Raw genomic sequence first — 109,496 nt, forward strand, 5'->3', positions numbered from 1 at the left:
CACAAGATGGCGCGTATCGCCCAGGCGATGGGGCTGGCAGACGAAAGCCAGATCGAACAGGCCATCCGCGACATGACCCGCGCGTTGGGCCTGCCGACCGGCCTGCGCGAACTGGGTGTCAGCGAAGAGCAGTACCCACGCATAATCCAGGGCGCGTTGGCCGATCACAGCCATCGGACCAACCCGCGTGAGGCGTCTGCCGAGGACTACCAGTGGTTGCTTGAAGCGTCGATGTAAGGCGCCAGTCCGCTTTTCAATCAATAACAACAAAAGTGAACGCCCATGAATACCAAGTATGCGCAAGCCGAGCTTGCCCCCACAGGGGAAGCGGTCGCCAGCCCGAACCCGTTCAAAAAGTACCAGGTCATCACCGTCAGCCTGTTGCTGGTGATCGGCATCATCAACTACGTCGACCGCAGTGCGCTGTCGATCGCCAATACGTCGATCCAGCGCGACATGGGCATCACGCCGTCGCAGATGGGCATTTTGCTGTCAGCGTTTTCCCTGGCGTATGCCTTCTCGCAGCTGCCGCTGGGCATGATCATCGACCGCCTGGGCAGCAAGATCTCGCTGGGGGCGGCGCTGCTGGGTTGGTCGGTGGCGCAGACAGCCTCCGGCCTGATCAACAGCTTTTCCGCATTCATCGGGTTGCGGGTGGTGCTGGGAATTGGCGAAGCACCGATGTTCCCCTCGGCAGCGAAAGCGCTGGCGGAGTGGTTCGAGGCCGAAAAGCGCGGTACGCCGACGGGCATCGTGCTGTCGTCGACTTGCATCGGGCCGTGCCTGGCGCCACCGTTGCTGACCCTGCTGATGGTCACCTGGGGCTGGCGCGGCATGTTCATTGTCACTGGGGTATTCGGCATCCTGGTCGCCGCCTGCTGGTTTGCCTTCTACAAAAGCAAGGCACGCTACCTGGCCGAGCTGCCTGCCGAGGAACGTGAGCGGCTGCTGGCGACACAGGCCCATAAACAGCCGGTGGCAAGCGCCAGGCCGAGCCTGCGGGCACAACTGGCGGCCTGGACCGAGCTGTTTCGCCACAAGAGCACCTGGGGCGCCGTACTGGGCTTCATGGGGGTGATCTACATGCTTTGGCTGCACCTTACCTGGCTGCCGGGCTATTTCGAACGTGAGCATGGCTTGAGCTTGTACCAGACGGCCTGGGTGGTATCGCTGGCCTATGTATTCGGTGCGTTGGGCACCATTGTCGCGGGCCGCATCTGCGACCGCCTGGTGAAGAACGGCGCCAGCGTGTTGGGTAGCCGCAAGCGGGTAGTGGTGACGGCGTTGTTCGCGGCGGCGGCATTTACTGTTCCGCTGTCGTTCGGCAGCGGCTTCATGCTTAGCGTGGCGCTGCTGTGCTGCGCGCTGTTCAGCGTGAATATGGCCAGCTCGACTGCCTGGATGATTGCCAACACTGTGGTCGATAGCCAGCGCGTTGCCTCGTTTGGCTCGATCCAGAACTTTGGTGGCTACCTGGCAGGCTCGGTGGCACCAATCGTGACCGGGTTCAGCATCCAGCAGACCGGGTCGTTTGCCTCGGCGTTTCTGATCAGTGCTGCGGTGGCGGCGGTGGCAGCGATGGCTTACGTATTGCTGCTGAAGCAGCCGGTTTCTGCTGACCAGTGATCGTCAGGCCTGTGCAATCCCTGTGGGAGCGGCCTTGCGGCCCAATCGCGACACGCTCCCACAAGGATCGCATCAGCTTCCAGAAGTCGTTTCATAACGGTTTGTGATGCCAGGCATCATGACAATATATTTATCCTCATCAATTTCAGGCCCTAGCATCGGTTGCCCGGCATCGCCCATTTCCATGAGGTCTTGATGAACAGTTCGCTTTTCGTACCCCAACGTACCGCGGCCCTGTTGCTGCAGCACTGGCGCAGCGGTGACTTGCTGACGGAACTGCCAGCCAGCCTCAGGCCCGAAACCTTGAAACAAGGCTATGACAGCCAGGATCAGTTCTTCGCCGCCGCCGCTGGCCAGCGTGCCGGGTGGAAGCTGGGTGTCGGCAGCCCCGCCGGCATGCGTGCGGCCAACCTGTCCCGGCCGCTGATTGGCCAACTGGAAGCAAAGCGCTGCCACGCTGATGGTGTGCGCATCGAGCTGCCGGCGGTGACACCTGTGACCATCGAATGCGAGATCGCCTTCGTGCTTGACCGCGATATCCCCCCGCAAGCGGGACGGGTGCCGGCCAGCGAGGATATTCGCGCAACCTGCGTCACTTTCGAGGTGGTGCGCTCACGCTTCGTCGACCGCAAGAGCGTCGGCTGGCCAAGCTTCGTGGCGGACAACGTGGGCTTTGAGGCGTTGGTCGTGGGCAACAGCTTCGGGGCAGGCATCAACGTACCCTTGCTTGCAGACCTGGCCGAGACCACCGAGGTGTATGTAGATGGCGAATTACGCGCACGTGGCTTGTCTGGCGATGCGGCGACCGACCCGCTGGTGTCGCTCGCCCACCTTTATGCCCATGCTGCCGAACGCGGCCAGACATTGAAGGCAGGTGAGGTGGTGACCACGGGGGCCATGTGCCAGCCGTTCGACCTCAATGAAACAGGCCATCAGGTTAGCGCCAGGTTCCTTGGCCAGGCGCTGTCGTTCACGCTGTAACCGCCGACCATTGATCAAACGCCGCCTGCATCCTCTGCCGGGTTTGTGGGTCGGCGGGGATCAGGTGCTCGATCCGCAGTGATTCCACGGTGATATCCAGCGGCATGCCGAAGGTGGTGAAGGTCGACAGGAACCTGAGCTCGCCATAGGGGGTGCTCACGCGGGTCAGCAGCACGGGCGCGATACCTGCCGCCTGCTCTGGGTTGGCCGGGGTGGGAAGATTGCGCAAGTGTGCTGCCAGCGTCGGGTTGCCCACTGCCTCCCTGGATGCACGTTGCCAGGCAATGGCACGAATTTCCTGCGCATTGGCCAGATGATCGCCCAGGCCGCCAGGGCGCAGCAGCGTATCCAGAAGGTTAAGGCCAGGCGCCGCCTGCGCCGCAACACCCACCATCGCCAACAGTAGGCCGGTACTGGCATTGGCAGCGATGACCTGCCAGTTGCTGTCGATGACGATTGCAGGTGCAGGGTTGTTCGCCTGCAGGATGTGTTCGATGGCGGCATGCACCAATGCCAGTTCAGGCGCGTCGAGCGGCGAGGCCGCGTAGCGGGGCGCGTACCCGGCGGCAATGAACACTTCGTTGCAGTGCTCCAGTGGCGCGCCAAGGGCCGAAAGCAGGGCATGCAAGGTGCCAGGGCTGGCCTTGGCGCGCCCGGTTTCCAGGCAGCTCAGGTGGCGCTGCGATACGCCAGCCAATAGCGAAAGCGCCAGCTGGCTGAGCCCGGCCTGCTGGCGCAAGTGGCGCAGATGCTGGCCTGCCGAAGTATCCGGCGCAGGGCTTTTGCGATGGAACAGATGATGACCCATGCCTTGATCCTTATCGTCCTTGATTGCAGCGTCCATGACCTCACAGGTCATTGAGCGCAGGCAACCCTATCACTACTGTGCCGGCAACCCCTACAGAGGAAAGGACGATGGGCTTGCGTATCTGCGCGCTGGCGTTGCTGGTGCTGTTTTCGCTGTATACCGGCTGGACGATGCTGATTGCCGAGCAGTCGCTGCTGGCGTTTGGGCTGATGCTGCTGTCGCGGCCAGACACTGCTCAGGTGGTCAGTGACCTGTACCTGATGGCGGGGCTGGCCTGCGTCTGGATGGTGAGGGACAACCGTATGCGGGGCGGGAAGGGGATATCGTTGCTCCCCTACCTGTTGCTGACGGCTGTGTTCGTTTCGGCGGGGCCGCTGTTGTATCTCGTCAACAGAGGGGTTGCCGGGGTGCGTCAGCCATGAGCAATGCCTTGAATGTTTATGCGCTGTGTATGGTGGTGCTTTTCCTGAAGATGTTCATGGTCTCCTGTTACCAGGGCTATCACCGCTTGCGCTTTGTGGCGTTTACCAACCCTGAGGATGCTGCTGTCTTCAAACACGCTGCGCAGGCGGCTGAGCGACCCGAAGTGATCCGCGCCGCCAAGGTATGGGCTAACGACCTGGAAAACATTCCGGCTTTCTTCGCCTTGGGTGGGCTGGCTATCGCCCTGGATACAGCCGCGCAGCCCACTGTGTGGCTGAGCATTGCTTTCACCCTTGCCAGGGTCCTGCATACGCTGGCCTATCTGCTGGGCGTGCAGCCATGGAGAACGCTGTTCTATGCCATCGGGGCTGTCTGCCTGTTGGGTTTCTGCGCACTCATTACCGCGAGCAGAGGTAACTGAACCAAAATATTGCATGAGTCATCTTGATGCTTTGGCATAAGGCTACTAATACTTAAGCACTGCCGAAGAGGGACGATCATGCAGACGCGCTTCGTTGTGGTGCCCGCAGTGCCAGTAAAGCGAGAGGTTTACCCTCGGCGTCTTGGCTTTCCCGCCGCCCTGGGAGAGGGTTATGACCTTTACGACACCCAGGAAAAGATGCGCTTGAGCCTCAACTTTGCCACACGGGCCCAGGCCGAGTTCGAGTGTGCGTGCCGCAACCGCAGCCAGGAAGGCGATGATGCGGGTATTGTCGGTATTGGCTGATTCGGTGAAGCCCAGGTAAGGGGCGGAATATCTTTATTGATGGCACCGGCGCAGCCGGTGCCAGCCATCGCGCCCTCAACCTTGTTTGCGCAGCGCTTCTACCAACTCTGCCTTGGTCATGGTGGAGCGGCCCTTGATGTCTTTGCTGCGCGCTTCCTTCATCAGGCTTTGCTTGCTCTGGGTTTCCAGAGAAACACCCGAACTGCGCGAATGACCCTGGCGTGACTTGGCCGCGCGTTTGGCTGAGTCAGAGCGGGCTGTCTTCTTCTCGCTGGCAGCCGTGTGGCTCCCCGAGCCACCCTTCCTGTCGCCACCTCCGGACTGTTTGTTGACGGTGGCCCAGGCACGGGCTTCGGCCTCTTCTTTCGACAAACCCCTGTCTTCGTAACTCTCCTCTATGTGCTCGGCCTTGCGCTTCTGTTTGTCTGTGTATTTGTCCTTGTCACCGCGGGGCATGGTGTTCACTCCTGCTGGATTTGCCTGCACGGTTGAGGCCAGGCGTCCACCGAGAGTGCCGGACAATGGACAAACGGTGCCTCATGGCACAGGCAAAAAGCTCTACCGTGCGGCCTGCCACTCAACAGTCACAAAGCTGTAACACAGCTGATGCAAAGTGTGCCGACCATCACAAGGAGCACTTTTTGATGAAACGCCTGATGAAGTCTGCTGCACTCGCCGTTGCGGTCTCCCTTTGCGCCACTTCGGCAGCCTTTGCTGCAGAAAACGTTCGCCTGACAGGTTCCGGCGCCAGCTTCCCTGCACCGATCTACCTGACCTGGTTCAAGGACTTCAGCAAGAACACCGCTGGCGTCACCGTTGACTACCAGTCCAAGGGCAGCGGGGCGGGCGTTCAGGACTTCCTGAACAAGACCGTCGACTTCGCCGCCAGCGACTCGGCCATGAGCGAAGCAGACATTGCCAAGGTTGGCGAAGGCGTGCAGTTGCTGCCAATGACCGCCGGTGAAATCGTCCTGGCCTACAACCTGCCGGGCAACCCTAAAGGGCTGAAGCTGCCGCGCGAGGTGTACTCCAACATCTTCCTGGGCAAGATCACCCAGTGGAACGACCCGCAAATCGCCGCGGCCAACCCTGAGCTGAAACTGCCAGCTACCCCGATCACCGTGGTCGTGCGTGCCGACTCCAGCGGTACCACTGCGGTCTTCACCAAGCACCTGTCGGCCATCAACGCTGACTTCAAGCAAGGGCTGGGTGAGGGCAACACCGTCAACTGGCCGGCCACCGACAAGTTCATCAAGTCGCCGAAGAACGATGGCGTAACCGCCACCGTTCGCCAGACCCCGGGCGCCATCGGCTACATCGAATACGGCTTCGCCAAGCTGGCCAAGGTCGACTTCGCCGTGCTTCAGAACAAGGCTGGCCAATACGTCGTTCCAAACGCAGAGAGCGGTGCCGAAGCACTGGCTGCGGTAAACATGCCGGAAAACCTGGTGGCCTGGCTGCCTGACCCGGACGGTGCCAAGTCCTACCCGATCACTTCCTACACCTGGATGATCTTCCGCAAGGACAACGGCAACCCGGCAAAAGCCAAGGCCATGCGTGAAATGGTCGAGTACAGCCTGACCAAAGGCCAGACCATCGCCGACTCGATGGGTTACATCCCGCTGCCTGCGTCGGTTGTCGACCAGGTGCGTAAAGCGTCTGCCAACATCCAGTAATACCCAGGCGCTCCCGGTATCGGCATGAAGCCATGCCGGGGGTGTTTGTCCCTAGTCCCGGAACTTGCCCATGAACACACCCTTTGCCATACCGGATAACCCCGATTCCGCGTGCCAGCCACCGTCTGCGAAAGACTTCCTGGTCGATCGCACCTTCCGTGCGCTTGCACGCATTGGTGTGGTGCTGGTACTGGCGCTGGTCTTCGCGCTGGTCTACGAAGTGGGCCGCAAGGCACTGCCCGGCATCGAAAAGCACGGCTTTGACGTGCTGTTCGGCAGCGTCTGGGACGTCAACCAAGGCAAGTACGGTATTCTGCCAGCGATCTGGGGCACGCTTTACAGTGCCTTCATCGCCCTGTTGATCGCCGGTTTCTTCGGCGTCAGCATGGCCATTTTCCTCACCCAGGATTTCCTTCCGGCCAAGCTCGCCGCAGTGTTCCGCACCATCGTCGAACTGCTCGCCGCCATCCCCAGCGTGGTCTACGGCCTGTGGGGCATCTACGTGGTCATCCCGGCGATTCGCCCGCTGACCGCCTGGTTGAACAGCGAACTGGGCTGGATCCCGTTTTTCGGCACCTCCCTGAGCGGGCCCGGCCTGCTGCCTGCTGCGCTGGTACTGGCGATCATGATCCTGCCGACCATCGCTGCCGTTTCGCAGGATGCGCTGACCAGCGTACCGATGAAAACCAAGCAGGCTGCCTACGGCATGGGTACAACCCACTGGGAAGCCATCCTCAAGGTGATGGTGCCATCGGCTGCTACCGGCATCTTTGGTTCGCTGGTGCTGGGCCTGGGCCGCGCGCTCGGTGAAACCATGGCACTGGCCATGCTGGTCGGCAACGCCAACACCATTTCCCTTTCCTTGTTCGCCCCGGCCAACACCCTGGCGGCGCTGCTGGCGCTGAACTTCCCGGAAGCCGGACCGAACGAGGTCGAAGTGCTGATGTACGCGGCACTGGTCCTGATGTTCATCACTCTGCTGGTGAACGTGCTCGGCTCGATGATCATGCTCTACGCCCAGCGTGGTAACAAACAATGACTGACTTGACGACCCCTGTAGCCGCATTGCCCAGCCTGCAACGCAAGCTGGAAGGCCGTGCCCTGCGCAGCGTGCTTTTGACTACCCTGGCATGGCTCGCGGCACTGGTGGCCAGCGTGCCGCTGATTTCCGTGCTGTACATGCTGATCACCCGCGGCGGTGCACGCCTGAGTCTGGAAGTGTTCACCGAGCTGCCGCCGACCGGCTTCGAGATGGGTGGCGGTTTTGGTAACGCCATGGCCGGTACCTTCGTCATGGTCGGCATTGCCGCCGCCATCGCGGTACCGGTCGGTATCCTGGCAGCAGTGTTCCTGGCCGAACTCGGCCCCGACAGCAAGCTGGCCAACGCCGCGCGCTTTGCCGCCAAGATGCTCACCGGCCTGCCGTCGATCCTGGCCGGGGTGTTTGCCTACGCCCTGGTGGTGATGACCACCGGTACCTACTCGGCGCCGGCTGGCGGTGTGGCCCTGGCAGTACTGATGCTGCCGATCGTGGTGCTGACCGCTGAAGAGTCGATGAAGATGGTGCCCAAGATCATGAAAGACGCCGCTTACGGCATGGGCTGCACCCGTGCCCAGGTGATCTGGAAGATCGTCCTGCCCACAGGCCTGCCGGCGATCCTCACCGGCGTCATGCTGGCCGTGGCCCGCGCCGCTGGCGAAACCGCGCCACTGCTGTTCACCGCATTGTTCAGCAACTACTGGATCTACCATGACGGCAGCCTGGCGGTCATGAACCCTACGGCCTCGCTCGCCGTACTGATTTACAACTTCTCCGGCATGCCATTCGACAACCAGCTCGAGCTCGCCTGGGCGGCCTCGCTGGTGCTGGTAATGATCGTGCTGGTAATCAACATTCTGAGCCGAGTCTTCGGCAAGCCCAAGTATTGAGAAAGGGAGCATCCCACTTGAACGTATCCACTGCGCAAAGAGCCGCTCCCATGGTCAGTGAAGCCACCCCGATCGTCATGGACTGCAAGCTGGACAAGATTTTCTACGGCAACTTCATGGCCGTGCGTGACAGCCATGTGCCGATCAGGAAGAACGAGATCACCGGCTTCATCGGGCCGTCGGGCTGCGGCAAGAGTACCGTGCTGCGTAGCCTCAACCGCATGAACGACCTGGTGAAGGGCTTCCGGTTTGAAGGCCATGTGCACTTCCTGGGCCAGGATGTCTACGGCAAGGGTGTTGACCCGGTGGTCGTGCGCCGCTACATCGGCATGGTGTTCCAGCAGCCCAACCCGTTCTCGATGAGCATCTTCGACAACGTCGCCTTTGGCCTGCGCCTTAACCGCTACAAGGGTGACCTGGGTGACCGCGTGAAGCACGCCTTGCAAGGCGCCGCGCTGTGGGACGAAGTGAAGGACAAGCTCAAGGTCAGCGGCCTGTCGCTGTCCGGCGGCCAGCAGCAGCGTCTGTGCATTGCCCGCGCCATCGCCACCGAGCCCGAAGTGCTGCTGCTGGACGAGCCATGCTCGGCACTCGACCCTATTGCCACCCGTCGCGTGGAAGAGTTGATGGTCGAGCTGAAGAAGGACTACACCATCGCCCTGGTGACCCACAACATGCAACAGGCGATTCGTGTGGCTGACACCACGGCGTTCTTCTCGGTCGATATTTCCCAGGGCAGCCGCACCGGTTACCTGGTCGAGATGGGCCCTACGGCGCAGATTTTCCAGAACCCACGCGAGCAACTGACCAGCGACTACATCAGCGGCAAGTTCAGCTGAGTCAGGCACGCCCAAGGTGGCCGGGTGTTGCAGCCAGGGAGGTTGCAGCACCCGGCCGCGTTACCTTCCGTTAAAGTGTTACCCGGGATTTCCAATGCGAGCAACGCGTCGTCTTGATCTTTCAGCGGTAGAGCGCGCACTGCGCGAGGTGCAGGGCCGCTTTGCCGAACTCAGCCGGCATTTCACCGAGCCGCGGGACCCGTTTACCGACGAGGTGCTGCTGAACGTGCTTGAAGGCTACGCCCTGATTGACGACTATGTCGCTCGCGGTATCGACCTCTTCGACCTGCAACAGCTGAACCTGATGCTGGAGATCAATGCCACTGTGCTGTGCGGCAGCGACCCGGCCCATCGCCTTGAATATGCCCCGCACCTCGCCGCAACCGAGGCGCACTTTTTCAATAACGTCGAAGGTGGCATCAAGGACTTGTACAACTGGTACTGCTCGTACCGCAGCGATTCGGTCTGGAAGCGGGCAGCCGGTGTTTATGTACGAATCCTCAGCAAGCCGCAGTTGTTCATCGAAGGCAACAACCGCACAGGTTCGCTCATCGTCAGCTACCTGCTGATGCGTGCCGGGTTGCCGCCTTTCGTGCTGTCGCTGGACAACGCCGAGGGTTACTTCAACCCGTCCTCGGTCATACGCAACTCCGCTAAACACGGTGTAAAGGCTTTGTACGAACTACCCAAGATCAAGAAAAAGTACGCTGCTTTCCTTGAAGAGAAGGCGCCTGAGCCCGGCAAGTTCTTCCTGAACGGCACGCCCGTGCCTGCCTGCGAGGGGCGCCGCTGATGCAACGTTACTCCATGTTCGCACGCGGGCGCCAAGCCCTTGAACGCAAGCTCAAGCGTGGCCAGGTACGCATTTCGTTCGATATCGACGACACGCTCGCCTGCCTGCCCGAGCACGCTGCCGCCGAAGACAGCAAGCTGCCGAATTTCGTCCATCGCTGGTTGGGGGAGCCCCTGCGCAGTGGCACGCGCTCGCTGATCCGCGACCTGCGCCGCCAGGGCTGCAGCATCTGGATCTATACCTCGTCGGGGCGCACCCCGGCCTACATCCGGCGCTGGCTGATGCTTTATGGCATCCATGTCGATGGTGTGGTCAACAGCGACCGGCACCAGCATATCCTGGCCCAGAACGGCCTTGAGCATTCGCCCTCGAAGTTGCCCTCGGCGTTCGATATCGACCTGCATGTCGATGATTCCGAAGGTGTGCGGCTGGAAGGCGTCGACCACGGTTTTCGCGTTGTGGTGGTGTGCCCGAAGGACGAAAACTGGGCACAGAAGGTGATGGACGCGGCAGTCGACGTGCAGGCACGGCTGGCCTGGCAGCAACCGCACCGCTATGAGATGCCCGTGCGCCAGCGCTCGCAGGCGCTTGCTTCCTGAGGGCAGTGGTCAGCGCACTCGGTAACAACGGGGCTGCTTTGCAGCCCTTCGCGGGCTTGCCCGCTCCCACAGGTCTGGCGCTGAGTTCAAGAGATGCGTGATCCCTGTGGGAGCGGGCAAGCCCGCGAAGGGCCGCAAGGCGGCCCCAGTTCGTACAGTTGTATTGATACCCGCCTGCTATTCATGCGTACACCTTAGGTCTTGCCTCCTGGCCAGACCCGGTAGCGCGACCAAATCATCACGCCGCATTCGCCAGCCCAAGGCCGCTACCCGCTCCCCCCAAAGCAGCGTATCTGGCCATTTGGCCACTTCCGATAATCGCCTCCGACATCCAGTCCCCGTTTGGAGCGCGCCATGCACAACAACAATAAGCACCTGCCGCCTCGTTTCCTTGCAGCCGCCATCGCCAGCTTTTCTGCCCTGGGCCTGAGCGGCGTCGCCGAGGCCGAGATCATGCTGTACGACAAGGACCAGACAACGTTTTCCACCGACGGTTACATCAATGCCTTCTACGTCAACAGCAAGGTCGACCGTGAGGGCGAACAGTTCGACCGCCGCCAGTCGCGGGTGAAAATGGGCTTCTTGCCCAACTACCTTGGCTTCAACATGGGCAAGCAGGTGGATGACCTGAAGCTCGGCGCGCGTGCCTCGTTCTGGGTAACCATCAACGACAGTGAAACCAACGGCACCGACACCGCCATCGACGTGCGCCAGTTCTACGGCACCGTGGCCAACCCCGCGTGGGGCGAGGTGCTGATCGGCAAGGACTTCGGGTTGTTCGCCCGCTCCAACATCCTGCTGGACGAGCTGCTGGCCGGTTATGGCCAAGTCAGCGACACGCTGGGGCTGGTGGACGGCGGCGGGGTGTCGTTCGGCAACATCGGCAGTGGTTACCCGTACCCGTTCCCCACCTCGCAGATCACTTACCGCACGCCGGTGATGGACGGCCTGCGCGTGGCGGTGGGCATCATGGACCCGGTAGACACAAATGACAGCAGCCCGACCGGCAAGGCCTACCAGGAAAACCCGCGCACCGAAAGCGAGATCACCTACCAGTTCGACCTGGGCGGGGCGCAGATTTACAGCTGGGTCAACGGCAGCTACCAGACCTCCGACAATACCGATTCGACGGTGGAGTCCATTACCTCCAAAGGTGTCGGCTATGGCGTTCAGGCCAAGATGGGCGGGCTGTCGCTGACTGGCTCGGGGTTCCAGGCAAAGGGCATTAACCCGTTCTTCACCAACAACGCGGGCGAACCGGTTTTGCGCAATGTCGACAGTGACGGCTACCTGCTGCAGGGCTCGTACAAGCTCGGCAAGAACCGCGTGGCGCTGTCCTATGGCAAGACCAAGGACGATGGCAATGGCGCGGTGGGCAGCGGTGCGGACTACGAGACCCGCGGCGTGGCGCTGTTCCATGATGTAAACGACAACCTCAAGCTGGTGGCCGAGTACAACCAGTTTTCCATCGACGGGCATGACACCAGCGCGCAGAACGAAGACACCGATACCTTTGCGGTGGGTGCGGTGTTGACCTGGTGAATCCATGGGGCTGCTCTGCAGCCCATCGCCGGCAAGCCAGCTCCCACTGGCCGCATCGTATTCAAGTCATGTGCAGTACCTGTGGGAGCTGGCTGGCGATAGGGCCGGTACGGCGATCAATGAATAATCAGGCCGGCACCATGGCAAACCCGACCCCGAAGCGGTTCCAGGCATTGATGGTGGCAATCGCCAGGGTCAGGTTGGCCACTTCGGTCGGTTCGAAGTGCTCCTGCAAGGCTTCATATTCCCCCTGCGGTGCCCCACGCTCAGGCAGGCGGGTCAGGCTCTCGACCCAGGCCAGCGCCACACGTTCACGCGGGGTGAAGTAGGCGGTTTCGCGCCACACGCTCAAGGTCTGCAAGCGTGCTTCGGTCTCACCGGCCTTGCGCGCATCGTTGGCGTGAAGGTTGACGCAGTAGGCGCAGCCGTTGATCTGCGAGGCCCGCAGGCGCACCAGCTCCAGCAGGGAGCTTTCCAGGCCGCTCTTGGCCAGGGCCTGTTCCAGGCCGACCATGGCTTTGTAGGCTTCCGGGGCGTGCTTGGCCCATTCGATACGGTTGTGCATGGCTGTCTCCAAAAGGTGTGGGGTGGGAATGGCTCTACTGTAGCGCTGCCCTTTGGCCTCCCCGATAGCCAATTGCACACATAAGCCGGAGGCCAATCGTCCATTCAGGTGGCCACTGACAAGCATCCAATCTCTTCATTTCTGCCAGGGCTGGCAAGCCGGGATAATGGCCCGGTCCTGCTACCAGAGAACCGATGCACAATGAGAGCTGCTTTGAACCTGTTGCTGGTGATTCTGCTGGCGCTGAACCTGCGGCCGATCCTGACCAGTATCGGCCCGTTACTCGAACCCATGCGCGCCAGCACCGGCCTGGGCTACCAGCAGGCCGCACTGCTGACAGCGTTGCCGGTGCTGTGCATGGGCCTGGTGCCGTTGCTGCAGCCGTGGCTGCGACGCTGGATCAGCGAGCACGGCGGCATGCTTGGAGGCCTGGCGGCCATTGCGCTGGCCTGCCTGTGGCGACTGCAACTAGATAGCGCCTGGGCGCTGATTGCCAGTGCTGTGGTCGCCGGCCTGGGGGTGGCGGTGGTGCAGGGCATGATGCCGGGGCTGGTCAACCGCTGGTTCCCCAGCCGCCTGGCGGGGGCGATGGGTTTGTACTCGGCGGCATTGATGAGTGGCGGCGGCATGGCCGCCGTGCTTGGCCCGCATATCAGCGGCCACTTCGGCCACTGGCAGGTCGGCCTTGGCCTGTGGGCGATCCCGGCACTGCTGGCGCTACTGGCCTGGGCCGTGCTGCGGCCTCGGCAGGGGCCGCCAAAGCTGGCCGGGGCCGCTGGCGGGCATTGGTTCGGCACGCGCCGGGCCTGGTTGCTGGCTTTGTACTTCGGCCTGATCAATGGCGGCTACACCAGCATGGTGGCCTGGCTGCCGGCGTACCACATCGAGCACGGCGGCAGCGCCCAGGGCGGCGCAGACCTGGTTGGCCTGATGACGGTCTTCCAGGTAGCCGGTGCACTGGGCTTGCCGCTGTTGCTGCGGCGCTGGGCTGACCGCCGCCCAGGCCTGTGGTTGGCGCTGGCAATCCAGCTGTCCGGCTTCCTTGGCCTGCTGCTGGCACCTACGCAGGCTTCGGGGCTGTGGGTTGCGATGATCGGTTTTGGCCTGGGCGCCTGCTTCAGCCAAAGCCTGACGCTGACCCTGGAGCACCTGAAGACGCCCGCCGAGGCCGGCAGCCTGGCGGCGTTCGTGCAGGGCATCGGCTTCATCATCACCGGTATCGTGCCGTATATCACCGGCTGGCTGCGTGACATGAGTGGCGACTTCCAGGCGTCGTGGACGCTGCTCACCGTGACCGTGCTGGCCATGCTGCTGGTGACCACCTGCTTCAACCCGCGTGGCTATGCCGCAGCCATCGCGCGACCAGCCCCAACAGGCAAGCCCGTGCCAGTCAACTGAGGCGTTGCAGGGTATCGCGCACCCGGTCCAGTGCCGGGTCGATGTCCAGCAGTTCGATGGCGCCGAAGCCCAGCAACAGCCCCGGGCGTGCCGGCGCTTCGCTGAAGAATGGCGCCAGTGAATACAGGCCGACCTCTACCTTGCGTGCGAGGTTGGCCAGCAGCTCCACATCCACCCCGGGCGCGGCCAAGGCGCTGAGGTGAAACCCGGCGCTGGCGGGGATTGGGCTGAACCATGGTGCCAGGTCGCCACCCAGGCGCGCCAGGATGCGCTCGCGGCGAGCGCTGTAGACATCGTGGCAGCGGCGGATGTGCTTGTTCAGGTGGCCTTCGCCCAAAAAGCGCGCCAACGCCCACTGCAGCAAAGTCGGGCTGTGCCAGTCACTGAGGTGCTTTGCCACGCAGGCGGCCTGCAGCACGGCTGGTGGCAGCACGGCATAACCCAGCCGCAACTCGGGTAGCAGGGTTTTGGAAAAGGTCCCCACGTAGGCCACCAGGCCATGCCGGTCGAGGCGCTGCAGGGCATCCGAGGCTGGCCCGTGGTAGCGGAACTCGCAGTCGTAGTCATCTTCGATGATCAGTGCGCCCAACTCGGCAGCTCGCGCCAGCAGGGCATGCCGGCGCGGCTCGCTCATGGGCATGCCCAGCGGGAACTGGTGCGAGGGTGTTACGTAGATCAGCCGGGTGCCGTCGGCGATCTGCTCCACGCACAGGCCTTCATCATCCACCGGCACCGATTGCAGGCGTGCCCCGAGGGCCAGGAACAGTTGCCGTGCCGGCGGGTAGCCGGGGTCTTCCATAGCCACCTGGCAGCCTGGCTCGACAAGTACCCGGGCGATGAGGTCCAGCGCTTGCTGGGCGCCGTTGCACACCAGCAGGTCGGCCGCGCTGCAGTGCACGCCGCGGGCGTAGGCGATGTGGTGGGCAATAGCTTCGCGCAGCTCCGGCAGGCCCTGCGCCTGGAACTGCCGTTCGGGGTGACGCTGGCTGCGGCGCAGGGCGTAATTCAGGCAGCTGCGCCATTGGTCGAACGGGAACTGCGACTTGCTCGATGCCCCGCCGACAAAGTCATAGCGCGAGGGCGTTTGCAGCTGGCGTTGGGCGAGCACGGTGGCGCGCTGCTGCCAGCGTTCGAGGGATGCGGCACCGGCCAGGGCAATGCTGGCGGACTCATGGTTGCGCAATGGTTGGCGCGGGGTGATGAACGTGCCACGGCCGACCACGCCGCTGAGCAGGTTGTCGTAGGTCAGCCGTGAGTAGGCCTCGGCCACGGTCTTGCGCGATACGCCCAGTTGTTCTGCCAGCAGTCGGGTGGGCGGCAGTTGGGTGCCAGCGGCCAGGTGGCCGCTGTCGATACCGGCGCGCAGTTGCTGGTAAAGCTGATCGGCCAGGCCTTTGCGGCCTTCCAGGCGAATGTGCAGTTCCATGGGGTGGTCCGGAGCGGGGGAGTGCTCAGGATAGCGGATTGGACAGGGAAGGGCATGGGGCTGCAAAGCAGCCCCAAAAAGCTCAGAACCGGGCGGTGCTCACGGTGATATAGCCCTTGTCCGCCACCGCGATGCGGATCACTGTCTCGTCTGCTGGCGCCTGGCGGTTGCGCTTGATACGCACGCCATTCACTGCGGCAGCTTTCAGGTGTTCGGTAATGGCCCGCCCGTTCGGGTCGAAGAACACCTCGCTGGCCAGCAACTCGATACGTTCGATCAGTTGCCGAGAGTGCTCGTCGGTGGCGCAGAAGAACATCACCCCCGACAGGTGGGGGTCTTCGTCGGGGTTGCTGATGTCATGGGCCAGCATTTCGCGCAGGCTGCTGCGCAGTTCGGCAATGGAGCGGGCGTACAGGTGCATACGGAACCTCCTCTGGATCGCGACCTTGCGTTGTCCAACACCGATCTTGTTTTCTGTGTGCAGAGGCAGCAAGTAGGACGCTTCTGAGAGGGCTGTGGGAAATTTCTGAATGCGCCGAACTACCGCCCTTGACTGGCAGGCGGTTGAGGCCGACGGCAAACTTCGCCGGCCTGCCCCGATCCCGTGTTGGGGACGCGTAGCCTCATCTAGCGTTGAGCCTCCTGCTTGAAGCGCAACCGCCAGCCATGCAACAACGGTTCGGTATAGCCACTCGGCTGCTCACGCCCCTTGAACACCAGCTCCCGAGCAGCGCGGAAGGCATGCGATGCCTCGAAACCGGCCGCCATCGGCCGATACGCCGGGTCCCCGGCATTCTGCTGGTCGACCACCCTGGCCATGCGCTGCAGGCTCGCTTCGACCTGTTCGTCATCCACCACCCCATGGTGCAGCCAGTTGGCAATGTGCTGCGCCGAAATGCGCAGGGTGGCGCGGTCCTCCATCAGGCCCACATCGTGAATGTCAGGCACCTTGGAGCAGCCGACCCCTTGCTCGACCCAGCGCACCACGTAACCGAGGATGCCTTGGCAGTTGTTGTCCAGCTCGGCCTGGATATCAGCGGCACTCCACGCCCGTTCTGGGCTGACCGGAATGCTCAGCAGGTCATGCAGCAACGCCTGGCGCTGGGCGCCCAGGTCAACCTGTTCAAGCGCCTGTTGCACGGCGGCGACGTCTACCTGGTGGTAGTGCAGCGCATGCAGCGTAGCGGCAGTGGGCGACGGTACCCAGGCGGTGTTGGCACCGGCCTTTGGCTGGGCAACCTTTTGTTCGAGCATGGCCGCCATAAGGTCAGGCATGGCCCACATGCCCTTGCCGATCTGCGCCTTGCCGCGCAGGCCACAGGCCAGGCCGACCAGCACGTTGCTGCGTTCGTAGGCCTGGATCCAGGCGGTGCCTTTCATGTCGCCCTTGCGCAGCATGGCGCCGGCTTCCATGGCGCTGTGCATCTCGTCCCCGGTGCGGTCGAGGAAGCCGGTGTTGATGAACACCACCCGTGATGCGGCACTGGCGATGCAGGCCATGAGGTTGACGCTGGTGCGCCGCTCCTCGTCCATGATGCCCATCTTCAGGGTATGCGCAGGCAAGCCCAGCAGGGCCTCGACACGGCCGAACAGCTGGTCGGCGAAGGCCACTTCGGCCGGCCCGTGCATCTTCGGCTTGACGATGTACAGGCTGCCTTCGCGGGAGTTGCCGCGGCGCTTGAGATCGTGCAGGCCGATCAGGCTGGTGACCACGGCATCGAGGATGCCTTCGGGGATTTCCCGGCCATCGCGGTCATGGATGGCCGGGTTGGTCATCAGGTGGCCGACGTTGCGGATGAACAGCAGCGAGCGGCCCGGCAGCGTCAGGGGGTGGCCGTTTGCACCCTGGTACTGGCGGTCGGCGGCCAGGGTGCGGCTGAAGGTCTTGCCGCCTTTGCTGACCTGCTCGCTGAGGTCGCCCTTCATCAGGCCCAGCCAGTTGCGGTAGACGTTGACCTTGTCGTCGGCATCCACGGCAGCTACCGAGTCTTCGCAGTCGATGATGGTGGTCAGCGCGGCTTCCAGGGCGATGTCCTTGACCCCGGCCAGGTCCTGTTGGCCGATTGCACTGGTCGGGTCGATTCGGATTTCGAAATGCAGCCGGTGGTGCTCCAACAGGATCGCCGTGGGTGTGCTCGGCTCACCCTGATGGCCATGAAGCTGCGCTGGATTCTGCAACCCGACCTGGCGGCCGTCGGCCAACGTCACGTGCAGCGTACCCTGGTAGATCGCATAGACCTTGGCGTCGCTGTGTGACGCACCGTCGAGTGGGGCGCTAGCGTCGAGGAACTGCCGGCCATAGGCAATCACCTTGGCGCCGCGTACCGGGTTGTAGCCCTGGCCGCGTTCGGCGCCAGCGGTTTCGGCAATGGCATCGGTGCCGTACAGCGCATCGTAGAGGGAACCCCAGCGGGCGTTGGCGGCGTTGAGAGCGTAGCGGGCATTGCTCAGCGGCACGACCAGCTGCGGGCCGGCTTGCACGGCGATTTCGCGGTCGACCTTGGCGGTGTTGATCTGCACGTGTTCGGGGGCGTCGACCAGGTAGCCGATGCCCTGCAGGAAGTGCTGGTAGGCGGCCATGTCGTGGATCGGGCCGGGGTGCTGGCGGTGCCAGTTGTCCAGCTCGGTTTGCAGGCGCTGGCGTTCGGCGAGCAGGGCGCGGTTTTGCGGGGCGAGGTCGTGGACCAGGTTGCTGAAACCTTGCCAGAAGGCGTTGGCTTCGATGCCGGTACCGGGGAGGACTTCGTCTTCGATGAAGCGCTGGAGGGTGGGGGCGATCTGGAGTTGGTGGTTTGGCATTGTCTGTCCGCTCGATTGTCTTTCTTCGGGAAATCAGTTGCCTGTGCGGGCCTCTTCGCGGGCTTGCCCGCTCCCACAGTTACTGCGTGGGTTCGGGACCTGTGGGAGCGGGCAAGCCCGCGAAGAGGCCGCTACAGGACTCAGAGGGCAGCAGCCCCAGCCTTGGCCACCTGGGCATCCTGTTCGGACTTGACCCCGGACACGCCAATGGCACCCACCACCTGGCCATCCACTCGCAATGGCACGCCACCTTCCAGGCTGGTCAGCAGCGGTGCGGTGACGAATGCGGTACGGCCACCGTTGACCATTTCCTCGTAATCCCGTGTTTCCTTGCGCCCCAGCGCGGAAGTCCGGGCTTTTTCCACGGCAATGTAGGCACTGGCCGGCGCACAACCATCCATGCGCTCCAGGGCCAGGGGGTGGCCACCGTCGTCGACCACGGCGATGGTCACGTTCCAGTGTTGGGCCAGGGCTTCCTGGCGGGCGGCGGTCAGCACACGGGCGACTTCGGCCTGGCCGATAACGAACTTGCTATGCATGAGGGGGCTCCGGGTTCAAGGCTGCTTCGACGATTTCGATCCAGTGCCGTACTGGCGTGCGCCCGGCCCCATCGAGGTGGGCCTGGCAGCCGATGTTGGCGGTGGCGATGACTTGCGGTTTGCCGCTTTCCAGTGCGTTGAGGCGGTTGTCACGCAGTTGCAGCGACAGCGCCGGCTGGGTCAGCGAATAGGTGCCAGCCGAGCCGCAGCACAGGTGGCCGTCCGGCACCGGGGTCAGGGTAAAGCCCAGGCGCGTCAGCAGCGCCTCTATCGCGCCCCCCAGCTTCAGGGCGTGTTGCAGCGTACAGGGGCAATGGAAGGCCAGGCGTTGTTCGGCGCACAGGCCTAGTTGCTCGACCGGCTCATCGCGCAATACTTCTACCAGATCGCGGGACAGGGCGCTGACCCTTGCTGCTTTGGCTGCGTAGCGCGGGTCGTGTTCCAGCAGGTGGCCATAGTCGCGCACGAACGCGCCGCAGCCGCTGGCGGTTTGCACGATGGCCTCGGCACCTGCTTCGATGGCAGGCCACCAGGCGTCGATATTGCGCCGTGCACGTTGCAGGCCTTGCTCCTGGGCATTGAGGTGGTAGTCCACCGCGCCACAGCAGCCGGCTTGGTGGATGGGTTCGATGCTGATGCCCAAGCGGTCCAGAAGGCGTGCGGCGGCGGCATTGGTATTGGGCGACAGTGCCGGCTGCACGCAGCCTTCCAGCATCAGCACCCGGCGTACATGGCGCGGTGTCGGGCGCTGGCCGGGTGGGGTTATCCGCGCCGGCAGCTTGCGCTTGAGCGTGGCCGGCAACAGCGGGCGCAGGGCTTGGCCACCGCGGGTCAGGGCCTTGAACAGTGCCGGGCGCGGCACCACCGCGCGCAGGCCCTGGCGCAGCAGGCGCTGGCCAAGCGGGCGCGGTACCTGCTGTTCGACCACGGCGCGGCCGATGTCCAGCAGGTCGTGGTACTTGACCCCGGATGGGCAGGTGGTTTCGCAGTTGCGGCAGGTCAGGCAGCGGTCCAGGTGCAGTTGGGTGCTGGCGGTTACCGGCTCGCCTTCGAGCATCTGCTTGATCAGGTAGATACGCCCGCGCGGGCCGTCCAGTTCATCGCCCAGCAGCTGGTAGGTGGGGCACGTGGCGGTGCAGAAACCACAGTGCACGCAGGACCGCAGGATGCTTTCGGCTTCGTCGGCGCGGGCCAGCTGGCGGGATGTTTCGCTCAGGTTGGTTTGCATGGTCTGGCCTCACAGGTCCGGGTACAGGCGGCCAGGGTTGAATACCGCCTGGGGGTCGAGCTGCTGCTTGAGGGCGCGGTGGTAACGCATCAATGCGGCGGGCAGGGGCGCGCTGCTGGCTGCACCGGGGGCGTAGCAGGTGGCGTGGCCACCCACCTTGGCGACGTGGTCGCGAATCGCCTGCGCCGGTGCGCTGGATTTCAGCCAGCGCTGGGCGCCCCCCCAGTCGATCAGTTGCCGGCCGGGCAGGTGCAGCTCGCCGGTGGCGTTGGGCAGTGACAAGCGCCAGAGCGGCGCAGGGTCGTTGAAGAACGCCAGGCGCTGTTCGCGCAGGTCGCTCCAGAAACCGCTGTCGAGGGTATCGCCGCCCAGGCGCTGGCGTGCCGACTGCACCGAGCCTTCACCGCCTTCCAGGCGCAGGTACAGCGCGTCGCCGTCATGGCAGGCGGCGCTGATCGGCAGTGGCTGCTGCCCCCACTCGGCCAGCGCTTCCAATGCCTGGTGGCAGCCCATCGGCAGGCGCAGGCTCAGGCACTCGCGCGGCCGAGGCAGCACTTTCAGGGACACCTCCGTCAACAGCCCCAGGCAACCAAAGCTGCCCGCCATCAGCCGAGATACATCGTAACCGGCCACGTTCTTCATCACCTCGCCACCAAAGCGCAGCAGCTTGCCGTGACCGGTGATCACCCGCGTGCCGAGCACGTAGTCACGTACCGACCCGGCCCACGGCCGCCTGGGGCCGGACAGCCCCGCCGCGACCATGCCGCCCAAAGTGGCCTCGGGGCCCAGGTGCGGGGGTTCGCAGGGCAGCATCTGGCCAGCCTCGTGCAGGGCTGCTTCTATGTCACGCAGCGGTGTGCCTGCCCGGGCGGTGAGCACCAGTTCCGTCGGGTCGTAGCTGACGATGCCACGGTGGCTGCGGGTGTCGAGTACTTCGCCGGCCACCGGGTTGCCGAGCATGGCCTTACTGTTGCTGCCCTGGATACGCAGTGGCGTGCCCTGGTTCAAGGCCTGGTTGACCTGCTCCAGCAGGGCCTGGCTGATGTCGCGGTTCATGCTCATCAGAAGCGCTCCAGGTCGGGGAACGGCAGTTGGCCGTGGTGCACGTGCATGGCGCCGAACTCGGCGCAGCGGTGCAAGGTGGGAATGTTCTTGCCGGGGTTGAGCAGGCCCTGGGGATCGAAGGCGGCCTTGACCGCGTGGAACAAGGTGATTTCATCGCTGTTGAACTGCGCGCACATCTGGTTGATTTTTTCGCGGCCTACGCCGTGCTCGCCGGTGATGCTGCCGCCCACCGCCACGCACAGTTCGAGGATCTTGCCGCCGATGGCTTCGGCCCGCTCCAGCTCGCCGGGCAGGTTGGCATCGAACAGGATCAGCGGGTGCATGTTGCCGTCGCCGGCGTGAAACACGTTGGCCACGCGCAGGCCGTATTCGCTGGACAGGTCACTGATGCCCTTGAGCACCCGCGGCAGTTCGCGGCGGGGGATGGTGCCGTCCATGCAGTAGTAGTCCGGGGAAATGCGCCCCACCGCCGGGAAGGCGTTCTTGCGCCCGGCCCAGAAGCGCACGCGCTCGGCCTCGTCGCAGGCCAGCCGCACCTCGCGCGCGCCGGCTTGGGTCAGCACGGCGGCCACCCGTTCGCAGTCGTCGTGCACATCGGCCTCCACGCCATCCAGTTCGCACAACAGGATGGCCGCCGCGTCCACTGGGTAGCCGGCGTGGATGAAGTCTTCGGCAGCGCGGATGGCCAGGTTGTCCATCATTTCCAGGCCGCCTGGAATGATGCCGGCGGCGATGATTTCGGCCACCGCCCGGCCAGCGTCCTCGACACTGTCGAAGCAGGCCAGCAGCACCCTTGCCACCTGAGGCTTGGGCAGCAGTTTAACGGTGACTTCGGTGACGATGCCGAGCATACCTTCAGAACCGGTGAACAGCGCCAGCAAGTCGAAGCCGGGGCTGTCCAGGGCATCGCTGCCCAAGGTCAGGTGTTCCCCTTCGACCGTGAGAATGTCCACCTTGAGCAGGTTGTGCACGGTCAGGCCGTACTTCAGGCAGTGCACGCCACCTGCGTTCTCGGCAACGTTGCCACCGATGGAGCAGGCAATTTGCGAGGAGGGGTCTGGTGCGTAGTACATACCATGGGGTGCGGCGGCCTGGGAGATGGCCAGGTTACGTACGCCGGGCTGCACACGGGCGTAGCGGCCCTGCGGGTTGACCTCCAGGATACGGTTGAAGCGTGCCATCACCAGCAGGATACCCTTGGCCAGCGGCAGGGCACCGCCCGACAGGCCGGTACCGGCGCCACGCGCGACCACCGGTACACCGCGCTGGTGGCACAGCTTGAGCAGCGTCTGCACCTGCTCCAGGCGCTCGGGCAGTACTACCAGCAGCGGTACCGTGCGATAGGCCGACAGGCCATCGCATTCGTAAGGTTTGAGGTCTTCTTCGCGGTGCAGGATATCGAGGTCCGGCAGGGCACTTCGCAGTGCCTGCAGCAGCTCTGCCTGGTCCACGGCGGGCAGCGCGCCATCGACGCGTTCGTCGTACAGGATATTCATCGGCTCACTCGGCAACGGTTTTTGTTGTTGTTGGCAAAGCGGTCACCGTTGCAGCCTGCGCGTGCCAGCAGCAGTGGTCGAGCATGGCAGGCACTGGTCCTACCAGTTTTTCTTCCGGGTACTGGTGATTGATGGGTTTACCCGGCTAGATTGGGGCAGGTGGTCTAACTGGTCCTACCAGCAGGAGGGTGCGCAGTGGTTACTGATGGCAAGGCCAAGGTCGCCGACCAGGTGGCCGAGCGGGTGGAGCGGCTGATCGTCGATGGCGTGCTGAAGGTGGGCCAGGCCCTGCCTTCGGAGCGGCGGTTGGTAGATAAGCTGGGTTGTTCACGCTCGGCTCTGCGTGAAGGGCTACGCATTTTGCGTGGGCGCGGCATCATCGACACCGAGCAGGGGCGAGGCTCGTTCGTTGCCGACCTGACGGGGCAGGCGGGTACCACACCGTTGATGCACCTGTTCAGCTCGCAGCCACGCACGCTGTTCGACCTGCTGGAGGTGCGGGCGTTGCTGGAGGCCGAGTCGGCGCGGCTGGCGGCGTTACGCGCCACCGAGGTCGACCGCTTGCTGATTCGCCGGCGTTATGAAGAAATGCTGGCGGCCCACGAGGCGGCAGAGGCGCTGGACGCCCGTGAGCACGCCCGCCGTGACCATGCCTTCCACCGGGCGATCAGCGAGGCGTCGCACAACCCGGTGCTGGTACATACCCTGCAATCGCTCAGTGACCTGACCTTGAGCACCGTGTTTGCATCGGTCAACAACCTGTATTGCCGCCCTGCGCAGAAACGCCAGATTGATCGGCAGCATGCGCGGCTGTATCACGCGGTGATGGAGCAACTGCCGGAGCAGGCGCAGCGGGCGGCGCGTGAGCATATCAACGGGATACGCGACAGTTTGCGGGAGATCGAACAGGAAGAGCAGCGCCTGGTCAGGGCGACCATGCGCATGGATGGCTGGGGGTGAAGTCGCCTGTGCCGGCCTCTTCGCGGGTAAACCCGCTCCCACAGGAAACGCACTAGATCTGAAGGCTGTGCAGTCCCTGTGGGAGCGGGTTTACCCGCGAAGAGGCCGGTACTGGCTGACTTCAATGATCGGCTATACGGTCATCCTGGGAAAGAATAGCCCTGGCCAGCTCTTCATCATTGGCCTGCAGCCCAGGATGGTCCTTGCGGGCCTGTTCCAGCGCCGACTCTACATAGGCGCCACGGATCGCACCGCCGCTGGCGACGAAGGCAGACAGCTCGTCACGGGCCGGGATGATCCGTTTGTCGTCCTTGAAGGTCGAATACAGCGAAGCGGAAACACCGGCCGAGGTGGCGACGTCGCCCGCATCGACGCGGGCCAGGGCAGCACCAGCAGGCAGCAGGAGCAGCAGCGCAGGGGCGAGGAGTAGGTGGCGCATGACGTGTTCTCCAGTAGCGTGAAGCACAGGGAAATAAACCACTCAGTGCTTAAGAGAGCCGAGGAGTGCAGGTAGTTCCCTTTGCGGGCTGGAGATTGTCGGGGCCGCAAAGCGGCCCCCCGGCCCGTTCAGGCCAACTGGTAGGTGGTCTTCACCCGGGTAAAGAATTGCCGTGCATGCGTCCCCTGCTCACGCGAACCCAGGCTCGATGCCCCGTTCCCCCCGAACGGCACGTGATAATCCACCCCGGCAGTCGGCAGGTTGACCATCACCATCCCCGCCGAGCTGTTGCGCTTGAAATGCTCGGCATGACGCAGCGAGGTGGTGACGATACCGGCCGACAGGCCAAACGCCGTGTCCTCGGCGGCAGCGAACGCTTCGTCATGGTCACGCACCTTGAGTACGCTCAGCACCGGCCCGAAAATTTCTTCGCGGTAGATGCGCATGTCCGGCGTCACCTCGGTAAACAGCGCCGGGGTGAAAAAGTACGCCCCTGCCAGGTTGTCGATCCGCTCGCCGCCACACACCAGTTTCGCGCCCTGTTCAAGGCCGGCGGCCACGTACGCCAGGTTCTGCTCCAGCTGCCGGCTGTCGACCACCGGGCCAATGTCGGTGCTGGCCTGTAGCGCATCGCCTACCTCCAGTGCGCGGGTGCGTTCGGCCAGGCGTGCGACGAAGGCATCATGAATGCCTTCGGTCACGATCACCCGCGAGCTGGCGGTGCAACGTTGGCCGGTGCTGTAGAACGAACCGTTCAGCGCCACCTCCACTGCCTGTTCCAGGTCGGCATCGTCCAGCACGATCAGCGGGTTCTTGCCGCCCATCTCCAGCTGCACTTTCTTCATACCTTCGGCGGCCAGCCGGGCAATTTGCCGGCCGGTATGCTCAGAGCCGGTAAAGCTGATGCCATCGACCAACGGCGAACGGATGATGGTATCGCCGACGCTGCGGCCCGGGCCGATCAGCATATTGAACACACCTGCCGGCAAACCGGCGCGGGAGATGATGTCGGCCAGCGCCCAGGCCGAGGAGGGCACCAGTTCGGCCGGTTTGAACACCACACAGTTGCCAAAACACAGCGCCGGGGCGATCTTCCACGCCGGGATGGCGATGGGGAAGTTCCACGGGGCGATGATGCCGACCACGCCCAGTGGTTGGGTGAATACATCGATCCCCACGTCCTGGCGCACTGACTGGTACTTCTCGCCTTCGGCACGCAGCGCTTCCTGGGCGTAGAACTTGAACGAGCGCCCGGCACGGTCCACTTCGCCCAGGGCTTCGCGCAGCACCTTGCCTTCTTCGCGGGCAAGCAGGGTCGCCAGTTGTTCGCGGCGGGCGAGGATTTCCGTACCGATGAAATCCAGCGCGTCGGCACGCTGCTGCGGGTTGCTGCGCGCCCACGCCGGTTGCGCGCGGCGGGCAGCGGTGATGGCCCGCTCGGTCAGCAACTGATCCGCGCGTTCGAAGCGCTCTACCACTTCACCCGGGTCGGACGGGTTGCGGTTTTCCAGGACGTCGGCGCTGCTGCCGAGCGGGACGAAGGCGCCATCGACGTAGCTGCTTTTGGTGGCAAGGGTCATGCGGTGCGAATCCTTTTTTTAGAAACCTGGCGGGCGACGAAGTCGTTGATGTTGTCCACGGCGCTGTCCATCAGCTGCTGCATGGCGTCTTCGCTGCTCCAGGCGATGTGCGGGTTGAGCAGGAAGTCGTCGCGATCGATCAGTTCGAACAACGGGTTGCTGGGGTGCAGCGGCTCCACTTCCACTACATCCAGCGCCACACCGCCCAGGCGCCCCTGTTGCAGCGCCTGAATCAGCGCCGCTTCGTTGACCACGCCGCCGCGGCCGGTGTTGACCACGATGGCATCGGGCTTCATCAATGCCAGCTGCCCCGCATCAATGAGGTTGTAGGTTTCTGGCGTGAGCGGGCAATTGATCGACAGCACGTCGCAGCTTTTCAGCAGCTCGGCCAGCGGCCGGCAATCGGTGCCCTTGCGCTTGCCGCCGCGGTCCTCGAACAGCACCTGCATGCCGAATGCCCGCGCCAGGTGCGCCAGGCGCAGGGCAATCGGGCCGCTGCCGATGATCGCCAACTGCTTGTCGCGCACATCGCGGATGCGGTGGTTGAAGTAGATGTTCTGGTACGGCTTGTCGCCGGCATGCACCTGGCGCATCAGGCGGGTGAAGGCGGCCGGGCGGCGGAACAGTTCAAGGATCATCGCCAGGCTGTGCTCGGCCACGGTGTTGGCGGCATAGCCCGGTACGCTCGATACTTTGATGCCGTTGGCTTCGCAATAATCGACATCCACGATGTCACGGCCGGTCAGGGCCAGCGAGATCATCTTCAGCCTGGGCAACTGGCGCAAGTGCTCTTCGCGCAGCGGCACGCTGCAGGTCAGCGCCACGGTCGCGTCTTTGAGGTGCTCCGACACCTGGTCGGGGTGGGTGTAGGCGTACTGCTGCCAGCTGTGATCGCAGTCGGGGCGCTTGAGGCGGGTGGAAGGCGCCAGGCCTTCGTCGTCAAGGAAGACGATATGTTCGCTCACGGTCTTGTCCTTATTTTTTCTGCGCGGGCACGTAACCGGCGGGCGCCATGCCCACAAGCTGGCGGGTGATGAAGCCGGCGTCCTGGTCGTGGTCTTCCAGCGACTCCTTGCGCACCAGCGCATCGCGTACCAGGTGCGCACCAATGAAGCGCAACGGCTCTGGCGGCAGCAGCTTCATCTTCTGGTTGACCAGGCCACAGTTGGCCCACTCGTCGTTGGCATGGGTGGCCAACGACTTGATGATGCGGCTGGCAAACACAGTGGTGGCCACGCCGTTGCCGGAAAAACCGATGCCGTAGCTGACGGTCTGGTGATGGTCGAGGTAGCCGAAGTTGGGCAGGCCCTTCATGGCCCGGTCAATCGGCCCGGTCCAACTGCTGACCACCGGTACATCCTGCAACTGCGGGTACAGGCGGCGCAGTTCGGCAGCGACCTTGTCGGCGGCCGGCGAGGGTTTTTCATACAGGTCGCCAATGCGCCCGGCATAGGCGAACTGGCCCAGCGGCTTGCCGAACACCACGCGCCCGTCAGGGGTGTTGCGCCAGTAATTGAGCACGGTGCGCGAGTCGGTCATGCATTCGCCGCCGCTGAAACCGATGGCGTCGAGCTTGGCCTTGACCGGCGCGGTGGCGACCATGTCGCTGGACATGATCGCGATCATCCGACGCAGCTCGGGGAATTGCGCGCCCCAGGCGTTGAGCGCCAGCACCACGTGGTTGGCCTTTACATGGCCTTTGGCGGTGTGCACCACAGGGTGCTTGCCGCGCTGCAGGTGAGTGAACGGCGATTTCTCGAAAATCTGCACGCCCAGTTTCAGTGCCACGCGGCGCAGGCCGCGGGCCAGCATGGCGGGCTGCACAGTGGCCGCGTTGGGGTCGAAGATGCCACCCAGCACCAGTGGCGAGCCGACGCGCCCGCGAATGGTCTGGCGGTCCAGTTCCTGGAACGGGTTTACGTCGAGTTTCTGCAGGCCGTCGGTGAGCACGCGCCAGGAGTTCATCTGCCGCTGGTTGGTGGCCGTCCACAGCCAGCCGTCCTTGCGGTACTGGGCGTCGATGCCGTGCTCCTGGCAGAAGCTGCCGATCTCGTCGATGGCCGACTCGGCGGCTTCGCAGATGCGCCGCGCTTCGACATCACCGCAGATGTTGCGCACCGACAGGTACTTGCCCCACCAGTTGGTGGCCACGCCACCGTTGCGCCCGCTGGCACCCGAGCCGCAGCGGTCGCGCTCGACGATGACGATGGTTTTTTCCGGGTGCGCCTGTTTCAGGCGGATGGCCGACCACAGGCCAAGGAAGCCACCGCCGACGATGCACACGTCGGCTTGAATCGAGTCCTGCAGGGCAGGGGCCAGGTCGTTGTCCAGGTCAAGCGCCTGGGCATACCAGAATCCACGGTACATGAGGGGTGCCTCTGAGCATGTTTGTCTTGTGCCTGCATGATGCTCAGCCGGGCGAGTGCGCTGATATTACAGCCATGACAATTGATAGAACGGCGCCGCCTTTTGTCACGCATTTCCTATTTGTGGGGATGCATATGATATGACGGACGCAGGGCGCGCTTTAGAATGGCGCCATTATGGATGTCACGAGGCCAGCGTTCATGTTTGCCGAACAACAAGAAGAACCGGTAAAAGCCCCCGTCATCACTGCGCAGGTCAAGCCAGAACTGCGGGTAGGCTTCGTGCTGATGAACCACTTCACCCTGGTGCCGGTGGCGGGCTTGGTGGACTCGCTGCGCTTTGCTGCGGACAAGTCATTCCGCAGCCAGCAGGTGTTCTGCCAGTGGGACTGGATGACGCTGGACGACCAGCCGATCACCGCCAGTTGCGGCATGCCCATTTCGCCGACCAAGCCGCTTAACCTGTTTGCCCAGTACGACTATGTGGTGCTGGCCGGTGGCCTGCTGGACGAAACCCGCAACCCGCCGGCCTGGCTGCTGGATGCGCTGCGTGAGGTGCATGCGGCGAATATCCCGATCATCGCCTTGTGCTCGGGGTCGTTCGTGCTTGGCAAAGCCGGGCTGCTCGATGGCCGGCGCTGTGCGCTGCATTTCACCTTGCGTGACGAGTTCAAGGAGCGTTTTCCACTGGCCACGGCGGTGATCGACAAGAGCTACGTGGACGACCGCGGCATCATTACCTGCCCGGGCGGCACGGCCATTGACCTGGCGGCCAACCTGATCCGCCGGCATTGCGGCGCAGTGCGGGCGCAGAAGGGGCTGGAATACCTGCTGGTGGATGAGCGCGCCGAAGAGCAGGACAAGACGGCCAGCGAATGCGTGTACCAGAACGACCGCGTGCAGCGGGCGATCAGCTTCATGCGCGCCAACCTGGATGCCTCGATGACGCTCAAGGCCGTGGCTGAAGCGGTGGGCACCCACCCCCGGCAGTTGCACCGTGAATTTGTGGCTAATACTCAGGAGCCGCCGGCCAACTACTGGCGCAAGTTGCGCCTGGACCATGCCCGGCGGTTGCTGGTGAACACCAGCCAGAACATCACCACCATTGCGTTGGCGTGCGGGTTTTCCGATGCGTCGCACTTTATCTTGTGGTTTCGCAAGCAGTACGGTGAGACGCCGTATAGCTTCCGCAAGCGCAGGCATGAAGTGGAGCGGTTTGACTGGCATGGCGACAAGGTAGGGCTGGACCCGGAGCTCTAGCAGACTGCACTAATTCTCGCTGTGGATCGCGGACACTGTGGGAGCGGGTTCACCCGCGAACACCGGCGAAGCCGGTGCCATCCATCGCGCTGGATTCTTCGCGGGTGAACCCGCTCCCACAGTGATCGCGCCAGCTTTCAGATCTTGAGCAAAAAAGTTGCCTCCGCAAAGGGAGCGCGCGATGGGGAGTTAGAGCTGGCAGAAGGCCTGGATCTCGATGCGGTACTCAGGGGCAGCCAGGGCGGCACCTACACAGGCCCGCACCGGTGGCTGATCTCCCACCCAGGCGTCATACACCTCATTCATCGCCGCAAACTCACCCATATCCGCTAGCCAGATCTGCATGCGGGTGAGGTTGCCCTTGCCCGCACCGATCTGCGCCAGCCACTGCTCCAGCTGCGTCAGCACGCAGCGGGTTTGCGCAGCGATGTCGCCTGGCTGCAGGGCCACAATGCCGGCGGTTTCGATACGGCCATCCACCAGCACCATCTGGCTGGCCCGTTTGCCAGGGTTGATACGTTCGATCATCGGCTCGTTCCTTAGAACAGCACGTAAGTCTTGCGCAGGGTTTCGCGAATGTCCCAGACACCCTCGCAGTTCTCCGGGAACAGCACTGCGTCGCCGGCGCGCAGCTCCACCGGCTCGCCACCGTCGGGGGTGAAGGTGCACCAGCCGCTGACAATGTGGCTGAACTCACGGTTTTTCAGGTGCCGGCGGAACACACCCGGGCTGCTTTCCCATACGCCGATGCTGGCGCCGACGGCTTCGTCGGTCTGGTTCTGGGCGGTGGCTGCCTGGGCGACGGGTTCACCGATCGGCAGGCGGGCCGGGGCAGGGGCACCCAGCGACGCGAGAGGGGCATTGCGCACGACAGTCAGTACTTGGTTCACGAAAAGGCTCCTTCAGGCTTTACGAACAGCGGGTTTGGCAGCGGTAGAGGTGCGGGTGGGGTTACCAAGCGCCGCGGCTTGCTGCAGGTCGAGCTTGCTGGTCTCGGGGGCGAGCCACCACGAAATCAGGGCGCCGAACAGCGAGATCAGGGCGGCAGCGAACATGGTGTTGGCAATGCCGTAGGAGGCCAGGGATATCGGCACCAGGTACGTGCCCACGGCCGCGCCGATGCGTGACAACGAAGTGGCCAGGCCCACCGCCGACGCACGGATTTCGGTCGGGAACAACTCGTTGGGGTAGACGTATTCAAGCACCTGGGCGCCGCCGATCAGTACGGCATAGGCCCCGAACAGCACCAGTACGGTCGTTGGCGAGGCATCCGGGAACACCCCCAGCAGCACCAGCGACATACCCGACCAGAGGAAGCTGTGGATCAGCATGTTGCGCCGGCCCAGGCGGTTGATCAGTTTGGTGGCCACCAGGCAGCCCAGGGTGAACAGCAAGGTGATGGCGATGGAGCCAAAGGCCGCCCAGTCGCCTGTCAGTTGCAGTGCCTGCAGCACTTTGGGGGCGAACGAGTAGATGGCGAACAGCGGCACGATCGCGCAGGTCCAGAACAGGGTGACAAAGGCCATGCGCTTGCCGTATCCGGAGTGGAACAGCGACCACACCGACACCGGTTTGTCGCTGGTCTGCTCTGGCAGGTCGGCAATGGAGTAGTCTGGCCCGTAGACTTTCTTGATCACGGCGTCGGCTTCGGCGGTTCGGCCTTTGCTTAGCAGCCAGCGTGGCGATTCCGGTGTGCCACTGCGGGCAATCAGGAACAGCGCACCCGGTATCAGGGCGCTGGCCAATACATAGCGCCAACCGTCTTCACCGCCCACACGCAGCAGCAGTTCGCCGACCATGTAGGCCACGGCGGCACCGGCAAACCACATCAGCACCATGGCCGCCAGCAACGGCCCACGTTGCTTGCGTGGCAGGAACTCGGCCAGCAACGACGTGGCGATCGGGTAGTCGGCACCGACCGCGATACCGATCAGCAACCGCCAGGCGAACAGGGCCCAGGCCGACTCGACCCAGAACTGCGCCACTGAAAAACCGACGATGGCGACCAGGTCGATCAGGTACAGGACCTTGCGCCCGTACTTGTCAGTGAACCAGCCACCGAGAAAACCACCCAGGAAGACACCAATCAATGCTGACGCGGCGATCAGCCCTTCCCACAGGGCCGACAGCTGCAAGGCATTGGTAATTTGCAGCATGGCGACGCCGATGATGCTCAGCACGTAGCCATCGAGAAAAGGCCCGCCAGCGGAATAGACCGTCAGTTTGCGGTGGAACCCGTTGAGCGGCGCATCTTCTACGGAGCGTTTGGAAACGGACATACGGCTTACCTCTTGTTGTTATGTGGTGCACTAACGTGGCGGCACTATGGCACCGGCCTGCGCGGACGCCCTATAACGGCTCGGACGAGTCATGGGATGGGATGACCGGGTGTGCCGAGGACTGGCGGATACCACTGGCCTACCGGCACCAGGCGGAATTGAGGCATTTCGAGGAGGATACGGCACGCGTCTGTCGGCAGCTGTAGTGGGGGAGCTAAGTCATGGGCTGTTATTTTTGCCAGTAGATCTTGTAATTGATCGAGATCATCCTCCAGCTCAGAGGACTAGCGAAGTGAGGTGAGCCGTGAGCGATGTGACACCGTTACGAACCCAGGCATATGACCCTTATGGTTTTTCTCCATTGGGCTTGGAACAGGGGGCGCTCGGTTTTAACGGGTGGTCCAAGCAGTCCATTGCTGGGCTGTATTTGCTAGGTAATGGATACAGAGCATACAACCCGGCCCTCAGGCGCTTTCTATCACCAGACAGTTGGAGCCCATTTGGCCGAGGTGACATCAATAGTTATGTTTACTGCAAGTGCGATCCTGTCAATTTTCAAGATGACTCTGGACATATGCCTGGCAGGGCGCGGGGGCGGCCGGTTGCTCGAAACACTCACAGGCGTCTCAATTCTACAGGCTCATCTTCGTCGGACAGCACGTCAAGATCCAGGTCACCCATTAATCTAGGTCATTACTCGACATATCCTATAGTGAGACAAAGAGGGGGCAGTCCCGTGAATAATGCGGGCCAGTCCCCGTCACCTCATCGGCCCTCGTCTTCGTCTGCAGTGATAGATATGACCCCCCGGAGGCTTTGCAGCGAGTTGCTGTGGATATTGGGAGCTTGAGTGATTTTACTGACGTTTTTTCCAGAGAGTCGCTCGACGGTGCTGGAGGTAATTTAAGTATGCAGCGTCCTGAAAGCGCCCATTTAAATAGTATGATTAACGCCGGTTTGGGATTGGATGAGGAGCTGTTTCTAAGGAATACTGATATTCGTACGACTGCAGGTATACAAGGGGGGGAAAGCTTGTCGAGTCAAACCCTTGAAAGTATTAATCGAGAGCGTATGGACCAAATCAAAAGAAAAACGGGCTCGCAATAATTAAAAATCTATCAAGGCGAACCATGCAGTTATCGTTCACGACAGTAGTGGGCAGTTTATCCCTCTGCCTGCCCTGAGCGTGTCAACAACCCGTCCAGCACCACTTCGCATGCCGCACCCCAGGTAGCGCTTACCGGCTGATGCATCAGCACCGCCAAACCATCAGCGGTGAAAGTGCCCGGCGTGGCAATGGCCTGGCCCAAGGCCTTCAGCGTGTACGCCGGCTGCTGCCCGGCACTGGCCACGCAGTCTTGCAGGTTACCCAGCACCAGCGCACGTGCTTCGGCTGCGGGCAGGCCTTTGTCCATCAGCCACTGTTGCAGGTCGTGCAGCAGGAAGTAGAACCAGCCATTCATACACGCCGCCACGGTGGCCAGTTCGAATTCTGGCTCGCCGTGCAGCACCACCAGTTTGCCCAGTGGCCCCAGGTACTGGGTGGTGAGCGCATCGGGTGGGCAAACCACTACCGTGGACTGGTTGTACTGCGCCGCATACGACAGCATCGCACGCACACAGAGGGCGCCAGGGAACGCAGTGGACAGCTGTGCAAGGTTGACCCCGGCGGCGAGCGAAACCAGGCGCTGGCCGGGGCGCAGGTGTAGCTCATCTGCCAGTTCGGCGAGCGAATGCGGGCGCACGCCAAGGATCACCAGATCTGCCTGGTCGACCACTGCCTGGTTGCTCGGCAACACCTGGCAACCATGCTCCTGGGCCAGCAGGGCTGCCCGTTGCGCATTGCGGGGTGACAGCAGGATGGGGCCCTCGAAACCGCTGCGACGCAGGCCGATGACCACTTTTTCGGTGAGTTCGCCCACCCCGAGAATGCCAAGGCTATGCATGGTGCCTCCTTGTCAGCTTTCCAGGCCGGCACGGCGCTGGCCCCAGTGCAGGTTGAGGTTGACGCCCGCGCTCAGCAGCGGCTCCGGCGGGTTGCGGTTGGGGCCTGCGGAGCCCAGCAGGAAGTCGATCAGCTCGTCGTGTTCGCCGCTCAGCCAGTCAGCCAGCAGGGTGCCGGTAGCGGTGCCACGGGTGATGCCAAGGCCGTTGCAGCACAGCGCCGCGTGCACGTTGGGTGCGAGGGTGCCGAAGTGCGACAGGTGGTTGCGCGACAGGCACATCGAGCCACCCCAGGTGTATTCGAACGCCATGCCCGACAGCATCGGGAAGCGCCGCTCGAACGAATCGCGATGCTGGCGCCCGGCACGGGCGATGTGGCGTGGGTTGGCGCGGCCGTCGGCATTGAAGCTGAAGCTGTTGCGCACCAGCAGGCGCTGGTCCGGGGTGCGCCGCAGGGTGCTGCCGAACGGGTCTGCCGGGATGATGCCCCAGGTGTTCTTGCCGCCCAGGCGGGCTTGTTCGTCCTCGGTCAGCGGGCGGGTCATGCTGGCGTAAGTGAAAATCGGCAGCAGGCGGCCAGGCAGGAAGCCGAAGTACGAGGCGAAGGCATTGTTGGTCAGCAACAGCTGGTCAGCGACGACCTCACCATTGGCGTGCTTGAGGGTGATGCGCCGGCCCTGCTCGATGTGGGTGATGGTGGTGCGTTCGTACAGGGTCACGTTGCCCGGCAGGCTGTCGGCCAGGCCTTTGGCCAGGGCCGCCGGTTGCAGCAACTGGGTGCCCGGGGTGTACAGCGCCTTGCGGTAGAAGGTGGTGCCGAAGTGCTCGGGCAGGTCGCGGGCATCGATCATCTGGTAAGGCTGGCCGAGTTTTTCCAGGCCGCTGCGGTAGGCTTCGAGCACCGCAAGGCCTTTGTCTTCGACGGCCGCCTGGTACTTGCCGTCCGGGCGGATCTGGCAGTCGATGCCGTGCTGGTTGATCAATTCGCGCAAGATCGCCTGCGCGCGCAGGTTGAGTTTGAGGTTCATCCGCGCCGTGGGCAGGTCGCCGATGTAGTCGGCGGCGCCAATGTCGTGGGGCAGGTCGATGGCAAACCCGGAGTTGCGCCCCGAGGCGCCGAAGCCGACTTCCTGGGCGTCGACCAGGATCACTTCGTCGTCAGGGTGATGCAAGGCCAGTTGCCGCGCGGCGGCCAGGCCGGTGAAGCCCGCGCCAAGCACCACCCAGCGCGCCTCGCTCCGCCCCTGGTGCGCGGCGCGTGGCTGGCGCGGCGGGCTGAGGTGGAACCAGCCGCAACCGTTGTCGTCCGCGGGGGTAGAGGTGTTTCTGTACATGGTTTTTATCCGTGTTGTTTTCTCCACTATGGCATTGGCGGTTGGGCGGGGACTATGACGGGAGGGACGGGGAATGGGATGTTTTGGCTGAGGGCATTGACCGTTCCGGGCCGGGCGTGATCTGCTCGGGCTACATGATCATTCAAAGGAAATTGAAGGTCCCACCATGCCCGACTACAAGCTGCATTGCTTCGCCGAATCCGGCAACGCCTACAAGGCTGCGCTGATGCTTGAACTCACGGGCCAGGACTGGCAGCCGGTGTTCGTCGACTTCTTTCATGGCCAGACCCGGGAGCAAACCTGGCGTGACGAGGTGAACGAGCAGGGCGAAGTGCCCGTGCTGGAGCACGCCGGCAAGACCTTCACCCAGTCTGCGCTGATCCTGGAATACCTTGCCGAACAGACCGGCCAGTTCGGCCCGCGTGACGATGACGAAAAGCGCGAGATCTGGCGCTGGATGCTGTTCGACAACCACAAGTTCACCAGCTATTACGCCGCGTTGCGCTTCCTGTTCTGCCTGAAGAACACCGGCGAAACGGACGTGACCCGGTTCCTGCGGGAGCGTGCCACGGCGGCTTACCGCATTGTCGACGCGCACCTGGCGAAGACGCCGTTCATGGTCGGCGGCCGGCTGACCATCGCCGACCTGTCGTTGGCAGGGTACGTGTTCATGCCGGAGGACACTGGCATTGCGTTGGCAGACTTCACCCATATAGAGGCGTGGAAGGCGCGGATCCAGGCGCTGCCAGGGTGGAAGCACCCGTATGAGCTGATGCCGCGCACGGCATCCTGACCCATTCGCGGGCACGCCCGCTCCCACAGTTACTGCATAAGCTTCAAGCTTGCGCTGTCCCTGTGGGAGCGGCTTTAGCCGCGAAAGGGCCGGCTCAGGCACTACAAGCCTCAGATCGACAACCGCACCACCCGGTTATCCAGCACCTGCTGCTCCTGCCCGCGCCGCTTGTTCACCACCAGCTCGCCAATCGCAATCAGCCGCGTGCGCGTGATGTTGCGTGACAACCCCAGCAACTGCGCGGTATGCACCTGGTTGTAATGGCAGAACCGATAGGCCGAGCGCAGCAGGGCGTTTTCCACTTTCTCGTAGAGGCCGCCCGACTGCTCCTCGTACAACCGGCTGAACGCCCGCTGCAGCAAATCCTCCACCCCATTGCATGTCGGCTCCTCTTCTTGCCGCTCGATGCGCAGGTTGGACAAACGCAGGTCCTGTGTCTGTATCGTACCTTCGCCACAGGTCAGCAAGCTGTGGTGAATCACGTTTTCCAGCTCGCGGATATTGCCCGGCCAACTGTATTCCACCAGCTTGGCCTGGGCTTTGGGGCTCAGTTCCACCGGCCCGTAGCCCAGCCGGTCGCTGTAACTGCGGATGAAGTGCCGGGCCAGCGGCAGGATGTCACCCGGGCGGTCGCGCAACGGGTGCAACTGCAAGGTCACCACGTTCAGCCGGTAGTACAGGTCCTCACGGAAATGCCCGGCGTTGATGGCCTTTTCCAGCTGCACGTTGGTCGCGGCCAATACCCGAACGTTGATCGGGATGCTCTTGCGCGACCCGAGCCGCACCACCTCGCGCTCCTGCAGCACGCGCAGCAGCTTGACCTGGATCGGCAGCGGCAGGTCGCCGATCTCGTCGAGGAACAGCGTGCCGCCGTTAGCCTCCTCGAACCAGCCGGCCTTGGCCGACAGGGCGCCGGTGAAGGCACCTTTTTCATGGCCGAACAGTTCGGCTTCCACCAGCGATTCAGAGAACGCGCCACAGTTGACCGCAACGAACGGCCCGTTGCGCCGGCCGCTGAGGTTGTGGATGTGCCGTGCGACCAGCTCCTTGCCCGTGCCGGTTTCGCCGATGATCAGGACGCTGGCCTCGCTGGGGGCGACCTGTTGCAAATGGGCGAGCAGCGCCTGCGACCTGGGGTCTTCGAAGACCTGTGCGGTCGCCCTGATCGAGGTAGCCAGTGTCGGTGACGGGGGGAGGGTCAGCAGTTGCATGGGCAGTCCTCAGGAGTAGAAGGATGGGGCAGGGCGTTTGTCGTTGAGGGCCCACTCGCCGAGTTCGTGAATGCGGTAGTCCACCGGGTCGTGCAGGGTTTGCGTGCGCAGGTTGCGCCAGTGCCGGTCGAAGCGCAGCGAGGCATGGGTGGCACGGGCACCGGTGACTTCGAACAGGCGGTTGCAGATGTCCAGGCCGTGGCGGCTGGCGGCGACCTTGGCGGTGCCGATGGCCAGCGCCAGGTCGCCGCGCTCCTCGGCGGTGAGCGCGTGTTCCTTGGCCCAGGCGGCGTCCAGTTGGCGCGCGGCCCGTTCGATCAGCAGGCGCACGCTTTCCAGGCCGACCCAGAACTCGCCGTAATGGCGCAGCACGTAAGGGTCTTCGGCACTGCTGGTGGCGCTGGAGCGGAACCACGGTCGGCTTTCCTTCAGCGTGTACTGGCGGGCTTCGTCGAAGGCGCCCTCGGCAATGCCGAGGAACAGGTTGGCGAAGTGCAGTTGGGCAATCAGCGGCCGCAGGGCAGCAAACGGCGTGCTCAGGGGGCCTGGGTCGAGCAGCAGTTCATTGTGCTCGACCCGCACCCGTTCGAACGTGGCGCTGCCGCTGTCAGTCTGGCGCTGGCCGATGTTGCTCCAGTCGCTGTGCAGGCTGATGCCGGTGCGGCCGCTGGGTATGGCGGCGATCAGCAGTTTGCCGCCGGCACGTTCGTCCACCGCCGAGGCGATGAGCATTTCCGAGTCGCCGGCGCCGGAGCAGAAGCTTTTCTTGCCAGAAAACTCGCACCAGCCGTCGAAGTGCTTGACCACCGTGCGCGTGTCCAGCGGGTTCAGGGCATTACCCCAGAACCACTGTTTGCGGGCGGTCTGTTCAAACCACGGCTGCCACTGGTCCGGGCGTGAGAACAGGCGCACGGTCGCCAGCATCAGGTGGTGAAAGCCGAATACATGGGCGATGGAGCTGTCGACCCGGGCGAACTCGCGCACCACCGCGAAGGTGTCGTGCCAGTTGGCGCCCTGGCCGCCCAAGACCTGCGGGATTGCCAGCGACAGCAGGCCGCTGCCACGCAGGGCATCGCGCTCGGCTTTTGGCGTGCCGCCGCGCTCGTCGCGCTCGACGGCGGTCTGGGCAAACTGCCCGGCCAGTTCTCGGGCGATGGCCAGGGCCGGGCGCAGGGGGGCATTTACCGGTGCATTCATGGCCGCTCCTCAGGCGCTTTTACGCAATGCGTGGTGGGCGCCGAACAGCGGTACGGCTCGTTCGGCGGCCAGGCGGATACGGGCGGCGAGGGCATCGCTGGAAACCCGGTAGTCGGCCAGTTCCGCCTGGCTGGCGAACACGCCGATGGGCAGGGTCAGGGCCTGCAGGAAGCTGAACAGCGGACGCAGTTGGTGGTCGAGCACCAGTGCATGACGTTCACTGCCACCGGTGGCGGCAAGCAGTACCGGTGTGTCGACCAGGGCGTCTTGGCCGATCAGGTCGAACAGGTGCTTGAAGTGGCCGGTGAAGCTGCCGCGGTACACGGGGGTGGTCACCACCAGCAGGTCGGCCTTTTCCACCAGGCGCAGCTGCTGTTCGACGGTTTCGGGCAGTTCGCTACGCCACAGAGCACTGCCGAGCGGGCGGGCCATGTCGCCCAGTTCGATCAGGTGCGGCTTGATGTGCAGGTGCTCGCCCAGTTCGGCGACGATCGCCTCGGTCAGGGCCAGGGTGCGCGAAGGGCGGGAAGTACCGCCGGACAGGGCTACGACGTTCAGTGGGGTGCTCATGGGCAGGTCTCCGGTTCTGGTTGAGCGGGACTTTGCTTGAGCAATCGTCGTGCCTGGTTCTAATGTTGTGTGGGATCAACGAGTTAGCGCGAGTTCGTGTCTGCGCGGGTGTTGCCGTGCGGGCGTTCTCTGTTGATCGGGTGTTGCGCTGCAGACAGTTGGCCGGGTGTTGGCTGCTGTACAGTTGGGAAGGTTATAAAGGATTACTCTTCTCAAAAAAAAGAATAAGAATTCATATTCTTATGTGATTATTTTATTTTTGGCGCCTGTCTGTTCAACGCAGAACGGGTAGGAGCGGCCTTGTGCCGCGATGGGGCGCGAAGCGGCCCCCGGCAATCTCAAGTGTGCGGCACCCCCCGAGCAGGCACCCCGCCCGCATACTCCGGCTTCAAGTGCCCTTGCTCATCCAGCAGGTAAGCATCCATCACCTCGCGCACCACCGGCCCCGCCACCCGGCCCCCAGCCTCACCGTTCTCGATCATCACCGCCACCACCACACTCGGGTGGTCGGCCGGTGCAAAGCCGACAAACAGGGCGTTGTCGCGGTGGCGCTCCAGGGTCTTGTTGCGGTTGTAACGCTCACCCTGCTTGATCGCCACCACCTGCGCGGTACCACTCTTGCCGGCGATCCGGTACTGCGCGCCTGCCGCAGCGGCGCGGGCAATACCGCGCGGGTCGTGCATGACCATCTGCATGCCCTGGCTGACCTGGTCCCAGGCATGCTTGTCGTGCAGCACGATGTTGGGCATCGGGTTGGGGTCCACCGGCGCATCGCCACCCACGGTCATGGCCAGGTGCGGGCGATGCCACACGCCCTTGCTCGCCAGCAGGCTGGTGGCCTGGGCCAGCTGCAGCGGGGTGACCTGCATGTAGCCCTGGCCGATACCCAGGATAAGGGTTTCGCCCGGGAACCATGCCTGGCGCCGGGTGGCGCGCTTCCACTGGGCCGACGGCATCAGCCCGGAGGCCTCTTCGAACATGTCCAGCGACACCTTCTGGCCCAGGCCGAATTCGGCCATGTAGTCATGCAGGCGGTCGATGCCCAGCTTGTGCGCCAGGTCGTAGAAGTAGGTGTCGTTGGACCGCATGATGGCGGTGTACATGTCCACCCAGCCGTCGCCGCTGCGGTTCCAGTTGCGGTACTTGTGGTCGTAGTTGGGCAGCTCGTAGTAGCCCGGGTCGAACACCCGGCTGCCCGGGGTGATCACGCCGCTGTCGAGGCCGGCGATGGCCACTTCCGGCTTCACCGTCGAGCCCGGGGCATACAGGCCGCGCAGCACGCGGTTGAACAGCGGGCGGTCGATGGAATCGCGCAGTTCGGCGTACTGCTTGAAGCTGATGCCCTTGACGAACAGGTTGGGGTCGAAGCTGGGGTTGCTGACCATTGCCAGCACATCGCCGTTGGCCGGGTCCAGTACCACCACCGAGCCACGCCGGTCGCCCAGCGCCTTTTCTGCGGCCACCTGCAAGTGGGCGTCCAGGGTCAGGACAATGTCCTGGCCCGGGGTCGGGGCCTTGTGGTTGAGCACGCGCATCACCCGGCCCTGGGCGTTGGTCTCGACTTCCTCGTAGCCCACGTGGCCATGCAGCTGGCTTTCGTAGAAGTGCTCGATACCGGTCTTGCCGATTGACTGGGTGCCACGGTACTCGGTGCTGTCCAGGACCTTGGCTTCTTTCTCGTTGATGCGGCCCACGTAGCCTACCGAGTGGGCGAAATGCCCAGCCAGCGGGTATTCGCGGATGAACTGCGGTTCCACCTCCAGGCCCGGCAGGCGGAACTGGTTCACCGCCACCAGGGCGATCTGCTCTTCACTCAGGCCCACCATCAGGGTCACCGGTTCGAACGGCTTGCGGCCACGGCGCAGGTCTTTGTCGAACTGCTTACGGTCGTCTTCGGTCAGGCCTAGCACCTGGGTGAGGGTGTCGAGCACCTTGGCCGAGTCGCCGCCGGCCCGCTCACGGGTCATGGTCAGGTCGAAGCTGGGTTTGTTGTCGGCCAGCACCACGCCGTTGCGGTCGTAGATCAGCCCGCGTTCGGGGGCGATGGGCAGCACGTGCACACGGTTGTTTTCCGACACGGCGGTCTGCTGGTCGTGCTGCAGCACCTGCAAGACATACAGCCGCCCCACCAGCACGGCGACCAGGCTGAAGACCAGGGTGGCGCAGGCCAGGAGCCGGCGATTGACCAGGTGCTTTTCCTTTTCGTGGTCCTTGAGGGGGATGGGTTGTGGCATCAGTAGCTCTTTTCAGCAGGTATCGCGGTGGCTGTGCGGGCGCGCGATCGGGCCGGGGATGCTACGCAACAGCCACCGTGCCCTCAAGGCGAGCGGCGGCTGGCGCTGGGTGGATAACGGCTGTTCGCCCCGCAATCAGGGCGCTGGCGGGGAACATGAAGATTTGTTCATGGCAGCTCAGTCCTTAAGGGGCAGATATGGATTTTTAGTGTTTTATGGATCCATAGATATGTAGTGTTCGGTAAACGAACGAAAATTGGGCTAGGCGTTAAATTATTAAACTACTGATAAACAAGAATAAAATGTACTGCATGTCAATTTTAAACCTTGGTCATGAGAGATTTTCTGGGAGTGATCGCATACGGCCTGTTGTTTGTGGATCCATTATCTGGTTGATTAGCGCCTGACAACGGCCGGAGCCCTCCTGCCGTATGCAATAACAATTACAAAAAGGGTTCAGTCATGAATGGCTATCCAGCGGCCCGGAACTGTCAGGGTTCCCTCCGTCTTGCCTGCGCGTGCGCATCTGTCCTCCCGCCTGTGGCCAACCGGCAGGTGACTCCATGAATACCGATCTCAAGCAACGCCTGGACAACGACCCGATGGGCCGCTTCCAGTACCTGGCCATTGGTATTTGCATCGTCCTCAACATGATCGATGGCTTTGACGTACTGGTCATGGCCTTCACTGCGTCGTCGGTGTCTGCCGAGTGGAACCTGAACGGCGCACAGGTCGGGCTGCTGCTCAGCGCCGGCCTGTTCGGCATGGCGGCCGGTTCGTTGTTCCTCGCACCGTGGGCCGACCGCTTTGGCCGGCGCCCGCTGATCCTGCTGTGCCTGGCGCTTTCCGGCATCGGCATGCTGCTCTCGGCAATGAGCCAGAGCCCGTTGCAACTGGCGCTGCTGCGTGGCCTGACCGGGCTGGGCATCGGTGGCATCCTGGCCAGCAGCAACGTGATTGCCAGCGAATACGCCAGCAAACGCTGGCGCGGCCTGGCAGTGAGTTTGCAGTCAACCGGTTATGCCCTGGGGGCGACGCTGGGTGGTTTGCTGGCGGTATGGCTGCTGGGGCATTGGGGCTGGCGCTCGGTGTTCCTGTTTGGCGGCATTGTCACCGTGCTGGTGATCCCGCTGGTGCTGTTGTGGCTGCCGGAGTCGCTGGACTTTCTGCTGGCGCGTCGCCCGGCCAATGCCCTGGCACGGGTCAACCGCCTGGCCGCGCGCCTTGGCCAGCCGGCGCTGGCACAACTGCCAACAGCCATGGCAAGGGAGCAGGGCGCCGCCCGCGGCTTCCGGCAGCTACTGACACCTGCCATGCGCCGCACCACGCTGGTGATCTGGTTGCTGTTTTTCCTGGTCATGTTCGGCTTCTACTTCGTCATGAGCTGGACCCCGAAACTGCTGGTCGCCGCCGGCCTGTCGGCACAGCAGGGCATCACCGGCGGGGTGCTGTTGAGTGTTGGCGGCATCCTTGGCGCGGCGCTGATCGGTGGCCTGGCTTCGCGCTGGCCACTCACCCGCGTGCTGGCCCTGTTCATGCTGATCACGGCGGCGCTGCTGGTGCTGTTCGTGGTCAATGGCGCGTCGGTCAGTGCCGCCTTGGCGCTGGGGTTGCTGATCGGGCTGTTCTCCAATGGCTGCGTGGCCGGCCTGTATGCCCTGTCGCCGGTGGTTTATGACGCTTCGGTGCGCGCTACCGGCGTGGGCTGGGGCATCGGCATTGGCCGCATGGGCGCAATTCTGTCGCCGACCGTGGCCGGTATGTTGCTCGATGGCGGCTGGCAACCGCTGCACCTGTACGGGGTGTTTGCCAGCGTCTTCGTGCTTGCCGCCGGTTGCCTGCTGTTGCTGTGCCCCGCGGCCAGCACGGCGCGGCCAGTGCTGGCCGACGCCTAAGCCTGGCCATCGATGATCGCCTGGGCGACCGTGGCGTAGAACCATTGCAGGGCGGCGGAGTTGTCGCTGTTGGGGTGCCAGTTCAGCGACACGTTGAACTCGGCAACCTGGAACGGCAGCTCAAGCATTTTCAAACCTCCGTCCTGCATGAACAGCCGGGCGATCTGTGCCGGCAGCACGGCGAGCAGGTCGGTACCGGGGATGATCTTCGGCAGCACCGAGAAGTGCGGCACCTGCAGGCTGATGCGCCGCTGCAACTGCATGCTGGTGAGCACGTCTTCGACACTGCCGTGGCCGGTGGTACGGGTAACGCTGATATGGCGCTCGGCAATGAACTGCTCAAGGCTCAGTTCATTGCCGATGCGAGGGTGGTCGCAGCTGAGCAGGCATACATAACGTTCGCGCATCAGTACCTGGCTGCGCGTGCCCGGCACCGGCGGGCGGCAGATGGCGGCGTCGATCTTGCCGCTGGCCAGCCAGTCGCCCACCTGGTCGACCTGCAGTGGCAGCACCTCGACTTCAGCCTGCGGGGCATCGCGGTTCAGGCGCGCCAGAATCAGCGGCAAGAAGCCCATTTCGCCAAGGTCGGAAAGGGCGATGCGAAACCTGCGTTCGGTGGTCGCGGGGTCGAACTGGCGGGTGCTCTGCACAGCACCTTCGATGCGCGTCAGTGCGTCACGCAGGGTGCCGTACAGCTGCTCGGCAACAAAGGTCGGCTGAATGCCGTCACGCGTGCGGCTGAACAGGGCGTCGTCAAACAGTTCGCGCAGGCGGGCCAGGCCATAGCTGACCGAGGGCTGGGTGACGAACAGGCGCTCGGCGGCAAGGGTGACGCTGCGGGCCTCGTACAGGGTGACGAAAGTGCGGATCAGGTTCAGGTCGATGTGGCTCATGGGGCGCTGACTTCACATAGATAGGTTTTATTTTTAGTAAAGATAGTATCAATTTGATCAATCTGGCCGTGGCTGCAAAAGTAACCCGAATTCCAAAAACAAGCTGCAAGGGGCTTTATGAAAACTGTTCACGGCGCCACTTACGACATTCTTCGCCAGCATGGCCTGACCACCATCTTCGGCAACCCCGGCTCCAACGAGCTGCCGTTTCTCAAGGGCTTCCCGGAGGATTTCCGCTACATCCTCGGCCTGCACGAAGGCGCCGTGGTCGGCATGGCCGATGGCTATGCACTGGCCAGCGGCCAGCCCACCTTCGTCAACCTGCACGCGGCTGCCGGTACCGGCAATGGTATGGGCGCCCTCACCAATGCCTGGTACTCGCACAGCCCGCTGGTGATTACCGCCGGCCAGCAGGTGCGCTCGATGATCGGGGTGGAAGCGATGCTGGCCAATGTCGATGCCGCACAGCTGCCCAAGCCACTGGTCAAGTGGAGCCACGAGCCCGCTACCGCGCAGGACGTGCCGCGCGCCCTGAGCCAGGCGATCCACACCGCCAACTTGCCACCACGCGGGCCGGTGTACGTGTCGATCCCCTATGACGACTGGGCGTGCGAAGCGCCAAGCGGTGTCGAGCACCTGGCACGGCGCCAGGTGAGCAGTGCCGGGCTGCCGTCGCCGGCGCAGCTGCAGCACCTGTGCGAACGCCTGGCAGCGGCGCGCAACCCGGTGCTGGTGCTGGGCCCGGATGTCGATGGCAGCGCTGCCAATGGCCTGGCTGTGCAGTTGGCCGAGAAGCTGCGCATGCCGGCCTGGGTCGCGCCTTCGGCGTCGCGCTGCCCGTTCCCCACTCGGCATGCGTGCTTCCGCGGGGTATTGCCGGCAGCCATTGCCGGCATCAGCCACAATTTGGCCGGGCACGACCTGATCCTTGTGGTGGGGGCTCCGGTGTTCCGCTACCACCAGTTCGCCCCAGGCAACTACCTGCCGGCCGGCTGCGAGCTGCTGCACCTGACCTGTGACCCGGGCGAAGCGGCGCGCGCGCCCATGGGCGACGCCCTGGTCGGCGACATTGCGCTTACCCTCGAAGCCGTGCTGGACGGCGTGCCGCAGAGCGTGCGGCAGATGCCCACCGCTTTGCCTGCTGCTGAACCGGTGGCGGATGACGGTGGCCTGTTGCGCCCTGAAACCGTGTTCGACCTGCTCAACGCCCTGGCGCCCAAGGACGCCATCTACGTCAAGGAGTCCACCTCTACCGTGGGGGCGTTCTGGCGCCGCGTGGAAATGCGTGAGCCGGGCAGTTATTTCTTCCCTGCAGCCGGTGGCCTGGGCTTTGGCCTGCCAGCAGCAGTTGGCGTGCAGCTGGCATCGCCTGGCCGGCGGGTGATCGGCGTGATCGGCGACGGCTCGGCCAACTATGGCATCACCGCGTTGTGGACCGCCGCGCAATACAACATCCCGGTGGTGTTCATCATCCTCAAGAACGGCACTTACGGCGCGTTGCGCTGGTTCGCTGATGTGCTGGACGTCACTGATGCGCCCGGGCTGGACGTGCCTGGCCTGGACTTCTGCGCCATCGCCCGTGGCTATGGCGTGCAGGCGGTGCATGCGGCCACTGCCAGCGCCTTCGCCCAGGCCTTGCGTGAAGCGCTGGAGAGCGACCGGCCAGTGCTGATCGAAGTGCCGACCCAGACCATCGAGCCCTGAACCCGACACACACGCACACCACGCGACACCCACAAAAACAAGAACCGAGGTGGCTATGAAGACGACTTCCGTAAGTGAAGTGATCGATGCTGCACCCTTCAATCGCACGCACCTGCTGATACTGCTGTGGGGCTGTTTCATCATGCTGTTCGACGGCTATGACATGGTGATTTACGGCTCGGTGGTGCCACGCCTGATGCAGGAATGGCAACTTAGCGCCATCGAAGCCGGCACGCTCGGCAGCTGTGCGCTGTTCGGCATGCTGTTCGGCGGTACTTTGCTGGCGCCACTGGCCGACCGTTTCGGCCGGCGCAAACTGATCATCCTCACCACACTGCTGGCCAGCCTGGCGGCGTTCATGACCGGGCATGCAGAAACCCCGCTGGCGCTCGGTGCCTGCCGCCTAGTGACCGGGCTGGCCCTGGGCGCGCTGGTACCCAGCGCCGTGAACCTGATCAGCGAGTTCGCCCCGCAAGGGCGGCGCAGCACCATGATCACCGTGATGTCCAGCTTCTATTCGGTGGGCGCAGTGCTGTCGGCTTTGCTGGCAATCGCGGTGATCCCGCAGTGGGGGTGGCAAGCTGTGTTCTATGTGGCTGTGCTGCCGGTGCTGGCCGTGCCGTTCATGCTGCGCTACCTGCCGGAGTCGGCGGCGTTTCTTGAGCTCAAGGGGCGCCGTGCCGAGCTTGAACGGTTGCTGGCGAAGGTCGACCCGGCGTTTCGCCCGGGCACCGAGCTACATTTGGCGGGCAGCGACCAACCGGTAGACAAGGCGCGCCTGGCGCAGTTGTTCGGCCCTGGTCAGGCCCTGGCCACCTTGTTGCTATGGGTGGCGTTCGCCATGTGCATGCTGATGAGCTATGGCCTCAATACCTGGTTGCCCAAGCTGATGGCGCAGGGCGGCTACCCCTTGGGCTCGAGCCTGGCGTTTCTGGTGACGCTGAACATTGGCGCCACGGTGGGTGCATTGTTTGGTGGCTGGCTCGCCGACCGCCTGGGGGTGCAGCGCACGCTGGCGCTGTTCTTCGTGCTGGCAGCGCTGTCGCTGGCGGCGCTGGGGCTCAACCCGGGCCCGCTGTTGCTCAACCTGCTGTTGCTGGTCGCCGGCGCTACCACCATCGGCACTCTGGCAGTAATCCATGCCTATGCCTCTATCGCCTACCCGGCGCACATCCGCTCCACCGGGGTGGGCTGGGCTGCCGGTATCGGCCGCCTCGGCGCCATCGCCGGGCCCATGCTGGGTGGCAGCCTGCTGTCGATGCAACTGCCGATCCAGCAAAACTTCCTCGCCTTCGCCCTGCCTGGGGTGATCGGTGCGCTTGCCATCGCCTTCATCCAGGTGCGTGCGCCACAACAGGCCAGTGAGCCTGAAGCTGCCAACAAACCTACGTGCTGACCAAGGAGCCTTGAATGTCTGCCCATTGCCCTCGTTATCAAGACCTTCAACTGCTGCCGATTGCCGGCGAGTGGCGCGCCGGCAGTGCCGGCAAGCCCCTGAATGTGTACAACCCATACAACGGCGACTTGTTGCTTGAGGTCCAACAGGCCAGTCGTGCCGACCTGGATGCCGCCTATCTGGAGGCAGCCCGGGCACAGTCAAAATGGGCGGCACTGGGCCCCGCCGCACGCGCGGCGGTGCTGTACGAAGTGGTGGCGATATTTGATCGTCGCCGCGACGAGATCATCGACTGGATCATCCGCGAATCCGGCAGTACCCGGCTCAAGGCGCAGCTGGAATGGGGCGCGGCGCGGGCGATTGCGCTAGAGTCGGCATCGTTCCCGTCGCGGGTGCATGGGCGCATCGTCGAGTCCAACGTGCCGGGCAAGGAAAGCCGCGTGTACCGCAGCGCCCAGGGTGTGGTCGGGGTCATCAGCCCGTGGAATTTCCCGCTGCACCTGACCCAGCGCTCGATTGCCCCGGCGCTGGCGCTGGGCAATGCCGTGGTGGTCAAGCCTGCCAGCGACACCCCGGTGTGCGGCGGCCTGCTGCTGGCACGCATTTTCGAAGAGGCCGGGTTGCCAGCCGGCGTACTCAGCGTGGTGGTCGGCGCGGGCGGCGATATCGGTGATGCCTTTGTCGAGCACCCGGTGCCGGCGCTGATCACCTTCACTGGCTCCACTCCGGTGGGGCGTGGCATTGGCCGTATTGCGAGCGGTGGCGAACACCTCAAGCACGTTGCCCTGGAGCTGGGCGGCAACAGCCCGTTCGTGGTGTTGGACGATGCCGACCTTGAACAGGCGGTGAATGCTGCCGTGTTTGGCAAGTTCCTGCATCAGGGGCAGATCTGCATGGCGGTGAACCGGATCATCGTCGACGACAGCCTCTACGACGCTTTTGCGCAGCGCTTCGTCGAGCGTGTCAGGGCGCTGGTGGTAGGCGATCCGGACTCGTCAGCTACGGTGATCGGGCCGGTAATCAATGCCCGGCAACTGCAGGGCCTTCAGGACAAGATCAGCCTGGCACGCGGCGAAGGTGCCGAGCCGCTGTACGAGGGCGGGGTCGACGGCAACTTGCTGGCGCCGCATGTGTATGGCGAGGTCACCGTCGACATGGACCTCGCGCGTAACGAAATCTTCGGCCCCTTGGTGGGCTTGCTGCGCGCGCGTGACGAAGCGCATGCCCTGGAGCTGGCCAATGCCAGCGAATTCGGCCTTTCCAGCGCGGTGTTCAGCCGCAACCTGGAGCGTGCCGTGCGCTTTGCCCGCCAGGTGCGTGCAGGCATGAGCCACATCAACGACATCCCGGTGAACGACGAGGCCAACGCGCCGTTCGGCGGTGAGAAGAACTCGGGGCTTGGCCGTTTCAACGGGGACTGGGCCATCGACGAGTTTACCCGCGATCACTGGGTAAGCGTGCAGCACGTGCCGCGCCAGTATCCGTTCTGATGCATTGAGCCACTGAGTAGCGCCCGGCCCAGGCCGGGCATTCATGCAGCCATTCGACCACGGGCTCTGGGCAGCCTGCGGGGGGTGGCTGCGCCCAAGTAACGCGGAGAACAATAATAATGATGCACACACACTGCACCCTTGCCCGTTCGGCCCTGGCGGTTTCGCTGGCGCTTGGCCTGGGTTTGCCGGCCTGGGCCGGGGAGGGGGGCTTCCTTGAAGATGCCAAGGCCGGGCTGACGCTGCGCAACTACTACTTCAACCGCGATTTCCGTGACCCGGGGGCGGCCAAGAGCAAAGTCGAAGAATGGGCCCAGGGCTTCATCTTCAAGTTCAGCTCCGGCTACACCCCGGGGCTGATCGGTGTGGGCCTGGACGGCATCGCCATGTTTGGCATGAAGCTGGACAGTGGCCGCGGTACCAGCGGTTCCGAACTGCTGCCGGTGCACGACGACGGGCGTGCGGCCGACAACTATGGCCGCGCAGGGCTGGCGGCCAAGCTGCGTATTTCATCGACCGAGCTGAAGGTGGGTGAACTGCTGCCGGATATCCCGCTGCTGCGCTACGACGATGGCCGCCTGCTGCCGCAGACCTTCCGTGGCGCCATGTTCGACTCGCGGGAAATCGAAGGCCTGAGCCTGCAAGCCGGCCAGTACCGCGAGGTCAGCCTGCGCAACTCGTCCGATATGCAGGACCTCTCTGCCTGGGCCGCGCCCGGGGTCACCTCGGACGGCTTCAACTACGCCGGCGCCGAGTACCGCTTCAACCAGCAGCGCACCCTGATCGGCGCGTGGCATTCGCAGTTGGAAGACATATACCAGCAAAGCTACTTCAACCTGCTGCACAGCCAGCGAGTGGGCGAGTGGACGCTGGGGGCCAACCTGGGTTACTTCATCGACCGTGATGACGGCCAGGCGCGCATCGGCGATATCCAGAGCCGCACGGGCTACGCCTTGCTGTCAGCTTCGCACAGTGGTCACACGCTGTACGTGGGGTTGCAGAAAGTGAGTGGCGACAGCCAGTGGATGTCGGTGTACGGCAGCAGCGGGCGCACCTTGGGCAACGACATGTTCAACGGCAACTTCAGCAACGCCGACGAGCGCTCGTGGCAAGTGCGCTACGACTACAACTTTGCCGCGCTGGGTGTGCCTGGGCTATTGGCCATGGTGCGTTACGGGCATGGCGAAAATGCCACCACGGCGGCGGGCAGCAATGGCAAGGAGTGGGAGCGTGATACCGAGGTGAACTACACGTTCCAGAGCGGGGCGTTGAAGAACCTCAACATCCGCCTGAACAACGCCACCAACCGGCGCAGCTTCAACAGCGATTTCGACCAGACGCGCCTGATCGTCAGCTACCCGCTGACGCTGTAAGCAGCAATATGCCCGGTGAGCACGGTCCTACAGGTTCGCGCAGGCTTCAGGCTTATGCAATACCTGTCGGGGCAACTGTCTTGCACAACACCTGAAAGCCAGTGCAATCACTGTGGGAGCGGGCATGCCCGCGAACACCGGCGGAGCCGGTGCCATCCACCGCGCTGGATTCTTCGCGGGTAAACCCGCTCCCACAGGTATCGCGCAGGCTTCAGGTTTATGCAGTACCTGTCGGGGCAACTGCCTTGCATAGCACCTAAGCGCTAGTGCGATCACTGTGGGAGCGGCTTTAGCCGCGAACACCGGCGAAGCCGGTGCCAGGCGCAGCGTTGCCTGCTTCGCGGGTGAACCCGCAAACACATCTTTCTCAGCCTTGTGGGGTGCACTCCGAACAGGCCTGCAGCAACCCCTCGGCTTGCGCTAAGATGCCCGCTCATGCCCCTGGAAGTAGCCTGGATGAGCAAACCCGGTCAAATGGTGCTGGTTGCGTTGCGCAAGATGATCGCCTCGGGCGAGCTGGCGGCCGGCGAGCGCCTGATGGAAGTTCCTACCGCCGAACTGTTCGGCGTCTCACGCATGCCGGTGCGCATGGCGTTTCGTACCCTTGAGCAGGAAGGCCTGCTGGTGCGCTTTGGCGGCCGGGGGTTTCAGGTGCGCTCGGTCAGCGCCGATGATATCGCTGGCGCGGTCGAGGTACGCGGCGTGCTGGAGGGGTTGGCCGCTCGCCAAGCCGCAGAGCGTGGCTTGTCAGCGTCAGCACGTGCGGCGCTGCAACAGTGTCTGGTCGATGGCGATCAGCTATTCGACAAGGGCTTCGTGACCGAAGACGACCTGCAGGCCTACCACGACCTGAACATGCGCTTTCACCAGGTGATCATCGAAGCCAGCAACAACCCGGCCATCGCCGATGCCCTGGCGCGCAACGACCACCTGCCGTTCGCGTCGGTCACCGCACTGGCGGTGGACCGCCATGACCTGGCCCGCGAATACCGGCGCTTCAACTTCGCCCACATGCAGCACCACGCGGTGTTCGACGCCCTGAGCAACCGCCAGGGTGCCCGCGCCGAAGCGATCATGCGCGAGCACGCCAATGCCACCCTGCGCTACGCCGAGACCTTTGGCGGGGCAACGGCAGACGCGCGCATGAAGGTTATCCTGCCCTCGTCGTAAACCGGCTCAGATATCCAGCACCAGCAACGGCGTTTTCGAGCGCGAGCAGCAGGGCGTGAACTGATCGTTCAGCGCCTGCTCCTCTTCGGTGAGGAACATGTCGCGGTGGTCCGGCGTGCCCTGCAGCACGCGGGTCAGGCAGGTGCCGCAAATACCCTGCTCGCACGACATTGCAATCTCGATACCGTGCTGTTCCAGCACCTGGGCCACGGTCTGGTCGGCTGGCACCTCAAATACTTGCCCCGTGCTGCCCACCTGCACCGAGAAACTGCCATCGTTGCTGGCATCCACTGGCGCCGCGGCAAAGTACTCGCGGTGCAGGTTGGCCTCCTGCCAGCCCAGCCCCTTGGCGCTGTCCAGCACATGCTGCATGAACCCGCCGGGCCCGCAAACATACAGGTGCACATCCTCTTGCGGGTTGCCCAGCACCTGGGCGATATCCAGTGCGGTCTCCGGTTGCTCGTCAAAGTGCACGAACAGGCGGTCAGCGAACGGTGCGTTGCGAATGCGCTCGACAAAGGCCGCACGCTCGCTGGAGCGGGCACAGTAGTGCAGCTCGAAATCATGGCCGCTGTGGGACAACTGCTCGGCCATGCACAGGATCGGGGTAATGCCGATGCCACCGGCAAACAGCAGGCTGCGCTGCGCGCCCTCGGCCAGCGGGAACAAGTTGCGCGGCGCGCTGATGCGCAGCCGTGCGCCGGCCTGCACCTGCTCATGCAGGCTGCGTGAGCCGCCCCGCGAAGCCGGGTCGTTGAGCACGCCAATCAGGTAGCGGTGGCGCTCTTCGGGGTGATTGCACAGCGAATACTGGCGCACCAGCCCATCGGGCAAGTGCACGTCGATATGCGCGCCAGCGCTGAACGCCGGCAGCAGGCTGCCATCCGCCGCCGCCAGCTCGAAGCTGCAAATACCTTGCGCTTCATCGTTACGGGATACCACAACGGCATCGATCATGTCGGCTGTTCCTTAGGCAGGGGTGGCGCTGGTAGCGATCAGTTGCGGCTGCGGCGCACGTTCTTTGGTGATGATCCGCTCCAGCACCTTGCGCGACTGCACCCCGCCAGCATCGATGTTCAGCTTCAGCAGATTGCGCTCGGGGTATGCCAGCAAGTTCTGTTGCTGGCGTTCGAGCATCTCCAGGTCTTCGCTGAAAATCTTGCCCTGGCCTTCACGAATGTTGTCGGTCAGGGTCTGGTCGTGCGCGGCGAAGTTGCGCGCCATGCCCCAGAAGTACCAGATCGAGGTGTCGGTTTCCGGGGTGATGAAATCCACCACGATGCTCGACGCCTTGTGCTGGGCCTCGGCGTGGTAGCCGCCCTTTCCGGCATGGGCTACGCCCACTTCGATCAGCACATGGCTGGGCGGAGTGAAGCGGCAGATCTGCCAGCGATCCACTGGCACATCGTCGGCCAGGCCGTTGCCACGCAGGGCCATGCGCCAGAAGGGCGGGGCCATGATGTTCTCCATGTGCCGGGAGGTAACCACCTCGTCGCCGGTGACGGTGGTGACTGGCGGCGCCTCGTCGATTTCCTTCTGGCCGATGCTGGAGGCATGCACGTAGGTTTCGTGGGTGAGGTCCATCAGGTTGTCGATCATCAGCCGGTAGTCACAACCAATGTGGAACAGCCCGCCGCCGTATGCCCACTCATCATTCACCGCCCATTCAAGGTGCGGGATCAGCGCGGGGTCGGCCTGTGCCTGGTCGCCGGGCCAGACCCAGATGAAGCCATAGCGTTCGACGGCCGCAAAGGTCTTGTTGCAGGGAAAGCCACGCACCCGCTGGCCCGGCATCGATACGGTCTTGCCGTCGCAACCCATCACCAGGCCGTGGTAGCCACACACCAGGTTGCCGTCCTCGACATAGCCCAACGACAACGGCGCGCCACGGTGGGGGCAGAAGTCCTCGACGGCGGCCACTTTGTTCTCTTGGGCGCGGTAGAACACGATCTTCTCGCCGCAGATCTGCCGGCCAAGGGGCTTGGCGGCTATCTCGTCGGGGGTGCAGGCGACGTACCAGGTGTTTTTGGGGTACATGGGGGCTCTCCAGGGTTTTGTTTTTATTTAATGGATCCATTAGAGCTTTGGTGTTGGAGCGAGGTCAACACATTACGCATGAGAATTGCGAGTCATGTGCGGTTATCGAACGCGCCATGGATCCATTGTCGTCAATTCGTCAGGTCACTGTCGGTAGGAGATGGGGCGGTTTCAGCGGCAGGTCTTGAAGGCGGGTGGACGTGTGGCTTGGTCAAAAGGCAACGGCTGCCCCCCTCTGTAGGAGCAGGCTTGCCCGCGAACACGGGCGGCGCCTGTGTCATTTGGTTGCGAGTTATGTCGATGACACAAGTAACCTAAGCATTATTAGATTTCTTGTAGGCTAAAGGATCCTCCTAGTGTCAGATGATTCCTGCGTGATGACTCTCGTCACGCTTAGTTGCAATACACGCCATTGACAGTGCCATCAAGCGGCTTATTGAATGAAGTGCTCGCAAACATAATAGGTGTAAGCGAAGTGAGGCTCGCTGAATACAATAAAGGGGTGTTGAAGTGGATGTGTTGATGGGCTTGGTGGCAGCCATATGTTGGGGGGGTACAGATTATTTGGTGAGCGTAAATGGCAGGTCGCTTGGTATCAGGCGTTCAGTGCTCTACAGTCAAGTATTGGGGCTGGTGGTTCTGAGTATTTTTGCTTTGCAATCGAGCAGCCTCAATTCGATTGTCGCAATCAGTACAGAAACCATGATCCTCTGTCTTGTCGCGGCGGTGTTCACGCTACTCGGCGCTCTCTCACTGGCCAAAGCGTTAACTGAGGGACGCACCGCAATTGTTGCGCCAGTGGTCACGTCCTACGGTGTCGTCACAACAATCTTGGCTTGGGCAGGGGGCGAACGCTTGACTGCCTATCAGTTTATTGGGATCGCCATCTGCGCATTTGGTGTGATGGCTGTGGGCCTGGGGCACAGCAATCCCGCGTCTCGCTTAAACCGACGCGAGGGGCAGGCAATTATTTTTGCGCTGCTGGCCGCTGGTTTTTACGGCGTCAGTTTCTGGGTCCAAGGTAAATATGCGCTGCCCGCTGTAGGCCCAATCAACATGCTCTGGTTGAACTACTGCGTGGGCGCTCTGTTTCTGTTGCTTATGTATCGTAATTTTCGAGGGGGTAACAATTTGACCTTAAAAGATTATGGCGCCTTGAGCGGTGCCAGTCTTTTTAATTTGGGTGGTTTCGCAGCGTTTTCATTTGGGGTGCTTGAGGGTTCGATTGCCGTTGTAACTGTTATTAGTACGCTTTCTGGTGGGGTGGCGGCCATGCTTGGCTATGTGTTCTATAAAGAGCGGTTGACGGCAGGGCAGTTGTTGGGCGTGAGTTTCGTTTTGCTAGGCGCGGTGGTTCTGCATCTGCTGTAGGCGCTACGTCAGCCCAGGATGAATCATGGAGGGAAGAAAACAGAACTGCGGCTGGGGTGACTGTGCGCCCCTGCGGTTCGGACCTGCTATTACTAAGCAGACGCACACCATAAAGGCCCGTCGATGCTCGCCATCGAACAGCTCCACAAATCATTCCCCACCCCCCAAGGCCCGCTCCCTGTCCTGCAGGGCGTGGACCTGCGCCTGGCACGCGGTAGCAGCCTGGCGCTGATGGGCGAATCGGGCAGCGGCAAGAGCACGTTGCTGCACCTTATTGCCGGCCTGGACCGTGCCGACAGCGGCCGTATCCTGATCGATGGCGTCCCGCTCGACGGCCGTTCGGAGGCGTCGCTGGCGCAGTGGCGGCGGGAGGGCATTGGCCTGGTGTTCCAGCAATACAACCTGATCAGCAGCCTGGACGTGGCGGCGAACCTGGCCTTTCAGGCCAGGCTGGCTGGCAGGCATGACCCACAATGGGTGGCTTACCTGGCAGAGCAGTTGGGCTTGGCAGGTTTGCTGGCGCGCTACCCTGAGCAGTTGTCCGGTGGCCAGCAGCAACGGGTCGCCATCGGCCGCGCCTTGGCTGGGCGCCCGGCCTGGCTGCTGGCCGACGAACCCACCGGCAGCCTTGACGAAGCCAGCAGTGATGAGGTGCTGAGCCTGTTGCTGCAACTGGTCGCCGAGGCCGGCAGCGGTGTGTTGATGGTGACCCACAGCCCCCGGCTGGCGGCACGCTTGCAGCGGCGTTGCCAGCTGCAGGCCGGTCGCGTTCAGCCAGAGTTTGGGTGATGAGGCTTTTGTCGCTGGCCCTGTTGGCGTTGTTCAGCCATTGGCGGCGTCATCGTGTGCAGTTTTCCAGCATCTTCACCGGGCTGTGGCTGGCCACGGCGCTGTGGACGGGCGTGCAGGCGCTGAACAGCCAGGCACGCAGCGACTACGCCCGGGCCAGTGCCGTGCTGGCCGGGCCGCTGCAGGCGCAGCTAGTGCCGCGCAACGGTGAGCGCTTCGACCAAGGGCTTTACGTGCAATTGCGCAAGCAGGGTTGGCCAGTAACGCCCGTGCTGGAAGGGCGCTTGCGCTTGCCTGGGGAGCCCGCGCGCAGCGTGCGCCTGCTGGGCATCGACCCTTTGAGCCTGCCGCCGGCCAGCAGCATTGCCGGTGTGCAGCCGCAAGCATTCGATGTGCAGGCGTTCATCGGCACGCCCGGGCAAGCGTGGGCCGGGCCAGACACCTTGCGGCAACTGGGCGCAGAGCTTGGGGCCGCGGTGCGCGACAGCGAAGGGCAACTGCTCCCACCCATGATCCTGCAGCCTGCCTTGGCGCCCGGCGTGATCGTGGTCGATATCGGCCATGCCCAGCAGTTGCTGCACGCGCCTGGGCAGTTGTCGCGATTGCTGGTGGCCGGCAAGCCAGGGCCGCTGCCTGCTGATATTGCGGTTTACCTCGAACTGCAACCGCAACAGGACGACGGCGGGTTGCAGCGGCTGACTGAGAGCTTTCACCTCAACCTGACTGCTCTCGGCCTGCTGGCGTTCGTCGTAGGCCTGTTTATCGCCCATGCCGCAATCGGTCTGGCGCTAGAACAGCGGCGTGGATTGATCCGCAATCTGCGCGCCTGTGGCGTCAGCTTGAACACCCTGCTGTGTGCCCTGATGCTAGAGCTGGGTCTGTTCGCCGTCCTGGGCGGGCTGGCCGGCGTTGCCAGCGGGTATGTGCTGGCCGCGTGGTTGTTGCCCGATGTGGCAGCCAGTTTGCGCGGCCTGTACGGCGCCCAAGTTGCCGGTACCCTGAGCCTGCCGGCGTGGTGGTGGCTGGTGGGGGTGCTTGTGAGTGTGTTGGGGGCATTGCTGGCAGGGCTGGGCAGCGTGTTGCGTGCAGCCCGGTTGCCATTGCTGGCGTTGGCGCAGCCTCAGGCTTGGCGGCTGGCGCAGGGGCCATGGTTGAGGCGCCAGGCTTGCATAGCGGGCGTCCTGTTGCTGCTGGCCTTGGGCTGTGGCGTGCTGGGTAACCGCCTGGCCAGCGCGTTTGCCATGCTGGCTGGGCTGTTGCTGGCGGCGGCGCTGTTGTTGCCGGCCTTGCTCGACCGGGCTCTGGCCTTGCTGACGCGGTATTGCCGGCGGCCTTTGGCGCAATGGTTCGTCGCCGATAGCCGCCAGCAACTGCCGGCACTGAGTTTGGCGCTGATGGCACTGTTGCTGGCGCTGGCTGCCAGTGTCGGCGTGGGCAGCATGACCGAAGGCTTTCGCAAGACCTTTGTCGGCTGGCTGGACCTGCGCCTGTCTGCCGACCTGTACGTCAGCCCTCGGGATACAGCCCAAGGTCTGGAAATTGCGCAATGGCTAGGGCAGCAATCGGCAGCCAGTGTGGTGCTGCCCGGCTGGCGCGTAGAAACGCAGTTGCAGGGCTGGCCGGTGCAGCTTCAGGGGATCGTCGATCACCCGGGCTACCTGAAGCGTTGGCCGTTGCTGCAGGAGCAGCCTCACGCCTGGGAAGCGTTGGCCGGCGGGCATGCGGTGATGCTCAGCGAACAGCTGGCCAGGCGCCTGAGGGTGCAACTGGGCGACCGCCTGGCGCTGCCTTCAGAGGCGATGACAGTGGTGGGGATCTATGCCGATTACGGTAACCCCAAGGGGCACGTGCTGGTCAATGCCAGCTGGTTGCGCAAGCAATGGCCACAGGCCACGCTGACCGGGTTGAGCGTTGATCTGCCCGCTGAACAATTGCCCGTCATCAAGGCTGCGTTGCAGCAGCACTTCGCCTTGGACGAGAGCCGCGTAGTGGAGCAGGCGCGCCTGAAACGCTGGTCTACCGAGGTGTTCAACCGCACCTTTGCCGCCACTGCCGCGCTCAACAGCCTCACGCTTGGCGTGGCCGGCGTGGCGCTGTTCATCAACCTGCTGACGCTGGGCCAGACGCGGCTGAGCCAGCTGGCGCCCCTGTGGGCGTTGGGTGTGCAGCGCAGGCAACTGGTGTGGCTGAGCTTGGGGCAGACACTGATGCTGAGCAGTTTCACGGTACTGCTGGCAATCCCGTTGGGGGTGTTGCTGGCATGGTGCCTGGTGGCGGTGGTCAACGTGCAGGCGTTCGGCTGGCGCCTGCCGCTTTACGTATTCCCCGTGCAGCTGCTGCAACTGGCCGCCTTGGGGTTGTTCACCAGTCTGTTGGCCTGCGCCTGGCCGCTGTGGCAACTGGCGCGCCGCCAGCCCCGCGAACTGTTGAGGCCGTTTGCCGATGAAGCGTAACGCCTTGCTGTTGCTATGCGCCCTGCTATGCGCTTGTGATCCGCCGGCGCCGCAAGGCTATGCCGGGCTGGGGCAGCAGGCAGACGGTTTCAGCCAGGTGGCCCGCGCGCATCGCCTGGCATTCCCGCGTGACCACGGCGCGCACGATGGCTTTCGCATCGAATGGTGGTACATCACCGCCAACCTCAAGGACGCCCAAGGGCGTGACTGGGGCGCGCAGTGGACCCTGTTCCGCTCGGCCCTGCGCCCCGGCCGTGAAACCACCGACTGGAACAGCCCCAACCTGTGGATGGGGCACGCGGCCCTGACCGGGCCGGGTGGTCACCAGTCTGGCGAAACCCTGGCGCGCGGCGGTATTGGCCAGGCCGGTGTGCAGGCCCAGCCTTTCCGGGCGTGGATCAATGATTGGTCGTTGCAGGGCAGGGGGGGTATCGAAAGCCTGCAAATGGTCGCCGGGGGTGAAGGTTTTCGCTACGACTTGCGTTTGGACAGTGATCGGCCCCTGGTGCTGCACGGCGATCAGGGTTACAGCGAGAAATCCGGCAAGGGGCAGGCCTCTTACTATTACAGCCAGCCGTTTTACAGTGTGCGCGGGGAAGTGGAACGTGATGGCATGTGCATCGCGGTCACCGGCCAGGCCTGGCTGGACCGGGAATGGAGCAGCCAGCCGCTGGCGGCCGGGCAAACCGGGTGGGACTGGTTTTCGCTGCACCTGGACAGTGGTGCCAAGCTGATGGTGTTCCAGGTGCGTCAGGCTGAGGGCGATGCCTACCGCGCCGGCACGTGGGTTGGCCCGCAAGGTGAAGTGTTAGCGCTACAAGGCGCGCAGGTGCAGTTGCAGGCCCTGGCCTGGGCCGAGCAGAAGAATGGCAAGCAGGTACCGACGCGCTGGCGGGTGCAGGTGCCGGCGCATGGGGTGAATGTGCAGGTCCAGGCGGTGGAACCACGGGCCTGGATGGATACGCGGTTCCCGTACTGGGAAGGGCCGGTGCGGTTGAGCGGGAGTGCGGGTGGGCGCGGGTATCTGGAGATGACTGGCTACTAGGGCCTATAGCCGTCATCACGCGACCCTTGTAGGAGCGGCCTTGCGTCGCGAACGGGCCGCAAAGCGGCCCCGGCGATTCTGAGGCGAGGCGCAGATCCTGGGGGCGCTTCGCACCCCTTTCGCGACGCAAGGCCGCTCCTACAGGGGGCGCGCCAGACCATTTAATCTTTGATCAGCCGCCGTAACACGGCGCGTGCTTCTTCGGTGCGCAAGCACTCGATAAACAACTGGCTTTCCCGCGCCACCGTGGCCTTCAGCTCTGCCCGCTGGCTGTCCTTCATCAGCCGCTTGCTGATGCGCAGCGCCGCCTGCGGGTAGGTTTGCAGCTGCCGCGCCAGCTTGCGCGCTGCGGCCAGGCACTGTTCGCCATCTTCATGCAGCTCATTGGCCAGGCCCCAGGCCACCGCCTGTTCGCCATCCAGCAACACGTTACCCAGCAGCAGGCCAGCGGCGCGGGCCTGGCCAAGCAAGCGTGGCAGCAACAGGCTGGAGCCAAATTCCGGGCACACCCCCAACGGTGCGAAAGGCATGCGCAACTTGGTCGAGCGGCTGACCAGCACCTGGTCACAATGCAGCAGCAAGGTGGCGCCAATGCCGATTGCGGCGCCACTGACTGCCGCAATCAGCGGCTTGTCCAGGCCCATGACCACCCGCATCAGGCGGAACACGGGGCTATCCAGGTTGGTGGGCGGGTTGTCCAGAAAGTCGCGCAGGTCATTGCCAGCGCTGAAGCAGTGGGGGCCACCGGTGATGATGATGGCATCGACACCGGGGTCTTCGCCCGCCGCCAGCAACAAGTCGCCCAGTTGCTGGTACATGGCAGTGTTCAGGGCATTGAGCTTGTCGGGGCGGTTGAAGGCCAGGGTCAGCAGGCCTTGGTCCAGCTCGCGTGTGATCAGGTCGTTCATGGCAGCCGTTTTTGTTGTTGTGGGTAAGTGTGCCAAGGGTTTATCACGCAGTCCGGCTTGTTGTACAGTCGTTCAGTCCAGCCCCTGAACCGAGAACCCTTGATGAGCCAGGAAGCCCGCTACCACCGCATGCTGCCGGAATTGCGCAAGGCCAACCTGGTCGAAGCGACCTTGGTGTGCCTCAAACGCCACGGATTCCAAGGGGCTTCGATCCGCAAGATTTCGGCCGAGGCCGGGGTCTCGGTCGGGCTGATCAGCCACCACTACGCCGGCAAGGATGAACTGGTGGCCGAAGCCTACCTGGCCGTCACCGGCCGGGTGATGGGGCTGCTGCGTGACGCCATGGCGCAGGCTGCGCCCAATGCCCGGGAGCGGCTGTCGGCGTTTTTCCGCGCCTCGTTTTGCGCAGAGTTGCTCGACCCGCAGCTGCTCGACGCCTGGCTGGCCTTCTGGGGCGCGGTCAAGACGGCCGATGCGATCAACCAGGTGCATGATCATTCCTATGGCGAGTACCGCAAGGAGCTGAGCCGGTTGCTGGCCGAGTTGGCCACGCAGGAGGGCTGGCAGGGCTTCGATGCCGACCTCGCGGCCATCAGCCTCAGTGCCCTGCTCGATGGCCTGTGGCTGGAGTCGGGGCTCAACCCCGGCACCTTCACCCCCGAGCAGGGCGTGATTATCTGCGAGGCCTGGGTCGATGGCCTGCAGGCCGGTGGTCGGCGGCGCTTCAGCCTGCCCGAGGGCTGTTGATCGTCTGTTCAGTAACGAGTACGCTGCTGGCGCGAGTGTGTAGAACAACACCAATAAAAAGAGACAACACGCAATGACGCCTCGGGTATTGATCGTCGATGACGATCCGCTTATTCGTGACTTGCTGCAGGCCTATCTGTCCCAGGAAGGCTACGACGTGCACTGTGCCGACACGGCAGAAAAGGCCGAAGCCCTGCTTGGCAGCCAGGATGTCGACCTGGTGCTGCTGGACATCCGCTTGCCTGGCAAGGACGGCCTCACCCTGACCCGCGAGCTGCGGGTGCGCTCGGAGGTGGGCATCATCCTCATCACCCGCCGCAACGACGACATCGACCGCATTGTCGGCCTGGAATGCGGCGCCGACGACTACGTGATCAAACCGCTCAACCCCCGCGAGCTGGTATCACGCGCCAAAAACCTGATCCGCCGCGTGCGCCATGCCCGCGAAGTGCACCCGCCACCGGCCTGCGCGCAGTCGCTGAAGCAGTTTGCCGACTGGGCGCTGGACACCGACCGCCGTCGCCTGATCGACCCACGCGGCGGGCAAACCCTGCTGACCCACGGTGAGTTCCAGTTGCTTAGCGTGTTCCTGCGCAACAGCGGCCATACCCTGAGCCGCGACCAGCTGATGGACCAGATTCGCAACCGCGAGTGGGTGCCCAACGACCGCTCCATCGACGTGCTGGTCGGTCGCCTGCGGCGCAAGCTGCACGATGACCCGGCCGAGCCGCAACTGATCATCACCATTCACGGCACCGGCTACCTGTTCACTGCCAGCGTGGCCGCATGACCCACCGCGCCCGCCGTGCCTGGGGGATGGCGCTGGCGTTGCTCAGTGTGCCGGCCGGTGCGGCACAGACGGTGCGCTATTGCGATTACCCGGTGTACCCGCCGATGTCCTGGAGCGACGGCCACCAGGTGCGTGGCCTGGCGCCAACCGTGGTGCGCGAACTGTTCGCACGCATGGGCTACGACGTGCAGACCGTGGTGCTGGGCAACTGGAAGCGCTGCCTGATGGACGCTGCCGCCGGGCGGGTAGACGTGGTGCTGGCCTACAACAGCGACCAACGGGACCAGCGCATGCATTTTTCCACGGAGCCGGTAGTGCGCGAGGAAGTGGCTGTGTTCTACAACCGCAAACGGCCAGTGCAGTTTCAGCAGCTAGAGGACCTGGCCGGTTACCGCGGCGGCCTGTTGTACGGCGAAAGCTACGGCGCCGAATTCGACCGTTTCGTCGCCCGGCATCAGAACATCGAGCGGGTGTCTTCCAGCCAGCAGAACTTCGGCAAGCTGATCCGCGGGCGCATCGACTACGTGATCCAGGAGCGGCGCACCGGTCAACTGTTCATCGAGCACCTGCCAGGCGCGCAGGACATCCGCGTATTGCCCAGCGCGCTGAGCGTGGACTACCTGCGCGTTGCCGTGTCGCGGCAATCACCCCTGAGCCAGCACATGGATGAAATCGACGCGCAGTTGCGGCGCATGAACCAGGCTGGCGAGATCACGCGCTGGCTGGAGCAGAGCGAGGTCACCTACCGCGACATGATCAACCTGCCGGCGGATGCCCGATGATTCGCCTGCACACCGATGGCCTGCTGCGCCGCCTGCTTCGGTTCATCCTGTTGTTCAGCCTGTGCTTTACCGTTCTGGCCAGTAGCGTGCAGCTGTATTTCGAATACCGCCGCGAGATGCGCGACATCGAGGCACGCATGGCGTTGATCCGCGCCGGCTACCTCGCCAGCCTGGAGCGCAGCCTGTGGGACCTCGACGAGGCGCAGCTCGATACCCAATTGCGCGGCCTGGTGGATTTTTCCGACGTGGCCCGGGTGCGTTTGGTTAGCGACGATTTTCAACTGCTGCGAGGGGAGGCCGAACCCAAGGGGCCGCTGCGCATCGAGCGCTTCCCCCTGGATTTTCAGCCCCCCTCGGGCCCCGCCAGGCACCTGGGTGAGCTGGAAGTGAGTATCGACCTGGGGGCGGTGCACCATCGGTTGTATGCCACCGGCCTTGCCAGCCTGCTGTGGATGGGGGTGTTCCTGTGCGGCCTTGCAGTGGCGCTGTCGGGGCTGTTCTATCGCCTGGTCACCCGCCATCTGCAAGTGATGGCCGAGTTCGCCCGGCGTATTGGCGCCGGCCAGTGGCAGGAACCGTTGCGCCTGGGGCGCCGCCGTTCATCGCGCCCTGACGAAATCGACACGGTGGCCAATGCCCTGGACGATATGCGCCGCGCCATTCTCAGCGACATTGAACGCCGCGAGCGCGACCGCCTGGCGTTGCAAGACAAGCGCGACGAACTGCAGGCCATGGTCGAACGACGTACCGCCAGCCTGGCCCGGGCCAAGGATGACGCAGAGGCCGCAAACCTGGCCAAGTCGCGCTTTCTGGCGACCATGAGCCACGAGCTGCGCACCCCGCTCAACGGTATCCTGGGCATGGCCGAGCTGCTACGCGGGGGCCGGCTGGATGCGGCCGACCGTCAGCGCCTGGAAGCCTTGTACAAGGCCGGCGAGGGGCTGTTGGCAATTCTCAACGAAGTGCTGTACTTCGCCCGGCTCGAAGAAGGGGAGAGCCGCGCCGAGCTGGTCGGCTTTTCGCTGCGCCAATTGTGCCAGGAAGTGCTGGCGCTGCTCGAACCCATGGCTGCGGACAACGGCGACACACTGCATCTGGAGGTTGATGAGCAGTTGGCCGGTTACCAGCACGGCGCCGAGCAGTACCTGCGTCAGGTGCTCAGCAACCTGTTGGCCAATGCCATCAAATTCACCGAGCACGGCCAGGTGCGGCTCAAGGTACAGGTGCTGGCCAGCGATGCGACCACGCAGCGCCTGCGGCTGTCTGTCAGTGACAATGGCATCGGCATCGAGCCGGCTGTACAGGCAAAAATCTTCGACCGCTTCGTCCAGGCCAGCGAAGCCGTGGCCCGCCGCTACGGCGGCACCGGTCTGGGCCTGGCGATCTGCAAGCACCTGGTGGAAAAGCTGGGGGGCTGCATTGGCCTGGACAGTGTGCAAGGGCAGGGCAGCTGCTTCTGGTTCGTACTCGACATCGCCCTTGGGCAGCCCGTTGCGGCCAATACCCCGGCCCACTCGGTCAGCGCCAGCCTGGATATCCTGGTGGTGGAGGACGTCGCGCTGAACCGTGAGGTGGCGGGCAGCCTGCTGGTGCGCGATGGCCACCGGGTGAGCTTTGCCGAGGATGCCGGGCAGGCCCTGCAGCTGTGCGCTCAGCGGCGCTTCGACCTGATCCTGCTCGACGTTCACCTGCCCGGCATGAGCGGGGTGGAGCTTTGCCGGCAGCTTCGCGCCACCCCCGGGCCAAACCACCACAGCCGGATAGTGGCGCTGACTGCTGGCGTGCAACCGGGGCAAGTGTCGGGTTACCTGGAAGCCGGCATGCAAGGTGTGCTGGCCAAGCCTCTGCGGCTGGCCAACCTGCGCCAGGCGCTGGCTGACGCGAAGCCGACTGAAGAGGCCGGTATTGACGCGAACATGGACTGGTCGCTGCTGGCCACCCACCGCTCGCTGCTGGGCGAGCAGAAGCTGCAAGGCCTGCTGAAGGTGTTGCGCCAGTCACTGGAGCAGCACGCCACGGGGTTGGCCGAGGCGCTGCCGGCCCAGGACTTTACCGAAGTGCTGCACCTGGCCCATCGCCTGGCCGGCAGTTGCGATTCCCTGGGTTTTTCTGGCCTTGCTGCGCTGTTGCGACGCCTGGAAGACGCAGCGCGCCAGCATGACGGGCAGGCGCTGAACGCACTTGCCGAGCCACTGGCAAACCAGCTCGGCCAGGCCCGTGCGACCCTGGAACAGTTGATCCAGAGCTGACGTACAAAAATCTTACGACTTTTTACATCTTCGATCCGTTCGTACAACGGCACCTTACATCCGTTTCCAATAATCCATGGCAACCGTGTTGCACGCGGTCCATGAGGCTTATTGGAGACAAGAATAATGACATGCCGTAGCGCTCAGCCCCTCTTTCGTACCGCCCCCCGCACCTGCCGCAATGGCGAGGTGCGCCATGACTGACAACCACGAAAAAATCCAGCTCACCCGCGCCCTGAAAAGCCGGCACATCTTCATGCTGTCGCTGGGCGGGGTGATCGGCACCGGCCTGTTCATGGGTTCGGGCGTGACCATCAACCAGGGCGGGCCGGTGGGCGCGATCCTGGCGTACCTGGTGGCCGGCTTGCTGATGTACCTGGTGATGGTCTGCCTGGGAGAACTGTCGGTGCAGATGCCGGTGTCCGGCTCGTTCCAGGCCCACGCCACGAAGTTCATCGGCCCGGCCACCGGCTTCATGATCGGCTGGGTGTACTGGATGAGCTGGGCCACTACCGTGGGCCTGGAGTTCACCGCTGCCGGCATGCTGATGACCCGCTGGTTCCCCGAGGTGCCGATCTGGTACTGGTCGGCACTGTTCGTGGTCGTGCTGTTCGGCCTCAACGCCCTGGCCACTCGCGCTTTTGGCGAGGCCGAGTACTGGTTCTCGGGGATCAAGGTGGCGACCATCCTTGGTTTTATCATCATTGGCCTGCTGGTGATTTTTGGCGCCATCCCGCTGAGCAGCGGGGCACCGGCGCCGATGCTGGACAACCTGGTGGGCGAGTCGCTGTTCCCCCATGGCCTGTCGGCGGTGTTCGCGGTGATGATGACCGTGGTCTATGCGTTCCAGGGCTGTGAAATCATGGGCGTGGCGGCCGGTGAAACCGAGCACCCGGAAAAGAGCATCCCGCGGGCGGTGCGCAATGTGGTGTTCCGTGTGCTGATTTTCTACGTGCTGGCGATTGCCGTGCTGTCGGCCATTGTGCCGTTCGAGCAGGCCGGCCTGATGGAAAGCCCCTTCGTGCAGGTGTTCGACATGGTCGGCATTCCCTTTGCTGCCGACGTGATGAACTTCGTCATCCTCACCGCCATCCTGTCGGTGGGCAACTCTGGGCTGTATGCGTCTACGCGCATTCTGTGGGCGATGTCCAAGAGCGGCATGGCGCCGAAAAGCCTGGCGCCGCTGAGCAAGCGCGGCGTACCGCTGCGGGCGCTGAGCATCACCCTGTGCTTTGCCTTGGTGTCGCTTATGACCAGCTTCATTGCCGCCGACACCCTGTTCATGGTGCTGATGGCGGTGAGCGGCATGTCCGGCACCATGACCTGGATCGTCATCGCCCTGGCGCAGTACCGCTTCCGCAAGGCCTACCTGCGTGAAGGTGGGCAACTGCAGGACCTGAAGTACAGGGCGCCGCTGTACCCACTGGTGCCGCTGCTGTGCATCACCCTGTGCAGCTCGCTGTTTGTGTTCCTGGCACTGGATGAAACCCAGCGACCGTCGCTGTACTGGGGCTTTGGCTTTATTGCCCTGTGCTACGCGGCGTACTTCTTCGTCAATCGCCGTCGGCAGGGTGCCTTTGAGCCGAGCGCGCCTGGCGTTTGATGCCGTGGGTCGTTGGTTGTAAGTGTTCGTGAAGCATTTTTATTGTCTGTGAGATCGAGCGCCGCGCGGGCGGCGCTCGATCTCACAGGCAACGAAAATGCAATGCCAAAAGAAACCCGCGTAACAGCAAAAACCGAGTTGTGCGAAGTTGTAACAGCCCATCCCGCCTTGTTGAACACTCGTTTAGTATCTCCCTCATCAAGCCCTCCCAAAACCATCACAACAACACCGAGGCCCCCCATGACCACCCCGTCGTCGTCACTGTTGAGCAAAGTCGAAGCCGGCGTTGCCTGGATCACCCTCAACCGCCCCGAGCAACGCAACGCGCTGGACATTCCCACCCTCAAGCAACTGCACGCCTTGCTCGAAAGCCACAACAGCGACCTGGCCGTACGCGTGGTGGTGATTACCGGCAGCGGCCGCAGCTTCTGCGCAGGCGCCGACCTGGCCGAATGGGCTGCCGCCGAAGCCGCGGGCACCCTGGAAAGCTACGGCTGGACCGAAACCGCCCACGCCCTGATGTTGCGCCTGCACAGCCTCGACAAGCCCACCCTCGCCGCCATCAACGGCACCGCCGTGGGCGGGGGCATGGACCTCAGCCTGTGCTGCGACCTGCGTATCGCCGCCGCTTCTGCGCGCTTCAAGGCTGGTTACACCAGCATGGGCTACAGCCCCGATGCCGGCGCCAGCTGGCACTTGCCACGGCTGATCGGCAGCGAGCAGGCCAAGCGCTTGTTGTTCCTCGATGAACTGTGGGGCGCCGAGCGTGCCTTGGCGGCCGGGCTGGTCAGCGAAGTCTGCGCCGACGAGCAACTGCCCGCCGTGGCGGCCGAGCTGGCCGGGCGCCTGGCCAATGGCCCGACGTTCGCCTATGCGCAGACCAAGCAGCTGATCCGCGACGGCGCCCGCCGCACCTTGGCCGAGCAGCTGGAGGCCGAGCGCCACGCCGGCCTGCTGTGCGGCCGCAGCCAGGATGGCGCCGAGGCGCTGCAAGCCTCGGTTGAACGCCGCGCCCCCCGTTTCACCGGCCAGTAACCCGATACCGACCCTGACCAGGACCTTCGCAGATGAATTTCCAACTGACCCAAGAACAAGAAATGTTGGTGGAAGCGGTACGCAGCTTTGTTGCCAAAGAGTTGCTGCCCCATGAGGAAGCGGTGGACCGCGCCGATGCCGTGTCGCCAGAGCTGGCTGCGCACATCCGTGGCAAGGCCATCGCCGCCGGGTTCTATGCCTTCAACATGCCTGAGGAAGTCGGCGGCGGTGGCCTGGACTACCTGTCCCAGGCGCTGATCGAACGTGAGCTGTCCAAGGTGTCCTGGGCGCTGCACGTGTTTGTCGCACGCCCGTCGAAAATCCTCATGGCCTGCAAGGACGAGCAGATCAACGACTACCTGCTGCCTTGTGTGCAGGGCGAGAAAACCGACTGCTTCGCCCTCACCGAACCGGGTGCCGGTTCCGATGCCAACGCCATCAAGACTCGCGCCGTGCGCCAGGGCGATGACTTTGTCATCAACGGCAGCAAGCACTTCATCAGCCACGCCGGCCACGCCGATTTCGCGATTGTCTTCGCGGTCACCGACACTTACGAGCACAACGGGCGCAAGCGCAATGCGGTCACGGCGCTGCTGGTGGACCGCGGCACACCGGGCATGACCATCCGCCGTGGCCCCAAGTGCGTGAGCAACCGTGGCTACCACACCTACGAGCTGTTCTTCGACGACTGCCGGGTGCCGGCCAGCAAGGTGCTGGGCGAAGTCGGCAAGGGCTGGGAAGTGGCCAACGCCTGGCTTACCGCCGGCCGGGTGATGGTCGCCGCCAACTGCGTGGGCCAGGCCCAGCGCGCCCTCGACCTGTCGCTGCAGTGGGCCGCCGACCGCAAGCAGTTCGGCCAGGCCATCGGCAGCTACCAGGGCGTGTCGTTCAAGCTGGCCGACATGGCCACACAGATTCGCGCCGCCGAAATGCTCACGCTGCACACGGCCTGGAAGATGGACCAGGGCAGCATGACCGACGGTGAAGCCGGCATGGCCAAGCTGTTTGCCAGCGAAGTGCTGGGCAAGGTGGCCGACGAAGCCGTGCAGATCTTCGGCGGCATGGGCCTGATGGACGAAGGGCCGGTCGAGCGCATCTGGCGCAACGCGCGTATCGAGCGTATCTGGGAGGGCACCTCGGAAATCCAGCGGCACATCATCGCCCGCGAACTGCTGCGCCCGCTGCTGCGCTGAGCGCCAGGAGAACACCCATGTCGCAATCGATTCGTGACAACCTCAAGCGCCTGCTGGCGCCCCGGCACCTGGCCTTTGTTGGCGGGCGCAGCATGGCGCGGGCGCTCAAGCGCTGCGCCGAAGGTGGCTTTGGCGGCGAGCTGTGGCTGGTCAACCCGCAGCATGAAAGCCTGGAAGGTATCCCTTGCGTTGCCCGCGTGGCCGACTTGCCTTACGCCCCGGACGCGGTGTTCATCGCCACCAACCGTGAGCTGACCTTGCAGTGCGTTGCCGAGCTGGCCGCGTGTGGCGCCGGTGGTGCCATCTGCTATGCCTCCGGCTTTGCCGAAAGCGGCGAAGAGGGCCGCCAGTTGCAGCAGCGCCTGCTCGCTGCGGCCGGCAACATGGCCCTGCTCGGCCCCAACTGCTATGGCCTGCTCGATTACCTGCACGGTGCCGCCCTGTGGCCGGTGGCCCATGGCGGCAAGCGGGTGGAGAAGGGCGTGGCGATCCTGACCCAGAGCGGCAACTTCGCCTACAACCTGTCCATGAGCGACCGCTCGCTGCCGGTGGCCTATATGGCCTCGGTCGGCAACCAGGCGCAATTGGGCGTGGCCGAGCTGATGGACGTGCTGCTCGACGACCCACGGGTAACGGCCATCGGGCTGCACCTGGAAGGCTTGAAGAACGTGCCGGGCTTTGCACGCGCAGCCTACAAGGCATTGCAGCAGGGTACACCGGTCATTGCCCTGAAGACGGGCGTTTCGCAGATCGGCGCTGAACTGGCGCTGAGCCACACCAGCTCGTTGTCCGGCTCCGATGCCTTGTACGACAGCCTGTTCCAGCGCCTGGGCGTGATCCGCGTCAGCGGCCCGGTGAGCTTTGTCGAAACGCTCAAGGCCGCCGCTTGCGGGCGCTTGCCGGCAAATGGGGAACTGATCGCGCTGGCCTGCTCAGGCGGCGATGCTGGCCTGATCGCCGACTATGCCGAACGCAACCAGTTGAGTCTGCCGAAACTGGGACAAGGGCAGGTGGCGCAGTTGGCCGAAGTGCTGCCGGCCTATGCCAACCTGGTCAACCCGCTGGATTTCACTACTGCCATCTGGGGCGATGAAGCGGCCCTGCAACGCATGCTTGACAGCACCCTGAGCGGGGCAGCTGATGCCGCCATGCTGGTGCTGGACTACCCGGCGGCCTTCACTGGCGAACGCAAGGAGTGCGACCTGCTGCTGGCGCTGTACTGCGACGCGCTGGAGCGTCACGGCAAGATCGGTTTTGTCACCTCCGCCTTCCCGGAGCTGCTGCCCGCCAGTGCGCGTGAGCGCCTGCATGCCCGGGGCATTGCTGCGCTGCAGGGCGTGGAAGACGGCCTGGCGGCCTGGGGCCGCATTGTCGCCTACCAGCGCAACCGCCGGCGGTTGCTGGAGCAAGGCGAGGCCGCACGGGTACCGCTGTGCCCCCAAGCCCTCACGGGCGAAAGCCGGTTGCTGGACGAATGGCAAGCCAAGCACGCCCTGCGCGCCTTCGGTTTGCCGGTGCCAGCGGGCGTGCTGAGTACGCCCGAGCGCGCCGTGGCAGACGCCGCCTGCGTGGGTTACCCGCTGGTACTGAAGGCGGTCAGCGAACAGCTGCCGCACAAGACCGAGGCCGGTGCGGTGGCGTTGAACCTGCGTGATGCTGCCGCCCTGGAGGCCGCACTGGTGCAGATGCGCCAGCGCATCGCTGCCTACGCCCCGCACGTCGAATTTGACCAGGTACTGCTCGAACCCATGGCCGAGCCCCCGCTGGCCGAGCTGATAGTGGGCATCAAACGTGAACACGACTTTGCCCTGGCCTTGGTGATCGGTGCCGGCGGCGTGCTGGTCGAACTGCTCAAGGACAGTGTCAGCCTGTTGTTGCCCACCACCGACAGCGCCATCCGCGCCGCACTGCTGAACCTGCGCAGTGCCAGCCTGCTGCAAGGCTTCCGTGGCAGCCCGGCCGCCGACCTCGACGCCCTGGTCGCAGCTATCCGTGCGGTGGCCGATTACGCCTGCGAAAACGCCGGGCAGCTGTTGGAGCTGGATGTGAACCCATTGATGGTCGGTGCCCATGGCACCACCGCGGTCGACGCGCTGATCCGCCTCGGCCAGGCGCAAGGAGAACGACATGAATGACCTTACCCTGACTGCCGGCCAGGCGCTGGTGCGCCTGTTGGCCAACTACGGCGTGCAGACTGTGTTCGGCATCCCCGGGGTGCACACCCTGGAGCTGTACCGCGGCCTGCCGGGGAGTGGTATCCGCCATGTGCTGACCCGCCACGAGCAGGGCGCAGGCTTCATGGCTGACGGCTATGCGCGGGTGAGCGGCAAGCCGGGGGTGTGCTTTGTCATCACCGGCCCGGGGGTGACAAACGCCGCCACCGCCATCGGCCAGGCCTATGCTGACTCCATCCCGATGCTGGTGATTTCCAGCGTCAACCATACCGCCAGCCTGGGCAAAGGCTGGGGCTGCCTGCATGAAACCCAGGACCAGCGCGCCATGACTGCGCCGATCACCGCGTTTTCGGCCGTTGCGTTGCGCGGCGATGACCTGCCCGAGCTGATCGCCCGTGCCTGGGCCGTGTTCGACAGTGAACGGCCGCGCCCGGTGCACATTTCGGTGCCGCTGGACGTGCTGGCCGCACCCGTCAGCCGTGACTGGAGCGATGAGGTGGCGCGCCGCCCCGAACGTGGCCAGCCGTGCCGCGAAACCCTCGACCAGGCTGCCCTGAAGCTGGCAGCGGCCAAGCGGCCGATGATCATCGCGGGTGGCGGTGCGCTGCACGCGGCCGAGCAACTGGCGCAGTTGAGCACCCGGCTGGCGGCACCGGTGTTCACCAGCGTGGCAGGCAAGGGCCTGCTGGCACCGCAAGCGCCATTGAATGCGGGTTCCAGCCTGTGCGTGGAGCCTGGCTGGCAGTTGATCAGCCAGGCCGATGTGGTGCTGGCCGTGGGCACCGAAATGGCCGACACCGACTTCTGGCGCGAGCGCCTGCCGATCACTGGCGAGCTGCTGCGCGTGGACATCGACCCGCGCAAGTTCAACGACTTCTACCCCTGTGCCATTGCCTTGCAGGGTGATGCCCGGCAAACCCTGGCCGGCTTGCTCGAGCACCTGCCAGCACTTGACCGAGACCCGGCCCAGGCCAGCGAAGCGGTGAGCAACCTGCGCCAGGCCATTCGTAATGGGCATACACCGTTGCAGGCCACCCATCAGGCGATTCTGGACCGCATTGCCGCCGTGCTGCCCGACAATGCGTTCATCAGCAGCGACATGACCCAACTGGCCTACACCGGCAACTACGCCTTCGCCAGCCGGGCGCCGCGTAGCTGGCTGCATCCTACCGGCTACGGCACACTCGGCTACGGCCTGCCGGCCGGTGTCGGCGGCATGCTTGCCACCGACCATCGTCCAGGCCTGGTGCTGGTAGGCGACGGCGGTTTCCTTTATACCGCCCAGGAGCTGGCCACGGCTGTAGAGGAACTGGACCGGCCGTTGGTGGTGCTGCTGTGGAACAACGACGCCCTCGGGCAGATCCGCGATGACATGCTCGGCCTGAACATCGAGCCCGTCGGCGTGCTGCCGCGTAACCCGGACTTCATCGGCCTGGCCCGTGCCTTTGGTTGCGCGGTGCGCCAGCCGCGTGACCTGGACGCGCTGCAGGCCGACCTGGCCAGCGGTTTCGCCACACCCGGCGTGACCTTCATCGAACTCAAACACACCTGCGTCTGTTAAGGCGCGCACAAACCAAAAGAACAAGAGAAACCTACATGCCATTTCGCCGTACACTTCTGGCCGCATCCCTGGCCCTGCTGATCACCGGCCAAGCCCCACTGTATGCCGCCCCCCCGCTGTCGATGGACAACGGTACAAACGCCCTGACCGTGCAAAACAGCAACGCCTGGGTCGAAGTCAGCGCCAGCGCCCTGCAGCACAACATCCGCACCCTGCAGGCTGAGCTGGCCGGCAAGTCCAAGCTGTGCGCCGTGCTCAAGGCCGATGCCTATGGCCACGGTATCGGCTTGGTAATGCCATCGATCATCGCCCAGGGCGTGCCCTGCGTGGCGGTGGCCAGCAACGAGGAGGCCCGCGTGGTCCGCGCCAGTGGCTTCACCGGGCAACTGGTGCGGGTACGCCTGGCCAGCCTCAGCGAGCTGGAAGATGCCTTGCAGTACGACATGGAAGAGCTGGTGGGCAGCGCCGAATTTGCCCGCCAGGTCGATGCCGTCGCCGCGCGCCATGGCAAGACCTTGCGCATTCACATGGCGCTCAACTCCAGCGGCATGAGCCGCAACGGGGTGGAGATGGCCACCTGGTCCGGCCGTGGCGAAGCGCTGCAGATCACCGACCAGAAGCACCTCAAACTGGTCGCGCTGATGACCCACTTCGCCGTGGAAGACAAGGACGATGTGCGCAAGGGCCTGGCGGCCTTCAACGAGCAGACCGACTGGTTGATCAAGCACGCGAAGCTCGACCGCAGCAAGCTCACCCTGCACGCCGCCAACTCGTTCGCTACGCTGGAGGTGCCGGAGGCGCGCCTGGACATGGTACGCACCGGTGGCGCGCTGTTCGGTGACACCGTACCGGCGCGCACCGAGTACCAACGCGCCATGCAGTTCAAGTCGCACGTGGCGGCGGTGCACAGTTACCCGGCCGGCAACACCGTCGGCTACGACCGCACCTTCACCCTGGCCCGTGATTCGCGCCTGGCCAACATCACCGTCGGCTATTCCGATGGCTATCGCCGGGTGTTCACCAACAAGGGCCATGTGCTGATCAACGGCCACCGCATACCGGTGGTGGGCAAGGTGTCGATGAACACGCTGATGGTCGATGTCACCGACTTCCCGGACGTGAAGGGTGGCAACGAAGTGGTGCTGTTCGGCAAGCAGGCCGGGGGCGAAATCACCCAGGCCGAGATGGAAGAAATCAACGGCGCGCTGCTGGCCGACCTGTACACCGTGTGGGGCAGTTCCAACCCGAAGATCCTCGTCGACTGAAACCGTCAAAGAAGGGAGATTGCCATGCGCTACGCCAAGCTTACCCAACGCATTGCCGGCGACGGTGCTGCGGCCTGGGACATCCACTACCGCGCCCTGGCGCTGCAGGCCGAGGGCAAGGACATCCTGCTGCTGTCGGTGGGGGACCCGGACTTCGACACCCCCGCGCCGATTGTCGAGGCGGCCATCGACAGCCTGCGGGCGGGTCACACCCATTACGCCGATGTACGCGGCAAGCTGGCCCTGCGCCAGGCCATCGCAAGGCGCCACCAGCAGCGTAGCGGCCAGGCCGTCGACGCCGACCAGGTGACGGTGCTGGCAGGGGCCCAGTGCGCGCTGTACTGCGTGGCCCAGTGCGTACTGGACCCAGGCGACGAGGTGCTTGTCGCCGAACCGATGTATGTGACCTATGAGGCGGTGTTCGGTGCCTGTGGTGCCAAGGTGGTGCCGGTGCCGGTCAAGCCGGAAAACGGCTTTCGGGTATGCCCGCAAGACGTGGCCGAGCGCATCACCCCGCGCACCCGCGCGCTGGCCTTGAACAGCCCGCACAACCCGTCGGGGGCAAGCCTGCCTCGTACTACCTGGGAAGCACTGGCCGAACTGTGCATCGCCCACGACCTGTGGCTGATCTCTGACGAGGTGTACAGCGAATTGCTGTACGAGGGCGAGCATGTCAGCCCTGCCAGCCTGCCGGGCATGGCCGAGCGCACCGCCACCCTCAACAGCTTGTCGAAGTCCCATGCCATGACCGGCTGGCGGGTGGGCTGGGTAGTGGGTTCGGCCGAGCTGGCCGCCCACCTGGAAAACCTCGCCCTGTGCATGTTGTATGGCTCGCCCGATTTCATTCAGGACGCCGCCGTGGTGGCGCTGGAGCAGCCGTTGCCCGAGCTGGCCGCCATGCGCGAGGCCTACCGCCAGCGCCGTGACCTGGTGTGCGAACAGCTGGCCGGCTGCCCGGGCCTGAAGGCACTGAAGCCCGATGGTGGCATGTTCGTGATGGTTGATATCCGTGAGACCGGCGTAAGTGCCCAGGCCTTTGCCGACCGCCTGCTGGACCGCCAGGGCGTGTCGGTGCTCGCCGGCGAAGCGTTCGGCCCCAGCGCTGCCGGGCATATCCGCCTGGGCCTGGTGCTGGGCGATGCGGCGCTGGTCGATGCCTGCCAGCGCATTGCCCGCTGTGCCGACGAGCTGAAACGGGAGTACGGCCATGCGTGAGTATGCGCGGCTGTACATCGATGGCGCCTGGCAGGTGCCGAGCGGACAGGGCATGGCTGAAGTGATCGACCCGGCCACCGAACAGGCCACTGGCCGGGTACCCTTGGGCGCCGAGGCCGATGTCGAGCGGGCGGTGATGGCGGCGCGGCGGGCCTTCGATGGCTGGTCGCGCACGCCGTCCAGCGTGCGCGCCGGGTACATCCGGGCATTGGCCGCACAGCTGAAAAACCGTGCGGCGCAAATGGCTGAGGTCATTACCGACGAGCTGGGCATGCCGGTGCAGTGGTGCCAGGCGGTGCAGGTCGAAGGCCCGATTGTGGGCCTTGCGCAGTACGCCGAACTGGCCGGGCTGATGGATGAGGTGCGCGAAATCGGCAATTCGCTGGTGTACCGCGAGGCCGTTGGCGTGTGCGCATTCATCAACCCGTGGAACTACCCGCTGCACCAGATGATCGGCAAGCTGGCGCCGGCCCTGGCTGCCGGGTGCACGGTGGTGGTCAAACCCAGCCAGGAAACGCCGCTGCACGCTTTTATGCTGGCCGAGATGATCGACGCCATCGGCCTGCCGGCAGGGGTGTTCAACCTGGTCAGCGGCCCAGGTGCCAAAGTCGGTGAAGCCCTCGCCCGGCACCCGCAGGTGGACATGGTGTCGTTCACCGGCTCAACCGGTGCCGGGGTGCGGGTGGCACAAGCGGCCGCGCCGACGGTGAAGCGGGTGTGCCTGGAGCTGGGTGGCAAATCACCGTTGCTGATTACCGCCGATGCCGACCTGCACGCTGCGGTGCGCCACGGCGTGCAGGACGTGATGATCAACTCGGGGCAGACCTGCACGGCACTGACCCGCATGCTGTTGCCGGCCAGCCGCTACGCCGAGGCGCTGGAAATCGCCGAGGCCGAAACCCGCGCGCTGGTCATGGGCGACCCGCGTGACCCGGCCAGTTTCCTCGGGCCGATGTGTTCGGCAGGCCAGCGGCGCACGGTGCTCGACTACATTCGCCAGGGCCAGGAGGAGGGCGCGCGCTTGGTGTGCGGTGGCGATCACGGCGGCTTGGAGCGCGGGTTCTACGTGGCGCCCACGTTGTTCGCCGACGTCGACAACCGCATGCGCATTGCCCAGGAAGAAATCTTCGGCCCGGTGCTGTGCCTGATCCCCTACGCCGACGAGGCCCAGGCGCTGGCGCTGGCCAATGACTCGCCGTTCGGCCTGTCCAGCGCAGTGTGGGCGGGCAGCCGCGAGCATGGCCTTGCGCTGGCGCGGCAGATACGGGCCGGGCAGTGCTTCATCAACGGTGGCGGGTTCAACTACCAGGCACCGTTCGGTGGCTACAAGCAGTCGGGCAACGGCCGCGAGTGGGGCGAAGAGGGCCTGGCGGAGTTCGTCGAGGTGAAAGCCGTACAGTGCTGAGCCACCGCTGCAAGACAACCTGTTTTGTGTAAGGAGAATGTTTGTGAATGTACTGATCGTCCACGCTCACCCCGAGCCGCAATCGTTCACCGCTGCCCTGCGGGACCAGGCCGTGGAAACCTTCCGCGCCCAGGGCCACCAGGTGCAGGTCAGCGACCTGTACGCCATGGGCTGGAACCCGGTGGCCAGCGCCGATGATTTTACCCAGCGTGAGAACCCCGAGTACCTGGTGTATGCCCTGGAGCAGCGCCAGGGGGTCAAGCGTGGTGCCATTGCCGCGGACATCCAGCAGGAGCTGGACAAGCTGTTGTGGGCCGATCTGCTGGTGTTGAACTTCCCGATCTTCTGGTTCTCGGCCCCGGCCATGCTCAAGGGCTGGATCGACCGGGTGCTGGTGTCGGGGGTGTGCTATGGCGGCAAGCGTTTCTACGACCAGGGCGGGTTGGCGGGCAAGAAGGCGCTGGTGACCGTGACCTTGGGCGGGCGTGAGCACATGTTTGGCGAGGGGGCGATTCATGGCCCGCTGGAAGACATGCTGCGGCCGATACTGCGGGGTACGCTCGCCTATGTGGGTTTCGAGGTGCTGCCGCCGTTTGTGGCCTGGCACGTGCCTTACATCAGCGCCGAGGCGCGGCAAGATTTTTTGCAGCAATACCGGCAGCGCCTGGAGCAGCTTGCGGACGACCAGCCATTGGTGTTCCCCCGCCTGACCCAGTTCGATGAGGCGCTTTACCCTCTATCTTGATTCGTGCGCAGCCCCCTGTAGGAGCGGCCTTGTGTCGCGATGGGCTGCGTCGCAGCCCCAGGATCTGCGCCCCAGTACAAATTGTCGGGGCTGCTGTCGCAGCCCATCGCGACACAAGGCCGCTCCTACAAAAAAGCGCGCACTCAGCGAAGCACTAAAAACGACCACCCACACATTCGGGGTATGTTGCCCCTCGGCAAATCCCTCGATAGTGAACCCATCGGCTCGATCTCGGAGCACTCACACGATGGAGTTGCCATGCGCAAGGTACTGAAGGTGATTGGTGGTCTGCTGCTGGCGTCTGGTGCCAGCCTGGCCCAGGCGGCAGAGGTGGACAGCGGGAACACGTTACGGTTGTACAACTGGACCGACTACATCGGTGAAACCACCCTGGCCGACTTCGAGAAGGCCACCGGTATCAAGGTCATCTACGACACCTTTGATGGCTACGAAACCGTGCAGACCAAACTGCTCACCGGCCGTTCCGGCTACGACCTGGTCATGCTCAACGCCTCGCTTGTCCCCCCGCTGATCAGCGCCGGCGTGTTCCAGGCACTGGACAAGCAGCAACTGCCCAGCTGGCAAAACCTCGATCAGCAGGTGGTCAACAACCTGCAGGGCTACGACCCTGGCCTGAAGTACTCGGCGCCCTATACCTGGGGCAGCTCGGGGGTCACCTACAACGTCGACAAGATCACCGCGCGCATGCCCGACGCGCCGATCGGTTCGCTGGCCATGCTGTTCGACCCCAAGATAGTCTCGCGCTTCGCCGACTGCGGCGTCACCCTGATGGACGCGCCCACCGAGGTCATCCCGCTGGCCCTGCAGTACCTGGGCAAGGACCCGCGCAGCGCGTCGGCCGCCGACCTCAAGGCAGCCGAACAACTGCTGCTGGGCATCCGCCCCTACATTCGCAAGTTCGACTCGGTCAACTACCTCACCAGCCTGCCCAACGGCGATGTCTGCCTGGCGCTGACCTGGTCCGGTGACTACGCCACCGCCCAGGCCCGTGCGGTGGAAGCGAAGAAGGACATCAAGCTGTCGTTCTTCATCCCCCAGGAAGGTTCGCTGATCTGGTTCGACAACCTGTACATCCCCAAGGATGCGCCGCACGCGGCCAACGCCCACCGCTTCATCGAGTTTCTGCTGCAGCCGCAGACCATGGCCAAGGTCACTGACTACATCCACTACGCCAACAGCAACGCCGCCGCCACCGCGCTGGTGCGTGACGATATCCGCCAGGACCCGGCCATCTACCCCGACGCACAAACCCGTGAGCGCCTGTTCGCGCAGAAAACCCAGAGCCCCAAGGACATGCGCGCCATCACCCGGGTCTGGAGCACCGTCAAGACCGGTTTCTGAACACTGCCCAAAATTCTCGCCAAGGAGCTGCCCATGGCCACCCCAAGCAAAGCATTCGCTATCGCCCACGACCCGCTGGTGGAGGCCGACAAGGCCCACTACATGCACGGCTACCATGTGTTCGACGAGCACCGCGAGCAAGGCGCGCTGAACATCGTGGCCGGCGAGGGCGCCTACATTCGTGACACCCACGGCAACCGCTTCCTCGATGCCGTCGGCGGCATGTGGTGCACCAACATCGGCCTGGGCCGCGAGGAAATGGCCCTGGCCATCGCAGACCAGGTGCGCCAGCTGGCGTATTCCAACCCGTTCTCCGACATGGCCAACGACGTGGCCATCGAACTGTGCCAGAAGCTTGCGCAGCTGGCGCCGGGCGACCTGAACCATGTGTTCCTCACCACCGGCGGCTCGACCGCTGTCGACACCGCCTACCGGCTGATCCAGTACTACCAGAACTGCCGCGGCAAGCCACACAAGAAGCACATCATTGCCCGCTACAACGCCTACCACGGCTCCACCACCCTGACCATGTCGATCGGCAACAAGGCCGCCGACCGGGTGCCGGAGTTCGACTATCACCACGACCTGATCCACCACGTCTCCAACCCCAACCCGTACCGTGCCCCGCACGACATGGACGAGGCCGAATTCCTCGACTACCTGGTGGCCGAGTTCGAGGACAGGATCCTGTCGCTGGGTGCCGACAATGTGGCGGCGTTCTTCGCCGAGCCGATCATGGGCTCGGGCGGGGTGATCATTCCGCCCGAGGGCTACTTCCAGCGCATGTGGCAGCTGTGCCAGACCTACGACATCCTGTTCGTCGCCGACGAAGTGGTGACCTCGTTCGGGCGCCTGGGCACCTTCTTCGCCAGCGAAGAACTGTTTGGCGTTACCCCCGACATCATCACCACCGCCAAGGGCCTGACCTCGGCCTACCTGCCGCTGGGCGCGTGTATCTTCTCCGAGCGTATCTGGGAAGTGATTGCCGAGCCGGGCAAGGGCCGCTGCTTCACCCATGGCTTTACCTACAGTGGTCACCCGGTGTGCTGTACAGCGGCGCTGAAGAACATCGAGATCATCGAGCGCGAGCAACTGCTCGATCACGTCAAGGAAGTGGGTGGCTACCTGGAGCAGCGCCTGCAAAGCCTGCGCGAGTTGCCGCTGGTGGGTGATGTGCGTTGCATGAAGCTGATGGCCTGCGTTGAGTTCGTGGCCGACAAGGCCAGCAAGGCGCTGTTCCCGGATGAGGTGAACATCGGTGAGCGCATCCACAGCAAGGCCCAGGCCCGCGGATTGCTGGTGCGCCCGATAATGCACCTGAACGTGATGTCGCCACCGCTGATCGTCACCCATGCGCAGGTGGACGAGATCGTCGAGACCTTGCGCCAGTGCATCCTCGAAACCGCGCGCGAACTGACTGCGCTTGGCCTGTACCAAGGCCGATGAACCTGGCGCAAAGGGCTGTGCGGGGGCGTGCCTGGCAGGCTAGACTGCCGGGCATGACCCAGGCCACTCCCGACACCCCGCTTACCCTGACAATGGGCGCGCTGCAGCAATGGCATGCGGCGCTGCAGCGTGCGTTGGCCAATAGCGATACGCCCGAGGCGCTGGAGTATGTGGCCGCTGCCATCGGCCAACTGGTGCAGGTTGAATCGATGATGATCAGCCTTGAGTGCCAGGGGCGGGCGCCGCAGCTGCTGTACCAGCAAGGCATTCCCGAGCTGCACCGTGCCGCGGTGCTTGAGCGTTATTTCAGTGCTGGCTACCTGCTCGACCCATTCTGCCTGGCCGTGCAAAGCGGCTTGGCCGAAGGCTTTTACCACCTGCAGGAAATCGCCCCCGACAACTTCTTCGACAGCGACTACTACAAGGCCTATTACCTGGGCACCGGTTGCAGCGAAGACAGCTATTACATCGTCGACCTCAGCGCTGGCCGCAAGTTGTCGCTGAGCCTGTTCCAGGGTTGCAGCGGCACGCCTCTGAGTGCCGGGCAGGTCGACCTGCTGCGGGCGCTGGAGCCCATGGTGCGGGAACTGTTGGGGCGTTATGCCCGGCATAACCTGGAGCCCGGCGCAGCATCGGCCGAACACGGCAGCCTGCAGGCAGCGTTCGACAGCTTTGGTTGCCAGGTGCTGACCGACCGTGAGCGGGAGGTGGCACACATGATCCTGCGCGGGCACTCGGTGAAGTCGACCGCGCTGGAGCTGGGCATCTCGCCGGAGACGGTGCGCATGCACCGCAAGAACCTGTACCTGAAGCTGGAGATCAACTCGCAGTCCGAGTTGTTTGCACGGTTTATCGACTGGCTGCGCGGCGATCAGCTGAAAATCTAGAAGTTTTTGCGGTCCCTGTGGGAGCGGGCATGCCCGCTCCCACAGGAATCGCGTCAGTTTTGAAATTTCGGGTAGTTCACGAAGCCGCCAGGCGGGCTTCCAGGGCGGCAATGTGCGCCTGTAGCCGTTCATGCTCCTGGCGCTCGGCGCTGATGTCTTCGAACACGCTGATCAGGTGTTCCGGTTCGCCGTTGTCCCGGCGCTGCAGCGAGGTGCGGGCGCGTACCCAGATGTACTCGCCGTTCTTGTGGCGCACGCGTTTTTCCACTTCGTAGCGCTCGGTTTCGCCGGCCAGCATGCGTTGCAGCAGCTGCAGGTTCTGCGCCAGGTCGTCGGCGTGGGTGATCTGCTGGAAGGTCATGCCGTAGAGTTCATCGGCGCTGTAGCCCAGCAACTCGCACAGGCTGTTGTTCACCCGCTGCCAGGTGCCGTCCGGGTCGATGTAGGCCAGGGCACCCCAGGCCAGCTCGAAGATCGCCCGGAAGCGCTCCTCGCTCTGGCTAAGCGCCTGCTGGGCCACCTGGCGTTCGGTGTTGTCCATGCTGATGCCAACCATCTTTACCGAGCGCCCGGCGCTGTCGCGCACCACTGTGGCGCGGGAAGAAATCCAGCGGACTTCACCGTCCGGGCGGGTGATGCGGAAGTCGCATTCACAGCCACTGCCGTCGGCCACCGCGTCGGCGTACATCACCTGCATGCGCTGCACGTCTTCGTTGGGCAGGTGCTTCCAGAAGTCTTCGTTGTGGTGGACCGGCCAGCCATAGACCTGCTCGACGTTGGGCGAGTAGGTGACTTCGTCGCTGATCAGGTTCCATTCCCAGGTGACGATGCGCGCGCCTTCCTGGGCCAGCTTCATGCGCGTTTCGCTTTCCATGATCTCCGCGGTCAGGCGCCGGCGCACGTCGGTCATCGGCAGCTCGACCACCTGCGGTTGCTGGATGTTCTGCAGTGCTTCGTCGCCATAGCGCAGCCAGATCCAGTTGACCTTGAGAAAGTCGGCCAGCTTGCGCAGGTTGTCGTAGTCGATCTCGCCGCCGCGGGTCCACTTGTGCACGGCGGTGCGCGAAATGCCCAACGCCGTGCCCACGGCTTGCAGGGTCAGCTTGTGATGCTCGAGCAGTTCCTTGAGGCGGAAGGCGAAGCTGTTTTCCAACATCGGCAGGGTGTCCTGATCTGGGCCAAGAGCCTGCCAGTATACCCAAGCTGTCAACTTTTGGTTGACGGGGCCTCACGCTGCCTCTTCTGGGGGAATGACCTTGTGTTGCCTGCACTGGCCTCATCGCCGGCAAGCCAGCTCCCACAGGTACAGGACAATGCGGTCCATGTGGGAGCTGGCTTGCCGGCGATGAGGCCAGTACAGGCAACATCAGCCGGGCGGTTGTTAAAGGTCCAGCACCAGCCGCGCCGCACGGGCGCGGGAAACGCACAGCATGATGCTCTGCTGCGCCGCTTTCTCTTCATCGCTCAGGTACTGGTCGTAATGCTCGGCTTCACCCTCAAGGATGGCCGTCTCGCACGTACCGCACACGCCTTCTCGGCACAGGCACTCGACCTTGGCAGCCTTGGACTTCTCGATGGCCTGCAGAATGGTCATGCCTTCTTCCACCTGCAGTTCCACGCCCGATTGCGCCAGCACTACGGTAAAGGCACTGCCGGTGACCGGGGTGGCGGCAAACTGTTCCCAATGCACGCGCTGCTCGGCAATGCCGGCCTTGGCGGCGCAGGCGATGACCGCGTCGATCAGCGGTTTGGGGCCGCACACGTACAAGTGCGCCTGCTCGTCCAGCCCCGCGCACAGGGCGGCCAGATCAAGCTTGCGGTCGAGGCTGTCGATGTAGAACCGCGTGTTGGCGGCGTGCGGGCCGTTGGCCAACTGGTCCTGGAACGCGCCGTGCTCAGGCGCGCGGAAGGCATAGTGCAGCTCGTAATCGGCGCTGCCATCTTCCAGCTCATGCAGTTGCGCCAGGAACGGGGTAATGCCGATGCCGCCGGCAATCAGGACGTGGCGGCCAGCCGAAGGGTCGAGGGCGAACAGGTTGTTGGGCGAGGAGATGGTCAGGCGGGTGCCGACTTCCACCTGCTGGTGCATGAACGCCGAACCACCCTTGGACTGCTCTTCCAGGCGTACGCCGATCTGGTAGCTGCGGGTGTCGCGCGGGTCGCTCATCAACGAATAGGCGTTGCTGAACTGGCTGCCGTCAGCGCCTTGCATCTGCACGATGACGTGGCTGCCGCCGGTGAAGGCGGGCATCGCCGCGCCGTCTTCGCGGGCCAGGGTAAAGCGCTTGATCAGCGGCGTGGCGTGTTCCACGTCGGTTACGCGTACGCTGAACATTTCATAAGTGTTGGCCATGGTTCACCTCGACTGCCTGGGTGCACGGCAGGCCCTGCCGCGCACCTTTACGTGCAAATAAACGTGGAGCGGTTGCCATCAATCGTCGAGGTGGGCCACGGCGATCAGGTTGTGGAAGTGGGCAATGCCGTGTTCGCTCATGCCACTGCGCTCGCGGTCGGCCATGATCCGGCCCTGGCCACGGTAACCACGCGACTTCAGGCCCTTCTGCACGCTCTCGACCAGGCGCAGGTCTTCTGGGCGGAACACTTCGCGGTACCAGTCGATCAGCTTCTGCTGCTCCTCGGTGATGTCCTTGTTGAGGAAGTAGATGTCGTAGTGCTGCAGGGTGGTTTCGGCATCGACCGGGAACTCGTAGATCACGGTCATGAAGTTGGCCCCTGGCGGCACGTTGAACATGGTGCACGGCCAGGCCCAGAAACCGGCGAACGACGGGTCTTTCACGTTTTCGTCGAACTTGAACGACTGCTCCGAAGGCTTGGCCAGACCATATTGCAGGGTCCAGTTACCGTGCATGGTGTGGCTGTACTGGCCGACGTCGACCGAGTCGGAGAAGCCTGGGTGGGCCGGGGCGCAGTGGTAGCACTCCAGGTAGTTGTCGACGATCGACTTCCAGTTGGCCGGGGTGTCGCTGACGAAGCGCGCCGCCAGGTGCAGGTCGTCGATTACCGCGCAGGCTTCGCGCATGCGTGCTTGCATGCCTGGCAGCTGGTCTTCGACGGAGCCCGCATCCATGTCCATGTTGATGAAGATGAAGCCGGCGTATTCCTCGACGCGCAGCTGCACCAGGGTGGAGTTCTCTTTATCGAAATTGACCACGTTGTCGCAGTTGCGGGCGTGGGCCAGTTCGCCGTCGAGCTTGAAGGTCCAGGCGTGGTACGGGCAGGTGATGACGTTCTTGGCTTTGCCGCTGCCGCTGAGCAGCTGGTGGCCACGGTGCGGGCAGACGTTGTAGAACGCACGCAGCACGCTGTCACGGCCACGGACGACGATGATGCTTTCGCCAATCACGTCGCGGGTGATGTAGGCATTGTTGTCTGCCACTTCGCTGCGGTGGCCCACGCAGATCCAGCTGCGGGCGAAGATGGCTTCTTTCTCGTGTTCGAACACCGCGGCCTTGGTGTAGAAATTGGCCGGGATGGTGAAGGCCTCGTCGGCGTTCGCACAGAAATCGGCGGGCAGGCGTTTGAAGTCGTTCATGACAGGTTTCTCACAAGCTCGGTTTATAGTTGTTGGTTAACGCGTACCTGTTGGTTAACAGGTCAGGCAAAAAAATTTGCAGCCTTTCAGAGGGGCCGCAGTACGGCCCCTCTGATTGAATCAATGCACGGCAGCAGCGCTGCGCGGGGCATGGTCGGCAGGTTGCTCACCGGCCATCCGTGCAGCCTCTTCTTCGATGACGTGGGCCGGTACCTGGCCGTAGTCGGCGATCATCCACTTGAAAAAGCCATAGATCTTCACCAGCAGAATCACCATGAACGGGATTGCGGTGAGCACCACGGCGGTCTTCATGGTCGACAGCGAGGCCTTGGCGAACAGCATGGCCAGTGGCACCAGGGTCAGCACCACGCACCAGAACAGGCGGTGGGTGGGTGTCGGGTCGTCACCTTCACGCAGGTTGCGGGTGCTGGTGGCAGCCACCGCATAAGCCGCAGCGTCCATGTGCGAAGCACAGAAGATGGCCATGATGAACAGGTACACACCGAGGAACACCTGGCCCCACGGCAAGGCCAGCAGCAGGTGTGTCACGGCCGATTCGCCGCCTTGTTCGGCGAGCATTTTCGGCACATCCACGGCGCCGGTGATGAACTGGTGCATGCTGTAGCTTTCCAGCGCGCCGAAGAAGAACCAGCAACCGAAGCTGCCCCCCAGCAGCAGGGCCAGGACCACTTCCTTGATCTGCCGGCCGCGCGAAACGCGGGTGACGAACATGGCCACGCCCGGGGCGTACGACACCCACCACAGCCAGTAGAACACCGTCCAGTTGCGGGTAAAGGCACCGTCGCCCGCCGGGTCGGTGAACAGGCTCATGTGCACGTAGTTCTGGATCATCAGGCCAATCGAGTTGGCAGTGTTGTTGAGGGTGAACTGGGTCGGGCCCACCAACAGCACAACCGCGGCAAACACCAGCGCGCCGATGCACACCATCTTGCTCAGGCGCTGCAGGCCACCATCGATTCCGATGTAGGAGCTGAGCGAGAACATCACCGCCACGCCGCCGATCACCATCAATTGCACGGTGAACGTATCCGGGGTGCCGGTCAGGTCATGCAGGCCGCGCGTCAGGGTAGAGGCGGTGAGGGCCAGCGACACGGTCAGTGCGCCCATCATGGTCAGCAGGAAGATCAGGTCGACGGTACGGCCCACCGGCCCGGTGGCCTTGAAACCTGTCACCGCTTCGATAACCGAAGCCAGGTTCAGGCCGCTCTTCTTGCGTACATGGAAGTGGTAGGCCATGGCCAGCGAGGCCAGGGCGTAGATCGACCAGGCGCTGATACCCCAATGGAAGAACGAGTAGCCCACGCTGTACTCGAGTGCCTTGGGGGTGGCCGCGGCGATGTTCAGGCCCGGGGTTTGGTAGTAGTAAGCCCATTCCATCACGCCCCAGTAGAGGGTCGACGAACCCATGCCTGCGCAGATGAACATGAACACCCAGGTGGCGGTGGCGTATTCAGGCTTGCCACTGCCCAGGCGGATGTTGCCGTACTTGCTGAAGGCCAGGTACAGCACGGCCAGGGTACTGCCAAACACCAGCATCTGCACGCTGGTACCGAAGGTGCGGGTGGACAGCTCGAACAACTGGTTGGCGGCGCTTTCAGCCTGGGCGGGGAAGGCTGCAAGGCCGATCACGGTGAGCAATACGGCGATCAGGCTCACGGTAATCAGGAACACATCAATCTTTTTATTCTTGTGCGACATCATCGTCTCCTGGACGTTGGCGTACTTGTTATACCCGGCAGGCATCCGGGGTGTTGCGGTACCACTCCTTCCTTGGCTGTTAACCATAAGTTAACTAATATCTAATGGTTAACAGATTTTGCATACAATCCACGCCGCTCGCAAGAGGCAAAGGGCCGATTGTCAGACACTTCTGACAATCGGCCCCGGGTACATCAGGCTTCGATCAGCGCGGTGATGGCCTGGCCCACTTGCTGGGTAGACTGCTGGCCACCCATGTCGCGGGTTACGTCACCGGCGGCGATGACCTGCTCGATGGCTTTGAGGATGTCATCATGGGCAGCGCGGTAGCGTGGGTCGGTGCCTTCGTTGCCGAGGAAATCGAGCATCAGCGCACCGGACCAGATCATCGCGATCGGGTTGGCGATGTTCTTGCCGTAGATGTCCGGGGCCGAGCCGTGCACCGGCTCGAACAGCGACGGGAACTTGCGCTCGGGGTTCAGGTTGGCCGATGGCGCGATGCCGATGGTGCCGGCGCAGGCCGGGCCGAGGTCGGACAGGATGTCGCCGAACAGGTTCGAGGCCACGACCACATCGAAGCGGTCTGGTTGCAGTACGAAGCGGGCGCAGAGGATATCAATGTGCTGCTTGTCCCAGCTGATTTCCGGATAATTGGCTGCCATTGCGGCGGTGCGTTCGTCCCAGTACGGCATGCTCACGGCCATGCCGTTGGACTTGGTGGCCGAGGTGACGTGCTTGCGCTCGCGGGTCTGGGCCACTTCGAAGGCGTACTTGAGAATGCGGTCGACGCCACGGCGGGTGAACACCGATTCCTGCAACACGAACTCGTTCTCGGTGCCTTCGAACATGCGCCCGCCCAGCGACGAGTACTCGCCTTCGGTGTTTTCGCGGATGACCACGAAGTCGATGTCGCCGGGTTCACGACCAGCCAGCGGGCAGGGTACGCCGGGGAACAGGCGCACCGGGCGAATGTTCACGTACTGGTCGAAGTCGCGGCGGAACTTGAGCAGCGAACCCCACAGCGAGATGTGGTCCGGCACTTTGTCTGGCCAGCCCACGGCACCAAAGTACAGGGCGTCGAAACCTTTGAGCTGTTCGAACCAGTCGTCCGGCATCATCTTGCCGTGGGCCAGGTAGTAGTCGCAGCTGGCCCACTCGAAGAACTCGAAGCTGATGTCCAGGCCATGCTTGCGCGCAGCGGCCTCGACCACCCGAATGCCTTCAGGCAGTACTTCGTTGCCGATGCCGTCGCCTGGGATTGCCGCGATTCTGAAGGTCTTGCTCATGGGGTGCACTCGTTGTCTAGGGAACAGGTGCTGGCCATGCTATAAGGGCTTGGCCTGGAGATAATCTGGCCAATCATTGATTCTTGGAACACGATACGTGAACAATCTGCCCAGCCTCGACGACCTCAATATCTTCCTGCAAGTGGCCAAGCGCGCCAGCTTCGCGGCCGTTGCCGACGAGCTGGGCATGTCGGCGGCGTACATCAGCAAGCGCATTCGCGTGCTTGAGCAAACCCTGGAAGTGCGCCTGTTGCACCGCACCACCCGGCGGGTGACGGTGAGCGAGGAGGGCGAGCGGGTGTATCAATGGGCCTTGCAGATATTCGACGCCGTGCAGCGCATGGGCGATGACATCAGTGCCCAGCACCGCGAGCCGGCCGGGCAGTTGCGCATTGCCAGCAGCCTGGGGCTGGGCCGGCGCTTCGTGGCGCCGGCTCTGTCGGAGTTGGCCGAGCGCTACCCGCGGCTGGACATTCGCCTGGATGTGCACGACCGCCTGGTGGACCTGATTGCCGAAGGTGTCGACCTGGACATCCGCGTGGGCAACGCCATTGCCCCCAACCTGATCGCCAAGCCGCTGGCCCGCAACCGCCGGGTACTGTGCGCCGCCCCGGCGTACCTGGCGCGGCGCGGCACGCCCAAGGTGCTGGGCGACCTGGGCAGCCACGACTGCCTGGTGATCAAGGAACGCGACCACCCGTTCGGCGTGTGGCAACTGATGGGGCCGCTGGGTGAAGAAAGCGTGCGGGTGACCGGCGGCCTGTCGACCAACCATGGCGAAGTGGCGCACCAGTGGTGCCTGGACGGGCGCGGGATACTACTGCGTTCATGGTGGGACGTGCACGACAGCTTGCAGGACGGGCGCCTGGTGCAGGTGTTGGAGGCTTATCACCAGCCGGCGGACATCTGGGCGGTGTACACCTCGCCGCTGGCCAGCTCGGCCAAGGTGCGGGTGGCGGTGGACTTTTTCCGCCAGTACTTTGCCGAGCGGTACAGCTTGCCGGAGTAGGCCGCTCCCACAAAAGTCAAAAGCAGGTTGGGTAAAGGCCTTCAGGGCACAGGTATTCGGGAAACCGCCTTCACTTCGCGCAGCGCCAGGCTCGACTGGATCGAGGCAATGCCTGGCTGACGACGCAACACCTCTTCCACGAATCGCCCATAACTCTCCAGGTCATTTGCCAACACCGTCAGCACATAGTCAGCCTCGCCGGTCACCTTGTGGCAGGACAGCACCTGCGGCAGCTTCAGGATCACCTGCTCGAACTCATCCGGTGCGTTGGCCGAATGGTTGCCAAAGCGCACCTGGGCAAACGCCATCACGTCGTAGCCCAGCTTCCTGCGGTCGAGGTTGGCCTGGTAATCCTTGATGATGCCCAGCTCCTCCAGCCGTTTGCGCCTGCGCCAGCAGGGCGTCACGGTCATCGACAAACGCTCGCCCAGCGCAGCGCTCGACAGGGTGCCGTCCTCCTGCAGAAGGCGCAGCAGCTCGCGGTCGGTGTCGTCCAGTTGTTCAATAGCAAAGGCTTTGCTCATAGGTAACCAAACTTGTGAATACTTTGCTCAAGCATCCGGTTTGATTGAGCATAAAGCAAAGCATTTTCACCGCTGTGTCGCGAAAATTGGTTATCCGGTAACCCCTTGAAAAAGGACATTCGCTTGCTGACAGTCTTTAGCAACAACCACCGCTTGCACCATGGCTCGGAACTCAAGGACGGCGCCATTACGCCGTCGTTCGAAAATCCCCAGCGTGCCGACACCGTGCTGGCCCGGGTGCACAGCACCGGCCTTGGCGATGTCATTGCCGAACAGGCCTTCAACCGTGGCTGCTACGTGGCGGCGCACAGCGAGCGCTATGTAAGCTTCCTGGAAAATGCCTGGCAGGAATGGGCCGCCACCGGCAAGACCCACGATGCACTGCCACTGGTTTGGCCAGTGCGCGACCTGGCCATCGACCGTGAGCCCGGCTTCATCGACGGCAAGCTGGGCTTCTATGCCATGGACGCGGGGGCCCCGATCACCGCCGGCACCTGGGAGGCGGTGCGCAGCAGCGCCAACGTTGCCTTGACCGGCATGCAGCGCATCATCGACGGTGCCGACAGCGCCTTTGCCCTGTGCCGCCCACCGGGGCACCATGCAGCACGGGAATACATGGGCGGCTACTGCTACCTGAACAACGCCGCCATCGCAGCCGAGCGCTGCCTCAGTCAAGGCGCCAAACGCGTTGCCGTGCTGGATGTGGACTTCCACCACGGCAACGGCACACAGAACATCTTTTACGATCGCCCCGATGTCTTCTTCGCCTCCCTGCATGGCGACCCGCACGTGTCCTACCCGTACTTTTCCGGCTACGCCCATGAACAAGGCGCAGGCGCTGGCGAGGGTTTCAACGCCAACTACCCGATGGGCAAGGGCACACGCTGGGCCCAGTACAAGCCGGCTTTGCAGGATGCACTCAAGCGCATCGTCGCGCACAAGCCGCAGTTTCTGGTTGTGTCGCTGGGGGTCGACACCTTCGAGAATGACCCGATCAGCCACTTCAAGCTCACCAGCGAAGACTTCCTGCGCATGGGCGCCGAGATCGCCAGTGCGGGTATCCCGACCCTGTTCGTGATGGAAGGCGGCTACATGGTCGACGAAATCGGCATCAACGCCGTGAACACCCTGCAAGGGTTCGAAAGCGCGCGCTAACCCGCGTAACCAGCCATGGCGAAGCCTGTAAAGGGCTTTGCCACGGCACCGCGACATGTGACAGGCCAACAATAACAAGAGGTCGCCATGCAAGACATGCCCGCAAGCCTTGAGCAAAGCAAACCGGTAACGCCCGACCGTGAAGGGCACCTGCAACGCACGCTGGAAAACCGCCACATTCAGCTGATTTCCATAGGCGGCGCCATCGGCACCGGCCTGTTCATGGGCTCCGGCAAGGTGATAGCGCTGTCCGGCACCTCGATCCTGCTGGTGTACGCCATCCTCGGGTTCTTCGTGTTCTTCGTCATGCGCGCCATGGGCGAGCTGCTGTTGTCCGACCTGCGCTTCAAGTCGTTCGCCGACATCGTTGCCCATTACCTGGGGCCGCGCGCCGGCTTTGTGCTGAGCTGGTCGTACTGGTTGAGCTGGAGCGTGGCAGTGGTCGGCGACGTGGTCGTGGTGGCCGGGTTCTTCCAGTACTGGTACCCCGATGCACCGGCCTGGCTACCCGCGTTCTTCACCCTGTTCGTGCTGCTGGGGCTAAACATGCTGGCGGTGCGGATTTTTGGCGAGGTGGAGTTCTGGTTCGGCATCATCAAGATCGTCGCCATCGTGCTGTTGATCATCACGGCGGCGGTGATGATCGCCACCTCCTATACCTCACCCAATGGCGTGGTTGCTTCGCTGTCCAACGTGGTCGCGCCGGGCGCGGTGCTGCCCCATGGCATCAGCGGTTTCTTTGCGGGCTTCCAGATTGCCGTGTTTTCCTTTGCCGGCACCGAACTGATCGGCACCACCGCCGCCGAGGCAAAGAATCCGCATCGTTCGCTGCCCAAGGCCATAAACACCATCCCCTTGCGCATTCTGCTGTTCTACATCCTGGCGCTGGTGTGCATCATCAGCGTGGTGTCGTGGGCCGAGGTGCCGGCCAACCGCAGCCCCTTCGTCGAGCTGTTCCTGCTGGCCGGCTTCCCCGCGGCGGCCGGCATGATCAACTTCGTGGTGCTGACCTCGGCAGCCTCTTCGGCCAACAGTGGTGTCTACTCGGGCTGCCGGATGCTGTTCGGGCTGGCCGAGCGGCGTAACGCGCCGGCCCTGTTCGCCAGGCTTTCGGCACTGAGCGTGCCGGTGTACAGCCTGGTGTTTTCCGGCGTATGCATGCTGATCGGGTTGAGCCTGCTGTTCATCATCCCGGAGGTGATGACGGTGTTCACGCTGATTTCCACCGTGTCGGCAATCCTGGTGATCTTTACCTGGTCGATGATCCTTGCGGCGTACCTTGCCTATCGCAAACGCAACCCGCCTGCGCACGATGCCTCGGCGTTCAAGTTGCCGGGCGGGGTGCCGATGGCCATCACCACCCTGGGTTTTCTCGGCTTTGTGCTGGTGCTGCTGGCGCTGCAGCCGGATACCCGGTTGGCGCTGTGCGTGATGCCGTTGTGGTTCGTGTTCCTGCTGCTGGCCTACCGCCGCCGCGCAGCACACCCCTGAGCGGATGACATATCCCTGTGGGAGCGGGTTCACCCGCGAAGGCCCCAACGCGGTGCATGGCACCGGCTGCGCCGGTGTTCGCGGCTAAAGCCGCTCCCACAGGTCCCGCGTGGCTTCTGGTTTTACTCACCCGATCTGCTGGGCGATCAACCCCAGGCACCGCTGCACGATCGGGCTCACGTCACCCTTGCGCCGGCTAAGTATGATCGGGCTGACGGCGCTGCTATCAAGCAAGCCGACATACTCGATATCGGTGCGGTGCTGCTGTTGTACCGATGCTGGCACCAGGGTTACCCCCACGCCGACGGCCACCAGGCCGATGGCCGTCTGCAGTTCGTTGGCCCACTGGCTGACGCGGATGCTCATGCCGTGCTGGGCGAACAGCGCAAGCACGTGGTCGGCATAACTGGGCCGGGGGTTGGCCGGGTAGAGGATGAACGCCTCGCCAGCCAGCTGGGCGAGGCTGAGCGGGCTGCCCGCCAGCGGGTGGCCCTTGGGCAGCACGGCCACCAGCGGGTCTTCACGCAGGACCTGTTGCGCAATGGCCGCGTCCTCGATGCGAATGCGCCCGAAGGCGATGTCGATGCGCCCGCTCTTCAGCGCTTCCACCTGCTGCAGCGTGGTCATCTCGCTCAGCCCCAGTTCCAGCTCGCTGTCCTGGCGCAGCTCGCGGATCAGCTCTGGCAGCACGTTGTACAGGGTCGAGGGGGCAAAGCCGATGCCCAGCCACTGGCGCTGGCCCTGGCCAATGCGGCGGGTGTTGTCGCTGATGTTCTGCAGTTGCTGAAGCACGGTGCAGCTCTGCTCGTAGAAGAAGCGGCCGGCCTCGGTCAGCCGCAGCGGGCGTTCGCGCGCTACCAGCAAGGTGCCGAGCTCGTCCTCCAGCTGGCTGATCTGCCGGCTCAAGGGCGGTTGTGCAATGTGCAGCAGCTCGGCGGCGCGGGTGAAGTTCAGGGTCTCGGCCAAGACCTTGAAGTAACGCAGGTGGCGCAGCTCCATCAGACCTCCAGGGTATGGTGGGAGATTCATTTGATATTGGACGGTCATCAGGGTCTCGCGCAATCCTTGAACAATCAAGTAAATGCACCATTCGGGCCTGCAACTGGCAGCCCGACCTGACGGGACCTGGCAACAATGACAAGCGCGCTGATTGAACGTATTGATGCAATTATCGTCGACCTGCCGACCATTCGCCCGCACAAGCTGGCAATGCACACCATGCAGCAGCAGACCCTGGTGGTATTGCGTGTGCGTTGCAGCGATGGCGTGGAAGGTATCGGTGAGGCCACCACCATCGGTGGCCTGGCCTATGGCTACGAAAGCCCCGAGGGCATCAAGGCCAACATCGACGCGCACCTGGCCCCGGCGCTGATCGGCCTGGAGGCAGACAACATCAACGCCGCCATGCTCAAGCTGGACAAGCTGGCCAAGGGCAACACGTTTGCCAAGTCGGGTATCGAAAGCGCCTTGCTCGATGCCCAGGGCAAACGCCTGGGCCTGCCGGTCAGCGAACTGCTGGGCGGCCGTGTGCGCGACAGCCTGGAAGTGGCCTGGACCCTGGCCAGTGGCGACACCGCCCGTGATATCGCCGAAGCCCGGCACATGCTGGAAATTCGCCGTCACCGGGTGTTCAAGCTGAAGATTGGCGCCAACCCGGTGGAGCAGGACCTCAAACACGTGGTGACGATAAAACGCGAACTGGGCGACAGCGCCAGTGTGCGAGTGGACGTGAATCAGTACTGGGACGAATCCCAGGCCATCCGCGCTTGCCAGGTGCTTGGCGACAACGGTATCGACCTGATCGAGCAGCCGATTTCGCGTATCAACCGCGGTGGCCAGGTGCGCCTGAACCAGCGCAGCCCTGCACCGATCATGGCCGATGAGTCCATCGAAAGCGTCGAGGATGCCTTCAGCCTGGCCGCCGACGGCGCCGCCAGCATCTTTGCCCTGAAAATCGCCAAGAACGGCGGCCCGCGTGCTGTGCTGCGCACTGCGCAAATCGCCGAGGCCGCCGGTATCGGCCTGTATGGCGGCACCATGCTCGAGGGCTCGATCGGCACCTTGGCCTCGGCCCACGCCTTCCTTACCTTGCGCCAACTGACCTGGGGCACCGAGCTGTTCGGCCCGCTGCTGCTGACCGAAGAAATCGTCAACGAGCCGCCGCAATACCGCGACTTCCAGCTGCACATTCCCCGTACCCCAGGCCTGGGCCTGACCCTGGACGAACAGCGCCTGGCGCGCTTCGCCCGTCGCTGATCAGCAAACAAGGAGATAATCATGCTGTTCCACGTGAAGATGACCGTGAAACTGCCGGTGGACATGGACCCGGCCAAGGCTACCCAGCTCAAGGCCGATGAAAAGGAACTGGCCCAGCGCCTGCAACGTGAAGGGACTTGGCGCCACCTGTGGCGCATTGCCGGGCACTACGCAAACTACAGCGTGTTCGATGTGCCCAGCGTCGAGGCGTTGCACGACACCCTGATGCAACTGCCGTTGTTCCCGTACATGGACATCGAGGTCGACGGCCTGTGCCGGCATCCCTCGTCGATCCACAGCGACGACCGCTGATACGCACCTGTCTACCTGACAAGAACAATATGAGGTACGCCCGATGACCGTGAAAATTTCCCACACTGCCGACATTCAAGCCTTCTTCAACAAAGTGGCGGGCCTGGACCACGCCGAAGGCAACCCACGCTTCAAGCAGATCATCCTGCGTGTGCTGCAAGACACCGCGCGCCTGGTCGAAGACCTGGAAATCACCGAAGACGAGTTCTGGCACGCCATTGATTATCTCAACCGCCTGGGTGGCCGTAACGAAGCCGGCCTGCTGGCTGCAGGCCTGGGCATCGAGCACTTCCTCGACCTGCTGCAGGACGCCAAGGATGCCGAAGCCGGCCTGGGTGGCGGCACCCCGCGTACCATCGAAGGCCCGCTGTATGTCGCCGGGGCGCCGCTGGTACAAGGCGAAGCGCGCATGGACGACGGCACCGACCCAGGGGTGGTGATGTTCCTGAAAGGCCAGGTGTTCGACGCCGAAGGCAAGCCGCTGGCCGGCGCCACCGTCGACCTCTGGCACGCCAACACCCAAGGTACTTATTCGTACTTCGACTCGACCCAGTCCGAGTACAACCTGCGCCGCCGCATCATCACCGATGCCGAGGGCCGCTACCGTGCGCGCTCCATCGTGCCATCAGGGTATGGCTGCGACCCGCAGGGCCCGACCCAGGAATGCCTGGACTTGCTCGGGCGTCATGGCCAGCGCCCGGCGCATGTGCACTTCTTCATCTCGGCACCCGGGCACCGCCATCTGACCACGCAGATCAACTTCGAGGGTGACAAGTACCTGTGGGACGACTTTGCCTACGCCACCCGTGACGGGCTGATCGGCGAGCTGCGTTTTGTCGAGGATGCTGCGGCGGCGCGTGACCGCGGCGTTCAAGGCGCGCGTTTTGCCGAACTGGCGTTCGACTTCCACCTGCAGGGGGCCACGGCGGTGGAGGCCGAGGCACGCAGCCACCGGCCGCGTGCGTTGCAGGAAGGATAACGACCGATTGACGTAGCCCTTGTAGGAGCGGCCTTGTGTCGCGATAGGGCTGCGTAGCAGCCCCGGCAATTACAGCGGTGACGCCGAAAATCGGGGGCCGCTGTGCGGCCCTATCGCGACACAAGGCCGCTCCTACAGGAACCTTCATTTTTGCCTGGGCCTTTCCGTGCGGGGAGGGCCTGGGCTTTTTGCTGTTGGGCCCGGTGATCTAGAATCGACCTTTTCCCTGAGCCCCGCCCATGCTGCCCATCGCGCTGCTGCCAACCACCGCTGACCAGGCTCCGCTGATCCGCAACCTCTACCAGTTCTATTCCTACGAGTCCTCCGACTGGGAGCAGGAGGACGTCGAAGTGGACGGCCGCTTCTATATCCACGACGAGCACCTGCACCGCTACTGGCAGGACGACGGCTGGGGCGCCTACCTGGTGCTGGCGGACGGCTTCATCGCCGGCTTCGTACTGGTGGAACGCAGCGAATTGCCGGGCATCGACGCGCTGGAACTGGCTGACCTGTTCATCCTGAAAAAGTACCGCCGCCAGGGCATCGGCCAGGCGGTGGCGTTGCAGCTGCTGGGCGGTGAGGGCGACTGGTTGCTGCGGTGCTACGCACATGATGCCCCGGCCGTGGCGTTCTGCAAGGCCGTACTGGCGAACCTGTCGCGCCCGGCGCAGGCCATTGCCCTGGCTGATGAACCGGACCTGCTCAGTTTCCTGGTGAGCGGCGCCCGCCATTGAGGGTTTGCCAGCCTTCGTTCGTCCTTGAAGAGGAATAGCGACATTTTTGTGAGCTACTTCACAAAATCGTCATGAGCGGCATAATGCCATCAACGCTTTCAATAACCCGGCCACCTCTTGCCGGGGTCCCTTTTCATGCGCTTCGAAGGTTCAGGTAAAGTTCATGTCGTTAGTCGCAAGCCCCGACATCATGTACCGGCTATTGATTCAGAGTGTGGTGGACTATGCCATCTACATGCTCACCCCCGAAGGGGTCGTCGCCAACTGGAACCCCGGCGCTCAGCGTGCCAAGGGGTACCACGCCGAGGAAATCGTCGGCCAGCATTACTCGTTGTTCTACACCGATGCCGAGCGCGCCGCCGGGTTGCCCGCGCATAACCTGGAGCAGGCGCGCAGCACCGGGCGCTTTGAAGAGATCGGTTCACGCCTGCGCAAGGATGGCTCGGCCTTCCACGCCCATGTGGTAATCGATGCGGTGTACGACGATGCCGGCCAACTGGTGGGGTTTGCCAAGGTTACCCGCGACATTTCCGAACGCCGCCGTCAGGAGCTGGAGCTGCTGCAGGCCAAGGAACTGGCCGAGCAGTACAGCCAGGAAATGGCCAAGCTTTCGCAGTTCCTGGATTCGGTCATTGCCAATATCCCCGCCAGCGTCATCGTCCAGGACCTGGAAAGCCAGCGTATCCTGCTGGCCAACCAGCAGGCCGAGCGCCTGTTCGGCGGGCCAGAGCGCAGCATGATCGGCCAACTGCCTGGCGAGTGCCTGAGCCCGGCGGCTGCCGACTACCTTGAGCAGCAACTGGCCCGTGGTGCCCGTAGCACCAAGGGCCATGCTGCCGAGACCCGGGTCGACACCGCCCGTGGCCCGCGTACCCTGCGCAGCCGTACCTTGCTCAGCCAGAACCGCGAAGGCCAGGCTGATTACGTGCTGTTTGTTGCCGAAGATGCCACCGAGGAACTGGCCGCCCACGCGCAGATCCACCACATGGCGCACCATGACGCGCTCACCGGGCTGCCCAACCGCACGCTGTTCAACGAACGCCTGCGCCAGGCGCTGGTGCGTGGCAGCGAGAACGCCAAGCTGACCGCTGCACTGTGCCTGGACCTGGATAACTTCAAGAACATCAACGATTCCCTGGGCCATGCCTTCGGCGACAAGTTGTTGCGTGAGTTGGGTAAGCGCCTGCGCCGTGAGCTGCGTGAACACGACACCCTGGCCCGCCTGGGCGGTGACGAGTTTGCCGTGGTGCTGACCGGGCTTGATGGCCGCGATGCCGCGTGCAACACCGCGCAGCGCCTGATCAATGCCATTTGCCCGCCGTTCCAGATCGAAGGCCACCAGTTCACGGTGGGGGTGAGCATCGGCGTTGCCATTGCCCCCGATGACAATGACCAGGCCGAGCAGTTGCTCGGCTATGCCGACATGGCGCTGTACGAGGCCAAGCGCAACGGGCGAAACCGCTACGAGTGCTTCGAGGTGGAACTGGACGTTGCAGCCCGCCAGCGCCGCCTGGTGGAAACCGACCTGCGTACTGCGCTGCACCTGGGTCAGCTGCAACTGCACTACCAGCCGGTGGTCGACCAGCAGACCCATTGCATCACTGGCTACGAGGCTTTGCTGCGCTGGGAGCACCCGAGCCGTGGCATGGTGATGCCCATGGACTTCATCCCCATCGCCGAGGAAACCGGGTTGATTCATGAGCTGGGCACCCGGGCCTTGAACCTGGCCTGCCAGGAAGCGGCCAGCTGGGACAGCGAGCAGACGGTGTCGGTCAACCTGTCGCCGGTGCAGTTCAAGAATGCCAACCTGGTGCAGGTTGTGGCCTTGGCCCTGGCCGACTCGGGCCTGCCGGCGCAGCGCCTGGAACTGGAAATCACCGAGTCGGTGCTGCTGGGTAACAGCGAGGAAAACGTGCGCACCTTGCGCGCGCTGAAAGACCTGGGCGTGTCCATTTCGCTGGACGATTTCGGCACCGGCTATTCATCGCTCGGCTACCTGCGGTCGTTCCCGTTCGACCGCATCAAGATCGACAAGTCGTTCGTGCATGACATGTGCGAAAGCCGTGAGGCGATGTCGATCATCCGTGCCATTACCGACCTGTCCAACAGCCTGATGATCAAGACCACGGCCGAGGGGGTGGAGTCGGAAGAGCAGATGCGCCGGCTGGCGGCGGAAGGGTGCTCGCATTTCCAGGGCTACCTGTACGGGCGGCCGGCACCGGCGAGTGAGCGGTTGAAGCAGGTCATTACGCCAGGCTGACGGCTCACGCAGCCCATTGTGGGGGTAATTGTCTTGCTCAAATTTTAAGAGCTTGTGCAATCCTTGTGGGAGCGGGCATGCCCGCGAACACCGGCGCAGCCGGTGCCAGCCACCGAGTTGGCTTCTTCGCGGGCACGCCCGCTCCCACAAGGTCCGTGTCGCGCTTACGAATTTCAGCTATTCCAGTCTGGCGCAAACGCCGGGCTTACCACCCGCTGATCTTTCGGCAATTGGGCAATCGCCGCGCGATCCTCGTCGTCCAGTTGCACGTTCAATGCTGCCAGGTTGGCCAGCTGGTTCTCGCGGCTACTGGCCTTTGGGATCGCCGCCACACCGTCCTGGTCCAGCAACCACTTCAGCGCCACCTGGCTGGGCAGCACGCCGTGCTTGCGGGCAATCGCCTGGATCACTGGCTGCGCCGCCGCCTGGCCGCGGGCCAGCGGGGTGTAGGCGGTAAGCAACAGGTCATGGTGGCGGGCGTAGTCCAGCAGCGGTTGCTGGCCGAGCAGCACGTGGTATTCCACCTGGATCGCCGACAACGGCGCCCCCAGGGTTTCCACCACCTGGCGCAGCAGGCCCAGCGGGAAGTTGGCCACACCAATGTGGCGCGCCTTGCCCTCGTCACGCAGCGCTACCAAGGTGTCGATGCTGCGTGCCAGGTCCCAGTCCTTGCCGGGCCAGTGAATGTGGAACAGGTCGACCTGCTCGGTGCCCAGGGCGCGCAGGCTGTCTTCAAGCGACTGGCGCATGGCCTTGGGCTCCAGGCGGTCCCACCACACCTTGGTGGTGAGGTGGATCTGCTCGCGTGGCACGTCGCTGTCGCGCAGGGCCTGGCCAACGGCCGCTTCGTTTTCGTAGGCGGTGGCAGTGTCGATGTGCCGGTAACCCACGTCCAGCGCCTGGTGCACGGCCTGGGTACATTCGGTGCCGGTCATTGGCCAGGTGCCCAGGCCGATTGCTGGCAGGTCCAGACCGCTACGGGTGGTGAGCCTTTGCATGTAAATTCCTTGTAGGGTGTGCAGGGTTCGCACTCGATGGTGGGTGATCAGCGAGGCGCGGGCCATGCGTTCAAGGCACAAAGTGGTCGATCAGCGAACAGTAATTGCAGCCGGCGTGGACAAGCGGCAAATGAACTTCCTTATGCTGCGGCATCTCTTCTAGAATTCGAGCAGTCGCATCCGCCAGGCCACGCCTGTGCGGCCTTCCTTGGGCTTGCCTGCTGGCGCGCCGTCATCGAGAGAGCCATGAGTTCCAGTACACCGCTGTCCGGCGTCAACCAACCCCTGCGCGGCATCGCCTTGGTGGTGGTGGCGACGTTGCTGTTTGCCAGCCACGATGCCTTGTCCAAATTCCTCGGCGGCCTGTACCCGATCGTCATGGTGGTCTGGGCCCGGTACGTGGTGCATACGCTGCTGATGGCCGGCATCTTCCTGCCCAAGTCAGGCCTTAACGTGCTGCGTACGCGCCGCCCGGTGTTGCAGACGCTGCGGGCCTTGAGCCTGCTGAGCACCAGCCTGCTGTTTACCACTGGCCTGCAATACCTGCCGCTGGCCGAGGCCACTGCGGTCAACTTTCTTGCCCCGGTGCTGGTCACCGCGTTATCGGCACCTTTGTTGAAAGAACGGGTGACTGTGGGGCAGTGGGTGGCGGTGGTGATGGGCTTTATCGGCGTGCTGGTGGTGGTGCACCCGGGTGGAGCGATGTTCACCCCGGCAATCCTGTACCCGTTCGGCTCTGCGCTGGGCTTCTGCTTCTATCAGTTGCTGACGCGCATCCTCGCAGCCCATGACAGCCCGACCACCAGCAACTTCTATGCAGGGCTGTGCAACACCTTGGCGATGAGTGCGCTGGTGCCGTTCTTCTGGGAGACGCCGCGTTGGGACCATGCGCTGCTGATGCTGGCGCTGGGGGGCTTTGGCATGACTGCACACCTGCTGCTGACCCAGGCCTTCCGCCATGCAGCCCCGGCGTTGCTGGCGCCATTCAGCTATTGCCAGATCGTGTTTGCCGGGCTGCTGGGGGTAATCATCTACAGGCAGGTGCCGGATACCCTGAGCCTGGTGGGTATTTCGGTGATCTGCCTCAGTGGGCTGGGCGCGGCGTGGATGCAGCGCAAGAAGTAAGTGATTAGCTACCGGGCCATGAACTGCAGGATGCGTTCGCGTAGCCAGCGCTCGGCCGGGTCGTTGTCCTGGGCGCCGCTCCAGACCATCGACAGTTCTGCCTCGGTGATGTCGAACGGCGCCGGGTCGGCGCGCAGGCTACCGTCGTCGGCCAGGGCGCAGGCGGCGTAGTCCGGCACGGTGGCAATCAGCTCGGTGTTGCGCAGCAGGGCGCGCAGGCTGCCGAACTGCGGCACCGCCAGCACCACCTTGCGGCAACGGCCGATGCGCGCCAGGTCCAGGTCGATGTTGCCGCTCATGTCGCCGGAGAACGACACCATCACATGCGGGCGCGCGCAGTATTCATCGAGGGTAAGCGGGCCGGGGCGGTCGTCGGCGCGCAGCACGCGCACGCCGATGTCGCGCAGCTTGCGGCGTTTGGCCGTGGCCGGCAGGTCGGTGGTGTAGCTCACACCTACCGAGATTTCGCCGCTGGCCAGCAGGCCAGGCATCAGCAGGAAGTTGGCGCGCCGCACCACCACACTGATATCCGGGGCTTCTTCGCGCAGGGCCTGCAGCAAGGCCGGGAACAGGCCGAACTCGGCATCGTCCGACAGGCCCAGGCGGAACACATTGCAGCTGCTGGCCGGGTCGAATTCGCGGGCGCGGCTGATGGCGGCGGAAATCACGTCCATCGCTGGCGCCAGTTCGGCAAAGATCTGCAGGGCCCTTGGCGTGGGTTCCATGGCCCGGCCACTGCGTATCAGCAACGGGTCGTCGAACAGCTCGCGCAGGCGGGCGAGGGCGGCGCTGACGGTGGACTGGGTGATGAACAGCTTTTCACCGACGCGGGTCAGGTTGCGTTCGATCATCAAGGCTTCGAACAGCACCAGCAGGTTCATGTCAACGCGGCGCAGGTCGTTGCGGTTCATTGGGCTCAGGTTCCGGATATAGAGGGCTTGGCGGTGTATTGAAGCACGCCGCTGGCCTGCTTGCCTTGTATGAATGTGCCGGCCTCTTCGCGGGTGAACCCGCTCCCACAGGTAGGGCACAGGATTCAAGACTGGTGCAATACCTATAGGAGCGGGTTCACCCGCGAAGAGGCCAGCCTAAGCAAACCTGACAGAGCCAGCCTATCAACCCCTAACAGCCACTCTATTAGAACTCTGCCCAAGCTCGTCTAGTCTTTCCCGTGGCCCCGTGTAGACCTGATGAGGGGTAGCACGAGCCCACACGCTCGGCTGAAAGAACACCTGGCATAGACCGGAAATCTGGATAACCGACCCAAAGGTACCCGCAGATGTCGAACGAATCGAAATGCCCGTTCCATCAAACCGCAGGTGGCGGCACCACCAACCGTGACTGGTGGCCTGACCAGCTCAACCTTCGCATTCTTCACCAGCATTCGTCGAAATCCAGCCCCGATCCGGACTTCGATTATGCCAAGGCGTTCAAGAGCCTCGACTTCCAGGCCCTGAAGCAAGACCTGACCGCCTTGATGACCGACTCGCAGGACTGGTGGCCCGCCGACTTCGGCCACTACGGTCCGTTGTTCATCCGCATGGCCTGGCATAGCGCGGGCACCTACCGCATCGGTGATGGCCGCGGTGGCGCGGGTTCTGGCCAGCAACGTTTCGCCCCTTTGAACAGCTGGCCGGACAACGTCAGCCTCGACAAGGCCCGGCGCCTGCTGTGGCCGATCAAGCAGAAATACGGCAACAAGATTTCCTGGGCCGACCTGATCGTGCTCACGGGTAACGTTGCCCTCGAATCCATGGGCTTCAAGACCTTCGGTTTCTCTGGCGGGCGCGCCGATGTGTGGGAGCCGGACGAAGATGTGTATTGGGGCTCGGAAAAGGTCTGGCTGGGCGGCGATACCCGCTACGGCAAGGAACAGGTCAAGGCCCAGCCGCCAGGCCAGGGTGACCTGGTGGCCGAGCCGGCCAAGCACGGCGAAGAACAGAATCGTGACCTGTCGGCCGAGCGGAACCTGGAAAACCCGCTGGCCGCCGTGCAGATGGGCCTGATCTACGTGAACCCGGAAGGCCCGGAAGGTAACCCCGACCCGGTGGCCTCGGGCAAGGACATCCGTGAAACCTTTGGCCGCATGGCCATGAACGATGAAGAAACCGTGGCGCTGATCGCCGGCGGCCACGCCTTTGGCAAGACCCACGGTGCCGGCCCTGCGGACAACGTCGGCCCCGAGCCGGAAGCTGCGGGCCTTGAGCTGCAGGGCCTGGGTTGGCCCAACAAGTTTGGTACTGGCAAAGGGGGGGATACCATCACCAGCGGCTTGGAAGTGACCTGGACTTCAACCCCGACCAAGTGGAGCAACGAGTACCTCAACAACCTGTTCAACTTTGAGTGGGAATTGACCAAGAGCCCGGCCGGTGCGCACCAGTGGCGGCCGAAAGAGGGCAAAGGCGCAGGCACCGTGCCGGATGCCCACGATCCGGGCAAGAAACACGCACCGTCGATGCTGACTTCCGACCTGGCGCTGCGTTTCGACCCGATCTACGAGCCGATCGCCCGTCGCTTCAAGGACAACCCGGACCAGCTGGCGGATGCCTTTGCCCGTGCCTGGTACAAGCTGATCCACCGCGACATGGGCCCGCTGGCCCGTTACCTGGGCCCGGAAATGCCCAACGAAGAGTTGCTGTGGCAAGACCCGTTGCCCAAGGCAGATCCAGCCACGATCAGCGAGCAAGACATCGCAGATCTCAAGACCAAGATCCTGGCTTCGGGCTTGAGCGTGGGCGAACTGGTCTCCACCGCGTGGGCATCCGCGTCGACTTTCCGTGGCTCCGACAAGCGCGGTGGGGCCAATGGCGCCCGCCTGCGCCTGGCACCGCAGAGGGACTGGGCTGCAAACCAGGGTGTAGATAAGGTGCTGGCGGCGCTGGAAAAGATCCAGAGCGAGTTCAACAACGGCGGCAAGAAGGTTTCTCTGGCCGACCTAATCGTGCTGGCCGGTACCGCAGCCGTTGAAAAAGCCGCCAGGGACGCCGGTTACACGGGCAGCGTAGGGTTCCGCCCGGGCCGCGTCGATGCGTCTCAGGCGCAGACCGATGTCGAGTCGTTTGCCGTGCTGGAGCCGTTGGCCGATGGCTTCCGCAACTTCACCAAGGCCCGCTATAGCGTCAAGGCTGAGAAGCTGCTGCTGGACAAGGCCCAGTTGCTGACGCTGACGGCGCCGGAGCTGACCGTGCTGATTGGCGGCCTGCGCGTGCTGGGCGCCAACCATGGCGGCAGCAAGCAGGGCGTGTTCACCGACAAGCCCGGCACCCTGAGCAACGACTTCTTCCGCAACCTGCTGGACATGGGCGTGGAATGGAAGCCGACCTCGGCGGACAACGAGGCCTTCGAAGGCCGCGACCGCAAGACCGGGCAGGTGAAGTGGAGTGGTAGCCGGGTTGACCTGGTGTTTGGTTCGCATGCCCAGCTGCGGGCGTTGAGCGAGGTGTATGGCAGCAGTGATGGGGGTGACAAGTTCGTGCGGGACTTTGTGGCCGCCTGGCAGAAGGTCATGGAACTGGATCGTTTTGACCTGAAGTAACGGTGTTGCGGGGGGCGCGTTGCGCCCCATTCGCGGGCTTGCCCGCTCCCACAGGCACAGCGCAGCCTCTCAAGGCGGTAAAAATCCTGTGGGAGCGGGCAAGCCCGCGAATGGGCTGCAGAGCAGCCCCTTGGCCCTGGTGATCCCGCCAATTCCAGGTCGGATAGATACAAAAGCGTCCTCGTCGGTTCTGTTGCAATGCTTCTCAGGCGGCCGGCCTGAACAGCGTGCTCACAACGACAAGGAACCCCGACCATGCAAATGCCCAAGACCCTGAAAATCCGCAATGGCGACAAGGTGCAGCCGACCTTTTCGGCGCAGGAATATGCAGCCCGCCACGCCCGGCTGCGGGCCTACATGGCCGAGCAGGACATTGAAGCGGCGATCTTCACGTCGTATCACAACGTCAACTACTACAGCGACTTCCTCTACTGCTCGTTCGGCCGCCCGTATGCGCTGGTGATCACCCAGGACAAAGTCGTCTCGATCAGCGCCAATATCGATGGCGGGCAGCCCTGGCGGCGCACGGTCGGCACTGACAACATCGTCTACACCGACTGGCAACGCGACAACTACTTCGTTGCCATCCAGCAGGCGCTGCCGCTGGCCTCGCGCATCGGCGTCGAACACGACCATCTCAACCTGCAGAACCACGCCAAGCTGGCCGCCTGCTACCCCAAAGCCGAGTTGTTGGACATTGGCGCGCCGTGCATGCGCATGCGCATGATCAAGTCGGCTGAGGAGCAGGCGCTGATCCGCCACGGTGCGCAGGTGGCCGACATTGGCGGTGCGGCGGTGGTGGAGGCGCTGCGCGAGCAGGTGCCGGAGTATGAAGTGGCGCTGCATGCCACCCAGGCGATGGTCCGTGAAATTGCCAGGCGCTTCCCCGATGCGGAGCTGATGGACACCTGGACCTGGTTCCAGTCCGGGCTCAACACCGATGGCGCGCACAACCCGGTGACCAGCCGTCGCGTCGGCAAGGGTGAAATCCTTAGCCTCAACTGTTTCCCGATGATCGCTGGCTACTACACCGCGCTGGAGCGCACACTGTTCCTTGACCATTGCCCGGATGAATACCTGCGCCTTTGGCAGGCCAACGTGGAGGTGCACGAGGCTGGGTTGAAACTGGTACGCCCGGGCATGCGCTGCAGCGACATCGCCCGTGAACTGAACGAAATCTTCCTGCGCCACGACCTGCTGCAGTACCGCACCTTTGGCTATGGCCACTCGTTCGGCACCTTGAGCCACTACTACGGCCGCGAAGCGGGGCTGGAGCTGCGCGAAGACATCGACACGGTGCTGGAGCCTGGCATGGTGGTGTCGATCGAACCGATGATCATGCTGCCCGAAGGGCGACCGGGGGCGGGCGGGTACCGCGAGCATGACATCCTGATCGTCAATGACAACGGCGCCGAGAACATCACCAGGTTCCCGTATGGGCCGGAGCACAACATCATTCGCAAATAAAGACCGCAGCTGGCCTCATCGCCGGCAAGCCAGCGCCTGCAGATACTGCACAGCATGCAATGCCTGTGGAGTCCCGTGTGGGGGCTGGCTTGCCGGCGATGAGGCCAACCCGGACAACAAAAATATCACTGTATGACCACCAGACCCTGCCTCCAATTAAAAGAACCAGAGGGTACCCGTCATGTCCAGCACCACACTTGACCCATCCGCCGTCGCCGGTCCCGCACACAACGCCGAACGCCAGGCCCTGCGCAAGGCCGCCCGGGCCAGTTTCATGGGCAACTTCGTCGAGTGGTTCGACTACGCCGCTTACGGCTACCTGGCCACCATCATCGCCGCCATCTTCTTCTCGCAGACCGACAAGACCACCGGCCTGCTGGCAACCTTCGCCGTGTTTGCCCTGTCGTTCCTGGTCCGCCCGCTAGGCGGTATCGTCTGGGGGCACTTTGGCGACCGCCATGGTCGGCGCAACGCACTGTCGTGGTCGATCCTGATCATGTCGGTATCGACCTTCTGCATCGGCCTGCTGCCTGGTTATGCGCAAATCGGTTTGTGGGCGCCGGCGCTGCTGTTGCTGATCCGCCTGGTGCAGGGTTTTTCTGCGTCGGGCGAGTACGCCGGTGCTGCGGCGTTCCTGGCCGAATACGCGCCGCCCGGCCGGCGTGGCCTGTACACCAGTATCGTGCCGGCCAGCACGGCAGCGGGGTTGCTGTTTGGTGCGGCGTTCGTGGCCGTACTGCACGAACTGCTCAGCAGCGAAGCCCTGCATGAATGGGGCTGGCGCCTGCCGTTCCTGCTGGCGGCGCCGTTCGGCCTGGTGGGGCGCTATATCCGCATGAGCCTGCAGGACACGCCCAAGTTCCTGGAGATGGAGCAGCGCCTGGAACACAAGGCCGGCATGGGCCCGACGCCGCTGCGCGAGCTGCTGGGCCAGCACCGCCGCAGCCTGGCCATCGGCATTGGCGTTACTTGCCTGAACGCGGTGGCGTTCTACCTGCTGCTCAGCTACATGCCGACCTACCTGTCCAGTGAAATGGGCATGAGCGAGCGGGATTCATTCATTGCTTCGACAGTATCGCTCGCCACTTATATTGGCTTGATCTTCCTGATGGGGCGGCTGTCCGACCGGTTTGGCCGCAAGACCATGCTGGTGGTGGCTTCGCTGTTGTTCCTGGGGCTGACCGTGCCGTTGTTCCGCCTGCTTGACGGGCAACCGCTGCTGGTCATCCTGGCGATCCAGATTTGCTTCGGGGCGATACTGGCAATGAACGACGGAACCTTGCCGTGCCTGCTGGCCGAGATTTTCCCGACCCGGGTGCGCTTCAGTGGGTTTGCCCTCAGCTTCAATGTGGCCAACGCGCTGTTTGGCGGGACTGCACCGTTCATTGCTACTTGGCTGATTCAGGTGACTGGCAGCAAGCTGGCGCCGGCGGGGTATTTGCTGGCGGCAGCACTGGTGGCACTGGTGGCCATGCTGATGTGCCGGGAAACGGCGCACTCGGCACTGGAAGATTGATAAGCCTGTACTGGCCTCTTCGCGGGTGAACCCGCTCCCACAGGGGCCTCACAGGCCTGAGCATTGTGCAGTCCCTGTGGGAGCGGGTTTACCCGCGAAGAGGCCGGCAAAACTATTGCAATATCCGGATCAGTGCAAAGAGGCTTGCCGCCGCTCCCCCAGCGGCGACAAGCCAAAGAACCGGCTGTAACTCTTGGAAAAATGCGCCGGCGAGCTGAACCCGCAGGCCAGCGCCACCTCGCGCACCTGCACATCGCTGCGCAGCAGCAACTCCCGCGCCCGCGACAGCCGCAGCTCCAGGTAATACTGGCTGGGCGTGCGCTGCAGGTACTTGTGGAACAGCCGCTCCAGCTGGCGCACGGTCACCTCGTTGAGGCTGGCAAGCTCCTCGAGCCCCAGTGGTTCCTCCAGGTTGGCCTCCATGATCGCCACCACCTGGCTCAGCTTGGGTTGGGCGCTGCCAAGCAGGGTGCGCAGCGGTACCCGCTGGCGATCGCGCTCGCCCCGCACCCGGTCGCACAGCAACAGCTCTGCCGCCTTGGCGGCAATGTCCTGGCCCCCGGGTTCGCGGGCCACCAGTTGCAGCATCATGTCCATGGCTGCCACACCGCCCGAGCAGGTATAACGGTCGCGGTCCAGTTCGAACAGCTGGCTGGAAATGACAATGCCGGGGAAGTGCGCCTGCAATGTCGGCAGATCTTCCCAGTGGATGGTGCAGCGGTAGCCTTTGAGCAGTTCGGCCTTGGCCAGCAAGTAGCTACCGGTGCAGATACCGCCCAATGGCAGGTGCTGGCGGGCCAGCTTGCGCAACCAGTCAATCAGCGGGCGGCTGCTACGGCCACGGTCGATCGGGTTGGCGCCGACCACCAGCAACGTGTCCAGCTCCGGAGCGTTGGCGATGCTGTAGTCGGGCAGTACCCGCATGCCGTTGCTGGCGACCACGGGTGCCTCGTCTGCGGCAATCAGCACGCTGCGAAACAGAGGCTTGCGCGCGGCCAGGTTGGCCATGCGCAGGGTTTCCACCGCCGACGCCAGGCCGATGGTGGTGAAATTGGGCAAAATCAGAAAGCCGAAGGTCTTTACGGAACAACTCTTTACAATAGACGGCGACAGGTTTGTAGAAGCGGGGTGGACCATTGCGCTGTTCCTGTGCAAGCTGAGGCAGAGTTCGTCAGGGGCAGAAAGAAATACAGCCTCGCGTGGTTCTTGTTGTTATAGGTCGTTGCCGGGTTGATCTTACACCCCTGGCGCAGCGGCCAGGAATGGCCCCGCCGGCTGGCAGGGCCGACAGTGATTGCACAGAGAAGGTGATCGTTCGTGAACCCCGAATCCATGCTGGCGGCATTGCCAGGCTACGCCATATCGCCCGAGTCGATCCAGGTGCTGCCCGATGCCAAGGCATACCGCGCCTGCCTGCTCGAGCGCATCCGCACCGCGACCCGGCGCATCGTCATCGTCGCACTGTACCTGCAGGAAGACGAGGCCGGCCAGGAAGTGCTGGATGCCTTGTACCAGGCCAAGGCCGAGCGGCCAGGCCTGGAAATCACCATCGTGGTCGACTGGTTCCGTGCCCGCCGTGGTCTGCTGGGGGGCGGGCGTCAGCCGGGTAACGCTGCCTGGTATCAGGCCCAGCGCCAGTTGCGCGGGCTGGATATCGTCATTCACGGGGTACCGGTGCAGACCCGCGAGCTGTTCGGCGTGCTGCACTTGAAGGGCAGCATCATCGACGATTGCGTGATCTACACCGGCGCCAGCCTGAACAACGTCTACCTGCACCGCTTTGACCGCTATCGCCTGGACCGCTACCACCTGTTCCAGTCGCCGGGGCTTGCCGACGCCATGGTCGACCTGGTACAGCGCCTGTTGCACCACACCGCCACACCACGCCTCGACTTGCCTGCACAACCTGCCACCCGCAGCCTGCGCGGCGATATCCGGCGCTTGCGAGCGCGGTTGCGGCGCATGGCCTACGAGGCACCAGCCAGCGTGGCAGGGCAGGGGTTGCGGGTGATTCCGCTGCTGGGCGTGGGCCGTGGCAACCCGTTGAACCGGGCAATGTGCGCCCTGTTGGCGACGGCGCGCACGCAACTCATCATCAGTACGCCGTATTTCAACCCGCCGCGCGTGGTCATGCGCGAGCTTGACCATGCGCTGGAGCGGGGGGTGCACGTTGAGCTGATCGTCGGTGACCGCACGGCCAACGACTTCTATATCGCCCCGGGTGAGCCGTTCAGTGCCAGTGGCGCCTTGCCTTATCTGTACGAAGACAACCTGCGTGCCTTCGCCCGACGCCGCCATGCGGCGATTGCCAGCGGCCAGCTACAAGTGCGGATCTGGAACGATCCCGGGCATACCTTCCATGCCAAGGGCGTGTGGGTTGACCAGCGCTATTCGCTGCTGACCGGGAACAACCTGAACCCGCGCGGGTTCAACCTGGACCTGGAAAACGGCCTGCTGATCGATGACCCGCAAGGGCAATGGCTGGCGCCACGGGAAGCGGAGCTGACCGAGCTACGCCGGCATGCGCCGAAGATTGCCTCGGCAGAGGCCTTGGGGGTGAAGGCCGAACACCCCAAGGAAGTACGCAAGCTTCTGCGGCGGTTGCGTTTTAGCCGATTGGAGCCGTTGATCAAGCGGGTGCTCTGATGATTTGTCGGGTGCGCTCTTCGCAGGAGCGTCCCGGCAAGGCCGCTCCTTGTATGTTGTGCCTAGCCTGATGAGAGAGGTTATTCTCGTCAGGCTATAGAAGCACTTCCGGGGAGGCCGATCGCTCCTGAAGGCAGGGTTTGCCCCTGACCTTGTCTGTAGAGAGGCCCCCCGCCTCATTGCCCACTACGAAGAGTATCGAGAAGCCGACAAGTCGGACTTCGCATTACAAGGTTGCAGCGGCATGAAGTTCGAGGTCGGGGAACCGGAGGCCATTGTTACCTAACTCGCTTGGGAGTGGGAAGAATGAATGTCTGTGTGGGCCTGGATATTGGTTCTCGTACGTCGATCGTTGGGGTGCGTAAAGATGGGCGTCCCGCTGGACAGTGGGATATCGCTCAAACCCCTGCTGGTCGTAAGGCAGCGGTGAAAAAGCTGCAGGCGCTCAAGCCCAAGTCGATCGTGATGGAGGCGACCGGAATCTATTACCTGGACCTGGCCCTTGAGCTGCATGCTGCGGACCTTCCTGTTTCGGTGATCAACCCCAAGAGCTTCCATAATTTCGCCAAGCTGATGCTGGTGAACAGTAAAACTGACTCGATAGATGCTCAGTTGCTGTCCGAGTACGGTGAACGTATGACACCGCGCTTGTGGACACCGCCAAGCTCCGTACAGCTTGAGCTGAGGGCTCTTGGCCGGCACATCAATCGTCTGGTCGGGCACCGCACCAGGGCGAAGAATGAGCTGCATGCATTGCAGGCGACCGCTACGACCGTGTCGATGCTGATCGAAGATCAAGAGGAAGCGATTGCCACTTTGGACAATCGCATTGAGCGTTTCCGCAAAGCCGGACGTGAGTTGATCGCTCAGTGTCCGACGCTTAACCGGCAGTACAAGCAGTTACTAGCGGGCCCGGGAATGGGAGAAGTCTCGGCACTTGCTGCCTTGGCTGAGCTGACCACCCTTCCTCAAATGCTCAAGTCCTCTCAGGTCGCTCGTCATGCTGGTCTAGATGTTCGACAGACACAGTCGGGGACAAGCATTGATAAACCTGGTCGGCTCGGCAAAAGCGGGAATGCCTATTTACGGGCGGCCATGTACATGCCGGCGCTGACGGCGGTGCGCTGCGATCCTTACGCGAAGGCCTTTTATGAATCGCTGGTCAGCAGGGGGAAGAAAAAAATGCAAGCGATCGCCGCTGTCATGCGCAAGTACCTGACAGGCATATGGGCATGCATGCGCGGCGATGAACCATTTGATACGGCCAAGCTTTTCAGCTCTGAACACCTTAGAAAAGCTTGACCGCCAACAGAGTATCTACA

95 protein-coding genes and 1 pseudogene (1 of these 96 running past the window's edge) are annotated in these 109,496 nt (G+C 63.6%); 59 read left to right on the plus strand and 37 right to left on the minus strand.

Annotated features, from left to right (window positions below; translation table 11 throughout):
- The 3 genes from E8E78_RS19800 to E8E78_RS19810 all read left to right on the plus strand — a co-directional run.
- Positions 1-237: the final stretch of an iron-containing alcohol dehydrogenase gene (locus E8E78_RS19800; RefSeq protein WP_059396203.1), read on the plus strand. It extends 906 nt beyond the left edge of the window; only the last 237 of its 1,143 coding nucleotides appear in the window; its start codon lies off the left edge, out of view; it ends in the stop codon at positions 235-237.
- Positions 238-282: 45 nt separating this feature from the next.
- Positions 283-1,626 (plus strand): MFS transporter, encoded by a 1,344-nt coding sequence (locus E8E78_RS19805; RefSeq protein WP_049277332.1) that lies wholly within the window; start codon positions 283-285, stop codon positions 1,624-1,626.
- A gap of 195 nt (positions 1,627-1,821) precedes the next feature.
- Positions 1,822-2,607 carry a fumarylacetoacetate hydrolase family protein gene (locus E8E78_RS19810; protein ID WP_049277334.1) on the plus strand — a complete coding sequence of 262 codons (786 nt, stop codon included), beginning with the start codon at positions 1,822-1,824 and terminating at the stop codon, positions 2,605-2,607.
- Here E8E78_RS19810 and E8E78_RS19815 read toward each other — a convergent pair.
- Entirely contained in the window at positions 2,597-3,415 is an 819-nt protein-coding gene (locus E8E78_RS19815) for a helix-turn-helix domain-containing protein (protein WP_059396228.1), read from the minus strand. The genes E8E78_RS19810 and E8E78_RS19815 overlap by 11 nt on opposite strands.
- A gap of 107 nt (positions 3,416-3,522) precedes the next feature.
- Between E8E78_RS19815 and E8E78_RS19820 the strand changes: the two genes are divergently transcribed.
- The 3 genes from E8E78_RS19820 (at position 3,523) to E8E78_RS19830 (ending at position 4,565) form a co-directional block, all read left to right on the plus strand.
- A complete protein-coding gene (locus tag E8E78_RS19820) occupies positions 3,523-3,837 on the plus strand; it encodes a hypothetical protein (RefSeq protein ID WP_049274932.1) in 315 nt (104 codons plus the stop codon).
- A complete protein-coding gene (locus E8E78_RS19825) occupies positions 3,834-4,259 on the plus strand; it encodes an MAPEG family protein (protein WP_049274931.1) in 426 nt (141 codons plus the stop codon). The genes E8E78_RS19820 and E8E78_RS19825 overlap by 4 nt, the downstream gene beginning before the upstream one ends.
- A 78-nt stretch (positions 4,260-4,337) precedes the next feature.
- Positions 4,338-4,565, plus strand: a complete 228-nt coding sequence (locus E8E78_RS19830) for a hypothetical protein (protein ID WP_049274930.1) — start codon at positions 4,338-4,340, stop codon at positions 4,563-4,565.
- Positions 4,566-4,640: 75 nt separating this feature from the next.
- Here E8E78_RS19830 and E8E78_RS19835 read toward each other — a convergent pair whose 3' ends face one another.
- Positions 4,641-5,021 carry a hypothetical protein gene (locus E8E78_RS19835; RefSeq protein WP_049274928.1) on the minus strand — a complete coding sequence of 127 codons (381 nt, stop codon included), beginning with the start codon at positions 5,019-5,021 and terminating at the stop codon, positions 4,641-4,643.
- 188 nt (positions 5,022-5,209) lie between these two features.
- Between E8E78_RS19835 and pstS the strand changes: the two genes are divergently transcribed.
- From pstS to E8E78_RS19870, 7 genes are all read left to right on the plus strand, one after another.
- Positions 5,210-6,241 (plus strand): phosphate ABC transporter substrate-binding protein PstS, encoded by a 1,032-nt coding sequence (pstS, locus tag E8E78_RS19840; RefSeq protein WP_016486164.1) that lies wholly within the window; start codon positions 5,210-5,212, stop codon positions 6,239-6,241.
- A gap of 70 nt (positions 6,242-6,311) precedes the next feature.
- Positions 6,312-7,280 carry a phosphate ABC transporter permease subunit PstC gene (pstC, locus tag E8E78_RS19845; protein WP_016486165.1) on the plus strand — a complete coding sequence of 323 codons (969 nt, stop codon included), beginning with the start codon at positions 6,312-6,314 and terminating at the stop codon, positions 7,278-7,280.
- Positions 7,277-8,170 carry a phosphate ABC transporter permease PstA gene (gene pstA, locus E8E78_RS19850; protein ID WP_016486166.1) on the plus strand — a complete coding sequence of 298 codons (894 nt, stop codon included), beginning with the start codon at positions 7,277-7,279 and terminating at the stop codon, positions 8,168-8,170. The genes pstC and pstA overlap by 4 nt, the downstream gene beginning before the upstream one ends.
- Before the next feature lie 50 nt (positions 8,171-8,220).
- The gene (gene pstB, locus E8E78_RS19855) at positions 8,221-9,009 is read left to right on the plus strand and encodes a phosphate ABC transporter ATP-binding protein PstB (protein ID WP_016500238.1); all 789 of its coding nucleotides are present in this window, start codon (positions 8,221-8,223) and stop codon (positions 9,007-9,009) included.
- Between the two features lie 94 nt (positions 9,010-9,103).
- On the plus strand, positions 9,104-9,802 hold the full coding sequence (locus E8E78_RS19860) for a hypothetical protein (RefSeq protein WP_049274927.1): 699 nt from the start codon (positions 9,104-9,106) through the stop codon (positions 9,800-9,802).
- Positions 9,802-10,401 carry a hypothetical protein gene (locus tag E8E78_RS19865; RefSeq protein ID WP_059396201.1) on the plus strand — a complete coding sequence of 200 codons (600 nt, stop codon included), beginning with the start codon at positions 9,802-9,804 and terminating at the stop codon, positions 10,399-10,401. Before E8E78_RS19860 ends, E8E78_RS19865 begins: the two co-directional genes overlap by 1 nt.
- Before the next feature lie 354 nt (positions 10,402-10,755).
- Positions 10,756-11,943: a porin gene (locus E8E78_RS19870; RefSeq protein WP_049274925.1), complete on the plus strand. Its 1,188-nt coding sequence runs from the start codon at positions 10,756-10,758 to the stop codon at positions 11,941-11,943.
- A 127-nt stretch (positions 11,944-12,070) separates the two neighbouring features.
- On the opposite strand, the gene E8E78_RS19875 is transcribed toward E8E78_RS19870, so the two are convergent.
- Positions 12,071-12,508: a carboxymuconolactone decarboxylase family protein gene (locus tag E8E78_RS19875; RefSeq protein ID WP_016499127.1), complete on the minus strand. Its 438-nt coding sequence runs from the start codon at positions 12,506-12,508 to the stop codon at positions 12,071-12,073.
- Between the two features lie 201 nt (positions 12,509-12,709).
- On the opposite strand from E8E78_RS19875, the gene E8E78_RS19880 reads away from it, so the two are divergent.
- Entirely contained in the window at positions 12,710-13,906 is a 1,197-nt protein-coding gene (locus E8E78_RS19880) for a cyanate transporter (protein ID WP_084967109.1), read from the plus strand.
- Here the strand turns inward: E8E78_RS19880 and E8E78_RS19885 are convergent.
- The 7 genes from E8E78_RS19885 to glcD all read right to left on the minus strand — a co-directional run bounded on the left by E8E78_RS19885 (position 13,899) and on the right by glcD (position 22,459).
- On the minus strand, positions 13,899-15,332 hold the full coding sequence (locus tag E8E78_RS19885) for a PLP-dependent aminotransferase family protein (protein ID WP_049274923.1): 1,434 nt from the start codon (positions 15,330-15,332) through the stop codon (positions 13,899-13,901). The genes E8E78_RS19880 and E8E78_RS19885 overlap by 8 nt on opposite strands.
- An 82-nt stretch (positions 15,333-15,414) precedes the next feature.
- Positions 15,415-15,753, minus strand: coding sequence for a hypothetical protein (locus E8E78_RS19890; RefSeq protein WP_049274922.1), 339 nt, complete (start codon positions 15,751-15,753; stop codon positions 15,415-15,417).
- A 206-nt stretch (positions 15,754-15,959) separates the two neighbouring features.
- Positions 15,960-18,131 (minus strand): malate synthase G, encoded by a 2,172-nt coding sequence (locus E8E78_RS19895; RefSeq protein ID WP_061202403.1) that lies wholly within the window; start codon positions 18,129-18,131, stop codon positions 15,960-15,962.
- A gap of 140 nt (positions 18,132-18,271) precedes the next feature.
- Positions 18,272-18,670, minus strand: coding sequence for a heme-binding protein (locus E8E78_RS19900; protein ID WP_016499132.1), 399 nt, complete (start codon positions 18,668-18,670; stop codon positions 18,272-18,274).
- Positions 18,663-19,898, minus strand: a complete 1,236-nt coding sequence (glcF, locus tag E8E78_RS19905; protein WP_084967108.1) for a glycolate oxidase subunit GlcF — start codon at positions 19,896-19,898, stop codon at positions 18,663-18,665. Before glcF ends, E8E78_RS19900 begins: the two co-directional genes overlap by 8 nt.
- A 9-nt stretch (positions 19,899-19,907) precedes the next feature.
- Positions 19,908-20,960, minus strand: a complete 1,053-nt coding sequence (glcE, locus tag E8E78_RS19910) for a glycolate oxidase subunit GlcE (protein ID WP_059396340.1) — start codon at positions 20,958-20,960, stop codon at positions 19,908-19,910.
- Entirely contained in the window at positions 20,960-22,459 is a 1,500-nt protein-coding gene (glcD, locus tag E8E78_RS19915) for a glycolate oxidase subunit GlcD (RefSeq protein WP_280313449.1), read from the minus strand. The genes glcE and glcD overlap by 1 nt, the downstream gene beginning before the upstream one ends.
- A gap of 195 nt (positions 22,460-22,654) precedes the next feature.
- On the opposite strand from glcD, the gene glcC reads away from it, so the two are divergent.
- Positions 22,655-23,419 carry a transcriptional regulator GlcC gene (gene glcC / locus E8E78_RS19920; RefSeq protein WP_016499136.1) on the plus strand — a complete coding sequence of 255 codons (765 nt, stop codon included), beginning with the start codon at positions 22,655-22,657 and terminating at the stop codon, positions 23,417-23,419.
- Positions 23,420-23,540: 121 nt separating this feature from the next.
- Here the strand turns inward: glcC and E8E78_RS19925 are convergent, their stop codons facing one another.
- From E8E78_RS19925 to E8E78_RS19940, 4 genes are all read right to left on the minus strand, one after another.
- Positions 23,541-23,858 (minus strand): DUF2388 domain-containing protein, encoded by a 318-nt coding sequence (locus E8E78_RS19925; protein WP_016487609.1) that lies wholly within the window; start codon positions 23,856-23,858, stop codon positions 23,541-23,543.
- A gap of 128 nt (positions 23,859-23,986) precedes the next feature.
- Complete coding sequence (locus E8E78_RS19930) at positions 23,987-25,438, minus strand: aldehyde dehydrogenase family protein (protein WP_049276456.1); 1,452 nt, start codon at positions 25,436-25,438, stop codon at positions 23,987-23,989.
- The gene (locus E8E78_RS19935) at positions 25,435-26,403 is read right to left on the minus strand and encodes an NAD(P)-dependent oxidoreductase (RefSeq protein WP_059396342.1); all 969 of its coding nucleotides are present in this window, start codon (positions 26,401-26,403) and stop codon (positions 25,435-25,437) included. The genes E8E78_RS19930 and E8E78_RS19935 overlap by 4 nt, the downstream gene beginning before the upstream one ends.
- 10 nt (positions 26,404-26,413) lie before the next feature.
- A complete protein-coding gene (locus E8E78_RS19940; RefSeq protein ID WP_016499139.1) occupies positions 26,414-27,805 on the minus strand; it encodes an FAD-binding oxidoreductase in 1,392 nt (463 codons plus the stop codon).
- 200 nt (positions 27,806-28,005) lie between these two features.
- On the opposite strand from E8E78_RS19940, the gene E8E78_RS19945 reads away from it, so the two are divergent.
- Positions 28,006-29,064 (plus strand): GlxA family transcriptional regulator, encoded by a 1,059-nt coding sequence (locus E8E78_RS19945; protein WP_049272996.1) that lies wholly within the window; start codon positions 28,006-28,008, stop codon positions 29,062-29,064.
- 189 nt (positions 29,065-29,253) lie between these two features.
- On the opposite strand, the gene E8E78_RS19950 is transcribed toward E8E78_RS19945, so the two are convergent.
- The 3 genes from E8E78_RS19950 to E8E78_RS19960 are packed head-to-tail and all read right to left on the minus strand — an operon-like array spanning position 29,254 to position 31,343.
- Positions 29,254-29,592, minus strand: a complete 339-nt coding sequence (locus E8E78_RS19950) for a RidA family protein (protein WP_049272997.1) — start codon at positions 29,590-29,592, stop codon at positions 29,254-29,256.
- Positions 29,593-29,603: 11 nt separating this feature from the next.
- Positions 29,604-29,954, minus strand: a complete 351-nt coding sequence (locus E8E78_RS19955) for a cupin domain-containing protein (RefSeq protein ID WP_059396343.1) — start codon at positions 29,952-29,954, stop codon at positions 29,604-29,606.
- Between the two features lie 12 nt (positions 29,955-29,966).
- On the minus strand, positions 29,967-31,343 hold the full coding sequence (locus E8E78_RS19960; RefSeq protein WP_059396344.1) for an MFS transporter: 1,377 nt from the start codon (positions 31,341-31,343) through the stop codon (positions 29,967-29,969).
- A gap of 304 nt (positions 31,344-31,647) precedes the next feature.
- Here E8E78_RS19960 and E8E78_RS19965 point away from each other — a divergent pair.
- Together E8E78_RS19965 and E8E78_RS19970 are read left to right on the plus strand one after the other, a co-directional pair.
- A pseudogene (locus E8E78_RS19965) lies at positions 31,648-31,923 on the plus strand (RHS repeat-associated core domain-containing protein); the annotation flags it as partial.
- 266 nt (positions 31,924-32,189) lie between these two features.
- Positions 32,190-32,450 (plus strand): hypothetical protein, encoded by a 261-nt coding sequence (locus E8E78_RS19970; RefSeq protein ID WP_152906017.1) that lies wholly within the window; start codon positions 32,190-32,192, stop codon positions 32,448-32,450.
- A gap of 56 nt (positions 32,451-32,506) precedes the next feature.
- Here the strand turns inward: E8E78_RS19970 and E8E78_RS19975 are convergent, their stop codons facing one another.
- Together E8E78_RS19975 and E8E78_RS19980 are read right to left on the minus strand one after the other, a co-directional pair.
- Complete coding sequence (locus tag E8E78_RS19975; RefSeq protein ID WP_049273002.1) at positions 32,507-33,289, minus strand: NAD(P)-binding domain-containing protein; 783 nt, start codon at positions 33,287-33,289, stop codon at positions 32,507-32,509.
- Between the two features lie 12 nt (positions 33,290-33,301).
- A complete protein-coding gene (locus E8E78_RS19980; RefSeq protein ID WP_049273004.1) occupies positions 33,302-34,621 on the minus strand; it encodes an FAD-binding oxidoreductase in 1,320 nt (439 codons plus the stop codon).
- 166 nt (positions 34,622-34,787) lie between these two features.
- Here E8E78_RS19980 and E8E78_RS19985 point away from each other — a divergent pair, with 166 nt between their 5' ends.
- Positions 34,788-35,414: a glutathione S-transferase gene (locus E8E78_RS19985; RefSeq protein WP_049273006.1), complete on the plus strand. Its 627-nt coding sequence runs from the start codon at positions 34,788-34,790 to the stop codon at positions 35,412-35,414.
- Positions 35,415-35,524: 110 nt separating this feature from the next.
- On the opposite strand, the gene sfnR is transcribed toward E8E78_RS19985, so the two are convergent.
- The 4 genes from sfnR to mrdA form a co-directional block, all read right to left on the minus strand.
- The gene (sfnR, locus tag E8E78_RS19990) at positions 35,525-36,625 is read right to left on the minus strand and encodes a sigma54-dependent transcriptional activator SfnR (RefSeq protein ID WP_061202396.1); all 1,101 of its coding nucleotides are present in this window, start codon (positions 36,623-36,625) and stop codon (positions 35,525-35,527) included.
- 9 nt (positions 36,626-36,634) lie between these two features.
- Positions 36,635-37,822, minus strand: a complete 1,188-nt coding sequence (locus tag E8E78_RS19995) for an acyl-CoA dehydrogenase family protein (RefSeq protein WP_084967098.1) — start codon at positions 37,820-37,822, stop codon at positions 36,635-36,637.
- A 9-nt stretch (positions 37,823-37,831) separates the two neighbouring features.
- Positions 37,832-38,392, minus strand: coding sequence for an FMN reductase (gene msuE / locus E8E78_RS20000; RefSeq protein ID WP_084967097.1), 561 nt, complete (start codon positions 38,390-38,392; stop codon positions 37,832-37,834).
- Positions 38,393-38,730: 338 nt separating this feature from the next.
- Positions 38,731-40,626 carry a penicillin-binding protein 2 gene (gene mrdA, locus E8E78_RS20005; RefSeq protein ID WP_049273013.1) on the minus strand — a complete coding sequence of 632 codons (1,896 nt, stop codon included), beginning with the start codon at positions 40,624-40,626 and terminating at the stop codon, positions 38,731-38,733.
- A 563-nt stretch (positions 40,627-41,189) separates the two neighbouring features.
- Between mrdA and E8E78_RS20010 the strand changes: the two genes are divergently transcribed.
- Positions 41,190-42,521: an MFS transporter gene (locus E8E78_RS20010; protein WP_084967096.1), complete on the plus strand. Its 1,332-nt coding sequence runs from the start codon at positions 41,190-41,192 to the stop codon at positions 42,519-42,521.
- Here E8E78_RS20010 and E8E78_RS20015 read toward each other — a convergent pair.
- A complete protein-coding gene (locus E8E78_RS20015; protein WP_059396332.1) occupies positions 42,518-43,414 on the minus strand; it encodes a LysR family transcriptional regulator in 897 nt (298 codons plus the stop codon). The genes E8E78_RS20010 and E8E78_RS20015 overlap by 4 nt on opposite strands.
- 117 nt (positions 43,415-43,531) lie before the next feature.
- Between E8E78_RS20015 and mdlC the strand changes: the two genes are divergently transcribed.
- The 5 genes from mdlC (at position 43,532) to E8E78_RS20040 (ending at position 50,547) form a co-directional block, all read left to right on the plus strand.
- Positions 43,532-45,118 carry a benzoylformate decarboxylase gene (gene mdlC, locus E8E78_RS20020; protein WP_059396333.1) on the plus strand — a complete coding sequence of 529 codons (1,587 nt, stop codon included), beginning with the start codon at positions 43,532-43,534 and terminating at the stop codon, positions 45,116-45,118.
- Between the two features lie 55 nt (positions 45,119-45,173).
- Positions 45,174-46,514, plus strand: coding sequence for an aromatic acid/H+ symport family MFS transporter (locus tag E8E78_RS20025; RefSeq protein WP_061202394.1), 1,341 nt, complete (start codon positions 45,174-45,176; stop codon positions 46,512-46,514).
- A 14-nt stretch (positions 46,515-46,528) separates the two neighbouring features.
- Positions 46,529-48,004, plus strand: coding sequence for an aldehyde dehydrogenase family protein (locus tag E8E78_RS20030; RefSeq protein ID WP_280313438.1), 1,476 nt, complete (start codon positions 46,529-46,531; stop codon positions 48,002-48,004).
- 119 nt (positions 48,005-48,123) lie between these two features.
- On the plus strand, positions 48,124-49,377 hold the full coding sequence (locus E8E78_RS20035) for an OprD family porin (protein WP_016499169.1): 1,254 nt from the start codon (positions 48,124-48,126) through the stop codon (positions 49,375-49,377).
- Between the two features lie 456 nt (positions 49,378-49,833).
- Positions 49,834-50,547, plus strand: a complete 714-nt coding sequence (locus tag E8E78_RS20040; RefSeq protein ID WP_059396335.1) for a GntR family transcriptional regulator — start codon at positions 49,834-49,836, stop codon at positions 50,545-50,547.
- 6 nt (positions 50,548-50,553) lie between these two features.
- Here E8E78_RS20040 and E8E78_RS20045 read toward each other — a convergent pair whose 3' ends face one another.
- Both E8E78_RS20045 and E8E78_RS20050 read right to left on the minus strand, forming a co-directional pair.
- Positions 50,554-51,504, minus strand: coding sequence for a PDR/VanB family oxidoreductase (locus E8E78_RS20045; RefSeq protein WP_059396336.1), 951 nt, complete (start codon positions 51,502-51,504; stop codon positions 50,554-50,556).
- Between the two features lie 12 nt (positions 51,505-51,516).
- On the minus strand, positions 51,517-52,584 hold the full coding sequence (locus E8E78_RS20050; RefSeq protein ID WP_059396337.1) for an aromatic ring-hydroxylating dioxygenase subunit alpha: 1,068 nt from the start codon (positions 52,582-52,584) through the stop codon (positions 51,517-51,519).
- A gap of 510 nt (positions 52,585-53,094) precedes the next feature.
- Between E8E78_RS20050 and E8E78_RS20055 the strand changes: the two genes are divergently transcribed.
- The 4 genes from E8E78_RS20055 (at position 53,095) to E8E78_RS20070 (ending at position 58,242) form a co-directional block, all read left to right on the plus strand.
- A complete protein-coding gene (locus E8E78_RS20055; RefSeq protein ID WP_059396292.1) occupies positions 53,095-53,955 on the plus strand; it encodes a DMT family transporter in 861 nt (286 codons plus the stop codon).
- 123 nt (positions 53,956-54,078) lie between these two features.
- Positions 54,079-54,744, plus strand: a complete 666-nt coding sequence (locus E8E78_RS20060) for an ABC transporter ATP-binding protein (RefSeq protein ID WP_059396291.1) — start codon at positions 54,079-54,081, stop codon at positions 54,742-54,744.
- On the plus strand, positions 54,744-57,197 hold the full coding sequence (locus E8E78_RS20065) for an FtsX-like permease family protein (RefSeq protein ID WP_059396290.1): 2,454 nt from the start codon (positions 54,744-54,746) through the stop codon (positions 57,195-57,197). The genes E8E78_RS20060 and E8E78_RS20065 overlap by 1 nt, the downstream gene beginning before the upstream one ends.
- On the plus strand, positions 57,187-58,242 hold the full coding sequence (locus E8E78_RS20070; RefSeq protein ID WP_059396289.1) for a lipocalin-like domain-containing protein: 1,056 nt from the start codon (positions 57,187-57,189) through the stop codon (positions 58,240-58,242). Before E8E78_RS20065 ends, E8E78_RS20070 begins: the two co-directional genes overlap by 11 nt.
- Positions 58,243-58,403: 161 nt before the next feature.
- Here E8E78_RS20070 and E8E78_RS20075 read toward each other — a convergent pair whose 3' ends face one another.
- Complete coding sequence (locus E8E78_RS20075) at positions 58,404-59,150, minus strand: enoyl-CoA hydratase (RefSeq protein WP_049273040.1); 747 nt, start codon at positions 59,148-59,150, stop codon at positions 58,404-58,406.
- 102 nt (positions 59,151-59,252) lie between these two features.
- Between E8E78_RS20075 and E8E78_RS20080 the strand changes: the two genes are divergently transcribed.
- The 16 genes from E8E78_RS20080 to E8E78_RS20155 all read left to right on the plus strand — a co-directional run bounded on the left by E8E78_RS20080 (position 59,253) and on the right by E8E78_RS20155 (position 79,609).
- Entirely contained in the window at positions 59,253-59,897 is a 645-nt protein-coding gene (locus E8E78_RS20080) for a TetR family transcriptional regulator C-terminal domain-containing protein (RefSeq protein ID WP_016487575.1), read from the plus strand.
- Positions 59,898-59,970: 73 nt separating this feature from the next.
- On the plus strand, positions 59,971-60,687 hold the full coding sequence (locus E8E78_RS20085) for a response regulator (protein ID WP_280313432.1): 717 nt from the start codon (positions 59,971-59,973) through the stop codon (positions 60,685-60,687).
- Entirely contained in the window at positions 60,684-61,469 is a 786-nt protein-coding gene (locus tag E8E78_RS20090) for a transporter substrate-binding domain-containing protein (protein WP_049273046.1), read from the plus strand. The genes E8E78_RS20085 and E8E78_RS20090 overlap by 4 nt, the downstream gene beginning before the upstream one ends.
- On the plus strand, positions 61,466-63,718 hold the full coding sequence (locus tag E8E78_RS20095) for an ATP-binding protein (protein WP_197863798.1): 2,253 nt from the start codon (positions 61,466-61,468) through the stop codon (positions 63,716-63,718). Before E8E78_RS20090 ends, E8E78_RS20095 begins: the two co-directional genes overlap by 4 nt.
- A 196-nt stretch (positions 63,719-63,914) precedes the next feature.
- Positions 63,915-65,321: an amino acid permease gene (locus E8E78_RS20100; RefSeq protein WP_280313428.1), complete on the plus strand. Its 1,407-nt coding sequence runs from the start codon at positions 63,915-63,917 to the stop codon at positions 65,319-65,321.
- Positions 65,322-65,561: 240 nt separating this feature from the next.
- Positions 65,562-66,356, plus strand: a complete 795-nt coding sequence (locus tag E8E78_RS20105) for an enoyl-CoA hydratase-related protein (RefSeq protein WP_016499183.1) — start codon at positions 65,562-65,564, stop codon at positions 66,354-66,356.
- Between the two features lie 32 nt (positions 66,357-66,388).
- Positions 66,389-67,549, plus strand: a complete 1,161-nt coding sequence (locus E8E78_RS20110; protein WP_028613171.1) for an acyl-CoA dehydrogenase family protein — start codon at positions 66,389-66,391, stop codon at positions 67,547-67,549.
- Positions 67,550-67,566: 17 nt separating this feature from the next.
- Entirely contained in the window at positions 67,567-69,684 is a 2,118-nt protein-coding gene (locus E8E78_RS20115; RefSeq protein WP_059396287.1) for an acetate--CoA ligase family protein, read from the plus strand.
- On the plus strand, positions 69,677-71,284 hold the full coding sequence (locus tag E8E78_RS20120) for a 5-guanidino-2-oxopentanoate decarboxylase (protein ID WP_059396286.1): 1,608 nt from the start codon (positions 69,677-69,679) through the stop codon (positions 71,282-71,284). The genes E8E78_RS20115 and E8E78_RS20120 overlap by 8 nt, the downstream gene beginning before the upstream one ends.
- A 35-nt stretch (positions 71,285-71,319) precedes the next feature.
- Positions 71,320-72,549, plus strand: coding sequence for an alanine racemase (gene alr / locus E8E78_RS20125; protein ID WP_059396285.1), 1,230 nt, complete (start codon positions 71,320-71,322; stop codon positions 72,547-72,549).
- A 24-nt stretch (positions 72,550-72,573) separates the two neighbouring features.
- Entirely contained in the window at positions 72,574-73,764 is a 1,191-nt protein-coding gene (locus E8E78_RS20130; RefSeq protein ID WP_049274083.1) for a pyridoxal phosphate-dependent aminotransferase, read from the plus strand.
- Positions 73,757-75,169 (plus strand): aldehyde dehydrogenase family protein, encoded by a 1,413-nt coding sequence (locus tag E8E78_RS20135; protein WP_049274085.1) that lies wholly within the window; start codon positions 73,757-73,759, stop codon positions 75,167-75,169. The genes E8E78_RS20130 and E8E78_RS20135 overlap by 8 nt, the downstream gene beginning before the upstream one ends.
- 43 nt (positions 75,170-75,212) lie before the next feature.
- Positions 75,213-75,914, plus strand: a complete 702-nt coding sequence (locus E8E78_RS20140; RefSeq protein WP_049274087.1) for an NAD(P)H-dependent oxidoreductase — start codon at positions 75,213-75,215, stop codon at positions 75,912-75,914.
- Positions 75,915-76,172: 258 nt separating this feature from the next.
- Positions 76,173-77,276, plus strand: a complete 1,104-nt coding sequence (locus E8E78_RS20145; RefSeq protein ID WP_049274208.1) for a polyamine ABC transporter substrate-binding protein — start codon at positions 76,173-76,175, stop codon at positions 77,274-77,276.
- 33 nt (positions 77,277-77,309) lie between these two features.
- On the plus strand, positions 77,310-78,722 hold the full coding sequence (locus E8E78_RS20150; protein ID WP_059396284.1) for an aminotransferase: 1,413 nt from the start codon (positions 77,310-77,312) through the stop codon (positions 78,720-78,722).
- A gap of 53 nt (positions 78,723-78,775) precedes the next feature.
- Positions 78,776-79,609, plus strand: a complete 834-nt coding sequence (locus E8E78_RS20155) for a helix-turn-helix transcriptional regulator (protein ID WP_172439629.1) — start codon at positions 78,776-78,778, stop codon at positions 79,607-79,609.
- 76 nt (positions 79,610-79,685) lie between these two features.
- Here E8E78_RS20155 and E8E78_RS20160 read toward each other — a convergent pair whose 3' ends face one another.
- The 5 genes from E8E78_RS20160 to E8E78_RS20180 form a co-directional block, all read right to left on the minus strand.
- Positions 79,686-80,765, minus strand: a complete 1,080-nt coding sequence (locus tag E8E78_RS20160) for a helix-turn-helix transcriptional regulator (RefSeq protein ID WP_049274204.1) — start codon at positions 80,763-80,765, stop codon at positions 79,686-79,688.
- A 225-nt stretch (positions 80,766-80,990) separates the two neighbouring features.
- Positions 80,991-81,962 carry a PDR/VanB family oxidoreductase gene (locus tag E8E78_RS20165; protein WP_280313421.1) on the minus strand — a complete coding sequence of 324 codons (972 nt, stop codon included), beginning with the start codon at positions 81,960-81,962 and terminating at the stop codon, positions 80,991-80,993.
- A gap of 78 nt (positions 81,963-82,040) precedes the next feature.
- Positions 82,041-83,162: a ring-hydroxylating oxygenase subunit alpha gene (locus E8E78_RS20170; protein WP_016499196.1), complete on the minus strand. Its 1,122-nt coding sequence runs from the start codon at positions 83,160-83,162 to the stop codon at positions 82,041-82,043.
- A 120-nt stretch (positions 83,163-83,282) separates the two neighbouring features.
- The gene (locus E8E78_RS20175) at positions 83,283-84,881 is read right to left on the minus strand and encodes a BCCT family transporter (RefSeq protein ID WP_059396283.1); all 1,599 of its coding nucleotides are present in this window, start codon (positions 84,879-84,881) and stop codon (positions 83,283-83,285) included.
- Between the two features lie 194 nt (positions 84,882-85,075).
- Positions 85,076-86,167 (minus strand): tartrate dehydrogenase, encoded by a 1,092-nt coding sequence (locus E8E78_RS20180; RefSeq protein WP_016499198.1) that lies wholly within the window; start codon positions 86,165-86,167, stop codon positions 85,076-85,078.
- 97 nt (positions 86,168-86,264) lie between these two features.
- Here E8E78_RS20180 and E8E78_RS20185 point away from each other — a divergent pair, with 97 nt between their 5' ends.
- A complete protein-coding gene (locus E8E78_RS20185; RefSeq protein WP_049274198.1) occupies positions 86,265-87,176 on the plus strand; it encodes a LysR substrate-binding domain-containing protein in 912 nt (303 codons plus the stop codon).
- Between the two features lie 41 nt (positions 87,177-87,217).
- Here E8E78_RS20185 and E8E78_RS20190 read toward each other — a convergent pair whose 3' ends face one another.
- Entirely contained in the window at positions 87,218-87,700 is a 483-nt protein-coding gene (locus E8E78_RS20190; RefSeq protein WP_016499200.1) for an Lrp/AsnC ligand binding domain-containing protein, read from the minus strand.
- Positions 87,701-87,823: 123 nt separating this feature from the next.
- Here E8E78_RS20190 and E8E78_RS20195 point away from each other — a divergent pair, with 123 nt between their 5' ends.
- Both E8E78_RS20195 and E8E78_RS20200 read left to right on the plus strand, forming a co-directional pair.
- Positions 87,824-88,855 (plus strand): histone deacetylase family protein, encoded by a 1,032-nt coding sequence (locus E8E78_RS20195; RefSeq protein ID WP_280313418.1) that lies wholly within the window; start codon positions 87,824-87,826, stop codon positions 88,853-88,855.
- Positions 88,856-88,942: 87 nt separating this feature from the next.
- The gene (locus E8E78_RS20200; RefSeq protein ID WP_049274193.1) at positions 88,943-90,346 is read left to right on the plus strand and encodes an amino acid permease; all 1,404 of its coding nucleotides are present in this window, start codon (positions 88,943-88,945) and stop codon (positions 90,344-90,346) included.
- 126 nt (positions 90,347-90,472) lie between these two features.
- Here the strand turns inward: E8E78_RS20200 and catR are convergent, their stop codons facing one another.
- Positions 90,473-91,345, minus strand: coding sequence for an HTH-type transcriptional regulator CatR (catR, locus tag E8E78_RS20205; protein WP_049274192.1), 873 nt, complete (start codon positions 91,343-91,345; stop codon positions 90,473-90,475).
- 135 nt (positions 91,346-91,480) lie between these two features.
- Here catR and E8E78_RS20210 point away from each other — a divergent pair, with 135 nt between their 5' ends.
- The 5 genes from E8E78_RS20210 to E8E78_RS20230 all read left to right on the plus strand — a co-directional run bounded on the left by E8E78_RS20210 (position 91,481) and on the right by E8E78_RS20230 (position 96,887).
- A complete protein-coding gene (locus E8E78_RS20210) occupies positions 91,481-92,602 on the plus strand; it encodes a muconate cycloisomerase family protein (protein WP_049274190.1) in 1,122 nt (373 codons plus the stop codon).
- A 21-nt stretch (positions 92,603-92,623) separates the two neighbouring features.
- On the plus strand, positions 92,624-92,914 hold the full coding sequence (catC, locus tag E8E78_RS20215; protein WP_016487549.1) for a muconolactone Delta-isomerase: 291 nt from the start codon (positions 92,624-92,626) through the stop codon (positions 92,912-92,914).
- 43 nt (positions 92,915-92,957) lie between these two features.
- The gene (catA, locus tag E8E78_RS20220) at positions 92,958-93,893 is read left to right on the plus strand and encodes a catechol 1,2-dioxygenase (RefSeq protein WP_016499205.1); all 936 of its coding nucleotides are present in this window, start codon (positions 92,958-92,960) and stop codon (positions 93,891-93,893) included.
- A gap of 239 nt (positions 93,894-94,132) precedes the next feature.
- Entirely contained in the window at positions 94,133-94,627 is a 495-nt protein-coding gene (locus tag E8E78_RS20225) for a GNAT family N-acetyltransferase (protein ID WP_049274188.1), read from the plus strand.
- Positions 94,628-94,790: 163 nt separating this feature from the next.
- The gene (locus tag E8E78_RS20230) at positions 94,791-96,887 is read left to right on the plus strand and encodes an EAL domain-containing protein (protein WP_016499207.1); all 2,097 of its coding nucleotides are present in this window, start codon (positions 94,791-94,793) and stop codon (positions 96,885-96,887) included.
- A 173-nt stretch (positions 96,888-97,060) separates the two neighbouring features.
- Here E8E78_RS20230 and E8E78_RS20235 read toward each other — a convergent pair whose 3' ends face one another.
- A complete protein-coding gene (locus E8E78_RS20235; protein WP_049274186.1) occupies positions 97,061-97,885 on the minus strand; it encodes an aldo/keto reductase in 825 nt (274 codons plus the stop codon).
- A gap of 246 nt (positions 97,886-98,131) precedes the next feature.
- Between E8E78_RS20235 and E8E78_RS20240 the strand changes: the two genes are divergently transcribed.
- The gene (locus E8E78_RS20240; protein ID WP_016499209.1) at positions 98,132-99,010 is read left to right on the plus strand and encodes a DMT family transporter; all 879 of its coding nucleotides are present in this window, start codon (positions 98,132-98,134) and stop codon (positions 99,008-99,010) included.
- 8 nt (positions 99,011-99,018) lie between these two features.
- Here E8E78_RS20240 and E8E78_RS20245 read toward each other — a convergent pair whose 3' ends face one another.
- Positions 99,019-99,921: a LysR family transcriptional regulator gene (locus tag E8E78_RS20245; RefSeq protein WP_028613150.1), complete on the minus strand. Its 903-nt coding sequence runs from the start codon at positions 99,919-99,921 to the stop codon at positions 99,019-99,021.
- Positions 99,922-100,289: 368 nt separating this feature from the next.
- Here E8E78_RS20245 and katG point away from each other — a divergent pair, with 368 nt between their 5' ends.
- The 3 genes from katG (at position 100,290) to E8E78_RS20260 (ending at position 105,528) form a co-directional block, all read left to right on the plus strand.
- The gene (katG, locus tag E8E78_RS20250; RefSeq protein ID WP_280313414.1) at positions 100,290-102,545 is read left to right on the plus strand and encodes a catalase/peroxidase HPI; all 2,256 of its coding nucleotides are present in this window, start codon (positions 100,290-100,292) and stop codon (positions 102,543-102,545) included.
- A 255-nt stretch (positions 102,546-102,800) separates the two neighbouring features.
- A complete protein-coding gene (locus E8E78_RS20255; RefSeq protein ID WP_016499212.1) occupies positions 102,801-104,012 on the plus strand; it encodes a M24 family metallopeptidase in 1,212 nt (403 codons plus the stop codon).
- 181 nt (positions 104,013-104,193) lie between these two features.
- The gene (locus E8E78_RS20260) at positions 104,194-105,528 is read left to right on the plus strand and encodes an MFS transporter (RefSeq protein ID WP_280313412.1); all 1,335 of its coding nucleotides are present in this window, start codon (positions 104,194-104,196) and stop codon (positions 105,526-105,528) included.
- A 129-nt stretch (positions 105,529-105,657) separates the two neighbouring features.
- Here the strand turns inward: E8E78_RS20260 and E8E78_RS20265 are convergent, their stop codons facing one another.
- On the minus strand, positions 105,658-106,665 hold the full coding sequence (locus tag E8E78_RS20265; protein ID WP_016499214.1) for a GlxA family transcriptional regulator: 1,008 nt from the start codon (positions 106,663-106,665) through the stop codon (positions 105,658-105,660).
- Positions 106,666-106,845: 180 nt separating this feature from the next.
- Between E8E78_RS20265 and pssA the strand changes: the two genes are divergently transcribed.
- Together pssA and E8E78_RS20275 are read left to right on the plus strand one after the other, a co-directional pair.
- Complete coding sequence (gene pssA, locus E8E78_RS20270) at positions 106,846-108,174, plus strand: CDP-diacylglycerol--serine O-phosphatidyltransferase (protein ID WP_080889301.1); 1,329 nt, start codon at positions 106,846-106,848, stop codon at positions 108,172-108,174.
- 306 nt (positions 108,175-108,480) lie between these two features.
- Positions 108,481-109,476, plus strand: a complete 996-nt coding sequence (locus E8E78_RS20275; RefSeq protein ID WP_016497900.1) for an IS110 family transposase — start codon at positions 108,481-108,483, stop codon at positions 109,474-109,476.
- The last annotated feature ends 20 nt before the right edge of the window (positions 109,477-109,496 follow it).

It is taken from the genome of Pseudomonas sp. BN505 (assembly GCF_029873175.1).
In the GTDB taxonomy this organism is placed as follows: Bacteria; Pseudomonadota; Gammaproteobacteria; order Pseudomonadales; family Pseudomonadaceae; genus Aquipseudomonas; species Aquipseudomonas putida.

What these genes read in the sequence shown, in the direction of transcription:
- E8E78_RS19805 (WP_049277332.1), top strand. Translation starts at nt 283, where the DNA reads ATGAATACCAAGTATGCGCAAGCCGAGCTTGCCCCCACAGGGGAAGCG.
- E8E78_RS19810 (WP_049277334.1), top strand. Translation starts at nt 1,822, where the DNA reads ATGAACAGTTCGCTTTTCGTACCCCAACGTACCGCGGCCCTGTTGCTG.
- E8E78_RS19815 (WP_059396228.1), bottom strand. Translation starts at nt 3,415, where the DNA reads ATGGGTCATCATCTGTTCCATCGCAAAAGCCCTGCGCCGGATACTTCG.
- E8E78_RS19820 (WP_049274932.1), top strand. Translation starts at nt 3,523, where the DNA reads ATGGGCTTGCGTATCTGCGCGCTGGCGTTGCTGGTGCTGTTTTCGCTG.
- E8E78_RS19825 (WP_049274931.1), top strand. Translation starts at nt 3,834, where the DNA reads ATGAGCAATGCCTTGAATGTTTATGCGCTGTGTATGGTGGTGCTTTTC.
- E8E78_RS19830 (WP_049274930.1), top strand. Translation starts at nt 4,338, where the DNA reads ATGCAGACGCGCTTCGTTGTGGTGCCCGCAGTGCCAGTAAAGCGAGAG.
- E8E78_RS19835 (WP_049274928.1), bottom strand. Translation starts at nt 5,021, where the DNA reads ATGCCCCGCGGTGACAAGGACAAATACACAGACAAACAGAAGCGCAAG.
- pstS (WP_016486164.1), top strand. Translation starts at nt 5,210, where the DNA reads ATGAAACGCCTGATGAAGTCTGCTGCACTCGCCGTTGCGGTCTCCCTT.
- pstC (WP_016486165.1), top strand. Translation starts at nt 6,312, where the DNA reads ATGAACACACCCTTTGCCATACCGGATAACCCCGATTCCGCGTGCCAG.
- pstA (WP_016486166.1), top strand. Translation starts at nt 7,277, where the DNA reads ATGACTGACTTGACGACCCCTGTAGCCGCATTGCCCAGCCTGCAACGC.
- pstB (WP_016500238.1), top strand. Translation starts at nt 8,221, where the DNA reads ATGGTCAGTGAAGCCACCCCGATCGTCATGGACTGCAAGCTGGACAAG.
- E8E78_RS19860 (WP_049274927.1), top strand. Translation starts at nt 9,104, where the DNA reads ATGCGAGCAACGCGTCGTCTTGATCTTTCAGCGGTAGAGCGCGCACTG.
- E8E78_RS19865 (WP_059396201.1), top strand. Translation starts at nt 9,802, where the DNA reads ATGCAACGTTACTCCATGTTCGCACGCGGGCGCCAAGCCCTTGAACGC.
- E8E78_RS19870 (WP_049274925.1), top strand. Translation starts at nt 10,756, where the DNA reads ATGCACAACAACAATAAGCACCTGCCGCCTCGTTTCCTTGCAGCCGCC.
- E8E78_RS19875 (WP_016499127.1), bottom strand. Translation starts at nt 12,508, where the DNA reads ATGCACAACCGTATCGAATGGGCCAAGCACGCCCCGGAAGCCTACAAA.
- E8E78_RS19880 (WP_084967109.1), top strand. Translation starts at nt 12,710, where the DNA reads ATGAGAGCTGCTTTGAACCTGTTGCTGGTGATTCTGCTGGCGCTGAAC.
- E8E78_RS19885 (WP_049274923.1), bottom strand. Translation starts at nt 15,332, where the DNA reads ATGGAACTGCACATTCGCCTGGAAGGCCGCAAAGGCCTGGCCGATCAG.
- E8E78_RS19890 (WP_049274922.1), bottom strand. Translation starts at nt 15,753, where the DNA reads ATGCACCTGTACGCCCGCTCCATTGCCGAACTGCGCAGCAGCCTGCGC.
- E8E78_RS19895 (WP_061202403.1), bottom strand. Translation starts at nt 18,131, where the DNA reads ATGCCAAACCACCAACTCCAGATCGCCCCCACCCTCCAGCGCTTCATC.
- E8E78_RS19900 (WP_016499132.1), bottom strand. Translation starts at nt 18,670, where the DNA reads ATGCATAGCAAGTTCGTTATCGGCCAGGCCGAAGTCGCCCGTGTGCTG.
- glcF (WP_084967108.1), bottom strand. Translation starts at nt 19,898, where the DNA reads ATGCAAACCAACCTGAGCGAAACATCCCGCCAGCTGGCCCGCGCCGAC.
- glcE (WP_059396340.1), bottom strand. Translation starts at nt 20,960, where the DNA reads ATGAGCATGAACCGCGACATCAGCCAGGCCCTGCTGGAGCAGGTCAAC.
- glcD (WP_280313449.1), bottom strand. Translation starts at nt 22,459, where the DNA reads ATGAATATCCTGTACGACGAACGCGTCGATGGCGCGCTGCCCGCCGTG.
- E8E78_RS19925 (WP_016487609.1), bottom strand. Translation starts at nt 23,858, where the DNA reads ATGCGCCACCTACTCCTCGCCCCTGCGCTGCTGCTCCTGCTGCCTGCT.
- E8E78_RS19930 (WP_049276456.1), bottom strand. Translation starts at nt 25,438, where the DNA reads ATGACCCTTGCCACCAAAAGCAGCTACGTCGATGGCGCCTTCGTCCCG.
- E8E78_RS19940 (WP_016499139.1), bottom strand. Translation starts at nt 27,805, where the DNA reads ATGTACCGTGGATTCTGGTATGCCCAGGCGCTTGACCTGGACAACGAC.
- E8E78_RS19945 (WP_049272996.1), top strand. Translation starts at nt 28,006, where the DNA reads ATGTTTGCCGAACAACAAGAAGAACCGGTAAAAGCCCCCGTCATCACT.
- E8E78_RS19950 (WP_049272997.1), bottom strand. Translation starts at nt 29,592, where the DNA reads ATGATCGAACGTATCAACCCTGGCAAACGGGCCAGCCAGATGGTGCTG.
- E8E78_RS19960 (WP_059396344.1), bottom strand. Translation starts at nt 31,343, where the DNA reads ATGTCCGTTTCCAAACGCTCCGTAGAAGATGCGCCGCTCAACGGGTTC.
- E8E78_RS19975 (WP_049273002.1), bottom strand. Translation starts at nt 33,289, where the DNA reads ATGCATAGCCTTGGCATTCTCGGGGTGGGCGAACTCACCGAAAAAGTG.
- E8E78_RS19980 (WP_049273004.1), bottom strand. Translation starts at nt 34,621, where the DNA reads ATGTACAGAAACACCTCTACCCCCGCGGACGACAACGGTTGCGGCTGG.
- E8E78_RS19985 (WP_049273006.1), top strand. Translation starts at nt 34,788, where the DNA reads ATGCCCGACTACAAGCTGCATTGCTTCGCCGAATCCGGCAACGCCTAC.
- sfnR (WP_061202396.1), bottom strand. Translation starts at nt 36,625, where the DNA reads ATGCAACTGCTGACCCTCCCCCCGTCACCGACACTGGCTACCTCGATC.
- E8E78_RS19995 (WP_084967098.1), bottom strand. Translation starts at nt 37,822, where the DNA reads ATGAATGCACCGGTAAATGCCCCCCTGCGCCCGGCCCTGGCCATCGCC.
- msuE (WP_084967097.1), bottom strand. Translation starts at nt 38,392, where the DNA reads ATGAGCACCCCACTGAACGTCGTAGCCCTGTCCGGCGGTACTTCCCGC.
- mrdA (WP_049273013.1), bottom strand. Translation starts at nt 40,626, where the DNA reads ATGCCACAACCCATCCCCCTCAAGGACCACGAAAAGGAAAAGCACCTG.
- E8E78_RS20010 (WP_084967096.1), top strand. Translation starts at nt 41,190, where the DNA reads ATGAATACCGATCTCAAGCAACGCCTGGACAACGACCCGATGGGCCGC.
- E8E78_RS20015 (WP_059396332.1), bottom strand. Translation starts at nt 43,414, where the DNA reads ATGAGCCACATCGACCTGAACCTGATCCGCACTTTCGTCACCCTGTAC.
- mdlC (WP_059396333.1), top strand. Translation starts at nt 43,532, where the DNA reads ATGAAAACTGTTCACGGCGCCACTTACGACATTCTTCGCCAGCATGGC.
- E8E78_RS20025 (WP_061202394.1), top strand. Translation starts at nt 45,174, where the DNA reads ATGAAGACGACTTCCGTAAGTGAAGTGATCGATGCTGCACCCTTCAAT.
- E8E78_RS20030 (WP_280313438.1), top strand. Translation starts at nt 46,529, where the DNA reads ATGTCTGCCCATTGCCCTCGTTATCAAGACCTTCAACTGCTGCCGATT.
- E8E78_RS20035 (WP_016499169.1), top strand. Translation starts at nt 48,124, where the DNA reads ATGATGCACACACACTGCACCCTTGCCCGTTCGGCCCTGGCGGTTTCG.
- E8E78_RS20040 (WP_059396335.1), top strand. Translation starts at nt 49,834, where the DNA reads ATGAGCAAACCCGGTCAAATGGTGCTGGTTGCGTTGCGCAAGATGATC.
- E8E78_RS20045 (WP_059396336.1), bottom strand. Translation starts at nt 51,504, where the DNA reads ATGATCGATGCCGTTGTGGTATCCCGTAACGATGAAGCGCAAGGTATT.
- E8E78_RS20050 (WP_059396337.1), bottom strand. Translation starts at nt 52,584, where the DNA reads ATGTACCCCAAAAACACCTGGTACGTCGCCTGCACCCCCGACGAGATA.
- E8E78_RS20060 (WP_059396291.1), top strand. Translation starts at nt 54,079, where the DNA reads ATGCTCGCCATCGAACAGCTCCACAAATCATTCCCCACCCCCCAAGGC.
- E8E78_RS20065 (WP_059396290.1), top strand. Translation starts at nt 54,744, where the DNA reads ATGAGGCTTTTGTCGCTGGCCCTGTTGGCGTTGTTCAGCCATTGGCGG.
- E8E78_RS20070 (WP_059396289.1), top strand. Translation starts at nt 57,187, where the DNA reads ATGAAGCGTAACGCCTTGCTGTTGCTATGCGCCCTGCTATGCGCTTGT.
- E8E78_RS20075 (WP_049273040.1), bottom strand. Translation starts at nt 59,150, where the DNA reads ATGAACGACCTGATCACACGCGAGCTGGACCAAGGCCTGCTGACCCTG.
- E8E78_RS20080 (WP_016487575.1), top strand. Translation starts at nt 59,253, where the DNA reads ATGAGCCAGGAAGCCCGCTACCACCGCATGCTGCCGGAATTGCGCAAG.
- E8E78_RS20085 (WP_280313432.1), top strand. Translation starts at nt 59,971, where the DNA reads ATGACGCCTCGGGTATTGATCGTCGATGACGATCCGCTTATTCGTGAC.
- E8E78_RS20090 (WP_049273046.1), top strand. Translation starts at nt 60,684, where the DNA reads ATGACCCACCGCGCCCGCCGTGCCTGGGGGATGGCGCTGGCGTTGCTC.
- E8E78_RS20095 (WP_197863798.1), top strand. Translation starts at nt 61,466, where the DNA reads ATGATTCGCCTGCACACCGATGGCCTGCTGCGCCGCCTGCTTCGGTTC.
- E8E78_RS20100 (WP_280313428.1), top strand. Translation starts at nt 63,915, where the DNA reads ATGACTGACAACCACGAAAAAATCCAGCTCACCCGCGCCCTGAAAAGC.
- E8E78_RS20105 (WP_016499183.1), top strand. Translation starts at nt 65,562, where the DNA reads ATGACCACCCCGTCGTCGTCACTGTTGAGCAAAGTCGAAGCCGGCGTT.
- E8E78_RS20110 (WP_028613171.1), top strand. Translation starts at nt 66,389, where the DNA reads ATGAATTTCCAACTGACCCAAGAACAAGAAATGTTGGTGGAAGCGGTA.
- E8E78_RS20115 (WP_059396287.1), top strand. Translation starts at nt 67,567, where the DNA reads ATGTCGCAATCGATTCGTGACAACCTCAAGCGCCTGCTGGCGCCCCGG.
- E8E78_RS20120 (WP_059396286.1), top strand. Translation starts at nt 69,677, where the DNA reads ATGAATGACCTTACCCTGACTGCCGGCCAGGCGCTGGTGCGCCTGTTG.
- alr (WP_059396285.1), top strand. Translation starts at nt 71,320, where the DNA reads ATGCCATTTCGCCGTACACTTCTGGCCGCATCCCTGGCCCTGCTGATC.
- E8E78_RS20130 (WP_049274083.1), top strand. Translation starts at nt 72,574, where the DNA reads ATGCGCTACGCCAAGCTTACCCAACGCATTGCCGGCGACGGTGCTGCG.
- E8E78_RS20135 (WP_049274085.1), top strand. Translation starts at nt 73,757, where the DNA reads ATGCGTGAGTATGCGCGGCTGTACATCGATGGCGCCTGGCAGGTGCCG.
- E8E78_RS20145 (WP_049274208.1), top strand. Translation starts at nt 76,173, where the DNA reads ATGCGCAAGGTACTGAAGGTGATTGGTGGTCTGCTGCTGGCGTCTGGT.
- E8E78_RS20150 (WP_059396284.1), top strand. Translation starts at nt 77,310, where the DNA reads ATGGCCACCCCAAGCAAAGCATTCGCTATCGCCCACGACCCGCTGGTG.
- E8E78_RS20155 (WP_172439629.1), top strand. Translation starts at nt 78,776, where the DNA reads ATGACCCAGGCCACTCCCGACACCCCGCTTACCCTGACAATGGGCGCG.
- E8E78_RS20160 (WP_049274204.1), bottom strand. Translation starts at nt 80,765, where the DNA reads ATGTTGGAAAACAGCTTCGCCTTCCGCCTCAAGGAACTGCTCGAGCAT.
- E8E78_RS20165 (WP_280313421.1), bottom strand. Translation starts at nt 81,962, where the DNA reads ATGGCCAACACTTATGAAATGTTCAGCGTACGCGTAACCGACGTGGAA.
- E8E78_RS20170 (WP_016499196.1), bottom strand. Translation starts at nt 83,162, where the DNA reads ATGAACGACTTCAAACGCCTGCCCGCCGATTTCTGTGCGAACGCCGAC.
- E8E78_RS20175 (WP_059396283.1), bottom strand. Translation starts at nt 84,881, where the DNA reads ATGTCGCACAAGAATAAAAAGATTGATGTGTTCCTGATTACCGTGAGC.
- E8E78_RS20180 (WP_016499198.1), bottom strand. Translation starts at nt 86,167, where the DNA reads ATGAGCAAGACCTTCAGAATCGCGGCAATCCCAGGCGACGGCATCGGC.
- E8E78_RS20190 (WP_016499200.1), bottom strand. Translation starts at nt 87,700, where the DNA reads ATGAGCAAAGCCTTTGCTATTGAACAACTGGACGACACCGACCGCGAG.
- E8E78_RS20200 (WP_049274193.1), top strand. Translation starts at nt 88,943, where the DNA reads ATGCAAGACATGCCCGCAAGCCTTGAGCAAAGCAAACCGGTAACGCCC.
- catR (WP_049274192.1), bottom strand. Translation starts at nt 91,345, where the DNA reads ATGGAGCTGCGCCACCTGCGTTACTTCAAGGTCTTGGCCGAGACCCTG.
- E8E78_RS20210 (WP_049274190.1), top strand. Translation starts at nt 91,481, where the DNA reads ATGACAAGCGCGCTGATTGAACGTATTGATGCAATTATCGTCGACCTG.
- catC (WP_016487549.1), top strand. Translation starts at nt 92,624, where the DNA reads ATGCTGTTCCACGTGAAGATGACCGTGAAACTGCCGGTGGACATGGAC.
- catA (WP_016499205.1), top strand. Translation starts at nt 92,958, where the DNA reads ATGACCGTGAAAATTTCCCACACTGCCGACATTCAAGCCTTCTTCAAC.
- E8E78_RS20225 (WP_049274188.1), top strand. Translation starts at nt 94,133, where the DNA reads ATGCTGCCCATCGCGCTGCTGCCAACCACCGCTGACCAGGCTCCGCTG.
- E8E78_RS20230 (WP_016499207.1), top strand. Translation starts at nt 94,791, where the DNA reads ATGTCGTTAGTCGCAAGCCCCGACATCATGTACCGGCTATTGATTCAG.
- E8E78_RS20235 (WP_049274186.1), bottom strand. Translation starts at nt 97,885, where the DNA reads ATGCAAAGGCTCACCACCCGTAGCGGTCTGGACCTGCCAGCAATCGGC.
- E8E78_RS20240 (WP_016499209.1), top strand. Translation starts at nt 98,132, where the DNA reads ATGAGTTCCAGTACACCGCTGTCCGGCGTCAACCAACCCCTGCGCGGC.
- E8E78_RS20245 (WP_028613150.1), bottom strand. Translation starts at nt 99,921, where the DNA reads ATGAACCGCAACGACCTGCGCCGCGTTGACATGAACCTGCTGGTGCTG.
- katG (WP_280313414.1), top strand. Translation starts at nt 100,290, where the DNA reads ATGTCGAACGAATCGAAATGCCCGTTCCATCAAACCGCAGGTGGCGGC.
- E8E78_RS20255 (WP_016499212.1), top strand. Translation starts at nt 102,801, where the DNA reads ATGCAAATGCCCAAGACCCTGAAAATCCGCAATGGCGACAAGGTGCAG.
- E8E78_RS20260 (WP_280313412.1), top strand. Translation starts at nt 104,194, where the DNA reads ATGTCCAGCACCACACTTGACCCATCCGCCGTCGCCGGTCCCGCACAC.
- E8E78_RS20265 (WP_016499214.1), bottom strand. Translation starts at nt 106,665, where the DNA reads ATGGTCCACCCCGCTTCTACAAACCTGTCGCCGTCTATTGTAAAGAGT.
- E8E78_RS20275 (WP_016497900.1), top strand. Translation starts at nt 108,481, where the DNA reads ATGAATGTCTGTGTGGGCCTGGATATTGGTTCTCGTACGTCGATCGTT.